The following is a 114,835-nucleotide window of genomic DNA, read 5'->3' on the forward strand; positions in this document are numbered from 1 at the left end:
GCCATCCCATCAGATTTCGGGGCGTCGTATACGGGAGGTACGTCAAAAACGTATCGCTACGGACAACGATTGAAACACCGTGGAGCTGATCGACGATTGACGATCGGCGATTGACCTGACGATCGGATGACCTGACGACCTGATGAGCTGACGACCTGATGAGCTGACGACCTGCCGACCTGATGACGGATCTGATGATCTGATGATCTGATGATCTGGTGATCGGGTGATCGGGTGATCGGTTGATTGGGCGAGCTAATCCAAATGCGGTTGATCATTGCGTCATCGTTCGATCGACCCGAACCATTCCACCCCAATCGCCAATTTGAAGCTTCGAAAACAATTAAGAGTCAACGGTGCGCTGGGCATCGGTATAAGACACTTCATGGGGTTGGCTGATTAGGTAAGCGGCGTACAGCCGAGGGATCATCTCTCGCGAACGCGGCACTGGATTAGCCCAGACATCCGAGTCTGGTTGGCTATCGAGGCGGGCGTTGGCCAAGTGGGTTTTGACGTTTTTTCTTTGGTTCCTTTCTTTTTCCAAAAGAAAGGAACACACCCGCCGGGGTGTCTCCCGGCTTCACACCGACAACCATCAAACCCAGCCACACGACCCGCAAGCCAATAACCGACAAACCAAAAACCGAAAGCCCCGAAAACACGGTGACTATTTCTGCCGCCTATCAACCACCCGCCGCGCCTTGCCAGTCAAAGTACGCTCGATACTGTCCGGCGCCAGCACACTGACCGTGGTCGTCACGCCGATATACGTCTTGATCTCATGTTCCAGCTGGCGTGCAATCGCCCCGCTGCCGGTCAACGAAAGTTCGGGCCGCAATTCGACCAGCACCTCGACCTGGTCCAGGTGCGCTTCGCGCGTGACCACCAGCTGGTATTGCGGCGCCAGCTGGCCATGCCGGACGATCAGCTCCTCGACCTGGGTCGGGAACATGTTGACGCCGCGGATGATCAGCATGTCGTCCGAACGGCCGGTAATCTTGGCCATGCGCCGCATGGAACGCGAGGTCGGCGGCAACAGCCGCGTCAGGTCGCGGGTGCGGTAACGGATGATGGGCAGCGCTTCCTTCGATAGCGATGTGAAGACCAGTTCGCCTTCCTCGCCGTCGGGCAGCACTTCGCCAGTGTCCGGATCAATGATCTCGGGATAGAAATGGTCCTCCCAGATGACCGGTCCGTCCTTGCTCTCGATGCACTCGTTGGCCACGCCCGGGCCCATCACTTCGGACAGTCCGTAGATGTCGACCGCGTCGAGCCCGGCACGCTGCTCGATCTCGGCGCGCATGGCCTCGGTCCATGGCTCGGCGCCGAAAATGCCGATCTTGAGCGAGGTCGAGGCCGGGTCGATTCCCATGCGCTGCATGCCCTCGATCAGGGTCAGCATGTAGGACGGCGTGACCATGATGATGTCGGGCCGGAAGTCTTCGATCAGCTGGATCTGCTTTTCGGTCTGGCCGCCGGACATCGGTATCACGGTGCAGCCCAGCCGCTCGGCGCCATAGTGTGCGCCCAGCCCGCCGGTGAACAGCCCGTAGCCATAGGCGACATGGATCATGTCGCCCGGCCGCCCGCCGGATGCGCGGATCGAACGCGCCACCAGGTCGGCCCAGGTGTCGATGTCGTTCTTCGTGTAGCCGACCACCGTCGGCTTGCCGGTGGTGCCGCTCGATGCGTGTATCCGCAACACCTTTTCGCGCGGCACCGCGAACATGCCGAACGGGTAGTTGTCGCGCAGGTCCTTCTTGCCGCACAGCGGAAACCGCGCCAGGTCGGACAGGGATTTCAGGTCGGAAGGATGGACCCCGGCTTCGTCGAAGCTTTTGCGGTAGTGCGCGACATTGTCGTAGGCATGGCTGAGCGACCATTTCAGCCGCTGCAACTGCAGGGCCTGCAGTTCGTCGCGGCTGGCGCGTTCGATGGGTTCCAGATCCTGGGGCTGGGGCACGCGGGCGGTCATGTCGTCTCCTGGGGCTGTCAGTTCCCTGCGCCCTTTATATTTTGTATTCTATATTTTGCCCGCCGGTGCGGCACCACGAAACCTGCCCGGCAAGTCAATGCCACAAGAATAGCAAACCGCAGCGGGCTGTGGCCTGTTCCGGACGGCATCCGATTGAAATTTACTGGCTTGCCCTTGCGCCGAGTTCGGATTTGCTCAATGCCTTCATGATCACGCTGCGCAACCAGACATGGGCCGGGTTGGACTGCTGGCGGGCATGCCATAGCAGGCGGATCTCGAAGCGGGGCAGCGGCACCGGCAAGTCGACGCAGCGCAGGCCGGCAAACCCGGCCTGGAAAATCTCGCCCAGCGCGGACGGCAAGGTCACCAGCAACTCGCTGCGGGCAATGATCGCCGGCAGGATGGTGAAGTGGGGAATGCGCACTGCGGCCTTGCGGCGCACGCCGCGTTCAGCGAGCGCCTCCTCGACGTTCTGGTGGATGGAAAACGGCGAGGCGACCACGACGTGCCGCTCTTCCAGGAATTGCTCGCTGGAGAGCGCGCCCTTGATCCGCGGATGGCTGGACGACAGCAGGCAGACATAGCGCTCGGGAAACAGCACTTCGCTGCGCGCCGAGGCATGCAGCACCGGCAGGTTGCCCACTGCCACGTCGAGCTTGCCGCGCGCCATCTCGTCCATCAGGTCCTTGACCGGCACCTGCACGACCTCCAGCGTCACTTCCGGCGCGGTCAGGCGCAGGTGCTCCAGCAGCGGCGGCACCAGGCAAATCGCGCCCACGTCCGACATGGCGATCCGGAAGGTCCGGCGCGAGGTGCGCGAATCGAAGCTGCCGGTCGCTTCGATCGCCGATTCGACTGCGGTCAGCGCCTCGCGGAATTGCCGGTACAGCTGCTCGGCCATCGGGGTCGGCGTCATCACGCTGGCGCTGCGCACGAACAAGGGGTCGCCCACGGCGCGCCGCAGGCGGCCCAGCCCGTAGCTGATCGACGGCTGGGTAATGCCCAGCCGCGCCGCCGCCCTGGACACGCTGCCGGTCTCGAATACCGCGACCACCAGCCGCACCAGGTTGAGGTCGAAAGATGTGGCGTCGATCTTGGGTAACACACTGGATGACTGCTTGACTGGCACCATGGTTGGCATGCTCCTGGATCACTTTCCTGAACTATAGATGATATCTATACGCGATAGATACTTTATTGGCTGTGAAAATTCTGCAGACATCAATAGAATCAGCAAAAACAATGAAACCCCACAGGAGACAGGGATTTGTCCGGCCAGCTTGCATGGCCGGGCGCCGGCAGCGCGATCGCGCCGCCGGAATGCCCCTCCCCAGTCGTGACATTGTCGAGTTTCCCCGCGGCCTGGCCTGGTCAACCGACCCATAGCCGATTGCCGCGGGATGTGCCCACAGGCAGGAGACAGAACGATATGGAACGATCATTTGCGCAAGAAGTGGAAAAACTCTCCCTCGGCGAGGGCGAACTGTTCCACGGCGAGGGAATCCTCGGCGTCACCAAGGCATTGCTGCAGTCCGGCGTCAGCTATGTCGGCGGCTACCAGGGAGCGCCGATCTCGCATCTGATCGACGTATTGGGCGATGCCCACGAGTTGCTGGAAGACCTCGGCATCTATTTCGAGAACAGCGCCTCGGAAGCCGGCGCCGCGGCCATGCTGGGGGCGTCGATCAATTATCCGATCCGCGGCGCGGTGACGTGGAAGTCGACGGTCGGCACCAACGTCGCATCCGATGCGCTGTCCAACCTGTCGTCGACCGGGGTGGTCGGCGGCGCCATGATCATTCTCGGCGAGGATTACGGCGAAGGCTCCAGCATCATCCAGGAACGCACCCATTCATTCGCGATGAAATCGCAGATGTGGCTGCTCGATCCGCGCCCCAACCTGGCTTCCATCGCCGCCGCCGTCGAGAAAGGCTTCGAACTGTCGGAGGCCAGCAATACGCCGGTCATGATGCAGTTGCGCATACGCGCCTGCCATGTGCACGGCACCTTTGTCGCCAAGGACAACAAGGCGCCGCTGTATTCGATGCGCAACCGGCTGCCGAAGGCACGCTTCGATCCGATGAGCATCAACCTGCCGCCCGCGACCTACGCGCAGGAAAAGCACAAGATCGACCAGCGTTGGCCGGCCGCCGTCAACTTCGTGCGCGACAACCATCTGAACGAACATTTTGACGGCGATTGCGAGGACGTCGGCATCGTCGTCTGCGGTGGCCTGTACAACGGCCTGATCGGCTCCATGCAGCAACTGGGACTGGCCGACGCCTTTGGCAAGAGCCGGATCCCGATCCTGGTGCTGAATGTGGTGTATCCGCTGGTGCCGGACGAGTTGTCGAACTTCTGCAGCGGCAAGCGCGCCGTGCTGATGGTCGAGGAAGGCCAGCCCAACCACATCGAGGAAGCGCTGGAATCGATCCTGCGCCGCGCCGATCTGCAAACCGCAGTGCATGGCAAGGGCGCATTCCCGATCGCCGGCGAATATACCGGCGAAGTGATCCTGAAGGGCCTGTCGGCCTTCATCGACGCCGCCACGCCGCGCAACTTGCAGTCGGGCGCCGTGGTCGAGCGGGCGCTGGACCTGACCTCGGCCAAATCGCGGGCGGTGGAAACCCTCGGTTCGCCGGTGCCGGTGCGTCCGCCGGGATTCTGCGTCGGCTGCCCCGAGCGGCCGGTGTTTGCCGCGCTGAAAATGACGCAGCGCCGCTTCGGTCCCATCCACGTCAGCGCCGACATCGGCTGCCATACCTTCGGCGCGCTGGCGCCGTTCCAGGTCGGCAGCACGGTGCTGGGCTACGGACTGGGACTGGCCAGCTCATCCGGCATCGGCCACCTGATGGACCGGCGCGTGATCAGCATCATGGGCGACGGCGGCTTCTGGCATGGCGGCCTGACCTCGGGCGTGGTCAATGCGGTCTACAACCAGCATGATTCGGTGCTGGTGATCATGAAGAATGGCTACACCTCGGCCACCGGCACCCAGATCATCCCCTCCTCGCCCTCGCAGCCCGCCAGCAAGGAGCAGGTGCTCGACATCGAGACCACGCTCAAGGGCGTAGGCGTGAAATGGGTGAAGACCGTGCCGAGCTATAAAGTCGGCAAGATGCTGGAAGCGCTGTCGGACGCGATGACCACTTCCACGCCCGGCCTGAAAGTGGTGATTGCCGACGGCGAATGCCAGCTGGAACGCCAGCGCCGCATCCGCCCGATGATTGCGCAGATGCTGGCGCGCAAGGAGCGGGTGGTGACGACCCGCTTCGGCATCGACAGCGACGTTTGCACCGGCGACCATTCCTGCATCCGTATCTCGGGCTGCCCCTCGCTCACCATCAAGCCCAACCCGAGCGCGCTGCGCACCGACCCGGTGGCAAGCGTGAACAACGGCTGCGTGGGCTGCGGACTGTGCGGCGAGAACGCCCATGCCGCCACCCTCTGCCCGTCGTTCTACAAGGCCGAGATCATCCGCAACCCGAGCTGGCTCGACCGCCTCAAGCACCGGGTACGGTCCACCATCATCGGCTGGATGGCCGGCGCTCCTCGCGCGGTTGCCTGAACCCTCGCCTGAACGTTTTTTCCCGGATATCGACATGACCACACAAACCAAACCGTTCAGCATCCTGGTCGCCGCGCTCGGCGGCGAGGGCGGCGGCGTGCTGTCCGACTGGATCGTAACCGCAGCGACGGCCATGGAGTTTCCCGTCCAGTCGACCTCGGTGCCGGGCGTTGCCCAGCGCACCGGCGCCACCAATTATTACGTCGAATTCCTGCCGGTCAGGCGCAGCGAACTGGACGGCGTTGCACCGGTATTCGCGCTGACGCCCTCGCCCGGACGGGTCGACCTGGTGGCGGCGACCGAATTGATGGAGGCGGGACGGGTGCTGCAATCCGGATTCACGCATCCGGAACGCACCACCATCGTCGCCTCGACCCACCGCGAATATGCGGTTGCCGAAAAAGTGGTGCCGGGCGACGGCCGGTACAACGGCCAGACGGTGATTGACGTCGCCAGCAAGCTGGCGAAAAAAGTCCACCTGTTCGACATGCGCCAGATTGCCCAGCAGCAGGGAACGGTCATCAATTCAGTGCTGTTCGGCGCCATGTTCGGCACCGGCGTGCTGCCGCTGTCGCGCGAAGCCTGCGAAGATGCCATCCGCCAGTCCGGCAAATCGGTGAAGGCCAGCCTGAACGGATTCCAGGCCGGCTTCGAAGCGACCTCGTCAGGCAAACCGCAGCCAGCCGCTGCCACCAGTGTCCCTGCTCCCGCATCGAGCCGTGCGCCGGCATCCTTCGATACCATCATCGACGGCTATCCGGAGCCATTGCACGCCATCCTGCGGGCCGGCGTGGCCCAGCTGATCGACTACCAGAATGCCGCCTATGCGCAGACCTACCTGGAGCGGGTGCGCACCGTGCATGAGGTGCCGGCAGCCGAGGGCGTGGACAAGATCGCCGTGACGAAGGAAACCGCGCGCTACCTGGCCTTGTGGATGAGCTATGAAGACGTGATCCGCGTGGCCGACCTGAAGTCGCGCGCGCAGCGCCTGCAGCGGGTCCGGGACGAAGTCGGCGCCGCACCGTCGGAGCCAATGCGGGTCACCGAATTCCTGAAGCCGGGCCTGGACGAAGTGTGCTCGATACTGCCGCGCTCGCTGGCCGGCATGCTGCAATCGCGCTACAAGCATCGCGCCCACCAGTTGAGCGTCGGCATCCACCTGCGCAGCGACACGGTGCTGGGGTTCTCGATGCTGTGCCTGCTGCGCTCGCTGCGGCCCTTGCGTCCGCGCACCTGGCGCTTCGCGCTCGAACAGGAAGCAATCAGCGACTGGCTGGCATGCGTGCGCCGCAGCCTGGCCGTGCCCGGACAGCTGGCTTATGAAGTAGCGCTGGCGGGCAATGTGGTCAAGGGTTACGGCGAAACCAGCGAGCGCGGCCACCGCAACCTGCGCACGATACTGGCGCTGGCGGCAGAGATTGGCCAGAAGGATGCAGCGCAAGTCACCAGCCAGGTGCGCGCCGAGCGCCTGCGGGCACTGTCGGAAGGCGAAACGCCGAGCCCGACGGTGACCACCGGCGAGCCGGTGTTCAAGCCGATCAGTTTCATGCCGCGTAATTCGGCGTCGACCCGCTCGGACTGAAGATGGATGTCTTGCGCCGCGACGCCGCAGGCACGAGAATCGTCCGCTTGACGATTCTCGATGTCGACTCGCGATGTCGACTCGCGATGTCGACTCGCGATGATTGCTGCAGCAGACTGAATGACTATAAAAATGCGTGGAGATTCAAGGAGACACAGCATGGATTCCTCAGCCAGACTTCACCAGGGCATCCCGGTCATGCCCGATCCGCAGGCAGCATGGTCGGTGGGTGCGACCGACTGGCCGTTGCTGGAACTGGGCTCATGGGAATTGCTGCTCAGGGCAGCCAGCCGGTTTCCCGAGAGCGATGCAATCGTCAGCCCGGCACAGCAGAAAAAGCTCAGCTATGCCGAACTGGTGCGGCAAGCGCAAACCGTGGCCGCCGGCCTGCTCGCGATCGGCATCGCCCCGGGTGACAGGGTCGGCATCTGGAGCGCAAACCGTGCAGAGTGGATCGTGGTCCAGTTTGCGGCGGCAAAGATCGGCGCCATCCTGGTCAACGTCAATCCTGCCTATCTCGAGGGCGAGTTGCAGTATGTGATGGAGGATTCGGGCTGCAAGGCGCTGGCAATGGCATCGCGCTACCGCGGCAAGGATTGCCTGCAGGCCGCGCTGAATGTGCGCGCAAAAACGCCGCAGCTGACGCAGCTGATCCTGGTCGACGAGGTACAGCACGATGGTTTCATGCCCTGGCTGGAACTGCTGCGGCTGGGGAATGAGCGACTGCAACACAAGGGCGACGAGACCTTCGAATGCCAGCCGCGTGCTGCTGCCAACCTGCAGTACACCTCCGGCACCACCGGACGGCCCAAGGGAACGACCTTGTCGCATCACGGCCTGGTCAACAATGCCGCGCTGATCTCACGCCGCCTGGGGCTGTCGGAAACCGATCGTGTCTGCCTGCCGGTGCCGCTGTTCCACTGCTTCGGCATGGTGATCGGCGTGCTGGGCGCGGTCTGGTGCGGCGCTGCCGTGGTCATGCCCAGCGAGACTTTCGACGTGATGACCACCATGAAGGTGATCGAGTCCGAACGATGCACCGCCGTTTATGCGGTGCCGACCATGTTCATCGCCATGCTGACCCATCCCGAATTCAGCAGCGAGCGGCTGAAGTCTCTCGACAAGGGATTGATGGGCGGATCGCTGTGCCCGGCCAGCGTGGTGAAGGACACTGTCGAGAAAATGCACATGACGGGAATGTCGCTGGTGTACGGCCTGACGGAAACGTCGCCGATCTCGCTGCAAACATTCCCGGACGATGCGCTGGCCGACAAGCAGGAATCGGTCGGCCGCGTGCACGACCATACCGAGGTGCGGGTGGTCGATCCGGACCAGCGCAAGGTGCAGGCGCCGGGCCAGATCGGCGAGCTGCAGGTGCGCGGCTACCTGGTCATGCTGGGCTACTGGAACAATCCGGAAGCGACCAGCAACACCATCGATGCCGAAGGCTGGCTGACCACGGGCGACCGCGCCATCATGAACGAGCGCGGCTTCGTGCAGATCGTCGGCCGCTCGAAAGAGATGGTGATTCGCGGCGGTGAAAATATCTACCCGCGCGAAACCGAGGAGGCCTTGCGCACCCTGCCCGGCGTGGCCGACGCCCAGGTATTCGGCATACCCGACAGCTATTACGGCGAGCAGCTGTGCGCCTGGATCAGGCCGATGCCGGGCGTTACGCTGGACGAGCAGGAGCTCAAGGCCGAATGCAAGAAACGGATTGCAGCGTACAAGATCCCTTATTACATCCGTTTCGTGGAAGAGTTTCCTTCGACTGCGAGCGGGAAGGTGCAGAAATTCAGGATGCGGGAGATCGAAATGGCGCAGAGGAATGTGGAGGGGTAGTGGTGGCGGGTCGGCCTTTTGTCGGTCGAGCCTGAATCGGTCGTCGCCTCCTTCGGTGGTTCCCTCCCCTTGAAAGGGAGGGAGCATTCTTGGCGTGCGCAGGTCAACGGCGCGAATCAGGGTGCGGAATCGAAATAACGAATCAATCAAGGAAAGCAGAAAACCATGTCACATGCAACGAAATCGGTTCCCGCGGCGACTGCCGACTTCCAGTCCGACTGCCGCACGTTCGCGGACTACTGGCGCGTGCTGGCGCAGGAACTGGACAAGCTGCCTGCCCGCGCCGACCGCGATGCAAGCCAGCAAGAGCAAGCGGTGCAATTGCTGGATGCCGGCCGTGCCGCCAGGGAGCGTTTTCTTGGCCGGCACCTGCCCGCGGTCTACGATGCGCTGACCAGGGACAAGTCGGTGCTGTTGCGGCTGGAGGACCTGGTCGGCGCTGCCGCCGTCCAGTTCCCGGGACTGGTTCCGGGAGCCGATGTGCTGGCACGCGAGAATGCGCTGCATCAGTCGAAAAAGGACGGCCATGAGATCGACCAGGGCATCTTCCTGTCGCATGTGCTGGCCAACCGCGAGTGCGGACTGCACCTGTGCCACGCAATGCTGCTGCCAAACCCGCGCTCGTTCGAGTACCTGGAAGAGTTCAAGCGCACCGGCCGGGTCGACCTGGGCACCGTGGTCGTCGAACGCAAGGGAACTGCCGGCTTCGTCTACCTGAACAATGAGCGCTTCCTGAATGCGGAAGATGACTCCACGGTCGACATGCAGGAAATCGCGGTCGACCTGTGCATGCTCGACCCGCAGGTCCAGGCCGGCGTGCTGCGCGGCGCCGAATTCACGAGCGGCAAATACCAGGGCCGCCGCGTCTATTGCACCGGCATCAACCTGACCAACCTGTATTACGGCCGCATCTCCTACCTCTGGTACCTGAAGCGCGAGATGGGCTTCATGAACAAGATCTTCCGCGGCATTGCCGCGCCGGACCGTTCCCCGGACGAAGTGCTCGGGCATACCCACGAGAAGGTGTGGATTTCGGCGATCGAATCGTTTGCCATCGGCGGCGGCTGCCAGTATGTGCTGGTGACCGACGTCAACCTGGCGGAAAAAACCGCCTACCTGACGCTGCCGGCGAAGAAGGAAGGCATTGTTCCCGGCGCTGCCAACATGCGGCTGCCGCGCTACGTCGGCGACCGCATCGCCCGCCAGGCGATCATGATGTCGCGCAAGATCGAATGCGACAGCGACGTCGGCCGCATGATCTGCGACACCATCGTCGAAGACGGCCAGATGACGCAAGCGATCGACGAGGTGATCGACGGACTGAACCGTTCCGGCGTGGTCAGCGCGGGCAGCAACCGGCGCGCTTTCCGCGTCGCGCACGAGCCGCTCGACCTGTTCCGGAATTACATGGGCATGTATGCCAGGGAGCAGGCGTTCTGCCACTTCAGCCCGGCGCTGATTTCGAATCTCGAACGTTTCTGGGATGCGAACAACAGGAAGCCGGATTAAGCGGTTGACGCCACACCGGCGTTCATCGTATTGATACGGACAAGAGGCAAAGACCCATCACCGCATTCCTGGCCCGGCAAAGACGGGCTGGAAAATGACAAGGAGACATGATGAAAGACAGCTTGAAAGTCGGCAGCACCTTTACCTGCAGCGTCCTGATCGACCAGGAGCGGACCATCGGCTTCATGGGCGAAGGCTTGCGCGTATATTCCACGCCCTCCATGGTGCATGACGTCGAATACGCCTGCCGCGACCTGCTGCTCGAACATCACGACAGCGGCGAGGATTCAGTCGGCGCGCGGGTCGAGATCGACCACCTGGCGCCGACCCTGCTCGGCCAGAAGGTGACGATCTCGGTCACGGTTGCCGAGATTGCGCTGCCGCGGCTGGTATTCGAGGTCGAGGTCAAGGACGAGCTGGACACGGTCGGACGCGCGAAACACGTGCGCTTCGTGGTCGACACGGTGAAGCAGGCGGCGCGCCTGGCGAAGAAGCAGGAACGGCTGAAGGCGGTAACGGGAGAGAAATGATGGGTACCTCGCGCAAGGTTCCCATTTACTGCTACCAGTGCGTGGCCGGCCCCGACCTGCTGACGGTCGAGGTGGAAGACGGCGTCGCCAAGCGGGTCGAATCCAACTTCGCAATCAAGGCTGAACATCCGGGCGGCGGGCGAGTCTGTGTCAAGGCCTACGGCATGGTGCAGAAGATGTACAACCCGAATCGGATCAAGCAGCCGATGAAGCGCACCAATCCGCGCAAGGGCCGCGACGAAGATCCGGGATTCGTGCCGATCAGCTGGGATGAGGCGCTCGATATCGTCGCCGACCGCTTGATCCAGGCGCGCGCCAAGGGGATGTTGAACGAAGAAGGCGTGCCGCGCGTGGCGGTCACCACCGGTGGCGGCGGAACGCCGGTGCAGTACATGGGAACCTTTCCCGCGTTCATGGCGGCCTGGGGCGCGATCGACCAGGGCTATGGCGCCGGCCAGGGCGTCAAGTGCTACCACTCCGAACACCTGTATGGCGAGCTGTGGCACCGCGCGTTCATCGTGTCGCCGGATGTGCCGTATGTGAATTACGTGATCAATTGCGGTGCCAACGTCGAGGCCTCGGCCGGCGTGGTCGGCATCTGGCGCGAGGCCGATGCCCGTGTCCGCGGCGCCAAGCGGGTGCAGGTCGAGCCGCACCTGTCGATCACCGGCGCGGTGTCGGCCGAATGGGTGCCGATCAAACCCAAGACCGATGCCGCATTCCTGTTCGGGCTGATCCACCGCATCCTGCATGAGCGCGACTGGCGCGACGTGTGCGACCTGCCCTTCCTGAAAAACACCACCAGTTCGCCCTACCTGATCGGACCGAACGGCTGGTACCTGCGCGATGCCGCGAGCGGCAAGCCGCTGATCTGGGACCTGGCAGACGGCCGCGCCAAGGTGCATGACGCCGACGACCTGGTCGATCCGGCGCTGGACGGCGAATACATGGTGGCCGGCGTGGAGCATGGCGCCGACGAAGCACGCTTCGTGCACGAAAGCGTGGCCGGCAGGCCGGCATTCCAGTTGATGCTGGATCACATGAAAACCTATACGCCGGAGTGGGCGGCCGGCGAGTGCGAGATACCGGTCGAGTCGATCCGCCGCGTGGCCGACGAATACCTGGCCCATGCCTGTGTCGGCGAGACCATCGACATCGAAGGGCTCACCCTGCCCTTCCGCCCGGTGGCGGTCATGCTGGGCAAGGGTGTCAACAACGGCTGGGGCGGCTATCACTGCTGCTGGGCCCGGACCGTGCTGGCGGTGCTGGTCGGCGCGCTGGAAGTGCCGGGCGGCACCCTGGGTACGACCGTCAAGCTGGTGCGCCCGGCAACCTCGCGCGTGGGCTCGGTCAGGCCAGCCGGCCCGGACGGGCTGATGACTTACCAGTTCAACGAAACCTCGCGCGATGGATGGCAGCGCCAGCCCAGCATCCGCAATGCGTACAAGACGCTGGTGCCCTTGTCGTCCGATTCGCCGTGGTCGCCGGCCCTGGGGCCGGCCCACTTGCCATGGCTGTTCCAGAAAAAAGCGCCCGACAACTGGCCGCGCACGGCGCCGCCGGACGTCTGGTTCTGCTACCGCAGCAATCCGGCGATCTCGTCGTGGAACGCGCCGGAAGTGGCAGAGCGGCTGACCGAGTTTCCGTTCACCGTGGCCTTTGCCTATACCGACGACGAGACCAATCACTTTGCCGATGTGCTGCTGCCGGAAGCGCTTGACCTGGAAAGCCTGCAGATCATCCGCATCGGCAGCACCAAGATGATGCAGCAGTTCTGGAAGCACGAGGGCTGGGCAGTGCGCCAGCCGGCGATCGAGTCGCCGTGCGACACCATGGACTTCACCGACATCTCGACCGAACTGGCAAAGCGGGTCGGCATCCTGGACAAGTACGTGGAGGCGATCAACCGCGGCGCCGCCGGCGTCGGCCTGGTCGACCGCGGCGGCACCTACGACTATTCGCTCGACACGTCGCGCCCGCCCGCGCGCGATGAAGTGTGGAATGCCTTCGCCAAGGCCGCCAGCCATAACCTGACCGCTGGCGAGGAAGTGCGCGACCTCGACTGGTTCAAGGAAAACGGCTACCTGCTGCGTCCATTCCCGCAACTCAACTGGTACCTCTACCCTGCCCTGAAAAGCCAGCGCATCCGCTTCGAGATGCCGTACCAGGAACGCATCCTGCGGCATGGCCGGGAACTGGCCAACCGCATGCATGAGGCCGGCATACAGTGGTGGGAGCATCAACTGGCCGAGTACGAACCGCTGCCAACCTGGGAGTCCTTCCCCGACATCTGGGTCGAGTACGCGCGCGAATATGGCCGCGACCCCGACGAATTTCCGTTCTGGGCGCTGACGGCGCGCTCGATGCAATACGCATGGGGCGCCAATGTCGGGCTGCCGATGATCAACGAGGTGGCCAACAATATCGCCGGTCACCGCGGCGTGATCATCAACCGCACCCGGGCCAAACAGCTGGGCATCAAGGAAGGCGAGCGCATCATCATGGAATCGGTGTCGGGCGTGACCGAAGGCGAGGCCGTGCTGCGCGAGGGTATCCGTCCGGATACGGTGCTGATGATCGGCCAGTTCGCGCACTGGAAAACGCCGTATGCAAAAGACCTCAAGCTGCCCAGCCTGAACTCGCTGACCGATCTCTCGCTGAAGCTGACCGATGGCACCGGCAGCAGCGCCGACATCATGCGCATCCGCCTGCGGCGCGCATCGACCGGCGAACTGCTGGGCGCAAAAGAAGGAGCATCGGCATGATCGAGACCACGGTATCCCGCACTGCCAACCCTGCCAACCCTGCCAGGCCTGTGGTGCCGATCGCGCGCTGGGGCATGGTGGTCGACCTCAACCGCTGTGTCGGCTGCCAGACCTGCACCATCGCCTGCAAGCAGGCCAATGACACCACGCCGGGAGTCCAGTGGCGCAAGGTGATCGACGTCGAGCAGGGAAAATTTCCCGACGTCGAGCGTTTCTTCGTGGTCACCGGCTGCCAGCACTGCGCGGAACCGCCGTGCGTGCCGGTATGCCCGACCGGCGCCACCCGCCAGCGCGAGGACGGGCTGGTCACGATCGACTATGACGTCTGCATCGGCTGCGCCTATTGCGTGGTCTCGTGCCCCTACCAGGCGCGCACGATCGAGCATGATCCGCAGGGCTATTACGGTGCGCAGACGCGGCAGGAACAGGCGACCGCCCATCCGGAACGCGCCGGCGTCGCGCAGAAGTGCACCTTCTGCCAGACCCGCATCGATGCCGGCATCGCCAAAGGCCTGGTGCCCGGAGTCGACCTGGAGGCGACGCCCGCTTGCGCCGCATCGTGCATCTCGCAGGCGATCAAGTTCGGCGATTTCAATGATGACGAAAGCATCGTGTCGCAATTGCTGCGCACGCAGCCCAGCCTGCAGATGAACGAAGAGCTCGGCACCAATCCGCAGATCCGCTACCTGTACACGACGCCGGCAGTGCCTGGCCGCGACACCAGCGCCCAACCCGACCCGGATGAAGAGGAGCGGCTGGCCGATCCGCAAAATCCGCTGGTGGGGGCGTTCCAGAAATTCTGGGACTGGCGTGCCGCGATGAACTGGATCTTCGGCGGCGCCGGCACCGGGCTGGCGATCTTCGCCGGGGTACTGGCGGGGAACGGGCTGATCACCCAGGATGCCGGGCGCGGGCTGGTGGCGCTGGCCGCCGCCCTGATCGCGACCGGATTGTTCTTCGTTTTCCTGAAGATCGGGCGCAAGCTGCGCTTCTGGCGCGCGGTCAGCCGGCCACAGACTTCCTGGATGACCCGTGAACTGTATGTCGCGCTGCTGTTCTTTCCGGCCGTGCTGGCGACCCTGCTGGCGCCGCGGCGCGAATTGTTCCTGCTGGTGTCCTTGCTGGGGTTCGCGTTTCTGTACTGCCAGGCGCAGATCCTGCATCGCGCCCGCGGTATTCCCGTATGGCGTGCGCCGCGGATTCCCGGCATTATCGTGGCGAGCGGTCTACTGGAAGGCTGGGGCGTCCTGATGATCGCGTTGTCGCTGGCGGGCATCAAGCCGCCGGGTCAACTATTCGGTGCCGGACTGGGCGCGCTGGTAATCACCGGACTCCTGTGGCGCAGCTATGTCGGCAGCGCCCGCGCAAATGGCGTACCGCCACTGGCGCGCGCAGTACTGGAGCGCGTTGCGCCGCGGGTCCACATGATCGGCCATGTGGCGCCGGCAGCCCTGATCGCGTTTGCCTGGATGGTGCCGTCGATGCAGCATCTGGCCTTGCTGCTGGCCGGCGCCATGGCGGTCGCGGGCGGCGCATTCTGGAAATTCGTGGTGATCGTGCGCGCCAGTTTCACCCAGGGCTTTTCGCTGAAGCAGGTTCCGCACCGCGGCTCGGGCGATCGCGCCGCACCGCCAAGGATGGCCGGGGACAGCAGCCGGCCGGCGTCGACCTGAGTCCGGGAGCTGCGCAAAGGAGGATGGATTTTGAAGTGTGAATGTTGCAGTGTGGCTGTTGAAGTGTGACGGTGCAGTAAAGCAGGGAGGCATCTGCTGGAGCGTCGGACCGGAAAAACCGGTCGTATTCTAACAATATCGGAGATTAGTAAAATGAAGAAGACTGTACTCGGCAAGTCGATTATCGCCGCCGCATTGCTCGGCATATCGGCCTCGGCCTTTGCCGATGTGAACATCGGTGTGACCCTGTCCCTGACCGGACCGGCCGCATCGCTGGGCATCCCTGAAAAGAACACCGTCACGCTGCTGCCCGCCACCATCGGCGGACAGAAGGTCAATTACATCATTCTCGACGACGAGTCCGACACCACCAAGGCCGTCAAGAACACGAAGAAGCTGATTTCGGAAGACAAGGTCGACCTGATCATCGGCTCGTCGATCACCCCCGCATCGCTGGCGATGGTCGACTCGGTGGCCGAAGGACAGACACCGATGATCTCGCTGGCCGCCAGCTCCAAGATCGTCGAGCCGGTTGACGCCAAGCGCCGCTGGGTATTCAAGACCACCCAGAACGACATCATGATGTCGCTGGCCGTACTGGACAGCATGGTCAAGAACGGCGTGAAGTCGGTGGCATTCATCGGCTTTGCCGATGCCTACGGCGAGGGATGGTATGCCGAGTTCAGCAAGGCTGCCGCACAGAAGGGGGTGAAGCTGGTCGCCAACGAACGCTACGTGCGCAATGACACGTCGGTCACCGGCCAGGTCCTGAAAATCGTGGCATCCAAGCCCGATGCAGTCCTGATCGCAGCCTCGGGCACGCCAGCCGTGCTGCCGCAAAAAACCCTGAAAGAACGCGGCTACACCGGCAAGATCTACCAGACGCACGGCGTGGCCAATGGCGACTTCCTGCGCGTTGGTGGCAAGGACGTGGAAGGTACCCTGCTGCCAGCCGGACCGGTACTGGTCGCAGGCCAGTTGCCTAACGATCATCCGTTGCGCAAGTCGGCCCTGGAATATGTGAGCAAGTACGAAGCTGCATTCGGCAAGGGTTCGGTTTCCACTTTCGGCGGCCATGCCTGGGATGCCGGCCTGGTCATGCAAAATGCAGTGGCCGCGGCACTCAAGAAAGCGCAGCCCGGATCGCAGGCTTTCCGCAACGCCCTTCGTGACAGCATTGAAGGCACCAAGGACCTGGCTGGCGCGCACGCCGTGTTCAACATGACCCCGACCGACCACGTCGGCCAGGACCAACGTGCCCGTGTCATCGTGAAAATCGAAAACGGCGCCTGGAAATACCAGCCGTAAGCCTGTCCGGCGACTCCATCCTTCCCGTTGCCGGAGCACGGCAGCGGGAAGGGACGCCTCGCGTTTGCGCCGTGCGGGTCCGCCAGCCACTACAATTACGAAAATTACACAGGCACAAAGCCGGAGCACTCCGGAACGAGCGGCACCAGCCGCGCCGTTTCGATAGCGCCCGGGCACCAGGGAAGCAAGCATGGATCTATCAATAGCCGCCATCCTCGCGCAGGATGGCATTACCACGGGCGCGATATACGCGTTGCTGTCGCTGGCCCTGGTACTGGTTTTTTCAGTCACGCGCGTGATCTTCATTCCGCAGGGCGAATTTGTCGCCTTTGGCGCACTGACGCTGGCGGCGATGCAGACCAACCGTTATCCGCATGCGGCCACGCTGCTGGTCGGAATGGGGGTGGCGGTGTTCGTGGTCGAGGCAGTGCATACGCTGCGCTCGCCCCAGTTGCGCCAGGGCGCGGCGCGCACGCTGTCGATCTCCGCTGCAAAATTCCTGCTGGCGCCAGTCCTGATCTGGCTGCTGGCAACCCGGCTCGGCACCCCCACCCTGTGGATGCCGCTGCAAGTATTGCTGACGCTGCTGATCGTGGTGCCAATGGGGCCGATGATCTACCGGCTGGCGTTCCAGCCCCTGGCGGAAGCCAGCACGCTGGTGCTGCTGATCGTGTCGGTGGGCGTGCATTTCGCGCTGATCGGCCTGGGACTGGTGATTTTCGGCGCTGAAGGTTCGCGCACCACCCCGTTCTCGGACCTGCGCATCGATATCGGCGCGCTGTCCATTTCCGGCCAGAGCATCGTGATTGTCGGCGTCTCCGCCGCCCTGATCGTGGCGCTTTACTTTTTCTTCGAACGCACCCTCTCCGGCAAGGCCCTGCGCGCCACGGCGGTGAATCGCCTGGGCGCGCGGCTGGTCGGCATCGGCACCACGCAGGCAGGACGCCTGGCCTTCACGCTGGCCGCCGCCATGGGCGCGCTGTGCGGCGTCCTGATCGCGCCGCTCACCACCGTTTATTACGACAGCGGCTTCCTGATCGGCCTGAAGGGCTTCGTCGGCGCCATCATCGGCGGCCTGACCAGCTATCCGATCGCTGCCGCCGGCTCGCTGCTGGTGGGCCTGCTGGAGTCCTACTCCTCGTTCTGGGCCAGCGCCCTGAAGGAGGTCATCGTTTTCACACTGATCATCCCCGTCCTGCTGTGGCGCTCGCTGACGTCCAAGCATGTCGATGACGAGGGAGAAGAATAATGAACAAGTTCTTCCTGATTTTCGTGGTCCTGGCGGGACTGCTGCCGGTGCTGCCCACGCCCGAGTTCTGGATCACGCTGGCCAACTACATCGGCCTGTACTCGATCGTCGCCCTCGGGCTGGTGCTGCTGACCGGCGTGGCCGGCCTGACCTCTTTCGGCCAAGCCGCTTTTGTCGGCCTGGGCGCCTATGCCACCGCCTACCTGACCACCGCCTTCGGCCTGTCGCCGTGGATCGGCCTGGCGGTCGGCCTGCTGCTGACGCTGGCCACCGCCTTCTTCATCGGCGCCATCACCATGCGCCTGTCCGGCCACTACCTGCCGCTTGGCACCATCGCCTGGGGCCTGTCGCTGTTCTTCCTGTTCGGGAACCTCGAATTCCTGGGCAAGTACGACGGTCTGAACGGGATTCCGCCGATCAGCCTGTTCGGCCATGCGCTCGATAACGGCCGCGAGATGTACTACATGATCTGGGTGGTGCTGCTGGTGGCCGTGGTGGCCGTGCAGAACCTGCTCAATTCGCGGCCGGGACGCGCCATCCGCGCGCTCAAGGGCGGCGGCGTGATGGCCGAGGCGATGGGCGTGAATACTGCCTGGATGAAGATTGTCGCCTTCGTGCTGGCCGCCCTGCTGGCCTGCATCTCGGGCTGGCTGTATGCCCACCTGCAGCGCGCAGTCAACCCGACGCCGTTCGGTCTCAACGCCGGCATCGAGTACCTGTTCATGGCGGTGGTCGGCGGCGCCGGCCACGTCTGGGGCGCGATACTCGGTTCGACCCTGCTGACACTGCTGAAGGACCAACTGCAGTCGGTGCTGCCCAAGCTGTTGGGCGCCAACGGCAACTTTGAAGTCATTGTTTTCGGCATGCTGATGGTGCTGCTGCTGCAACGGGCGCGGGACGGCATCTGGCCCTACATCCGCAAGCTTTTCCCGCAAAAGCCGATCGCCGTCGCCCCCGCTTCGGCGCCGGCGCTGCCGATGCGCGCCAAACATACCCCGGGCGAAGTGGTGCTGAAGGTGGATCGCGCGCGCAAGGAGTTTGGCGGCCTGGTGGCGGTCAACGACATGGAATTCGAGGTCCGCGCCGGCGAGATCATGGGCCTGATCGGCCCCAACGGCGCCGGCAAGTCGACCATGTTCAACCTGGTGACCGGCGTGCTGCCGGTAACGCGCGGCGAAGTTTCATTCCGCAGCGGCGGTGCGTTGCGCCGCATCGATGCTCTCAGTTCGCGCGAGATCGTCAAGCGGGGCATCGCCCGCACTTTCCAGCACGTGCGACTGATGCCGCAAATGACGGTGCTGGAAAACGTTGCCATCGGCGGCCACCTGCGCGGCACCCACGGCGACGTCGCCGGCATTGCCACCAGCATCCTGCGCACCAACCGCGACGAAGAGAACGCGCTGCTGTTCGAAGCGAAGAAGCAGCTGGAGCGGGTCGGCCTGGGAAATCTTCTGTACGAAGAAGCCGGCAGCCTGGCGCTCGGCCAGCAGCGGATCCTGGAAATTGCCCGCGCGCTGTGCTGCGATCCGACGCTGCTGCTGCTGGACGAGCCGGCTGCCGGCCTGCGCTACCTGGAAAAGCAGGCGCTGGCTGACCTGCTGAAGAAACTCAAGGCCGAGGGCATGAGCGTGCTGCTGGTCGAACACGACATGGACTTCGTGATGAACCTGACCGACCGCCTGGTCGTGATGGAATTCGGCACCAAGATTTCTGAAGGCCTGCCGGCAGATGTGCAGAAAGACCCCTCCGTGCTGGAAGCCTACCTGGGTGGCATCGACTGACCCGGCCGCGACAAGGAAAGACAATGACACCGATACTTGAAGTACGCGACCTGCACGTCTCTTATGGCAAGGTGGAAGCGCTGCATGGCGCCAGCCTGACGGTAGGCGCCGGTCAGATCGTGACCGTGATCGGCCCCAACGGGGCCGGCAAGTCGACCATGCTGAATGCGCTTGCAGGCGCCATGCCCGTCAGCGGCCACATGCGCGGCCAGGTTACCTTCATGGGCCAGGACATGAGCGGCGTGCCGATCGAGGCAAGGGTTGCGCGCGGCATGTCGCTGGTGCCGGAAAAGCGCGAACTGTTCGCCAGCATGACGGTTGAAGACAACCTGCTGCTGGGCAGTTACCGCCGCTATCGTGCCCGCGAAAGCGGCTATGCCGACCAGATGGACGTGGTGTTCGACCTGTTCCCGCGCCTGAAGGAAAGGCGCAAGCAGGATGCCGGCACGCTGTCAGGTGGCGAGCGCCAGATGCTGGCGGTCGGCCGGGCGCTGATGGCCAAGCCGAAATTGCTGATGCTGGACGAACCCAGCCTGGGACTTGCGCCGCTGATCGTGAAAGAGATCTTCCACATCATCGTGCGCCTGAAGGAAACCGGCGTGGCGATCCTGCTGGTCGAGCAGAACGCGCGGGCCGCATTGCAGGCAGCCGACTACGCCTATGTACTGGAGACCGGCGACGTTGCGCTCGAAGGCCCGGCGGAGCAACTGGCCAATGATCCCAAGGTGATCGACACCTACCTGGGGCTCGCCAAGAAGACGGCCTGATTGCCTGGCGGCGGAGCACGGAACAGCGTCGACGCCAGCGCCCTGTCCTGCCTGCCACGCTTCCTGCACTTGCTGAACCAACAATCTCGCTTGTGGCGCAACGATGTTCGGATGACGATTCCGTGATCCGGACATCGCACGAACTGCACAAAAAACTGGCTTGAACTTGCTTGAAACTGGCTTGAAACTGGCTTAAAGGACCGCTCAATGCAGGCCCGCAATTTGCAATATGCCTGGCACCTCCAACAACACAAGGATTGTCATGGCTTCCAGTTCAACATCCAGCGAGCGCATATCCGTGCCCTCACGCTCTACTCGTTCGTTCTCCGGCTCGGTCAATGAAAGCAGTGAAGGTGAAAGCAGCAGCGTCGCTCCGAGCACGAAAACCCGGGATAGAAAATCATCCGCCAAGGCGATGCTGGAATCGGTGCGGGTCGAGCACAGCGATCCGGAATCCGTCGGATCGACCAGGGACGCGCCGGAACTGCAAGCCCGCGGGAATTGCAATCTCGCCCAGAACAGCTTGTCGCTGCTTGGATCGGTAGCCCTGGGCCTGGCCGCGGGGCTGGCGACCGGTGGCTACCTGTACTACGGCCAGACCGACAAGATGGGGGTCATCATGGGCTACGGCATGGCGGCAGGCACAGCAGCCTGGATTGTGGGCCGTATAGCCTATGCCGGCTATCACAGCCTGTGCGCCGTCCAACCCGCTACCTGAGCGCCAGTGCAATGCCGTCGCGACCCGAGCGAAGGGCGCGGCGGCAAAAAGTTCCCCGCTTTATTTCTCCCGAAGTTGCCGAAACGAATATTGAGGGTGGGAAACCGCGTCTTTAGAATGGGCAACATTGCTCATCGCCAAAGCGCGGGTTTCCATGTCATCTGCACTTCGCTCGCTCTGCCTGCCGTCCGCAGTGTCCGTCACCCGCTTCACGGCGGGCGCGTGCCTTGCGCTGGCCGCTGCTGGCGCGTCCCTGCCGACATGGGCAGCGCCGGCTGCGACGGTCGGCTCGCGCATGAACGAGCGCGTGCTCATGATGCCGACTGCGGACGGGCGGGACGAACTGCAAACGACAATTTTCAAGCCGGACGGCAACGGTCCCTTTCCGGTCCTGATCATGAACCACGGCAAGGACGTTGGCGACACCCGCCGCCAAAAGCGTGACCGCTTCCTGCATCTGTCGCGCGAGTTCGTCAAGCGCGGCTATGCGGTGGTGGTGCCGATGCGCAGGGGCTTCGCCGGCTCGTCGGGCAGCTACTGGGATTACGGCTGCAACATGAGCGGCAACGGCCAGTTGCAGGCGAACGACGTCCAGGCCAGCATCGATTTCCTGCAAACCCAGCCGTGGGCAGACAGTGGACGCATCGTGGTGGCCGGCCAATCATATGGTGGCTTGGCCACGCTGGCACTCGGCACGCGCAAGATTGACGGCGTGCGCGGCCTGATCAATTTCTCGGGTGGCTTGCGCGCCGATGGCGGCAGCTGCCAGTGGCAGTCGGCGCTGGTGCAGGCCTTCAGTGACTATGGACAGCGCACCGCTTATCCCAGCCTGTGGTTCTACGGCGAGAATGACAGCTACTTCAACCACGAGCTTGCCAACCGCTTCCTCAATGCCTATACCCGCAACGGCGCCAATGCGCAGCTGGTGGCCTATGGCCGCTTCAAGAAAGACGCGCACGGCATGGTTGGCAGCCGCGACGGCGTGAAGATCTGGTGGCCGGAGACCGAGCGCTTCCTGCGCAAGATCGGCATGCCGACCGAGCAGGTGGTGGCCATCACCGAGGAAGCGGCAATGGCGCCTACGGATTTTGCTGCGGTGGACGACATCAACGCGATTCCGTTCCTGCGCGACCGCGGCCGCGCGGCTTACCGCGAATACCTGGCACGTTCCGCGCCCAAGGCTTTTGCGATTTCGGCCAGCGGCGCCTGGAGCTGGGCCGAGGAAGGGGATGATCCGGTCGAGCGGGTGCTGGCTGCGTGCCAGAAGAACAGCCGCGAGCCCTGCAAATTGTATGCGGTGGATGATGCTGTGGTGTGGGCTGAGCAGCCGGGAGTCGGGCAGTCGCCGGCCTTGGCGACGGCTGGGCCGGCAGCAGTATCCAGTCCCTCGGCCGGGGGGACGGAGTCGGGGTCTGCGAATCGGGGCAGGTAGGCTGAATGCCTACGGTCGCTCCATTCCTTTCGGGGCTGAGCGTTTCCCACATTATTGGGTGAGCGGTTTGGTGGTTCTGCGGTTCTGCGGTTCTGCGGTCTGTGGCTTGCGGGTGGTGTGGCTGGATTTGTTGTTTGTCGGTGTGAAGCCGGGAGACACCCCGGCGGGTGTGTTCCTTTCTTTTGGAAAAAGAAAGGAACCAAAGAAAAAACGTCAAAACCCACTTGGCCAACGCCCGCCTCGATAGCCAACCAGACTCGGACGCCTGGGCCGAACCAGTGCGACGTTCGCGAGGAAGGTCCTGCCACACGGTCGCCGCTGACCGGGATCAGTCAACCCGCTTCAATGCCGCCGACCGCACACCACCGCTCGTTGACTCCTAATTGTTTTCGAAGCAGCTAATTGGCGCTTGAGGTCCGATTGTCAGTGGGAGTCGGGGCCTCAGGGGATTTTCCGCCGTTATCTTCCGTCCTGAACGGATCCCCTCAGTCGCCAATTTGAAGCTTCGAAAAACATTAAGAGTCAACGGTGCGCCGGGCATCGGTATAAGACACTTCATGGGGTTGGCTGATTAGGTAAGCGGCACCCAGCCGAGGGATCATCTCTCGCGAACGTCGCACTGGATTAGCCCAGACATCCACGTCTGGTTGGCTATCGAAGCGGGCGTTGGCCAAGTGGGTTTTGACCTTGTTTTCTTTGGTTCCTTTCTTTTTAAAAAGAAAGGGACACACCCGCCGGGGTGTCTCCCGGCTTCACAACCACAACCATCAATTCCAGCCACACGATCCGCAAGGCACAAACCACACCACCCGCAAGTCCCAAACCACAATCCACCAATCAAGAAACCCCGCATTTTCAAGCATGCGACGCCCCCTCCCCCAGGCTCGCCTCCATGAACCGCGCCGCCCGCAACGCCGCCAGATCCCCGCCAGCCCGCCCCACCACCTGCAAGCCCACCGGCATACCGCTTCCGCCAAGCGCGAATGGGACATGCACACAAGGCAGCCCCAGCAGACTCCACTGCCGACAAAAAACCGGATCCCCCGTGTGCCCGATCCCCGCCGGTGCTTCGCCTATAGTGCTCGGCGCCAGCAGCACGTCAACCCCGCCGAATACATCGTCAATCCGGGACCGGGCCTGCGCCGTCAGCGCCAGGTTGCGCTCATGCCGCTCCGGTGAAATCGCCATCCCGGATTCCATCATCTGCCGCAATCCCGGACTGAGCGACTCAAAATGGACCAGCCGCTCCCAGGAATAGGAACGGGCGGCTTCGAAAAACATGATCTCGGTCTGCACCTGGGTCAGCCCTTCCAGCGCTGGCAACTCCAGCTCCAGCACGCGGGCGCCAGCAGCGGCCAGCCCGGCCCGGGCATCGAGCATCGCCTGCCGGGTATCGGCGTCGGCATGCGCCCACTCCGGCGTGCGGCACAGTCCGAACACAGGCACGCCGCCGGATTCAAGCTCCAGCAAACGACGATCGCCGCTCATTGCCGCAACCAGCAGCGCGGCTCCGCCAACGCTGCGGGCAAAGCCGCCGACGGTGTCCAGCGTTTCCGACTGGCTCTTGACGCCGGCGCGGACCAGCTTTCCGAATCCCGGCTTGTAGCCGACGATGCCGCAGAAGGCGGCGGGCCGGATCACGGATGCGGCCGTCTGGGTGCCCAGGGCCAGCGGCACCATGAAGTCGGCAACGGCGGCGGCCGAACCGCTGGACGATCCACCCGGGGTGTGCGTGCTGCGCAAGGGATTGCGGGTGCGGCCGGCGAAGGAAGTGGCGAGTTCGGTGGTCACGGTCTTGCCGAGCATGATCGCGCCTTCGCCGCGGCAGGTGGCCACTACCGCTGCGTCGGAGCGGGGACGGTTGCCGCTGTAGATCGGCGTGCCGAGCCCGGTTGGCATGTCAGCCGTATCGAAAATATCCTTCACGCCGATCGGCAAGCCATGCAACAGGCCCTGCACCGCACCGCGGTCCAGCTCGCGCGCACGCTGCAGGGCCGCGTCAGCGGCCAGGTATTCCCAGGCGCCGACTTCGGGCTCGCGCTGCTCGATACGCGCCAGGCAGTCGCGCATCACCTGTTCGGCGCTCCACTCGCGCCGCGCCAGTCCACGTGCCAGTTCGAGCACAGGTAGCTCGTTGAGCGCAGTCGATGGTTTCATTTTCATCTCGCTTGCCTTACGGCTTGTCCTGGCGTGCGTGCGCCTGCAGCAGCGCCAGGGGAATCAGGTCGAGGGCATGGAAATTCGTGCTTTCCAGCACGACTGGCGGCGCCATGCCGGCTTCGCATGCTTCCAGCCAGCGCAGTGCGCAAAGGCACCATTTGTCGCCGGCCCGCAGGCCGGGGAATCCCCACTCGGGAACCGGCGTGACCAGGTCATTTCCCCTGGAGACGCTGAAATCGAGGAAATCCTCGGTCATGACGGCGCACACGACATGGGTGCCGGCGTCGTCGTCGGCGGTCTTGCAGCAGCCATCGCGAAAGAAGCCGGTCAGGGGCTGGAACGAGCACGGGACGATCGGCTCATTGTAGACATTGCGTGACGGCGGGGAAGAGTGTGCCATTCAGTCAGCTCCTGTTGCCTGCACCGCATCGTTGCGGGTTTCCAGTATGGTCTTGCGCAATTCGCCGTTGCAGGAGCGGATCACCCGGCGCGACTCCTCCGGCGCATCGACCAGCTTCTGCAAGGCTTCGACCTTGCGCTGCTCGGCCAGAATGAATGGCTTCCAGACCGTATTGATTTCCTGCGCCAGCTGCGGCAAGGACTTGCCGACCGGCGCGTAAATCGGCGCGGAGAAGCGCTCGCTCAGGGCCTGCCGCACGCTCGCCTCCAGATCCGCCATGTGCTGCTGGAATGCCTGCACATGCCGCAGTTCATGCATCAGGATTTCGCGATAGGAGCACGATCCTTCCGGAAACTCGCTGCCGATGTACACCACGACCGATGGATACGCCAGGCTTACCGTGAGCGCCGGCAACAGGCACTCCCGCTGGGTAGTCCGGTCATGCACTACCGTTGCCCGATAGGAGATGCGCGTATTGAAGCGCGCCTTGGTCAGTCCGAGCACATACGCCCCGGTCTTGGCAGGACCGGCAAGCAGTGCAATTTCACGATGCGGCAGGCTGGTGTCGAGCGAGTAGCCGATAGGGACGGTGGTGATGGTGACGGGAACCGGCGGCACCCGGCTTTCGCAGCGCTCGGTGAAGCTTTGCGCGTGCAGCAGGCGCATCGGCAGGAGGAGCAGCAAGAGCAGCAACAACGGCGCCGCCAGCAGGCGCATCGGCAGTCCCGCACGCGGCGGGACAATGGCACATCGACTATTCGGGAAAATCGGCATCACCTAGTTTATCGGGTCTTTCGCTGCATGAGGCTTTCTCCGGGTAACTGTAGCGCAAATCGCAAATACGCATTGCGTCGCCCCCGGCCGTACCAGGATTTACGAGCGACACTGCAACAAACCAGTTTCATTTCTGGCCGACCCGGTACACCATATCGAAAACGGCACAAGATACGAACCAAAGTTCGATCAATAACAGGAGACAAGCATGCGCACCCAGGTCGCCATCATAGGCGCCGGCCCTTCCGGCCTGCTGCTCGGGCAGTTGCTGCACTTGCAGGGAATCGACAACGTCATACTCGAAGCGCGTTCGGGCGATTACGTGCTGTCGCGGATTCGCGCCGGCGTTCTGGAGCAGGGAATGATGGACCTGTTGCGCAAGGCCGGCGCTGGCGCGAGGATGGACCGCGAGGGACATCTGCACGAAGGGATTTCCCTGTCCTTTTCAGGACGGCGCGAGCGGATCGACCTGAAGCAACTAACCGGCGGCAAGACCGTGATGGTCTACGGCCAGACCGAAGTGACGCACGACCTGATGGATGCGCGGCAGGCTGCGGGCGCACAGACCATCTACGAGGCCCAGGATGTGGCGGTGCATGATTTTTACACCGATCATCCGCGCGTCACCTTCGTCAAGGATGGCCAGCTGGTCGAACTGCATTGCGACTACATCGCGGGCTGCGACGGATTTCATGGTGTGACGCGGCAGTCGGTGCCGGCGGATGCGATCCGCACGTTCGAGCGCGTCTATCCGTTTGGCTGGTTGGGTGTGCTATCGCATACTCCGCCGGTGTCGGACGAGCTGATCTATGCCAATCACGAGCGCGGGTTCGCCCTGTGCAGCATGCGCACGCCGACCCTGAGCCGCTACTACGTGCAGTGCTCGCTGGAGGACAAGGTGGGCGAGTGGTCGGACCAGCGCTTCTGGGACGAACTGAAGCGGCGCCTGCCGGCGGATGTGGCGGACACGCTGGTGACTGGTCCGTCTATCGAAAAGAGCATCGCGCCGCTGCGCAGCTTCGTTGCCGAGCCGATGAAATATGGCCGGCTGTTCCTGGTTGGTGACGCGGCGCATATCGTGCCGCCCACCGGGGCGAAAGGCTTGAACCTGGCGGCGAGCGATGTCAGCACACTGTATGACGTCTTGCGCATGGCGTACCAGGAAGGACGCACGGACCTGCTCGATAAATATTCCGAGGTCTGCCTGCGGCGGATCTGGAAGGCAGAGCGGTTTTCGTGGTGGATGACGTCTGCGCTGCACAGGTTCTCTGATGATCCGTTTGCGCAGCGGATCCAGGAGGCGGAGCTGGATTATTTCACCGGGTCGGTGGCGGGGAGGACGACCATTGCGGAGAATTATGTTGGATTGCCTTATGAGGTGGTTGGGTGAGGTTTTTTTTGTCTGAGCCAGGGCGGTGGTTTTTCGGTTTTTCGGTTTTTTGGCTTGCGGGGCGTGTGGCTGGGTTTGGTGGTTGTCGGTGTGAAGCCGGGAGACACCCCGGCGGGTGTGTTCCTTTCTTTTAGAAAAAGAAAGGAACCAAAGAAAAAACGTCAAAACCCACTTGGCCAACGCCCGCCTCGATAGCCAACCAGACGCGGATGTCTGGGCTAATCCAGTGCCGCGTTCGCGAGAGATGATCCCTCGGCTGTACGCCGCGTACCTAATCAGCCAACCCCATGAAGTGTCTTATACCGATGCCCAGCGCACCGTTGACTCTTAATGTTTTTCGAAGCTTCAAATTGGCGATTGGGGTGGAATGGTTCGGGTCGATCGAACGATGGCGCAATGATCAACCGCATTTGGATTAGCTCGCCCGATCACCCGATCACCCGATCACCAGATCACCAGATCACCAGATCACCAGATCACCAGATCACCAGATCACCAGATCATCAGATCATCAGGTCATCAGGTAAATCGCCGATCGTCAATCGGCGCCACTGTGCTTGAAGCATTGGTGGTAGCGATACGGTTTTGACGTACCTCCCGTATACGACGCCCCGAAATCTGATGGGATGGCGGATAAAGAAGCGTGCTTGTCTGAGCGAAGCGAGTTTGCACGCTTCTCCGCCAGGCCGTCGGATTTCGGGGGAACCCCGAAGGGGCGACGTATCAGGGTCGCCTTTCTTTGGTTCCTTTCTTTGGCGAAGCAAAGAAAGGAACACGCCCGCCGGTGCGGAAACCGGCCAGGTCGCAAGCAACGCCAGTTCGAATATGTCGCAGAACGAGGCCCGGCCAGGTCGCAAGCAACGCCAGTTCGAAAACAGCCCAACCGCCAGCAAACAATGGAACCCGCCCGCCGGTGCGGAAACCGGGCAGGTCGCAAGCAACGATAGTTCGAAAACGTCAAAAAGCCAAAACCTCCAAAGCCAATAATTATTAGCAATCCCCCCAATCGTTTAACCGCCATTGCCCGCGCCTCCATCTGTTAGCTAGATTCAATTCCACCTGACACATGGCCCCACCCCGACCGACAAACGAGGAAGCGCGCATGGCACCCGAATCCACCGAGCTCATCGCGCTTGCACAGCGCAGCCTGCAAGAACAGGACTTCGCCACTGCGGCCGACCTGATGGACCAGGCCGCCGCCACCGAACCAGGCAACTTCGACCTGCTGCAAATGGCAGGCGTGATCCATTCGCTGGCCGGCAAACACCTGCGTGCCGCGCATCTGCTGCAGCAAGTTGCCGACCTGGCGCCAGCCTCGCCTGAAGCCCATGCCAACCTGGCCCGCGCACTGTGGCGGGCCGGACGACCGGCGGATGCACTAAGTTGCCACGCCCGCCTGGACGAACTGGGGGTGCAGGACGTGGCGACGGAACTGGACCGCGCCACCCTGCTGTCCGAAATGGAACGCTTCGAGGAAGCGCTGGAAAGCTGCGTGCGGGCGACGCAGCAGGCGCCGGGCCATGCACCCGCATGGTCGGCACGCGGGAGCGCTTTGCATGAACTGGAGAAATACGAGGACGCGCTCCAGTGCTTCGAACATGCCCTGGCGCTCGACCCGGCACTGGCCAGCGCATGGGCGAACAAGGCCTTGACGCTGCACATGCTGCAGCAATATGGCGCGGCCATGTCGCATCACGAGCGCGCGCTCGATCTGGAATCCGGCAATGCCCGGACCTGGTCCAACTGCGGCGCATCGCTGCTGCGCCTGGGCCAGAGCCAGCAGGCACTGGATTGCTGCGACAAGGCGCTTGCGCTGTGGCCGCAGCATGCGCTGCCTGCCGGAGGGCAGTTCCTGTTCGAAGGCGAGGCGTCGCGTCCTCACAGGCAGTACATTGCCACCCTGTTCAATCGTGCCAACCTCCTTCTGAACCTGGATCGCCATGACGATGCGATGGAAGCCTACGCGCGCCTGCTGGAACTGGCGCCTGAAACCGACTACGCTCCGGGGGCGGCATTGTTCTCGTTCCGGACCGGCTGCAACTGGAACGAGGATGAGGCCTGGCTGCAGCGCCTGGTGCGCGACAGCAACGAGGGCAAGCACGTCCAGCAGCCCTTCGTGGCGATGATTGCGATGGACGATCCGGCGCTGCAGCGCTCGGTCGCCGAGCGCTTCGTCGAAAGGCACGTCGAACCGCGGCAAGCCTTGTGGAGCGGCGAACATTATCGGCATGAGCGTTTGCGCGTGGCCTACCTGTCCGCCGATTTCCGGCGTCATCCGACTGCCTACCTGGCGGCCGGGGTGTTCGAACACCATGACCGCTCGCGCCTTGAACTGACGGCGGTCGCGCTGGGCACCCGGCCACCTGACGAGATGACCGGGCGCATCCGGAAATCATTCGATCACTTCATCGACGCCGGGACAATGGACGATGGCGAAATTGCCGCATTGCTGCGCGAGCGGGAGATCGATGTCCTGGTTGACCTGATGGGTCATTCAAAGGATTCACGGCCCGGCGTGTTTGCCTGGCGCCCTGCCCCGGTTCATGTCGCCTGGCTGGGCTATCCCGGCACAAGCGGCCTGGGGGCCATGGATTTCCTGCTGGCTGATCGCCATGTCATTCCACCCGGCCAGCAAGCGCACTACACGGAGCAGGTCGTCTATTTCGACGCTTGCTACCAGTGCACGGACAACACGCGTGAGATCGCCGATGCGCCACTGACCCGCCAGCAGTTCGGCCTGCCCGATGATGCGTTCGTGTTCTGCTGCTTCAACCAGCCGGCCAAGCTGACGCCGGCGACGTTTTCACTCTGGATGGAGGTGCTTGCCAGCGTACCCGGCAGCGTGCTGTGGCTGCTGGAAGACAATCGGCCACAGGTAGTGAACCTGCGGCGGGAAGCTGCGGCGCGCGGAATCGATCCGCAGCGGCTGGTGTTCTCGCCACGGCTGCCGCAGGCCTTGCACCTGGCACGTCACAGGCTGGCGGACCTGGCGCTGGACACGCTGCCGTGCAATGCACATACCACGACCAGCGACGCATTGTGGGCAGGGCTTCCGGTTCTCACCTGCACCGGCACTACTTTCGCCGGACGGGTTGCGACCAGCGCCTTGCACGCTGCCGGCCTGCCTGAACTGGTGTGCGACTCGCTGCAGGAATACCGCCGGCACGCAATCGCCCTGGCTGGCAGCGAGCGCGGGAAGCTCGACGCACTGACGCGTCGGCTGCACGATACTCGTCAGCACCTGCCGCTATTTGACACCGCAGCCTTCACCCGCCAGCTGGAATCGATATTCGCGTCCTTGCATGCTCGGCGGCTTGCCAGCTGAGCAGTTGCAGGAGCCGGTTCACAGCGGGAAGCGGGAAGCCCGAAGCCCGAAGCGTGAGGCGTGATGTCCGATGTCCGAAGTCCGAAGTCCGAAGTCCGAAGTCCGAAGTTCGGCATCAACTCACTTTCTGTATCACGCTTTTCATCGTATCCGACATCTCTTTCATGACCGAGCTGACGGTCTGTGCAGTGATCGTGAATACCGACATCGTATAGCGAAATACATTGACTGCATTGTCGGTCCATTCCCACGAGACACCGAAGCGCGCCGCCGCGACGTCCAGGAAACCGGCCAGCGTGCCGTCAAAGCTCAGCGCCACCAGTCCCGGTGGAACTGCGGGCGCAGGCTGGACCGCATAGCCCGGGAACGGGGCTGCCTGGGTGCCGGAGATCGGTGGCAGTGGCGGAACCGGCAGGTTGCCGGACGCCGGGCTGGAAGCCGCGGCTGGGGCTGCAGCCTGCTGCGGCGCCGAAGCGGCCCCGGGGAAAGGAATCAGCGCGTCCGGCGCGACCTTCACCGGTATGCCGGTCAACAAGGTCACCCGTTCAGCAACCTCCTGGATGTTTCGAAAATCCCGGTTGACGGTAATCCGACGCGTCGCTGCGTCCTTGGCCGAGGCTTGCTCGCTGATGTCGGAGAGCCTCTTGAATGGCAGCCAGATTCCGTCCACCCTTTCAATCGTGGCGCGTGACTCGCTGGCCACGCGCGGACGGCCCTGGCTCGCCTGCCTGGTCAGTTCGGCTGACCTTGCCTGGTTGCGGTCGACCTTGCTGTCGACCATCAGCGATAGCGGCGTCATGCAGCCCCCCAGCAACGAGAGGGAAGCAAGAAGGGAAGCGAAAAGGGAAGCGAGAGGCGGAACAGGCAGGGAGGTCTTCATTTCTTTTCCATCACGCGCAATACGCTGTTGGCAGAATCGATATAGAAGCGCGCGGCCAGCCCCGCTTCTCCGCGGTTGAGGGCGTCGATCACTTTGGTGACTGCATCCTCGAATGAGCCGTCAACGTCGACCGATGCCTGGGAAACCAGCTCTGGCGCCTCCCATACCACCTGCCACTTCTTGCTCTGCCGGGCCCAGGCGCGGAAGGCGTCAGATATCTTGTCGCCAGAATTGATGCGCCAGACATATCGCACGCTCTTGCGCACAGGCGCACTCGTCAAGGCCGGGCCTGGCGTCGCAGCGGAGGTGTCGCTGGCGGCAGCCAGCAAAGGCATCGGCTTCGGGACATCATCAGGATTACCCCCGCGTTCGCTCGCACCGGTGACGCCGGGCGCGGCCAGCATCAGCAACAGATAGAGCCTGAATGACATCAAGGCGGAACCAGGCATGACGGCATCCTTGGGACTATGGTCACTTGGTGGAAAAGCGGTCAGCGAGCAAGCTTCGGATCCATGTTTCGGCACCGGGAACCAATGGCCTGCTAACGGGACAATAAGTAACAAAAAAACAACTTGAGTTCCGCCGTGGGCAACTAACAAGTCGGCGCAACATGAGGACGGAATGTGCAATGAACGCTGGGTGAGTGACCGAGTGCGATCAGCGAAGTGACTTCGGTGAGGTGTTTTCTGCGAGGTGCTATCAGCGAGGATTCATCAGCCGAATGCGGGCGGCGGAGTGTGAGTCGCGGGATGCGATCAGCGGCGTGCGGAACCGGCGAGTTCGCACAAGGTCCGCAGGGTATCGTCGAAGTCGCTGCGTTCATCGACCGCTTGTTTGAGAAAGGCGCGTATGTCGTCGATCTTGTCGATTGCTTCGTCCGCAATACGATCGGAGCCGCGCTTGTATTCGCCGATCTTGATCAGCAGTTCCATCTCCTGGTACTTGGCCAGCAGCTCGCGCAAGCGGCCCGCAGCCGCACGATGCTCCCTGGTGATCACCGCGTTCATCACGCGCGACACCGAGGCCAGGACATCTACCGCAGGATAGTGGTTTGCCGCGCCCAGTTTGCGCGACAGGATGATGTGACCGTCCAGGATCGAACGCGTCTCGTCGGCAACCGGCTCGGTCATGTCGTCGCCCTCGACCAGCACCGTGTAGAGCGCGGTGATCGACCCTTTGTCATTCATGCCCACCCGCTCCATCAAACGCGGCAAGGTGGCGAATACGCTCGGGGGAAATCCGCGCCGCGTCGGCGGTTCGCCGGCGGCCAGGCCGATTTCGCGTTGGGCCCGTGCGAAGCGGGTGACCGAGTCCATCAGGAACAGGACCCGCATTCCCTGGTCGCGGAAATACTCTGCGATGGCGGTCGCCACGTAAGCGGCTTTTGCCCGCTCCATGGATGACTTGTCCGACGTGGCGCAAACGATCACCGCCTTTTTTCGTCCTTCGTCGCCGAGTTCGTGTTCGAGGAATTCGCGAACTTCGCGGCCGCGTTCGCCGATCAGGGCAACCACCGTGACATCGACAGCCGCCCCCTTGACGAGCATTGCCATCAGCGTCGACTTGCCGCCGCCTGCCGCAGCAAACACGCCGAGGCGCTGGCCTTCGCCGCAGGTCAGCATGGAATCGAGCACGCGCACGCCCATTTCTATTGGCTTGGAAATCAGGCGTCGCGTCAGCGGGTCGGGCGCGTCTGCGAAGACCGGATATTCCTGGCTGCAGACGAGCGGACCGCGGGTCTCGGTGTCGATCGGATTGCCCAGGCCATCCACCACCCGCCCCATCAGGTTCATTCCAACCGGGACCATGTGCACCTTGCCGGTCGGGATGACCTCGGTTTCGCCCGAGATGCCCTGGGTGTCCCCGGTCGGCATCAGCAAGGCCGTTCCCTGCGAGAACCCGACCACCTCGGCCTTCATCCCGGCTGCATGGCCGCGGTTCCTGAGCAGGCAGATCTCGCCGATTCGGACCGAGGGCACGACCGCTTTCACGATCGTTCCGATCACCTGTATCACCCGCCCCCGGATGCGTACCGTCTGCGCCTGGGCAAGCGCTTCCATCAGCATGTGGCTGATGTAGTCGAAGCGCTCGCCGGCCGGTCGATCGGCGTCGATTTTTGTCAGGTCGCGGGGCATGCTCAAAAGCCTGCCAGGCTCAGCCAATTTTCGACAGGATCGATTCCATGACCCGCGATTCCCTCGCCTCCGTGTTGCTGGCGCCGCCAATCAGCATTTGCAGCAAGTTGGCCAGTTGCTGGAGCCGGGCGGCTTCGATCTGGCCGTTCCTGGTCAGTTCGCCGATGGCGGCGTCGAGTTTATCGTTCCATACATCCAGGCGAGCTTCGTCCGCCGACTTGGCAAGCGGGAAGTAAGTTGCCCCTACTTCGACAGGAGTACGTTGAACGCTGACCAGGTAATAGGTGGAGCCCGACTTCAAGAGGTCGCCGGGCAAAGCATTGTCCGGAACCGTCTTGCCGTTGAAAGAAGCGACGCCTGCGTCGGAAAATGGCGGTGAGGGTTTGCTATAGGTTCCGGTACCACTTTTTCCTGAAAAAAATAGGCCAAGATCCGTCCCGCCCATCGTCACACGCACCAGTCTTTCCGGATGAGAGTTGTTGATGTTCCAGATATTCGCTTCAAGAAACTCGTCCGGACCCACCGTCTCATCAAGGCCGATATCTATTTCAGGCGGCGGCAGATCGCTGTACTTTACAGTCCGGTCGGTAACGCCGGTTGAGACTGGCGTCGTGTAGAAGGCGGCCATGTTTGGACCAAGGTCACCGGATGTCAATCCACTGATCAGCAGCGACTTGCTCACGTTCAAAGCATCCTCATTGCTCGCTGCAGCCCAAGGGGAGGTCGCGAACAGTTTCAACAACGCATTGACCTCCACCGTCAGCTGCGTCGTCATGGCCGATGCTGCCTGCTGATAGCCAAGCTCGTCGGTGACCTTGTACGCCTTCTGCAACTGCACGTACAAGGAATCCCTGAGCGCGCTGTCCTCGACACGGTCGATGGTCCAGTTCACCGGGACGGTATTGCTCGTCAACACGCCGCTTGCCATGAATCAGCACTCCTTTTGATTTTCAAATATCGGGATCTTGCCGCCTGCTGCGGGCAAGCGAACCCTCATTAATTTCGCCTGCCAAGGCGCTCATCAAGCCGGCGTTCGTTGTCCCGGCTGCGCAAGCGACCATCCTCGCGCCGCTCCTCGACCATGTTTTCCTTGCGATCTTCCACCTTGGCCATGGATTCGCGGAAGTCTTTCACCAGCAGGTCAAGCGCCGCGGTCTGCGCCACCACCGCTGCAGAAGATGACTGCAGTTCGGGCAACATCGATTGCTGGACACCGGCTATCTGGTCTCGCACCGCCATCAACTGGCTTTCGGTGAAGCGCCGGTTGGCCTTGCGGTCGAGGCAGCAGAAAGTGGTAACGGTGCTGGTCCTTTCATCCGAGCTTGTCAGCCGGAGGGTGAAGGTCCGGCTCGACACCGAATTGCCCAGGTCTTTCTGCGTTCCCATCAGTCCGGTACGCTGTTGCGCCGTCATCCAGGAAAACTGCCCTCCGGTCGAGGAGGAAAGCACTTCCCCTTTGCTCGAAGTCACAGTGGTGCGGGTGTAGGTCAGGACCGGATACATCACCGGCGGTGGCTGGAGGCCAAGATCAGTCATCTCCTGCGCCAGCACCTCGGCCTCGCTCGCGGTGCTGGCGAGGACGAGTCCGCTCTTGTCGACGAATTGGTCGAGCAATGCCAGATTGCCTGCTGACAATGGTGAAAACAGGCTGGCAGGCGGCACTTCGCCTGTCGTGCCGGGCGCAAGCTTGCGCATGGTTTCGTCCATCTGGAACGCACGCACCAGATTGCCCAGATGCGTTTGCAGGCGGGATGTGCGCGATGCCAGGTTAGTGGCGATCTGGGAGGTCAGCTCCGCCTGCACGAAGCGGGCGGCAGCCTGTGGGTCTTCGGCGCGAATCAGGCTCAGATCCGCGCCGCCTGTCACAAGATTGAGGATCATGGCGACTCCGGTATGGGCAGCGGCTTACACCAGCCGGCGCGAATTGCGTGGGCGATAAACCATGGATTGTTCGAACATCTTCATGCGCCAGGCGCGTTCGGTCTCCAGCTCGATCTCCTTCATCATTTTTTCGACTTCCGAATCGATCCTGGCTTTCATTTCCGGACTGAGCTTGTCGAGTTCCCGCTTGAGGTCGGCGCCCTCGCCCGCGAAAAAGCGCTTCGACTGGGCGATCGCCGCGTCAGCCTCGGCGATTGCCTTCTCGAGTTCCGCAATGGTGTGCTCGGCTCTTTGTTGCTGTCTCTTCTGCGGATTCACTTTTCCTCCTGTGGCTGCGGCGAGGGCATGTCGAATGCAAACACAAGCTTGCTTGATGGTCTGCGAATAAGTAACAAAATTGGCTTTCCGGTTCCATGTGCGGCAAAGACAGCCTGGATTTCCGGAACTTGTGCCGGCCTTTTGTTACCCACCGGCTACCCGCGCCACGCGCATCCAGATACCGGTTCCGGAATGGCTACGATCACGACTCCCAACGACATCCGCCGCCTTGCCGGCGACGCCCTTCGCCAGCCAGGTGGCGGCGCCCGCACATCCGGACTGCAGGGCGCGCGCAACGGCAAGCTGATCGACTACGACGAACTTGGCCGTACCCGTCTTCTCGAAAAGTTCACGAAGGGCCTGGCACGGGAGCAGGTCCAGTTTCATCACGCGTCAGTGAGCGCACCGCAAAAAACGCTTGCGCAGCGCACACAGGATTCCAGCCGCCCGGTCCGCTCCCTGTCCAGGGAGGAAATCGGCCGACACGCAAAGTTGAGCGGGAACAGCGCGCAGATCGGGCAAAAGGCGCTGGCATTCCTGCGCGACGGACAGCCGCGGCAGGCCGCTACCGGCGGTGGTGGCCGGGCCGCTCTGCAACAATACCTCGCGCTGCAAAAACTCAAGTCAGCCCTGGCCAGCGGCAATCAGCAGGAATTGGTCGCACAGATGGCGCCGCTGCCAGACTTCAGCGGCGACGCGGCCCAGCTCGCCCGCCGGTTTTATGAGGCCAGCGGCGATGACGATCAACTCAGTGAAATGCTATCCGGCTTCGGGCTCGGGGATGACGAGCGTGAGCGGGCAATGAAGGCGATCCGGGAGTGCCCGCATCATCATGAGACGGGCTACCAGGCGGACCGCCTGACGCAGGTATTGGCGAAGGCAATGCGCATCGACGATGTGCGGCCATCGGCGGCCGCAGCAGAATCGTTGCGCGCGAATGTGGACGACGCGCTGGCCGAGCTGGAGAGTAGCCAGGACGTTGGCCGCTACATCAACGGCACACTCAATATTGCAGGCGAAGCCGAGAAAACAGCAGACCCGGCGCGCTTCGCCGATGACTATGCCGACCTGGTGCATGGCAGCGAAGCATGGGGCGAAAAATGCATGAAGGTCCTGGATCGATATATGAAACAGGGCAGCGGCGACGTGTTGCAGGAACTGCCTCGCACCCTGCAGGCAGCCAGCCGCGCGGCCGACCTCGACCTCCACGCCGAATTCCCGTCCACCGACAAGGTCCGGCTCCAGGCTGCGGTCGAGTCGCTCAACCTGATTGTCCGCATGAGAACGGTTTCCGAGATGGTGGAGGAATCCGCGCAGTTCATGGAACGCCACCACGGCAAGTCGATCAAGCCTTCCGACTTGTTGCGGGGCGCCCTGCAAGTGTTTGCAAGCCCCTACTCTGCCGCCTCTGCAATGACGGAACTGGCAAGCCGGCTGGGTGTGAACCATCCTGACGAGAGCATCACACTGTTCCGGGAAATAGGACGGGCGGTACGCCTGATGCAACAGGTCTTTCCCGATGCCAATGCGGGCGAGGCGGCACGCACCGGGATCCAGGACAGCCTGGATAGCGCAGTGGCCGACGAGGACATGCTGCTCGACCAGATCCAGACAAGCGGCCCTGGCTCGAAACCCGGATCCGCCGCCGAGGCGCTGCCATTTCCGGGGCCGGCCCCGCAACTGATACCCTGAAGGCGAACTTCACATGAGCTGGATCGAGCAATCCATCAAGCAATTCGGCCGCAGCGTGGGCATTTCGTCGCTGGCTTTCGATGGCGACGGAGCGCTGCGACTGGGAACCGGGTCGGGCGGCACGATTGAACTGCATCACCAGCATGAACTTTCCCCGCCGGCGTTGCTGATCATTGTTTCCGAGCTCGTCGGCTTCAACCGGGCGGCGAGGCTGCGGGCTGCGTTGCGGCTAGCCGATTTCCGCCAGCAAGCAGTCTCGCCGCTGCACGTCGCGCTGGACGGGGACCAGCTGGTGCTGGCAACCCGGATGGACGAACGCGCATTCTCGCATCCCGCCCTGGAATCCGTTCTCGATCAGCTCGATCGCCTCCATCTTCACATCGCAGAGCGCGGCTGAATGAATGCTTGAGCAGGACTGAAGCTACATCACTGCGCGCTTGAGTCCCGATAAAAATCCTGCCTGAGTAACCCCGGCCGCGGCCTTGTTCCGTCCAACGTGCTGCGGAAACGGAAATTTTCCACGCGACATCTGCTCTTGATCTTCCGCAAGTTTTCCAGCCTCCCCAGCGACAGAATCAGCTCTCCTGAAAAACACGGAGGAACGCGAAATGTTCAGAATGCGCAATGCAGTGTCCCGCAACAAGACGACGGTCCGCACTCACACTGCCGGGCCGTCGACGGCGCGCCTTCGCCATACGGAAACCGCCCCTGTCATGCGCCAGTATCACAGCGACTCCGGCCGGGAAGACGCGCGCAACACAATACGGAGGACGATGTTCAAGCCGCAGGATCTGGCAGTGACCGGTATCGTGAATCAGCTGCCCGGAGCGCCTGCAAACGAGCCGATACCAAGCCGCATGAACGAACAACAGCTTGCACTTGCACTGGCCGGCCTGCGCGACAACCTCGGCTCGCTGGCCGAAGGCTATGCGACGGAAACAGGCCGCAAGTTCATGTTCCTGCGGGAGGTTGTGCATGCCGTCGCCGCGCCGCTTGGCTTGCGCCCCCCGGAAATCGAAATGGCCACTGCCACGGTCAGGAACAAGACGGTTGAATTCAGCGAAGGAAGGCTGTCCATCAGCCAGGAAAGCGTGCAGTCCTGCCACGATCCGGCGCAGTTTGCGCTTTTCGTGCGGGCGGTGGTGGAATGGGGCCTGATTTACGCGATGTTTGGCGACCAGGCTGCATCCCTCGGGTGGCAGCACCTGAGCGACAGCCAGCACCGTCAGCTGAACACCTGCATGATCGAGCTTGACCTGCTGAGCTTGCCGCCCGTGAGTTCGGACTGAGCGCGTCGAGTCAGTGGCCGGGAGCCGGTGGCCGCTGGACGGCCTCCAGCCCATTTCACGCCTGGCCGGCGGCGCCTTCCCGGTCGATCTCGTCGAATACTTCCTGTGCCATGTGGAAGGCCGAATTCGCCGCGGGGACGCCGCAGTAGATCGCTGCCTGCAGCAGGGTTTCCTTGATCTCGTCGCGGGTCACGCCGTTATTTGCCGCGGCCCGCAGATGCAGGCGTAATTCCTGTTCGCGGTTCAAAGCAATCATCATTGAAATCACCATCAGGCTGCGGGAGTGGCGCGTCAGCCCGGGACGGGTCCAGATCTCGCCCCACGCATAGCGCGTGATCAGGTCCTGGAATTCGCTGGTCAGCGCGGTGCGCTTTGCCTGCGCCCGATCGACATGGGCGTTGCCGAGGACAGTTCGCCGCACCTGCAAGCCCTGGTCGTGACGTTGCTGTTCGTCCATTTCTATTTTCCCTGTGCGGTTTCGGCGAGCAGGAAGCGCAGCAGGTGGGCGGTGAAGGTCTGCGTGACTTCCCAGTTTGAAAGATGGGCTGCATTCAGCTCCACCAGCTCTGCGCCAGCGATGCGGTCTGCGATCAGCCGGCTGTCGTCCAATGGCGTGGCCTGGTCTTGCTGGCCGCCGATCACGAGCGTCGGCGCGACGATCTTGCGAATTTCCTCGCGCAGGTCGGCGTCGCGCACCGCACCGCAGTTGGCGGCGTAACCTGCCGATTCGGTATTGAGCAGCATCTCGCGCACAATCGCCACCTGCTGCGGCGCGCGTTGCTGGAAGTCCGCGGTGAACCAGCGATCCAGTACTGCCGGCACGATGGAAGCCAGGCCGTCTTCATTCACTTTCGCAATGCGGGCGTTCCAGGAATCAGCGGTGCCGATCCTGGCGCCGGTATTGCACAGCACCAGCCGTTCGATCCGTTGCGGCGCCTGCGAGGCCAGCCACATGCCGATCTGGCCGCCCATCGACAGGCCGCAGAAATGTGCCCGTTCGATGCCGAGATGGTCGAGCAATGCCAGTACATCCTGGCCGAGCTGGGCCACGCTATAAGGTCCCGGCGTGACGCTTGATTGCCCATGCCCGCGGGTGTCGTAGCGCAGCACGCGAAAATGCGGATAGAGCGCCGGCATTTGCGGCGCCCACATCGACAAGTTGGTGCCGAGGGAATTCGACAGGACGAGCACAGGAAGGTGATCCGGTCCCTCCAGTTGGTAGTGCAACTGGGCGTCACCGATCTTGATGGTTGGCATGCGTGTTCTCCGGCGAATATTGAATGGCGATTGATTGGATTGAAAATGGATTGCACAAAGACTGAAGACCCGGCTGCGCGAAGGGATTCAGGCCGTTTCGTGCCATGACCTCAGCACGGCGTCGACGAATTCCCCGGCGTGGCCGAGGTAATTGACGGGGTCGAAAAGGCGGTCGAGCGCCGCGCCATCCAGAAGCTTGCTGACCTGGCCGTCCGCGGCCAGCACCTCGCGCAGCGGGCGGTTCTGCTCGACAGCAGTCCTGCAGGCCTGCTCGACCAGATGATGGGCGGCCAGCTTGCCAAGCTCAGGGCCGAGCGCGAGTGTCACTGCCTCGGCCATGATCAGTCCATTGGTCAGGTCGATGTTGGCGCGCATCCTGCCTGCGTCCACCTGCAGGCCGGCCAGCACCCCGGTCATTTGCTGCAGGGACGCAGCGCTCAGGCTAAAGATGGACGGCAGCGCGTCCCATTCAGCCTGCCATCCGCCAAGCGCGCGCTCGTTTTCATTGGCCATGCCGCCCAGCACCGATGCCACCAGCCCGGGCACCCGGGTAGCGGCCGCAAGCGCGATTGCACAAGCGACCGGGTTGCGCTTGTGCGGCATGGTGGAAGATCCACCACGCCCTGCAGACGCAGGCTCGGCGAGCTCCGCAATTTCGGTCTGCGCCAGCAGCGAGATGTCGCGCGCAATCTTGCCCAGGCTGCCAGTCAGCAGTCCGCAAAATGTCGCGGCCTCGGCGATGCGATCGCGCTGGCCGTGCCATGGCATGTCCGGCGTTTGCAAGTCCAGTTGCACAGCCATCGCCGCCGCCACCGCCGTGCCCTGGCCGCTCATGCTGGCCAGCGTGCCTGCTGCGCCGCCCAGTTGCAGTACAAGGACCCGCGGACGCAGTTCTCGCAGCCGGCGCCGGTGGCGCACCAGGCCATCCAGCCAGCCAGCCGCCTTGAGGCCGAAGGTGACCGGCAGCGCATGCTGCATCCATGTGCGCCCGATCTGCGGCGTGTCCCGGTAGCGCTGTGCGAGCGAGGCCAGCGCCTCGCCGCAGGCATCCAGCTGGTGCTGCAGCTCGTCCATGGCATCGCGCAATTGCAGCACCAGCCCGGTATCAATGATGTCCTGGCTGGTCGCACCCCAATGCACATAGCGCGCCGCGTCCTGGTCGGCGCCAGCCACGACCGCAGTCAACTGCTTGACCAGCGGAATGGCAAGGTTGCCGGCCTGGCCAGCCGCCGCGGCGAGCGCGGCCAGGTCGATATTGGCCGCATCGCAGGCAACGGCAATCGCCTCTGCCGCGGGAGCGGGTATCAGGCCGATGCTGGCCTGGGCCCTGGCCAGTGCCGCTTCGACGTCCAGCATGCGTTGCAGGCAGGCCTGGTCGGAAAAGACGGACCGCATCCGTGGCGTGGAGAACAGCGAGTCTGTCAGCGTGAAGGAGGACATGCTGCGCGGGCCGCGCTCAGAAATCGAAGAATACGGTTTCGCCCTGCCCGCTGGCATCGCCTTGCAAGACGATGTTCCATTCGTAGGCATTGGGGCGTCCCGCAATTGCGCGGGCGACCAGCGTTGCACGCCGCTGCTCGGGAACCTGCTTCAGCACGAAGTCCTCGGCGTGGCCTTCGCCATCGGGAAAATAGATGCGCGACACCAGTTGTTTGGTCAGCCCGCGGCCGAAGATGGTGACGGCAATATGCGCCGCCTGCAGCGCGGCGCCCGGCACCGGCGACGGCACGCGGCCGGGCTTGACGGTGGTGAACTGGAAGCGGCCATTCTCGTCGGTTGGCACCCGCCCCCAACCGCGAAAGCCTGGTTCGGTTGGCAGGTCGCGCTGGTCTTCGGAATGCGCCAGCTTGCCATGCGCATTGGCTTGCCAGATCTCGACCAGGCCGTCGCCGACCGGCGCCCCATTGCCGTCGATCATGCGACCTTCAATTGTGATTGGCGTGCCGGTGACCTTGTCGCCGACAAGATTCGGTGTGTTGAGCCAGTCGGTGCCGATGTGCAGGTAAGGACCGATGGTCTGGGATCCGGTAGTCAGCAGGCTCATCTCATTTCTCCATCGGGGTTGCATCGCGGCCGCGCAGGACAATGTCGAAGCGGTAGCCGAGCGCGTATTCCGGCACTGTGGTTTCCCAGTCGAAGGTGCTGATCAGCCGCTCGCGGCCCTTTTCGTCGGGAATGCTGTTGTACATGGGGTCGTAGGTCAGCAGCGGATCGCCCGGAAAATACATCTGGGTGATCAGGCGCTGCGCAAAAGCCTGGCCGAACAGCGAGAAATGGATATGCGCCGGGCGCCAGCCGTTGTAATGATTGCGCCAGGGGTAGGCGCCTGGCTTGATGGTCAGGAAGCTGTAGCGGCCCTGATCGTCGGTGAGCGTGCGCCCGCCGCCGCTGAAATTCGGATCGAGCGGGGCGTCGTGGTTGTCGTTCTTGTGGGGATAGCGGCCGGCAGCGTTGGCCTGCCAGATCTCCACCAGTGAATTGGCGACCGGCCGGCCGTTCTCGTCGAGAACGCGGCCGGAAACCTGGATCCGCTCGCCCATCGGCTCGCCGGCATGCTGGCGGGTCAGGTCGTTGTCGCCTGGCTTGAGGTCCTGGTGACCGAAGACCGGGCCGGTCAGTTCCGACAGCGATTGCGGAAGGATGACCAGCGGCTGGGCCGGCGAACGCTTGATGGTGGAATGGTAGGGCGGATACAACGAATCCGGCTGGGTCCTGAAATACGGACGGCGGTACTGTGCAAGATCGGGCATGGCGCTCCTCGCTCCTCTTTTATCTCTTTTATCTTTGTTTTCAAGGGCGGGCGCGTCCCTGCACCCGCCGTCCTGCCTTGAACCGGGCTTCAGACCCTTTCGATCACCATCGCAATTCCCTGGCCGACGCCTATGCACATGGTACACAAGGCATAGCGTCCGCCGGTGCGATGCAACTGGTACATCGCCGTGGTTACCAGGCGCGCGCCGCTCATGCCGAGCGGATGGCCAAGTGCGATCGCGCCGCCGTTTGGATTGACACGGGGGTCGTCATCGGCCACGCCGAGTTCGCGCAATACTGCCAGCCCCTGCGCCGCGAACGCTTCATTCAGCTCGATCACATCCATCTGCCCGATCGTCATGCCGAGACGCTTGAGCAGCAACTGCGATGCGGGTGCCGGCCCAATCCCCATGACGCGCGGCGCAACGCCGGCGGTCGCCATTCCCACGATGCGCGCGCGCGGCGTCAGGTCATGGATGCGGGCCGCTTCGCCGCTGGCGATCAGCAAGGCGCAGGCGCCATCGTTCACACCGGACGCATTGCCGGCAGTGACCGTACCGTCCGGCCGCACCACGCCCTTCAGTTTGCCCAGCGCCTCGACGCTGGTGGAACGCGGATGCTCGTCATGCTCGACCGTTATCGGATCGCCCTTTTTCTGCGCAATGATCACCGGGGTGATTTCCTGCGCCAGCGTGCCATTTTTCTGCGCGGCGGCGGCCTTGTTCTGGCTGGCCACCGCGAACTTGTCCTGGTCCTCGCGGTTGATCTTGTATTCGGTGGCGACGTTCTCTGCCGTCTCCGGCATGGAATCGACGCCGAACCGGGCCTTCATCGCCGGATTGACGAAGCGCCAGCCGATCGTGGTATCGAAGATCGCCGTGTTGCGGGAAAAGGCGCTGTCGGCCTTGCCCATGACGAAGGGTGCGCGCGTCATCGATTCCACGCCGCCGGCAATCATCAGGTTCAGTTCGCCGGACTTGATGGCACGGGCTACCGTGCCCACCGCATCCATGCCGGAGCCGCACAGGCGGTTGATGGTGGCGCCAGGAATCTCCTGGGGCAAGCCGGCCAGCAAGGCGGACATGCGGGCGACATTGCGATTGTCCTCGCCGGCCTGGTTGGCACAACCGTAGATCACATCTTCCACGGCACTCCAGTCGAGATCGGGATGACGCGCCATCAGGGCTCGCAGCGGCACTGCGCCGAGGTCGTCAGCACGCACGTCTTTCAGAGAGCCGGCGTAGCGTCCGATGGGGGTACGAATTGCGTCGCAGATATAGGCGTCAATCATCTTTGATTTCTCTTGTGGTTTTTTTTGGTGGAAAGGGAATTCTATCGCTTGTCGATCAGTGGAACGCCTGACATGTCGAGCAGGGCTTCGAAGCTCAGGTCGGGAATGATCTCGCGCACCGCCAGTCCCTCGGGGGTGACGTCGATCACGGCCAGGTCGGTGTAGATCCGGCTGACGCAGCGCATGCCCGTGAGCGGATAGCTGCATTGCTTGACCAGTTTGCTTTCGCCACTGCGGGTCAGGTGTTCCATCATCACGAACACCTGCTTGGCGCCGATTGCCAGGTCCATGGCGCCGCCGACCGCCGGAATCGCGTCGGGCGCGCCCGTATGCCAGTTGGCAAGATCACCCTCTACCGAAACCTGGAAAGCGCCCAGCACGCAAATATCAAGATGTCCGCCACGCATCATGGCGAACGAATCGCCATGATGAAAATAGGAGCCGCCGGGAAGCAGGGTGACCGGCTGCTTGCCGGCGTTGATCAGGTCTTCATCCTCCTCCCCCGGCAGCGGGGCGGGCCCCATTCCGAGTATGCCGTTTTCACTATGGAGGAAAATTTCGCGGTCGCGCGGAAGATGATTGCCAACCAGGGTGGGCAGGCCGATCCCGAGGTTGACGTAGGCGCCTTCGGGTATGTCCTGCGCTACCCGCGCTGCCATCTGGTCACGGTTAAGTCGTTTCATGAGCGCACCTCCTGCACCACGCGTTGCACGAAAATTCCCGGCGTGACGACGCTTTCCGGGTCCAGTTCGCCCAATTCGACGACGCTTGCCACCTGTGCAATGGTGCATTTTGCCGCTGTCGCCATGATGGGACCGAAGTTGCGCGCCGCCTTGCGGTACACCAGGTTGCCCCAGCGGTCGCCACGGTGCGCCTTGATCAGCGCATAGTCGGCCCGGATCGGCGCCTCCAGCACATAGCCGCGGCCATCGATGATGCGCGTCTCCTTGCCTTCAGCCAGCAGCGTGCCGTACCCAGTCGGCGTGAAGAAACCGCCGATTCCCGCGCCGCCGGCACGAATGCGCTCGGCCAGGTTTCCCTGCGGGGTCAATTCGAGTTCGAGTTCGCCCGAGCGGTACAGCGCGTCGAACACGTGCGAGTCGGTCTGGCGCGGGAACGAGCAGATTATTTTTCGTACGCGCTTGGCCTTCAGCAAGGCGGCCAGGCCGGTTTCGCCATTGCCCGCATTGTTGTTGACGATGGTGAGTTCGCGCGCGCCCTGTGCGATCAGGGCATCGATCAGCGCCGCAGGCATGCCCGCATTGCCGAAGCCCCCGATCAGGATGGTCGCACCGTCCGCCACATCGGCAACGGCGTTCGCCATGGAATCGTAAATTTTGTTAATCAAAGTGGTGTCACCTTCTTAGATTATTTGACAATTCAACGCCTATCCGAAACATGAAAATAAAACAACATGGATGGAGGATGGGCTTTGATTTCGCTCGCTACCGCTGCCGAGCTACAGTAAAATCGCCTTTATTGTCATGTTGGCATCAATTAAAGTTCGCTAATCGAACATTTGTTTGATAAGAGAACGATATTTAGTCTTTCATACCGACATGAGAGCGTCAAGATCGCAAGTACTATTGTGTGCGATGGCCGCACAATTTGTTCGATAATCGGCAATGTGCCTTCGCATGCATTTAACATTTATCGACTCGTCAGGGAATTGTGGAACCATGCACCGACTGACCAATCCGGCTCACAAACCTTTAAATGGTAAAAATATGTCCGACGACGATTCCCCTCCGGAAGCAGCCTACCCTTTCGACCCCGACCATTCGCGCCAGCATGACAGGACCGGGGACAAACGCCCGCTCACGATTGCCGAAGAGATCGAAGCACTGACAGACCCGAGCTTCATGACCTCCCTGGCCCGGGGGCTTGCAGTGGTACGCGCATTCAGCGACCAGCGCCGCAGCCTGACGATCGCCCAGATCAGTCATCGTACCGGCATCCCGCGTGCCGCCGTCCGGCGTTGCCTCTATACCCTGAAGCAACTGGGCTATGCCGACTCCGAGGCGAACAACTTCTACCTGAAGCCGAAAATCCTCACCCTCGGCTATTCATACCTTTCCTCGACGCCCCTGGCAATCTCGGCCCAGCCCTATCTGAACAGCATCAGCCGGCAACTCAACGAGTCCTGCTCGCTGGCTGTGCTCGACGACAGCGAAATCCTGTATGTCGCGCGCTCGGCCACCTCACGCATCATGTCGGTAGCGCTCAACACCGGGAGCAGGCTGCCGGCCTACTGCACATCGCTCGGCCGTGCAATCCTGGCTCACTACTCGGACCTCGACCTCGAAAAATACTTCGCGGCGACGACCCTGCGGGCCTATACGGACAAGACCATCATTTCACCGACCCGGCTGCGCGAAATCCTGGTGGAAGTCCGAAGCCAGGGTTATGCGATGGTCGAGGAGGAACTGGAGGTCGGGCTGCATTCCATTGCGGTTCCCGTGCGCGGCGCTTCCGGCACCGTGCATGCCGCACTGAACATCGGCGCGCAGTCGACGCGGGTAAGCGGCGCACAGATGGTGAAAGACTTCCTGCCGGTACTGCAGAAGGTTTCTCACGAGTTGTCCATCCTGCTTCCATAGAGCCAGAACCGGGGGTGACGAAAGGATCCCCCGGCTTTACTCCAGCTTTACTCCGGCATTCCACCGCTTTTGCATGCCGGGCGCCCATTGCCCGGTGACGAGCACTCAGGGCCAGGGCGTCGGATTCATGCTCACATACTGTGGACCGCCCGCCGCCGGGTCGACGTTAGCCCCGGCCAGCGCTGCACCCAGCCGATCGCCAAGGATGTCCTGCAACTCCTTGCGGCTTTCAACAAAATCGGACTCCATCAGGGGAAACTGCTTGACCGGCCAGTTGTCCCGCGCCCACCGCACGAATTCATCGAAGCGGCGCGCCATCTCTGCCGCATACTCGTCACACGCTTTCTGGTCAGCCATATTTTCCTTTCCTGCTAGCTGGTTGATCAGGCTAGCGCTCAGTCTGCCCGCCAATGCGCCGGCGACGCTAGCCCTTGTAATTCAATACGACCCGATCGGGCTGGATCTGTTCAAGCCGGCATGCTGCGGCACCGGTTCACTGGCAGTCACTCCAGCGTGAGCATTATTGCCGATCCCTGCTGCAAGGCAGCCCCCTCGCGGCGTGACAAGGGACCACCGCAAGGCTAGCATGCGGCCATTGCCTTTCACATTTCCTTTCACATTGCCCTTTCACATTGCCCTTTTGCATTCCCCTTTGCATTGCCCTTTCACAAACCCCGCGTGCCAGTCTGACAGCGCATGCCCCCAACCGCTGAATCCGAATCCGATATGCCCTTGCGTCTTTCAACAACTCGTTCCCTGCGTCCGCCACGCCGCTCCCTGCCCGCTGCTGCCGTGCTGGTTTTCCTGCTGCAAGCTTGCAGCTTCGGCCCCGTCGTACGCGACGTCGCGCTGCCCGGACGCCCTGCCGTTTTACTGGCAGCCGGCGACATCGCCGACTGCCGCAATGTCGCAGCACCCGACAGCGGCGCCGAACTGACCGCCACGCTGGTCGAGCGTGAACTGGCGCGCGACCCGTCGGCCATGGCGATGACGCTTGGCGACAACACCTATCCGGTCGGCCTGCCCCGCGAGTTCAACGACTGCTACCACCCCACCTGGGGACGGTTCAAGGCGCGCACCCTGCCCGCGCCGGGCAACCATGAGTACTACACGACAGGAGCGCCTGGCTACTACGGCTACTTCGGCGCCCAGGCCGGCGCGGCAGGACGCGGCTACTACGCCACCACTGCCGGCAGCTGGAAACTGATCGCCCTGAACAGTGCATTGCGCAAGGATGCATTCGCCGCACAAGTTGAATGGCTGAAGGGGGAGCTGGCAAAGGACAAGCGTGTTTGCACGCTGGCATTTTTCCATCATCCGCCCTTCAGCTCGGGTGGCCACGCCAACAATGCGTTCATGCTGCCGGTCTGGAACGTGCTGGCGGGCGCGGGAGTCGACCTGGTGCTGGCTGCGCACGACCATCACTACGAACGCCTGGCTCCACTGGATGCACAAGGAAAACCGGACCGGCGCGGCGCGCGCCAATTCGTGGTGGGAACCGGCGGTGCTACGCTGTCGCCGCTGCGCCTGCCGCTGCCGGCCACCGAAGCACGAAACAATACCGTGCCAGGGGTGCTCAAACTGGAATTGCGCGACGGCGGCTATTCGTGGAAATTTCTTGCCGCCGTGCCCACTGACTTTTCAGATCATGGACATGGCTTATGCCACTGAATGACAAGCCGCCGGCATCGGTGCGGCTATTCTTTGCCTTGTGGCCGTCACCGCCGGTGCGGGCCGCGCTGGCGTCGCTGCTGCCAGCGGTGACCGGCCGGCGCGTGAAAGCCGAGCACCTGCACATCACCATGGTGTTCCTGGGCCAACAGCAGTCGGACCGCATACCGGAGTTACTGGCGATTGCACGGGCGGTTCCGTTCCCCGCGATGCCGCTGGTGATCGATGAAATCGGCTATTTTCGGCGCAACCGCATCGCCTGGGCAGGCAGCCAGCATCCGCCTCCGGCGCTGCTGGACGTGCGGCGCGAACTGGTCGATGCACTGGCGCAGGCGGGCTTCGAATTCGATTCCAGTTCGGCCTTCAAGACGCATGTCACCCTGGCACGGGATGCCGCGCCGCCTCCGGTGTCGCAATTCGAGCCGGTGATCTGGGAACTTGAGGGGATTGCACTGGTGTCGTCGCATTACGGTGCAAACGGGCTGGTTTACACGGTGTTGAACGATTGATCTTGAAGGCTGGAGACTGAACGATTGATGCAGGACCGATTGATGCAGGACCGATTGAGGCCGGAACGAACCGGGGCCGGTACGCGGGGCTCGACTCAGGCGCTGTTCCTGGCGCTGACTCAGGAGCTTGATCGGGACTGCGCCAGCCGCTGCAACACCCGTGCCGCCGCTGCCAGGCCGAAACTTGCCGTGACGGCAACGCTCGACCCGAAGCCCGCACAGTTAAGGCCGGTGACACCGGTATCGCCGATATCGCCAGGATCGCTGCCATCGAGCGCACAGTTCGCCGCATCCGGATTCAGCAAGGGCTCGGTCGAGAAAACGGCATCGATGCCGAACCGGCTCTTTTCGCCGCGTGGAAAACCGTAGTGGCCGCGCAGGCGCTTGCGGACTTTCGCCAGCAAGGGCTCCTGCTCGGTGCGGGCAAGGTCGCGGATCTCGATGCGGGTGGGATCCATCTGGCCACCGGCGGCGCCTATGGTGATCAAGGGCACCTGCCTGGACCGGCACCATGCAATCAATGCCGACTTTGCGCGCACATTGTCGATGGCATCGATGATGTAGTCGAAGCCTTGCGTGCCCAGCATGGCCTCGATATTGTCCTCAGTCAGGAAGTCCTCGACCTCGGTCACTTCGCACAAGGGATTGATCTGGCCGATGCGCGCCGCCAGCGCACTGACCTTGGCCATGCCCAGCGTGCCGCTCAGGGCGTGCAACTGGCGATTGATGTTGGACTCGGCGACATTGTCCAGGTCGATCATGGTGATATGGCCAATCGCGCTGCGGGCCAGTGCTTCCACTGCCCATGAACCGACGCCGCCAACGCCCACCACGCAAATGCGGGCGGCGCGGAAACGGGCCAGGCCCTGTGCACCATACAAACGCGCAACGCCGCCGAAACGACGATCGAAATCGATGTCTTCCTGCAAATCGAGGACAGCATTGTCGGCGAGGCGTTCCATGGCGGACATTTTACCGGACAGAAAACCGGCATCTGCTCTAAAATACATTTTTGTCACGCGAAAAGCCGGTTTTGCTGTCCGCCGTGCGCCAAATTCCCCCGTTTCTACAGCTGGTCCTGGTCGCGATCGCAGCACACATCGCACTGGCCGGCGCACGTGTAACAACCACGCTCTACGCCCTGTCCCTGCAGGCGTCCTCGCTCTCGGTCGGCATCCTGATCGGGATGATTGCTTTTTTCCCCATGCTGCTGGCAGTACCCCTCGGAAAATTCACCGACCGGGTCGGCTACGCCAGGCCAATGGCCGTGGGATGCGTGCTGGCACTGATTGGCTGCCTGCTGCCCGCGGCCATTCCGGGCATGATCGTGCTGTATCCGTCGGTGATCCTGATCGGCATCGGATTCACCGCTGTCCATATCGGCGTCCAGCATGCGGTCGGCGTGCTCAGCAATGCCGAGAACCGGGCTGCCAATTTCAGCTGGCTTTCTGCTGGCTTCTCGACCTCCAGTTTCGTCGGACCGGTGCTGGCTGGCCTGCTGATCGACTTCAGCAACTACCGGATGGCGTACGCCGTATTTGCCTTGTCCTGTGCGTCAGGACTGCTGCTGATTGCATTCGGCCAGATCCGCCAGCTCGACCAGGGCCGGGCCGGGCCGCTCAGGGTCAAAGGCAGCGCCATCGACTTGCTGCGCGACCCGGAAATGCGCCGCATCTATTTCATCGGCATCCTGCTGGCGGCAGCGTGGGACCTGTTTACTTTCGTCATTCCGCTGCACGGTTCGCGGCTCGGGTTTTCCGCTTCCACCATCGGCCTGATACTCGGCACCTTCGCCGCGGCCACCTTCACCATCCGCCTTGGCATGCCCCTGATCGCCCGCCACTACAGCGAGTGGCAGATGCTGACCGGTGCGCTGGCGCTGGCGGTGGTGTGCTACCTGCTGCTTCCTTTCATGCACCAGCCGTTTGCCATCATGACGGTTTCGGCCGCCCTCGGCGTGGCCCTCGGCACCACCCAGCCCATGGTCCTGGCCCTGCTGCATCACACCGCGCCCCCGGGCCGCGGCGGCGAGGCGATCGGCATCCGCGCCACCATCGGCAATGCCAGCCAGGCGATCCTGCCGGTGGCGTTCGGCGCCGCTGGCGCCGCTCTTGGTATAGTCGGTGTGTTCTGGGGGATCGCCGTCATGCTCGGCGCCGGCATCCCCGTGGCCTGGAAAAAAGCAAACCGTTTGAGAGGAAGCAAGAATGACTGATTCGCTGATCACGCCGGCGCCGGGCTTCGACCAGCCCGTCGCCGTGCTCAAGCATTGCCACGACCGCATACGCAAGCAACTCGAGACGCTCGATCGCTTGCAGAAGCATCTGCAGCAAGAGGGACATACCGTTGACGCGCAACAAGCGGCGACGGCAGTATTGCGCTACTTTAATCAGGCGGCGCAGCAGCATCACGCCGACGAGGAGGAGGACCTGTTGCCCATGCTGGCACAAACTGCGACCGGCGACGATGCCGCCATACTGTCGCAGATGGCGCCGCAGATCCTGGATGAACACCAGCAGATGGCCGGATACTGGGGATCGCTGGAGCCACAGTTGCAGGCAGTCGCGCAAAGCAATGGCAGCAGCTTGTCGGCCGACGAAGTGCAGCGCTTCGCCGAACTGTACGCCCGCCACATGGAACGGGAAGAAGGCACCATAGCACCAATGGCAAAACGATTGTTTTCCGCCGGGCAGATGAAGCAACTCGGCGATGCGATGCGCAACCGTCGCGGCATTCCCGAGGAGCCCCGCCATGGCAATCGCTGACCTGCGGAGCGAGTACACGCGCGCCAGCCTCTCTGAGGAGCAGGTGGCGGGCGAGCCGATCGCCCAATTTGCAAAATGGTTCGAGGAAGCCTTGCGCAGCGAAGTGCCGGAACCCAACGCCATGAGCGTATCCACGGTCGCCGACGATGGCCGGCCATCATCACGCATCCTGCTGCTGAAGGATTTCGACAAGCGCGGCTTCACCTGGTACACCAATTACGAAAGTCGCAAGGGCGAGCAGTTGCGGCAGAATCCACGCGCCGCATTGCTGTTTTTCTGGCAACCGCTGGAACGGCAGGTGCGCATCGAAGGACCGGTCGAGCGCGTCAGCCCGGAAGAAGCCGATGCCTACTTCAACATCCGCCCGCTCAACAGCCGGCTCGGCGCGCTGGCCTCGGCCCAGAGCCGGCCGATCGGCAGCCGCGAGGCGCTGGAAGAACGTTTCCGGCAGATCGAGCAGCAATATGGCGACACGCCGCAACGGCCGCAACACTGGGGCGGATATCGCCTGCGGCCGGAATACGTGGAATTCTGGCAGGGACGGCCGTCCCGCCTGCATGACCGGATTGCTTATTCGCTGCAGGGCGATGGCAGCTGGCGCAGGGAGCGGCTGCAACCTTGATCCCGGGCTGACGGCAGCGTCAGCGGCATGCGCAGGTTTGGTATCGCAAGAGGTAACCCATTTCATACATTCGCAACCGTGGAGGCGCAGATGTTTTGGGAAAGACGACTTGAGAACTGGATCGATGGCATTCGCAACGAGGCCAGCTTGCCGCTGCGGCTGCAGCTGTGGAACGGGCGACAGTTCGACTTCGGCCAGCCCGATCCGGAAGTGACGATCCGGGTGCCGAACGTGTCGGCGCTGACCTACCTGCTCAAGCCAACCCTGGCCAACCTGGGCCAGGCTTATGTCGAGGGCATGCTGGACGTGGAAGGCCGGGTCAAGGCGGTAATCGGGATCGCCAACACGCTGGCCGCCAAATCGATCAAGGACGCCAGCCGTCCGACCCGCAGTTTCAATCCCTTCCACCATACGCGCCGCCAGGATGCCGCCGCGATCCAGTACCACTACGACGTCTCGAACGAGTTCTACCAGACCTGGCTGGACCCGAACATGGTGTATTCCTGCGCCTATTTTGAAAACGGCGATGAGGACCTGGCGAGCGCGCAACTGAAGAAGATAGATCACATCCTGACCAAGATCCAGGTGCAGCCAGGCGACAGGCTGCTCGACATCGGCTGTGGTTGGGGTGCGCTGGCGATCCGGGCGGCACAGGAATTCGGCGCCCGCTGCGTTGGCGTGACGCTATCGCAGAACCAGTTCACCCTGGCCACGGAACGGGTCAAGCAACTGGGCCTGTCGGACCGCATTGAGATACGCCTGCAGGATTATCGCGACGTCACCGGCAGCTTTGACCGCATTACCAGCGTTGGCATGTTCGAACACGTCGGCATCCCCAACCTGGCCGCTTATTTCGCCAAGATCAGCTCACTGCTGGCCGACGGCGGCATGGCGCTGAACCACGGCATCACCTCAACCGATCCCGAAAACGGTGAAACCGCCTATGGCGGTGGCGAGTTCATCGACCGCTACGTCTTCCCGCATGGCGAGCTGGGACATATCTCGACTGTCCTGAAGGCCATGCAAAAAGGCGGACTGGAAGCACTGGACGTGGAAAACCTGCGCCGGCACTATGCCCGCACCTGCGATATCTGGGCCGAAAATTTCGAGTCGAATTCCGACCGCTTGCAGCAGATGGTGGATCCCAAGCGTTTCCGGATCTGGCGGGTGTACCTGGCGGGTTGTGCCTATGCCTTTGCCAATGACTGGATCTCGCTGAACCAGGTGGTGTGCGTGAAGGCGGGACAGGACGCCGCTGCCCTGCCGTGGTCGAGGCGCTACATGTATGGCGACACCAAAGGCAATGTGCCGGTTGCAGCCGCGGCGCAGACCGTTTTCTAGCGCGGCAAGTTTCGGCGCGGAAATTCTTGGCGCCGAAACGTTTAGCGACGCCGCTACTGCCAGCTCTTACCCGAACCGCACCGGTTCGGAGGTACCGCGCATGTTGCGCACCACCACCGTCCCGGCCAGCTTGTCATGCCAGCCTTGCTTGCGGCGATCGAACCCCGCCCACAGGAAGCCAATGCACAGGAAGAAGGTGGACAGGAAATAGCCGAGGTAGCGAATCACGTGCTGCTTCAGGGTCGGATTTGCGCCGGTGCGGGCGTCAACGATGCGCGCGCCGATGGCCATCTTGCCCGGTGTTGCGTGCTTGCTGCTCCAGAACCACAGGATCACGACCGCAGGCAACACATAGCCCAGCAGGAAGCCGGGCGTCCCCTCCATCACCACGCCCTGCGCCAGCCGCTCGCTGCCATACAGTCCGTAGAGGACAGGGAGGAGTACCAGGAGCAGCAGCACGGAATCGATGATGCTGGCCCAGACCCGCAACCAGAACCCGACGTACTCCAGTTCGGACGCATCCTGCATGAACTTCTCCCTTGCCTGGGCTGATGATGCCGGCAATCATAACCGAGCGGGCTGGTTCTGGGTCAACAGGGAATTCCTTATACCGGACGCCCTGAAATCGGATAACTCGGATCCGAATAGCCATGCACCGAAGCATGGCCCGGCGGCACCATGCTGTCGACCAGCGCCTCCTCTTCAGCCGACAGGCCCATGCCAAGCGCAGTGTAATAGCCTTCCATCTGCGCCAGCGAGCGCGGGCCGGCGATCACCGAGCTGATGATCGGATTGGCCAGCACCCAGGCGACGGCCAACTGCGTCAGGGCGACCCCGCGGCCGTCGGCATGCTGCCTGAGCCTGGCTGCGATCTCCAGCGAGCCATCGCGGAACTCGGTTTCCATCATGCGTTTCTCGCGGCGACCGGCGCGCGAGTCGGCGGGTGGCGGCTCGCCCGGTACGTACTTGCCGGTCAGCACGCCGCGCGCCAGCGGGCTGTAGGGGACCACGCCGATGCCATAGTGCTTGCAGGCGGGCAGTATCTCGATTTCTGGCTCCCGGTTCAGCAGGTTGTAGCAGGGCTGGCAGGCCACGGGCAGCGGCACGCCATGACGCTCGCACAGCCTGACGACTTCCGCTATGCGCCAGCCGCGGAAATTCGACAGCCCGAAATAACGGATCTTGCCGCTGCGGATCAGATCACCGAGCGCGGCCACTGCCTCTTCGAGATTCGCTTCCTCGAAATCACGATGCAGGTAGAGGATGTCGATGTGGTCGGTGGCGAGCCGACTCAGTGAGCAGTCGGTCTCCCGCATGATCCAGGAGCGGGAGTAATTGCCATGGTTCGGCTCCGCCCTCATGCTGTTGCCAAGTTTGGTCGCGACTACCCAATCATGCCGCCGTCCTTGCAGCAAGCTGCCGACCATTTCCTCGGAACGGCCCTTCACATAGACGTCTGCCGTATCGATGAAATTCACGCCATGGTCCTGGGCCGAGGCAACGATGCGCTGCGCCTCGGCCAGGTCGGTCTGATCGCCGAACATCATGGTGCCCAGGCACAGTGCGGATACCTGGAGGTTGCTCTTGCCGAGACGACGGGTTTGCATGGGAATCTCCTGTTTCATGTTTGTAGTTTTTTTGTTGGCTTGCTATCTGCTATCGCGTGTCAATGCAAGTTTTCCGGCAACAAATCTTACCTCAGGCTGACAGCGTTTACTTGTTGCATGCAAGCACGGCGCCTGTAGCAGTTCCTGGCAACGCCCATTAGAATGATTGCCACCGGAAAATTTTTCCCAACACGACGGCTGATCGCGAAAGACCCATGCAAGACCTATCCCTGATCGAGACCCTGAGCGCGCGCGACTTGCCCGATGTGCCCGTGCTTGGCACCCTGGTGGAGCAAATCGTCTACCTGCTGAATTCAAGCGTATTTTTTTCCGACATCATCATTCACCAGAACAGCCCGATCATGCTGCGCCAGCCCAAGGGCCTGGTTGCCGTGAGCGACACGCCGGTCACGCTGGAGGAGATGGAGGAATTCTTTGCCGTCATCGAACCGGACTGGGAAGACCGCATCCGCGACCGCGCCTTCGACCGCGCCAAGGACCTGCACAGCGCGCGCATCCGGCTGAATTGCTTCACCTTCCAGGCCAGGAAGCGCCTGGGCTGCGTGATCCGGCGTTTTCCGACCGAGCCGATCGCGCTCGCCAAAACCGGTCTGCCGGAGGACGCACGCAAGTTCGCCACCCTGCACAGCGGCCTGGTCCTGATCGTCGGCGACACCTGCCAGGGAAAATCGACTACCGCGGCATCGATGCTCGACGAAATCAACAAGACCCGTTCCGGCCACATCATCACGATCGAGGATCCGGTCGAGACGCTGATACCGCAGCGTCACTGCATCATCACCCAGCGCGAAGTCGGCCCCGATGGCGATACCCAGAGCTACTACCTGGGCGCCCTCGATGCGCTGCGTGAACGGCCGGACGTGGTCCTGATCGGCGAAATCCGGGATGCCGAGACGGCGCGCGAAGCCGTGGCCCTGGCCGAATCCGGACCGCTGGTGATCGCCTCGCTGCACGCGCGCTCGACCGAGATGGGCCTGCAGAAAATGCTGCGGCTGCTGGGCAACACCGATTCCGAAGCCCAGGCGCTGGCGTCCAACCTGCGCGGCGTCCTGTGCCAGGCTTTGCTGGCCGCCCGCGACGGCCGCTCCTACCATCTCGCGACCGAATGCCTGACCATGAATCCGGAGGCCATGCGCTTGATCGAAACGCGCAACATGAGCGGCATCCGCAGCCTGCTGGACCGCCTCGACCGGGATCCGGCGTCGGGATCACACACGATGAACAGCGACCTGGCACTGCTGCTCAAGGCCGGGAAAATCACGATGGAAAATGCGCGCCAGGTGAGCACGGATCGGGCCAATCTGCCGGTGTGAGCCGGGTGTACGCACGCAGGCCAAGAACGATCACTCCCCATAACCGTGGGTGAGCGGTGTTGTGGATTTTTGGCTCTCTGGCTTGCGGGTTGTGTGGCTGGGTTTGATCGCTGTGGCTGTGAAGCCGGGAGACACCCCGGCGGGTGTGTCCCTTTCTTTTAGAAAAAGAAAGGAACCAAAGAAAAAACGTCAAAACCCACTTGGCTAACGCCCGCTTCGATAGCCAACCAGACTCGGATGTCTGGGCTAATCCAGTGCGGCGTTCGCGAGGAAGGTCCTGCCACACGTTCGCCTATGACCGGGATCAGTCAACCCGCTTCAATGCCGCCGACCGCACACTACCGCTCGTTGACTCTCAATTATTTTCGAAGCCGCTAATTGGCACTTGAGGTCGGGTTGCCAGCGGGGCGCGGCGTCCCTGAAATTTTCTGCTGCAATTTGCCTTTCCTTGCCCTTCTTTGAGCAGCCCCGTCGCTTGTTTGAAGCTTCGAAAAACATTAAGAGTCAACGGTGCGCCGGGCATCGGTATAAGACACTTCATGGGGTTGGCTGATTAGGTAAGCGGCACACAGCCGAGGGATCATCACTCGCGAGCGTCGCACTGGATTAGCCCAGACATCCGAGTCTGGTTGCCTATCGAAGCGGGCGTTGGCCAAGTGGGTTTTGACCTACTTTTCTTTGGTTCCTTTCTTTTTTCAAAAGAAAGGAACACACCCGCCGGGGTGTCTCCCGGCTTCACAACCACAACCATCAAACCCAGCCACACGAACCGCAAGCCAAAAGCCGCAAAACAACCAAACCACTCACCCAAGAATGTGGGTAATGCTCAGCCCTTGAAAGGGAGGGAGCGTTCGTGGCGTGCGTCGGGCCACGCCATGAACTCAGGATATGGGCATTGATCAGCATTCAAGGTGCGTTGCATTCCCGATGCGCCCACGTCAACGCTGCACACCCCGATCCAGCCGTGCATACCGCCCCAGGTGGTAATCGACATCCCCGAACTGCTGCGCAATCACCATCAGGCGCCGGAAGGTGTGGCTCAACTTGAGTTCCTCGGTCATCCCGATGCCCCCGTGCAGTTGCACCGACTCGTGCGCCACCAGCCGGCAGGCCTGGCCGATGCGGATCTTGGCGGCGGAAATCAGGCGGCTGCGCTCGCGTGGATCACGCTCCGTGTCGGCCTTGACGCACGCCAGGCACGCCATCGACTTCGCCTGCTCATGCTCGATCATCATTTCCACCATCCGGTGCTGCAAGGCCTGGAAGCTGCCAAGCGCGACGCCAAACTGACGCCGGGTCTTCAGGTATTCCAGCGTCTGCGCATTGGCATCGGCAATGGCGCCCACTGCCTCGGCGCAGACCAGGGCAGTGGCAAAGTCGATCACTTCCTCGATCAGCGGCAAGGCGCCATCAACGACACCAATCAATGCGTCATCGCCCACCTTCACCTGGTCGAAGATGATGTCGCTTGCCGGCATTTCGTCCACGGTACGGAAGGGACTGGCTGTCACGCCCGCCGCCCCGGCATCGACCAGGAACAGGCTGATGCCGTCCCGCTCACCCGCATCGCCGGTCGTCCTGGCGCTCACGACCAGCCGATCCGCAACCGTCCCGTGCACCACCATGCATTTCCCGCCGTCGATTCTCCAGCCATCGCCTGCACCTTTCTCCCTCTTCGCCCGCACGGCAACGCTCTCGGGCCGGTAGCGTGCATGGCGTTCCATGTGGGCGAAAGCCAGTTTCATCTTGCCGGCGGCGACCGCTGGCAAAATCGCAGCCCGCTGCGCATCGCTGCCACCGCGCACGATGAATTGCGCGGCCAGGCCGGCGGTAGCGAGATAGGGCTCGACCAGCAGCGCGCCGCCGAACGCTTCCATCACCGGCATCATGTCGACCGCGCCTGCGCCGAATCCGCCATACTCTTCAGAAAATGGCAGGGCCAGCACGCCCAGTTCGGCCAGTGTCTGCCACACGCTGTCGCCACAGCCCGATCCTGACGCCACGATTTTCTTGCGGGCCTCGAAGCCGTAATCCTTCGCCACGAAACGGGCAAGGGCATCGGCAAATTGTTTCTGTTCGTCGCTGTATTCGAAATTCATTTCGTTGGCTCTGTTGCGCTGCCTGCCACCCGCCTCACAGGCCGAGGCTCATCTTGGCAAGGATGTTGCGTTGGACCTCGTCGGAGCCGCCATAGATGGTGACCTTGCGCAGGTTCAGGTAGCGCGAGGTGATGGCAGCCAGCAAGGCAGCCGCTTCTTCCTCTCCGGACGCCTTGTCGCTGCCAGCCATTTCCCGGTGCGCCAGCGGCCCTGCCACCTTCAGCATCAACTCGGACAGCGCCTGTTGTATCGCGGTCCCCTTCAGCTTCAGGATCGACACCTCGGGACCGGGCGGGCGTCCGGTGCGCCGCATCTCGTCGATGAAGCGCAGGTTGGTGATCTCCAGCGCCATCAGTTCAACTTCCACCCGCGTAAGCTGGTCGCGAAATCGCGGGTCATCAAGCAGCGCGACGCCGTCGTCCTGCACCTCGGCTGCCAGTGCCCTGAGGCGGGCAAGCTGGCGCTTGGAAGGCGCGATGCGGCCCGAGTTAAGCCGCTCGTATCCGAGCAGGAACTTGGCGACGGTCCAGCCCCGCCCTTCCTCGTGCACCAGGTTTTCAACCGGCACCCGCACGTCGTCGAGGAAGACTTCATTGACCTCGTGGCTGCCATCCATCAGCATCAGCGGCCGCACCGTGACGCCGGGCGAATTCATGTCGATCAGCAAGAAGGAAATCCCCTCCTGCGGCTTGGCGGCTGCCGGGTCGGACCGTACCAGGCAGAACATCCAGTTGGCCCATTGCGCCTGCGTGGTCCAGGTCTTCTGGCCATTCACCAGGTAGTGGTCGCCGTCGCTGCTGCGGACCAGTTCGGCACGGGTCTTGAGCGAGGCAAGGTCGGAGCCGGCGCCAGGTTCCGAATAGCCCTGGCACCAGAAGTCCTCGCCACTGTAAATGCGCGGCAGGAAGCGTTGTTTCTGTTCCGGCGTGCCGTAGTGGATCAGCACCGGCGCGCACATCAGCAGGCTCAGCGCCGGCAATGGCGGGGCGCCGGCATAGCCGCATTCTTCCTCGAAGATGAAGCGCTGCACCGGATTCCAGCCAGTGCCGCCCCATTCGAGCGGCCAGCTCGGCGCAACCCAGCCTTTGGCGGCGAGGATGCGGTGCCAGCCCATCACTTCTTCCTTTGACAGATGCGCGTAGCGTGCGACTTTTTCCTTCAGCGCCGGCGGCAGGTTTGCTGCCAGCCAGCTGCGCACTTCGTCGCGAAATGCCAGTTCTTCCTGCGAATAGTTCAGGTCCATGCACTTTCCTTGCACGCCGGGACGGCGAGTGCCGTCCCGGCGCGGTCCCTCAACTCAGATCGTCAACTTGTGCTCGAATCAGGCAGGCTCGAAGCAAGGATAGTTGATGTCATCCGACAGCTTTTCCCAGCAGACCTTGACCGGCATGTCGATCTTCACGTCCTCGGCCTTGACGTTGCAGATGTTGCACAACATGCGCACGCCCTCTTCCAGTTCGACCAGCGCAACCATGTAGGGCGTGCGGTCTTCGTGGCCGGGCCAGGCGTTGAAGTGGTTGGAGTAACTGTAGACATGGCCACGACCGGACACTTCACGCCATTCGAGATTGCGCTTGCCGTTGGCCATGCTGACCGGCCTCGGGAAAAATTGCGGCTGGTTGGTGTCCTTGCAGTACTGGATCACCAGCTTGCCGTTCCTGGCAGCTTCCCAGAACGGCTTGGTGTCCATGTAGGTATTCACCCGTGGAATCGGGCGCGGGGTCTTTTTCTCTGCGGTACTCATGACTGCTCCAGGATCAAAACGTTGGACACGCCCCAGTTACGGCCGTAAGGAATCACGCCGATACCGGTAACCATGCAATTGCGCGGATCGGAGACCTGGCGCGCGCCGGCCTCGCCAAACATCTGCCGCACGCCTTCGACCAGGTTCAGGCCACCGCCAGCCAGGCCTGGCTGGCCGGCGGAAATCTGACCGCCGGAGGTATTGAGCGGCAGCGTGCCCTTGTACGACATGTCGGTATTGAGCACGAACTCGGCGCCCTTGCCCTTCTCGCAGAAGCCGATGTCTTCCAGCGTGATCAGCAGCGCGATCAGGAAGTCGTCGTACGGCATGATCATGCGGATGTCTTTTGGCGTCATGCCGGCCTTCTGCAGCGCCTTGGGCCCGGCCACCGAGAAGCCGGAGACCGTGATATCGGCCAGGCGGTCGTGACCCTTGAAATTGACCTTCTCGCCGTAGCCTACCGGGTGGATCATTTTCTTCAGGCCCAGCCGCTTTGCATTCTCGGTCGATGTCACCAGCACGCCATTGGCTCCGTCGCACACCATTACCGAATCAAGCACGCGGATCGGTTCGGCCACGAACTTTGACTTCAGGTAGTCCTCTTCCGTCAGCGGCACCTGCAGCTTGTCGCAGGCAAGCGGATTCATCAGCGCATGGTTGCGCTGCGTGACGGCGAGCTTGGCGAGCGCCCGCTCGTCGAGTCCGTACTGGTGCTTGTAGCGCTGGCTGAGCAAGCCGAAGGCGCCGACCGGACCGCGCAGTCCGACCGGATACTGGAACTCGCCGCGCTGCGCGCCCTGCTCCGGCGCCCGTCCCGAGGACTGGGCATCCGACGCAATCACCAGCACCGTCTTGCACAAGCCGTCCCGGATGGCAGCGGCCGCACGGGCGATGCCGCCGATGCCGGACCCGCCGCCCAAGCCGTTGAGCTGCATCCACTCAGGCTCCAGGCCGAGCATCTCGCACATGTAGACGCCCCAAAACGGATTGCCAGTCTCGCTCATGGTTTCAGCGATCGCCAGTCCGTCGATCTCGGAGCGGTCGATACCGGTCTGGTTCAGTATCTGCTCCAGCACGTCACCAGCAAGATCGTACGAACTCCTGCCTCCCCGCAACGTGACCTTGGTTTCGCCATAGCCGACTACGGCAATGTCTTTTCCTTGTTTCATATCTCCTCGTCCATTTGATCCAACTTTTGATTACTCGACCTTGATGCCACGCGACTTGATCACTTTGCCCCAACGGTCGATTTCCTGGGCAATGTGCGTTCCGAACTGCTCCGGCGTGCCGCCCACCGGTGTCATGCCAATCTTGAGCATGCTGGCGCGTACCTCGGGTAGCGCCAGGATGCCGTTGATTTCCTTGTTGAGCCTGTTGACGACATCCGGCGGCGTCCCGGATTTCATCAGCAGGCCGAACCATGTGCCGCCGATGGCGTCGGGATAGCCCTGTTCGGCAAATGTCGCCACGTTCGGCAGCGCCGACCAGCGGTCGCGGCGCGGAATGCCGAGCGCGCGCAGGCGGTCGCCTTCGACCATGGCCATCAGTTGAGGTGAAACGCTGAAAACACCGACGCTGGTATGTCCCCCGAGAATCGCAGTGGTCAGCGGCGCCAGGCCTTTGTAGGGAACGTGCAGCATCTCGATGCCTGCCAGCTGGTTCAGCAACTCCATCATCAGATGGGTACCGGTCGCAATGCCGGGCGTGCCGAAGCTGATCTCGCCGGGCTTTGCCTTCGCCATCTTCACAAGATCAGCAAAAGACTTGATCGGGGAGTCGGAGCGCACCACCACCAGCTGCGATACGTCGGCCAGCAGCGCCAGCGGCGCGAAGTCACGGCGCGTGTCGTACGGCATGTTGGGGAAGATCGATGGATTGGTCGCATGCGGTACCGCCACCAGCAGCATCGTGTAACCGTCCGCAGGCTGGCTCAGCAGGTACTGCGAGGCCACCCTTTCATTGGCGCCCGGCCGCGGCTCCACGATCACCGGCTGGCCGATGCGAGGCGCCAGCGCTTCGCCGATACGGCGCGCCAGGAAATCGACCGAGCCTCCAGCATCGTAAGCCAGCACGATCTTCAGTGGCTTGTTCGGGAAGGACTGGGCAGATGCATGCGCCGCCACCAGCATGCCGACAGCCAGCATGGCGGCCTTGGTGGTGGTCCAGGTGGCAGCACGGCTCGCAGACCGGATGCGCAGCGACAGGCGCCGCAGCCCGGCGCCGATGCTTTGCAGTTTTTCATGCATTGCCGTTCTCCTTGCCCTTTCAGGCAGTGGTTTCGAGGAATTTCTCGCGCAGCTCGCGCTTCAATACCTTGCCAGTGCTGTTTTCCGGCAGCGCGGGCAGGAAGCGGAAGAACTTGGGTTTCTTGTAACTGGCAATGCGCTCCACGCACCACGTGGTCAGCGCCTCGGGCAGGGCATGCATGCCGGGGCGCAGCACGACGAAGGCGGCAACGGCTTCGCCAAAGATCGGGTCGGGCACGCCGACCACGGCGGCCTGCGCTACTGCCTCATGCGAGCACAGCGCTGCCTCCACCTCTTTCGAATAGATGTTGTAGCCGCCGGACAGGATCATGTCCTTCTTGCGGTCGACGATCGTCACATAGCCGTCGGCGTCGATCGTGGCCATGTCGCCGGTCGCGAACCAGCCGTTGCGGATCGATTCCCGGTTGGCCTCCGGCCGGCGGTAGTACTCACGCATGTTGAGGTAGCGCCCCGGCTCTCCGGTGCGCACCCACACCTCGCCCGGCTCGCCCACGGCAACCTGGCAGCCCTGGTCGTCGAGCAACTTCATCTCTATTCCGGGCAGCACGCGACCGACCGTGGCCGCATGGCTGATCTGCTCGTGCGGCTTGAGCAGCGTGATCACGCCGACTTCGGTCATCGCGAAGAAGGAATACAGCTTGACCGATGGCAGCCGCTGCATCAACTCCGCCTTCAGGTCGACCGCGAAGGCTTCACCTGTGGCCAGTATTCGTTCGAGGGAAGCGAAGCGCTGTGGCGCTTTCACGATCTCGGGCATCAACAGCCGCACCACGGTCGGCACCACGCCAAGCACCGTGATGCGTTCGGCCTCGATGATGCGCGCAATGTCGGCAACGTCGAAGCGCGGCGCAATGACCAGCGTGCATCCATGCACCAGCATGTTTCCCATCCTGGCGAATGCGGTACGGTGCGCGAGCGGGGTCGTGATCAGGATGCGGTCACTCTCGCCGATGCCCCAGTACAGTCCATTCATGAAGCCGTTCACGATGATGAAGTTGGACTGGGTCAGCACCGCACCCTTCGGCTTGCCGGTGGTACCGGAGGTATAGGAAATCATGCAGTCGTCGAATTCGACCGGCACTTCCTGCCGCAATCCGCCCTGCTGTTGCAGCATGGCGCTGAAATCGTGTTCCCCGGCCCGCGGCGCGCCATTCACCGCGATCCGCTGCAGGCCGGTGGCGCCGGCGGCGGCCCGATCGAATTCTGCAGCGTGCTCGCAACTGACGAACGCGGCGCACGGTTGCGCGTCTTCCAGCATGAAGGCGATTTCAGGCGGCGCCAGCCGCATGTTGACGGGCACGGCAATGGCGCCGGCCTTGACGATGCCAAAGAACGCAAAGGCGAATTCGACACAGTTGGGAAGGTAAAGCGCAATACGGTCGCCCGGCATCACACCGATGCGTTGCAGCCCCGCGGCAACCGAACTGGACAGTCGTTCGAGCTCGGAGAAGCTGACGCGTCGATCGTCGAAGACCATGGCCTCCTTCGAGGGCATGGTCGCCGCATGCGAGGCCAGATAGGATGCAAATTTCATTGCCCTGCTTACCTCCGTGGAACGGGTCGCGAAAACCTGCTGTTGTCGTCCTTGTTACCTTCGATTTGCAGTTACGCCCGCCCTGCGCTCCATGCCATTTTGCGGGGTTGAAAAAATATTAGCACGTTTGTGCGACTAAGCATATGCAAAAAAATTTCATGTCGGGTGACCCGGATCGCTTTTCCTGACGCACTGCTTCCGTTAATCTTGGCGCATTCATCAAGTCGTCGAAATATGGCCACCACACAAAAATCTGCGGATACGCCCGGGCACCGGGAATCCGCACCGGCACAGAACATGCGCCCGGGAACCCAGCGGCAGCAGGACTACCTGCTGGGCGTTGTCTACGACCTGATTTCCGAGCACGGCATCGACGCGCTGACGATGCGGCAGGTGGCGCAGGCGAGCAATGTCAGCACCGGCACCATCAACTACCATTTCCAGAACAAGGAAAACCTGGTGATCTCGGCGCTGGAGAATGCCTATCAGCTGCCGAAGGACTGGGAGCAGTACCGCGGGTCGCCTGCCGCCCAGTTGCGGCGCATCGCGCTGTCCTATGTGCTGCGCGCCAGCAGCGACCGCTGGTGGCGGTTCTGGATCAACTACCTGGCGGCCAGCACCCGGCACGAGGAAATGCAGGTGCACCAGGAAGCGCGCTTCGACAAGCAGCTGGCGTTCTGGTCGAGCCTGGTGGCGGATGGCATCGCCAAGGGCGAGTTTTGCGAGGGACTGGATCCGGTCGACACCGCGCGCGAAATGCTGATCCTGGTGCATGGCCTGATTGCGATGCAATTCATGAAGCCGGATGCGAAAACGCGCGCATTCGCGCGGGAGCGGATCAACAAGGGGGTGGATGCGTTGCTACGGGGGACGTGATGGTCAGGACCCTGCCCCATCCCCGCCCGGCCTGCTGATCGCGGCCCTGTCCCCCGCGGTCAGGAACAAGTCCGCAAAAAACCGCTCGGGCGGCAAATTGCAGTACTGCGTCAGATCCCGCCGGGCCGCATTTACCATGGCCGGCACGCCACACGCATACACGTCATATCCCGACAAGTCCGGATAGTCTTCCATCACCGCCTGGTGGACAAATCCGGTGCGCCCGTTCCACGCCAACATCCCGTCCGGCTCTGATAGCACCGGGACGAAACGGAAAGCCGGATAGCGCTCTTCCCAGCGTATCGGCAAGTCAGTCATGTACAAATCCTGCAAGCGCCGCCCACCCCAGTACAGCACGGCCGGGCCGTCGAGCTTGCGCTTCACCGCATCCTGAACCATCGACTTGATCGGCGCGAATCCGGTGCCGCTGGCAATAACGATCACCGGCCTGTGCTCATCGCGCAGGTAGAAGCCACCCTTGGGGCCTTCCATCGTCAACTCGTCGCCCTCGCGCAGGGTTTCGAATACATACTGCGTAAACGCGCCGCCCGGCACCCGTCGCACATGCAGTTCCACACTGCCGGTATCATGCGGCGCATTCGCGATCGAGAAGCTGCGGCGCAGGCCGTCGGGCCTCAGGATTTCGACATACTGGCCGGCGCGAAATCGGAAAGTGAAGCCGGCCCGCAGCGCCAGTTGCAGCACCACCACGTCGTCGGTCACCCGATCGATGCGCAGCACCCGGCACTGGAATCTCATCGGACTGGGCGCGAACCCGATCTCTTCGAACGGCACATCGACCACAAGATCTGTCAGCGCAGTGCTGCAGCACATCAGGAAATAACCCTGCTCGCGCTCCGCCTCGGACAGCGCGGCGCTGGAGTAGAAGCCGTGCTCGACAGAGCCCGAGCAAAGCCTGGCCTTGCAGGTGCCGCAAATGCCGTCGCGGCAGGAATACGGCAATGGAAGCCCGGCCTGCTCGCCGGCATCCAGTATCGATTGGTCGGGCGCTGCGTCGAATGAGCGTCCTGAATTCTCTAGCCGGATATTCATAACGTCAGGCATGACGTCATACCGCCGAATCAACTGCAACCGGCACCACTTGCGCTTCACCGCCGGAAGCGCCGGAGCCACCGCCGTTACCGGCGTACATGGCCTCGATCAGATGGCAGAACTGCTTTTCCATCTGCGCACGCTTGACCTTGCGGGTCGGCGTCATTTCGCCATCGTCGTGCGACAGGTCGCGCGGCAGGATTGCGAACTTCTTCACGGTCTCGACCCGCGCCAGCTTGCCGTTCGACTGCTCGACCTCCTGCCGGATCAGTTGCACCACTTCCGGGTTAGCCGCCATGTCGCGCAAGGTCGTATAGGCAATGCCTCGCTGCTGCAGCAGGTCGCCGACGGCATCTGCATCGAGTTCGATCAGCGCAGTCAGGTAGTGCCGGCCGTCGCCGATCACTACCGCTTCACTGATGTACGGACTGGCCTTCAGGCAGTTCTCTACCTGTTCGGGGGAAATGTTCTTGCCGCCGCTGGTGATCAGCACATCCTTCTTGCGGCCGACTATGCTGATGTAACCGTTCTGATAGATCTCGCACAGATCGCCCGTGTGCAACCAGCCATGTGCGTCCAGTATGCTGAACGGCTCGCTCTCCTGTCCCTTGTAGCCCCGGAAGCCAATCGGGCCGCGCAGCAGCAGCTCGCCCTCCTCGGTTTTCATCGCCTCCCAGCCGGGGAATACATGGCCGACCGTGCCGCGGGCGTCCTGGCCCGGCAGCGAGCCGGTCGGTATATTGTGCAACTCGGTCATGCCGAATGCATTGATGATAGGCACGCCGAGCGCCATGTAGTACTCGAAAAGATCCGCCGACATCGGCGCGGCGCCGCAGATCAGATAGCGGGTATGCAGCAGGCCGATGTGCTTCTTCAGGTGGCGCAGCACCAGCCAGTAAGCGACGCCGTGGCCAATGCGATCGGCCAGGGTCCAGCGCGTCACCATCGGCTGCACCTGGTCATATCCAATCGGCTGGCGTGGCGCCAGCACGGCCATGGCCTCGATATTCTTGCGCTGGCGCGCCACCCGCCTTTGCCCGACCGCAAGCGACCACCGGTACAGCCACTTCTTGAGCGCGGTCGACTTCCCCATCCGGATCTCGACCGCAGTCTTGATTTTCTCCATGATGCGCGGCACCGCGCCGAACACCGATGGCTGGATCTCCGCCACGTCGGACTGCACGGTGTCGATGCTGTCTGCGAAATTCACCACGCAGCCGGAGCCCAGGTGCACGGCAATCGACATGATGCGTTCGAAGGCGTGCGACAGCGGCAGGTAGGACAGCCATTCGTCGCGGCTGTCGATCGGCATTGCCCGCATCATCGCGCGTGCACCCTCGACCGGACCGCGCTGTTCACACAGCGCACCTTTCGGCGCGCCGGAGGTGCCGGAGGTGTACATCACGTCATAGATGCTGTCCGGCGTCACCGCAAACAGCATGGCTTCGAACACCGACGGATCCTGCGCATCGCGCTTGGCGCCCAGCACTTCGACATCCTTGTAGGACAGCACCAGGCCGCCGCGCTCGGCGCCCACGCCCTTCGGGTCGAACACGATGACGCGGTCGATGACCAGTCCCTGGTCGCGCAGTTCCAGAACCTTGTCCAGATGTTCCTGGTCACCGGCAATCAGTACCCGCGCGCCGGAATTTTCCAGGATGTGCCTGACCTCTTCCACCGAACTGGTCGGATAGACGGTCGTGACGACCGCCCCCGCGCACTGCACGGCAAGGTCGCTGTACAGCCATTCCTGGCAGTTCTCGGCCTGGATCGCGACCGCATCGCCGGGGCGAATGCCGAGCTCGACCAGGCCCATCGTGAAGCGGCGCACATGATCGAGGTACATGCGCCAGGACACCTGCTGCCAGATCCCCAGGTGCTTCTCGCGGATCGCGACGGCGTCGGGACGTGTGACAGCGTGCTGCCATAGCTGGCGCGGCAGGGTCGACAGCGCGTCGGAAGATTGTCCGCCATGGTTGATGTTGCTGCGTTCCACGTCAGGCCCCCAGGTAATTGCGGATGACTTCCGGATTGCGGCGCACCGTTTCCGGCAGGCCCGAGGCGATCGGACAACCGAAGCTCATCACGGTCACGCGGTCGGAAATGTCCATCACGACGTCCATCTCGTGCTCCACCAGCACCACGGAAAGCCCCACCTCGTCGCGGATATCGAGCAGGTAGCGCGTCACGTCCTCTTTTTCTTCCAGGTTCATTCCGGCGACTGGCTCGTCCAGCAGCAGCAACTGCGGCTCGGCCGCCAGCGCGCGCCCGATCTCGACCCGCTTCTGGAGGCCGTACGACAGGCTGCCGACCGGGCTCCGGCGCACATGCTGGAGATTGAGGAACTCGATGATTTCTTCCACCTGCTGCTGGTGCCCGGACTCCTGGCGATAGCCTTTTCCCCAGAACCATCCGCTTTGCAGCACACCGCCCTTCATGAAGCGATGCCGGCCGACCAGGATATTCTCCAGCACCGTCATGCGCCGGAACAGTTCGATGCGCTGGAACACGCGCGCCACGCCTAGCCGGGCGATCTTGTCCGGAGCCTGGCCCACCAGCTGGTGGCCATCGAGCGTGATCGAGCCGGTTGCCGGCTTGTAGTAGCCGCAGATGCAGTTCAGCACCGTGCTCTTGCCGGCGCCATTGGGCCCGACCAGCGCGTGGATCTCGCCGCGCTTGACGTCCAGGCTCATGCCGTTGACAGCCTTGACGCCGCCGAAGGCAAGCGTGATGTCGCGCACGTCGAGCAGCGGCTGCCCGAGGCTTTCACGCGGCGCACGCGGAAAATACGACAAGATCTCACCGCGGCTCTCCCACGACGGGGGCAAATGGCGGTCCACCCTGACACTCATGTTCATTCCTGCCTCGCTTTAGGACAGCCAGCGCTTGCGGCGCTTGTAATGCTTGACGTCGCGGAAGCTCTTGCGCGCGTCGCCTTCCATACCCAAGTAGAACTCCTGGATCTCGCGGTTGCCGCGCAACTGCTCGGCCGGTCCGTCGTAGACCACTCGTCCGCTTTCCATTACATAGCCGTAGGACGCAATGTCGAGCGCCACCCGCGCGTTCTGCTCGATCACCAGGATCGCGATGCCGAAGTCGCGGTTCAATTCGCGCAGCACGCCGAAGTTCTGCTGGACCAGCATCGGCGACAGGCCGAGTGTCGGCTCGTCCAGCACCATCAAGCATGGCCGCGCCAGCAGCGCCTTGGCCATGGACAGCATCTGCTGCTCGCCGCCGGACAGGTAGCCGCCAAGCTGTTGCTCGCGCGTCTTCAGTATCGGGAAGCGCTGCATCACGCGCTCGATGTCGTCCGCCAATCCGGCGCTGCTGTCGCGGCAGAATTGCGACAACAACAGGTTCTCGCGCACCGACAGTTCCTTGATCACGTTGCCGCCTTCGGGAATCTGGTACAGCCCGCGCCGCGCGACCTGGTGCGTGGCCAGCCCGTCCAGAGGCTGTCCGTCGAATAAGACCGCGCCGGAGCGGATCTCGCCATCGACCGACTGCAGCAGCCGGGAGATGGCGCGCACCAGCGAGGTCTTGCCGGCGCCGTTGGGCCCGAACAGTGTGACGACCTGGCCGGGTTCCACCTTCAGGGACACGCCTTTTACGGCGTACATCACGTCGTGGTAGACCACCTCGATATTGCGCACCTCCAGCAGCGGCACTGCCGGCGCCGGGGCGGAATCGGGAGAATCAGTTCTTGCCGCTTGTTGGGGCATGCGTTTCACCAGGGACAAAGTCATGGCAGATCCGGCATTCAGTGCGCAAAAGGCCACGAACGGAAATAGGTCAGGAGGTCGCGCCAGAAGCGGGCCAGTCCTTCCGGCTTGAACATCAGGAACAGGATGATGACCAGTCCATACACCGCGCCCTCGACGAACGCTCCCTTGGACTGCACATCGAGCGCCGGCCACAATTTCGATGCTGCCTGCACGCCCACCCGCACCACTTCCGGCAGCAGTGTCATGAATACCCCGCCAAGGATTGAGCCGGTCACGCTGCCCATGCCGCCGACGATGATCATGGCGATATAGGCCACCGACACCGTCAGGCCGAAGTTGTCCGGGTTGATGAACTGCAGGTAGTAGCCGAGCATGCTGCCGGCCACGCCGCCGAGGAAGGATGAGATGGCGAAGGCGACCAGCTTGGTGCGAAAGATCGAAATCCCTGCCATTTCGGCCGCGGTATCGCTGTCGCGCACCGCCATCAACGCACGGCCGACCCAACTCCGCTGCAGGTTGGCGACGAAGATTGCGCTGGCCGTCGCCAGTGCAAGGAACAGGTAGTAGAACTGTACGTCCCCGGCGACCGTCCAGCCGAACAGCGTGGGCGGCGGCACATGGGTGCCGGACGACCCGCCGGTCAGCGGCCCGGCCTTGCGCAGCGCGAAATCGACCAGCACGAAGAAGGCGAGCGTTGCCAGCGCCAGGTACAGCCCCTTCAGGCGCAAGGCCGGTATCGCAATCAGGCAGCCGACCAGCGCCGCAATCGCACCTGCTGCCAGCATCACCAGCGGAAACGGCACTGCCAGCTTGGCCAACGCCGCTGCCGTGTACGCCCCGACCGCCAGGAACGAGGCGTGCGCCAGCGAAATCTGTCCGGTGTTGCCGGTCAGCAGATTCAGCCCGAGGGAGCCGACCACGGCAATTGCCGCCAGGTTGAAGGTATAGATCCAGTACTGTTGCATGAACGGCGGCACCAGCACCAGCATCAGCAGCAACGCCGCCAGCCAGAAGCGAGTCCAGAAATTCTGGAATCCCTGCAACAAGGAACGGTCCTCGAGATAGCTGACCCGATAGCTTCGATAGAACAGGATGCGGCTCATACTTTCTTGATCTCCGGGGTGCCGAACAGGCCATAAGGACGGATCATCAGGATCAGCAGCAGCACCACATAGCCGATCACTTCCTTGACGCCACCGCCGAGCACCGGATCGAGATAGCCGCCGGCAAAGGATTCAACCAGGCCGATGATCAGTCCGCCGATGATGACGCCGCCTATGCTGTCGATGCCGCCCAGGATCGCTGCCGGGAACGCCGACAGGCCGCGCGCATCCATCGACAGGTCGAGGCCGACCAGCTGCACCATCATGATTCCCGAGATGGCGGCCATCATTCCGGCCAGTCCCCATGAATAGGCGAACACCCGGTGGATCGAAATGCCGGACAGCGCGGCATGGTCCTGATGAAAGGCCACGGCTCGCATCGCAATCCCCTGCGACGAGCGGCGGAAGTAGAGCACGAAGCCGCCGATGAACACCGCAGCGGTCAGCAAGGTCCACAGGTAGACCGAGGGCACCCTGGCGCCTAGCACATCGACGAAGCCGGCCTTGAACAACGGCACCGGCGATTGCGGCTGGGTACCCCAGACCAGGCCTACCAGGTTGCGCAGCAGCGTGCCCAGCCCGATGGTCAGCATGATGATGGCAATCGCCGACTCACCCACCATGCGGCGCAGGCAGAGGCGCTCGACCATCACGCCCACCAGGAACATGCTGGCAACCGCAGCCGGGACCGACCACCACGGCGGCAGTCCCAACTGGACCTGGAACATGTAGAAAAAATAGGCGCCGACCATGGTCAACTGCCCGTGGGAGAAGTTGAACACGCCGGTGGCCTTGTAGATCAGCACAAAGCCGAGACCGCCGAGCGCATAACCGCTGCCCAGGGCAACCCCGGTCAGCAACAACTGGATGAACAGATCCATCTGGACAGGTCCCGGATAATGATTCGATCGTGGAGGGTCGCAGCGATTCCTGCGGAATCGCTGCGACGATCAGTTCGGCGTTACCCAGCCGCCGATCGGCTCATACACCCTGCTGTCGGCGTTGATCCGGAACAGCTTGACGCCGGTGCTGCCCTTGTGCCGGTCGGGGCCGAAACTCAGCGGCGGCGTGATGCCCCTGGTGTCGAAATTCTTGATCTGCTGCAGGGCATCCCGCATCTTTTCGCCGTTGGCAGCAGGGCCGGCCTTCTTCAGCGCCTCGGCCATCACCATCGCGGTGACATACCCCTGCACGAAGTTGGAATACATCAGCGAGCCCAGCTTCGCTTCAGGCACGTCTTCCAGCTTGCGGGCAGCGATGCGCATGGCGGCAACGCCAGGAATGCTGGTCTCGTTCCATTTCGACCAGGGACCGACGCCGATGAATTTCTTCGACAGCGCCGCGCCATTCGGCTGCGACAGTATCAGGTCGGGCTCGCGGTCCATTGCTTGCGTGGTGCCGAAGAAGGTCGCGTCCAGTCCGACCTTGTTGGCGTCACGCAGGATGGCTGCCACGTGCGCACCGGCCAGCTGGATGATCACGTACTTCACGCCGGCCTGTTTCAGTGCCAGCACCTGGGTAGTGGCGTCGGTATCCTTCAGCGCCATCACGACTTTGCTGGTCAGCGGCTTGCCGTATTTTTGCATGCGCAGTTCAGCCGCGCGCACGGCTTCCAGTCCAAACTGGCTGTCCGGCGCGATCACGGCAATCTTCGGATCCTTGTCGCCGATGCCGTTGAACACATGGTCGATGGCTGCGAACACCGTATCCTGGTAGCTGGCGACGATATTGAACAGCCAAGGATGGACCGGATTCGAAGCCAGTTCAGGCACGCCGATACCCGTCAGCGGCACTTTCAGCGACTCGGTCAGCGGCTTGGCGGCGAACAGGCCGTCGGAGGTCACCATCATGGCGGCAAGCACCTTGTCCTGCTGTGCGAACTTGCGCAGGAAACCGACCTCCTTCTGCACATTGCGTTCGGCATTTTCCTGCAGCAGTTCCAGTTTCTTGCCATGCATGCCACCAGCGTCGTTGACTTCCTTCAGGTAAGTGTTGAAGCCGCCGGCGAAGGTCTTGCCGTGGTAGGACGAAGGTCCGGACAGGTCGTTGGCAATGCCGAACTTCCAGGTTTCCTGGGCAATCGCGCTGCCGGCGCCAAGGGTCAGGGCAGTGGCGGCTGCAACAGTGGCAAGCAGCCGGGATCCGGCCGCACAGGACGTGCGTATCGTTTTGAACATATGCGTCTCCTCATTGTTCTCTGTCTGATTTTTTGACAGGCGGCGTGGCTTGGCCGCCTGCACCTGCCTTGCTTGCGGGTCTTTGCCCGCTGTGTTCGTCCGCCCGTCATCCGGATGCCGGATGCAGGCGGCTTATCGTTATGGCACTACTGTGACGCTGCCCTGCCTCAAAGAAATTTGCGATTCGCCCGGTCGTCCGGCACCACGATCCCGATCTTCTCCATCAGCGGCCGGGTGTCGGCGATGTACTGCTGGCGCAGTTCCTCATTGCCCTGCTGCCGGATGCCCCAGCGTACATATTTTTCGCTGAAGGTGGAACCCGATGTGCCGAACATGTCCAATGCTGCCGGCCACCATTTATGGATCAATTCCTGCGCTTGCGCCAGGCCCTCGGGCGTTTCGCAGATCTTGGTCAGGTTCTGGTAGCCCAGGGTGGCATGGAAGACTTCATCCCGGTGCAGGCGCGGGGCCACGGCACGCAGCGGTTCGTAAGGCACGTCGCCCCAATTTTCGCCGATGTACATGCCTACACGATCGCCCAGCGCATGGAAGAAGCACAGGTCGCACCAGGTATCCATGGGCATATTGAAAATGTACTGCTCGATCGGCTCTTCGATCTTGTCCACGCCCAGTCCCTTCAGGATCTGCGCAGTGATCACGCCGTGTTCGACCTCCTGCATCATCAGCTTGGCCAGCAGCCGCTTGGCCTCGACATCCGGCGCCAGCGTCAGGCAACGCTCCCACAGCTTGACCAGCAGACGATCGTAGTGGGGGTTGGTGCTGTTCTCCAGATGCTTGCTCATCACCCGCACCAGCAGTGTGCGAAACTCTTCGGGCAGGTCTGGGTCGTTTTCCTTGTAGATCCGCGCATCGGCGCGATCCTGAACTGCGGCTTCACTCATGACGTTCTCCTTTGGCTTTTCGGGTTGCGGGACGACCTCAGGTCGCTGTCCATTTCGGCTTTCGTTTTTCAATGAAGGCCTGCGCGCCTTCGACGTGGTCATTGCTCTTCTTGAGCACACTCTGTCCAAGACGCTCCAGCCTGCGGCCGGTCTCGAGATCGACATCGGCGCAGGTATTGATCACCATCTTGGCCATGCCCAGCGCCAGCGGCGCCTTGGCTGCCAGCGCGCGCGCCATCTCCAGCGCGGCATCCAGTGCCTGGCCGGCTTCGACCAAGCGCGTAACCAGGCCCAGTTCGTTGGCGCGCTCGGCCTTCATCACGCCTTCCAGCATCACGATCTGCTTGGCGCGCGGCGCGCCGACGCAGCGCACCAGCCGAGAACACCCGCCGGAACCGGGGATCAGTCCGACATTCGATTCGGGCAGTCCCATGCGAGCATTGCCGCCCAGCACCCGGAAATCGCAAGACAGCGCGAGCTCCATGCCACCACCCGCCGCCACGCCCTCGATCGCCGCGATGAACGGCACCTCGATCGCCTCGATCAAATCGAACGACGCATGGATGGCCCTGGCCACCGCGCGGAATTTCCTGGTGCCGCCATCGGTCAGGCCGGCCATTCCGCGCACGTCTTCGCCGGCGGAAAAAGCTCGTTCGTTGCCGCAAAAGATCACCACGCGGGCATCGGAGGCGGCGATCTCGGCCATCACGTCAGCCAGCTCCCTGCGCATCGCCGCGTGCCATGAGTTCATCACTTCCGGCCGGTTCAGGCGCAGTACCCAGATACCGGGCTCGGGCTCCGAGATGCGGATGAATTCGCCGCGTTCGGTGCTTGCTTCTTCGAGTGCGGCGCTCATTCCATGCCATCCTGGAGATTCACCGTGCCGGCCAGTACCTCGCGCTCGCCGCAGCGCATCGACAGGTTGCCCTGCTCGTCGCATTTCACCTGCAGTTCGTCACCGGGGAAGACTGGTGCCTTGAGCCGGGTCTGGACCGAAGCCAGGCGCTCGCTGCCGTGTTGCGCGACCAGCGCGTCGATCGCCAGCAGCACCGTCAGCGGCCCTTGCGCAATGGCGCCGGGCAAGCCGAGTTTTTTTGCGAATTCATCGTCGTAGTGGACCGGATTGAAATCCTGGACGATGCCCGAGTACTGGACCATCATCCGGCGCGTCATTGCCGGCGCCGCCTTGTCTGTTGGTTTCATGTCGTCTCCAGCGGCGCTCAGGTGCGCTCTATGAATGTGGTGGTCTGCACCTGGATCTCTTCGCCCATCGGGGTAACGAAGCGGGTTTCGATGGTGCCGAACTGCATGCCGTTTTTCTCGGAGTAGTCGGCCAGGCGCAATTCGACGTCCAGCAGTTCGTCGGGCACGAAGGGGCGCTGGAATTCAATTGCGTGACCACCCAGCAGGGCCCGTTCGAGGCGCAGGCCAAGCGCTTTCACAAATGCTGCCTCGCCGGCGACCGTGGGACCAAAGAACGGCACCAGCCGTGCGGTCTCGCTGGCGGAAGGCGTTCCCAGCATCGCTTCCATTTCCGCAATCTTTACCGCATGCGCCCGGGTCCGGGTTCGCAGCAGCACTTGGCCCTTCTTGTCTCCATCCATGCATCCCTCCGTGATTTTTATGACCGGTTTCAGATACTGACTAGATAGTATAGTAAAAACCGGGGGTGTCAAGGGGATAGCTTGCCTCGCTAAAAAAGATGATTTGCAGGTACAGGGACCGACCTGACCGGTACTTTGCCGGACAGTGGCTTACCGTTTGCCGTGCGTGCGCTCGCTGTTCGTCCGGGTGTAGCGGGGAGCCACCGCCAGTCACCCGGCTTTCTTCATTACCCCATTCAACATCACGCCCCGCAATGCCCGCACCAGGCCCGGCCCGGACAGCGACTCCCCACGGCAATACCACTCAAGGAAGGTGCCGTTATGCAGCGCCATGATGATCGCCGCGACTTCCCGCGTGTCAAGATCGGTCCGGAATTCGCCGGTCAGCTTGCCCCGGTGCATCAACTCCTCTACCGACTGCGTCAGGCGCAGGTGGATGCCCTTCACCCTGCGCTCGATCTCGTCACCGGCATGATTGAATTCGAGCAGCATCAGGATGTACAGCGTCACAAGTTCCGCCTTTTCCGCACCCACTACCGACTGGCCATGCATGAACGCGATCAGCTTGTCCTGCAAATCCGGTCCGGCCGCTGCCACCCGCTCGACCATGCGGTCGACGATCAACTCCTCGATCTGGTCGAACAGGGCCATCAGGATCGCGGACTTGGTGGGGAAATAGAAGTAGACCGCGCCCTTGGTCAGTTCCGCCCCGGCGGCAATCTCGTCTACCGTCGCCGAACGGTAGCCCTTGCTGACGAATAGCCGCAGCGACGCCTTCAGGATCTTCTCGATGCTTGCTTCGCGCTGTTCGCGCTTTGTCGTGGCGCGCGGCGCGCGCGCTGGTTTTGGAATACTGGACATGTTCTGCGGCTGAACCCGGGAATGTGTGGATTCCCCATATGATACTGACTAATTGGCTAGTCAACTTCTGTTGACCGATTGTTGCCAGAATTTATCTGGCATTCCCGCATACAATTCTGCGAGTGACATCATGTCGCCCAAAGAACACATAACCAATCCAACACGAAAGAGATAAGCATGAAATTCTCCAAGTCCCTCCTTGCAGCCATGCTGCTGGTTGCCGGCATGGCCAACAGCGTCGCCCAGACCTGGCCGGACAAGCCGGTCAAGCTGATCGTCCCCTACCCGGCCGGTGGTGGTGTCGACCCGGTCGCCCGCTTGCTGGGTCAGAAACTGGCGGATCGCTGGAAAGTGCCGGTGCTGGTCGAGAACAAGCCGGGCGCCAGCGGATCGATCGGCGGCGCCTTTGTCGCGCAGTCCGCGCCGGACGGCAATACCGTGCTGATGTCGGCAACGGCCGAAGTGGTCATCAACCAGTTCATCATGCAAAAGATGGCGTACAACCCGGATACCGACTTGCGGCCGGTGACGCAGACGGTGCGCCTGCCATTCATGCTGGTCACGCATCCGTCGCGCCCCTATTCGAACGTGGCTGAACTGGTGGCTTTCGCCAGGAACAATCCGGGCAAGGTCAGCTATGCGTCTTCCGGCAACGGCACGCCGCAGCATCTGGCTGGCGCCCTGCTGGAGCAGATCGCGGGCGTGAAGTTGAATCATGTTCCCTACAAGGGTGTGGCACCGGCGGTGTCCGACCTGCTGGCCGGCCATGTCGACATTGGTTTCGCCGGCCTGCCGACCGCATTGCCGCATGCGAAGGCCGGAAAGCTGAAGGCGCTGGCCGTGTCATCGGCTACCGCATCGCCTGCAGCGCCGCAGGTGCCGCCGGTCGCGGCGACAGCGGGTCTCGGCAAATTCGAATTGATCCAGTGGTTCGGGGTATTCGTGCCGCACGGGACGCCGGATGCAGTGGTCGTGCGGCTGCAGAAGGACATGTCCGATGTGCTGAAAATGCCGGACGTGAAAGAGGCGCTGGAGAAGCAGGGCGCACAGCCGAGCGGCATGGCGACTGCGGAATTCGAGGCGCTGGTGAAGAGCGAGCGGCAGAAATTCGCGGCTATCGTGAAGGCGGCAAATATCAAGGAGTAATCAACGACCAAGCGGCACGGGGACGGTGGACGGGCAACTTTGTGTTGACCCGGTCCGTCCTCCCCGGACCGCAGCCCGGACCGTAGTCCGGGCCAGTGAAATCAGAGGCCCGGCCGCCGGCGCCCTGCCCCGTTCACCTGTTCGAACGCATACCCCAACTGCAGCAGGCCGAAATCATCGCGATGCCGGCCCACCACCTGCAAGCCCACCGGCAATCCCTCGTCGGTAAACCCGCAAGGCAATGACATCGCCGGATGCGACGTCACCGTGATGCTGAAACATGATCGCATCCAGTCGATGTAATTCTCCATTTGCACCCCATCGATTTCGGTGATGTAGGGCTGGTCGATCGCAAACGGTGGCACCTGGTTGACCGGGCATAGCAGGAACTCGTATTTCTCCATGAAACGATGCATGCGCTCGAACAACTGGGTGCGCAGCTTGTAGGCCCTGGCAATCTGCGGGCCGGTCAGCTTGCGCCCTTCTTCGATATTCCACACCACCGTATCTTTCAGCACACCGGGATGGGCGTCCATCAGGGGTCCCAGCCGCAGTTCGAAATCGAGAGCGCGCAGGGTCATGAAGATCTCGGTCGCATCGCGCAGGTCGGGTGTTACATCCTCGACCACGCAGCCCAGGTCTTCGAACAGCTGGCGTTGCGCCTGCAGCACCGCAGTCACCCGCGGGTCGACCGGAATACCACCGAGGTCCGGGCTCCACGCCACCCGCACCCCCTTGAAGTCGCGCGCCAGCGGAGCACGGAACTGCGCGCCGTCGCCTTCGATGGCGATCGGATCGCGGGCATCGAAGCCGGCCATCACCGACAAGTAAAGCGCCAGGTCCTGCACATTGCGCGCCATCGGCCCGGACACCGACATCGTGCTCCAGGCGTCCTGCGCCGGCAGTTGCGGCACCCGCCCGGCCGAGGGACGCAGGCCGACGACATTGCAGAAATTGGCCGGACAACGCAGCGAGCCGCCCATGTCGGTGCCGTCGGCGAGCGGCACCATGCCGGACGCCAGCGCCACCGCGGAACCACCGCTGGAACCGCCACAGGTGAGGCTCGGGTCGTAGGGATTGCGGGTGGCGCCAAACACCGCATTGAATGTCTGCGAACCGGCACCGAATTCCGGCGTGTTGGTCTTGCCGATGCTGATGGCGCCGGCCTGCTGCTGGCGCTCGACCACCAGCGCGCTTTTGGCGGGAATGAAACGCTCATGCACCTTGCTGCCGAACGTGGTGCGCATGCCGCGCGTAAGCAGCAAGTCCTTGTGCGCCACCGGCAGCCCATGCAGCGCGCCAAGGGGCTTTCCATGCGCCTGGTCTTCATCGGCCTGGGCTGCCGCCTGCAGGGCCTGCTCCGCATGCAGCGTCACGATCGCGTTGAGTTGCGGGTTGACCTGTTCAATACGGGCCAGGTGCGCCGTCATCACCTCGCGCGCGGACAGCTGACCGGCGCGGATTGCCGCGACCATGTCAGTGGCGGGCATGAAAAATATATCTGACATTGCTTGGTCCTTCCTGCTTCCGTTATCAATAGCCCAGCGTTTGCGGCAGCCACAGCGCAAGCTGCGGGAATACCGTGACCAGGGCCAGCGCCACCAGCATCGCGCCCACCATCCACAAGGCCCAGCGGATAGTCGATTCCATCGTGATGCCGGCAATGCGGGTGGTGACCATCAGGTTGACTGCCATCGGCGGCGTGAACTGGCCGATCGCCATGTTCATCGTCATGATGATGCCGAACCATACCGGATCCCATTTGTAGAACGTGATGATGGGCAGCAGCACCGGCAGGAAGATCATGAAGATGGATATCGCATCCAGCAACATGCCGGCAATCAGCAGCATGATGGTGATCATCAACAACATCAGCGCCTCGTTCTGGGCGAAGCCGAGCAGCAGCTTGGCGAACTCGTCGAAAGCGCCGAGGGTCGCGCCGGCATGGGCAAACACGCCGGCCAGGGAAATGATCAACAGCACCACAGCGGAAATTTCCGCCGATTCGACCAGCACCTCGTAGATGCTGCGCAGCGTCAGCGAACGGTAGACAAAAACACCGACCATCAAGCCATAGAATACGGCCACCACCGCCGCTTCGGTCGGCGTGAACATGCCGGTGCGCAAGCCACCGAGAATGATTACCGGCGCCAGCAAGCCCCAGATTGCCTCCTTGAAGCTGTCCCAGAAACGGGGACCGGCTTCGCCGGTTTCGATGCCCCAGCCGTTCTTGAATGCGAAGTACAGCGTGGGAATGATCAGCGACAAGCCGGCCAATATGCCGGGAATCACGCCACCGGCGAACAGCGCAGGTACCGATGCCTGCGGCACCAGCACGCTGTAGACGATCAGTGCGATCGAAGGGGGAATCAGGATGGCGGTGGAACCGGCGGCGGCAATCAGCGTCGCGGAAAATTCTTTTGGGTAGCCTTGCTTGAGCATGCCCGGGATCATGACCATCGCCACCGCAGCCGCATCGGCCGGGCCGGAACCGGAGATGCCGCCCAGGAACATGCAGACCAGGATCGCCACCACGCCCTGTGCGCCACGGCGCTGGCCGACGATGGCCGAGGCGAAACGCACGATACGGGCTGCGACGCCGGCGCGTTCGAAGATCATGCCGGCCAGCACGAACACCGGTAGCGCCAACAGAGGATATTTCGCCACGCCGTTGTAGGCATTGGTCGGCACCGACATGATGCCCAGGCCTTCGAGCAGGATGACGGCGGAGCCGGTGACGCCCAGCGCGACCGCCAGCGGCGCACCGATCGCCAGCAGGATGGCGAAGCCGAGGAAAAGGATCAGGCTGCCTTCGATCATAGCTGCGCCTCCTGGCCGTCGAGCTCGGGCTCGCCCTTGATCAGCCGTATCGTGCGGCCGACGATTCGCAGCAGGATTACCAGCGACAGCAACGGCAGGAAGATGGTGTAGATCCACTGCGGAATGCCGATGCCGGGCGAGGTCGTGTCGAACTGCCAGTCGTCGAGGAACAGCTTCCAGCCGTACCACACCAGCACCGCGAACATGATTGCCGACAGCAGCATGACCAGCAATTCGACCTTGCGCGCCAGCGCGGGCGGCAGGCGGTCGGTAATGAAGGTCATCCGGATATGGCGGTTGCGCGCGAACGCGGCGGCCGAGCCGACGAAAGTCAGCACCACCATCAGGAACACGGTGAACTCCTCGGTGAATGCGAACGAGGCATTGGTGAGATAGCGCACCACCACGTTGGCGAAGGTGATGCAGCAGATCAGTGCCATCACTGCGGCTGCAATCGCTTCTTCGATTTTTACCGGGACGCCGCGATGCGGCTTCTCCTTGCTGTCGCCGTGACCGGCGGGATCGGGCATGTCGCTCATGATTATTGGCCAGGTGAAAATACAAAACCGGGTGGCCGTGGGACGCGCCAGGCCGGTTCACAAAAAACAAGCGCCGCCCGGACCGGGCGGCGCCGTCAAGCATGCGGCTCGTTTACTTCCGTGCGGCGATGTCGGCTTCAGCCTTCTTCACCAGGTCGGCGCCGATGGTCTTGGTCCACTTCTGGACCACCGGGCGGGTCAGCTTCTTGAACTCGTCGATTTCCTTGGGCGACAGGCGGGTGACCTTGACGCCCAGGCCTTCGACCGTCTTGTAGACGCTGCTGTCGGTCGCAGTCATGCCCTTGCGCGCCAGTTCTGTTTCTTCGCGGCCGGCCTGGACGGCAGCAGCGCGAACCGCTTCCTGGTCGGCTTTGCTCCAGCTGGCCCAGACTTCCTTGTTGACGACGAAGACCAGCGGGTCATTCACGTAACCCCATACCGTCAGGTATTTCTGGTTCAGGGTGGACAACTTGGCGGCGACGAACACCGACATCGGATTTTCCTGGCCGTCGACTGCGCCGGATGCCAGCGCCGGCTGTGCATCGGCAAAGCTCATCTGGGTCGGATTGGCGCCCAGTGCGGTGAATGTATCGTTGAACAGAGGCGAGCCGACCACGCGGAATTTCATGCCCTTCATGTCGGCCGGGGTACGGATTTCACGCTTGGAGTTCGACAGCTCGCGATAGCCGTTCTCGCCCCAGGCCAGCGGGATCACGCCAGCGCGCTCGATGACCTTGAATATTTCCTGGCCAACCCGGCCATGGGTCAGCGCGTCGACTGCCTTGTAGTCGGGCATCAGGAATGGCAGCGAAAACAGGTTCAGTTCCTTCAACTGCGGCGACCAGTTGATGGTCGAGCCAACGGCCAGGTCGATCACACCCTGGCGGATTGCGGTGAATTCGCGGGTCTGGTCGCCGGCCACCAGCGAGGTGCCTGGATACATCTTGATGTTGATGCGGCCCTGGGTTTTTTCCTTGACCAGCTCAGCCCAGCGCTCGCCGCCCTTGCCCCACGGGAAAGCACTGCCGAGCACGGTCGAAAGACGGTACTCCGGCTTGTATTTTTCCTGGGCCATGCTGGGCGACGCGAACGACAAGGTGACCGCTGCAGCGAGGACAAAAAGGGATGTACGCAATCTATTCTCCTGATTTTTGTGAATGGGCTCTCCAGAAGCCCGAGGATGCCGACTTTTTACAGGAAGTTTTGCAATTCAGCAAATGTCGAGCATGCAATTGCCGGAATTTCGTCGTCTCGGGCCGGCTGCCGGCAAACGCGCACGGCTCGGGGAGAAACAGCGTGTTCCATGGAGCCGGACAAAGTTGATCTGAATCAAATTTTTCCGAATCCCGAGCGCGTACTCTGGGCCCGGATTCCCATTGGCTGGAGTGCCGGTGAAAATGTTTTTAAAAAAATGGAATGGCAAGGGCTGGGCCACCGGGCTGCAAGGGCAGCGCCCCTCATGAACAATGGCCCAACCCAGTCGTCAGGCAGCGACCGGCGTATAGCCCGCTTCGCGGATCGCCTGCTCGATACCGTTCGCCTCGGCCCGGGTGTCCACCTTTACCAGGTGCTGCGGCAGGTCGATCTCGACGGCCGCCGCCGGATCGGCCTGTTTGAGCGCCTTGGTGATGCTCGCCACGCAGTGCCCGCATGTCATGTCGTCGACGCGAAAAGTCAGCATTCTGTTTCTCCTGTTAACAATACAGCCTCCACTTTAGACCTTCCACCCGCGGGAAGGTCAAGTGCGCGATTTCATACCCTTCATCCCCTTCATCCCCTTCATCCTCTCCATTACTTGACCTTGCCATCGTTGGAAGGTCTATGCTGGTACTCCTCGCAAGGAGAACAATAATGGAAGCATGGAGAGCTGCAAGCGGCGCTGTCGCCGTACCAGGTGGCACTGAGGCCGGATTCAACCTGCCGATCGAAGGCATGACCTGCGCGTCGTGCGTGCTGCGGGTCGAGAGGGCACTGTCCGCAGTCCCGGGAGTGCGTTCCGCAAGCGTGAACCTGGCAACCGAAAAAGCAGCGGTGCAGGCGGACCCGGCGGTGACTGCCGACATGCTCAACGCCGCGATAGAAAAGGCCGGCTATCACGTCGCCACCACAACCACCTCGCTGGCTATCGACGGCATGACCTGCGCCTCCTGCGTCGGGCGTGTAGAGAAAGCGCTGAAGGCGGTGCCAGGCGTGCTGGATGCAAGCGTCAACCTGGCGACGGAAAAGGCGCTGGTCCGGATGGCAAGCGGCACCTCGCCCGCCGCACTGGTGGCAGCGGTGGAAAAAGCCGGGTACCACGCAAGAACCGCTGACGGCGCGCAGCAGGAAGCCGGGAAGCCCGCATTGCCTGGCTGGTGGCCGGTGGCGGTGGCAGCTCTGTTGACGCTGCCGCTGGCGGCGCCAATGCTGGGCATGCTGTTCGGCCGCGACTGGATGCTGCCCGGCACCATGCAACTGCTATTGGCCACGCCGGTCCAGTTCTGGCTCGGCGCCCGTTTTTACCGGGCCGGCTGGAAAGCCGTGCGCGCCGGCGCCGGCAACATGGACCTGTTGGTGGCGATCGGCACCAGCGCCGCTTACGGCCTGTCTGTTTACCTGCTGATGGCGCACGGCGGCCATGCCCACCTCTACTTCGAATCCTCGGCCGTGGTGATCACGCTGGTGCTGCTCGGAAAATGGCTGGAGGCACGCGCAAAATTCCAGACCGTCGCCGCCATCCGCGCACTGGAGTCGCTCAAGACCACCACCGCCACTGTACGGCGCAACGGCGTCGACAGCCTGGAGTCCATCGATGCCGTGCAGCTGGGCGACCTGGTGCTGGTGCGGCCGGGCGAGCGGGTGCCGGTAGATGGTCGTATCGTCGAAGGCAGCAGCACGCTCGACGAGTCCCTGCTCACCGGCGAAAGCCTGCCGGTTGCCAAGTCGGCCGGGGCGCAGGTGACCGGCGGCGCGGTGAATGCCGACGGCGTGCTGCTGATCGAGACCACTGCGATCGGCAGCCAGACCATGCTGTCGCAGATCATTCGCCTGGTCGAAGACGCACAGGCGGTGAAGGCGCCGATACAAAGGCTGGTCGACAAGGTCAGCGCGGTCTTCGTCCCGGTGGTGCTGGTGGTGTCCGTGCTCACCTTGCTGGGCTGGGGAATCATGACCGGTGACTGGCAACAAGCCTTGCTCAATGCGGTCGCGGTACAGGTAATCGCCTGTCCCTGCGCGCTGGGACTGGCGACGCCTACTTCGATCATGGTCGGCACCGGCGTGGCTGCCCGCTACGGCATCCTGATCAAGGACGCCGAGGCGCTGGAAACGGCCCACAGCATCACCGCAGTCGCATTCGACAAGACCGGCACGCTGACCGAGGGCAAACCCGCACTGCTGGCGATCGACGCCGCCACCACCGAAGATGAACTGCTGCGCATGGCAGCCGCCGTCCAAAAAACCAGCAACCATCCGCTGGCACGGGCGGTGGTGGACGAAGCAGCACGGCGCGGCCTGGAAATCCCGGCCACCGGCGATGCGCGCGCGCTCCCGGGCCGCGGTGTGCAGGCCGGCCTGGCAAATTCGGCAGATGCGGCAGATGCCACCATATGGCTCGGCAACCGCCGCCTGATGAACGAGATTGGCGCCGCGACGGCGGGCTTCGCCGACGCGGCGGACCAGCACGAGCATGCCGGCCGCACCGTTTCCTGGCTGGCGCGCGGCGATGGCCGGCAGGCGACAGTCATGGGACTGCTGGCATTTGGCGACACCATCAAGCCATCGGCATCGGGTGCCGTCGCCCGGCTGCAGCAGATGGGCATCGAAAGCATCATGCTGACCGGTGACAACAAGGGCAGCGCGGCGGCAGTCGGAAAGGAAATCGGCATCGCCAATATCCGCGCCGAAGTGCTGCCAGCCGACAAGGCCAGCGTGGTGATGGCACTGAAGGCGGAGGGCCGGCGCGTGGCGATGATCGGCGACGGCATCAACGACGCGCCGGCACTCGCCGCTGCAGACGTCGGCATCGCCATGTCGACCGGTACCGATGTCGCCATGCATACCGCGGGCATCACGCTGATGCGCGGCGACCCGGCGCTGGTGGCTGACGCCATCGACATATCTCACAAGACCTACCACAAGATCCGGCAGAACCTCGGCTGGGCATTCATCTACAACATAGTGGGCATACCGCTGGCGGCGTTCGGATTCCTGAATCCGATGATCGCCGGCGCTGCCATGGCGTTTTCCAGCGTCAGTGTTGTGAGCAATGCCCTGTTGCTGCGACGCTGGAAGCCAAGCAATTTTCCTGGGAGACTGAAATGAACATAGGGCAAGCTGCAAGTGGATCGGGACTGAATCCGAAAATCATCCGCTACTACGAGAGCATAGGCCTGATCGGCGCCACCCGCCGCAGCGGGTCCGGCTATCGCGATTTCGACGACAAGGATGTGCAGGTATTGCGCTTCATCAAGCGCTCACGCGAACTGGGCTTCTCGATCGACCGGATACGCTCGCTGCTGAGCCTGTGGGATGACAAGTCGCGGCAGAGCGCGGAAGTAAAAGCGCTGGCAAACCAGTACATTGCCGAGGTGGACGCCGACATTGGGAGGCTGCAGGCGATACGAAACCAGTTGCAGCAGCTGGCCACGGCTTGTAATGGAGATGCACGGCCGGAATGTCCAATCATCGATGTACTCGCTGGACGACCGAAGCAGGCACTGGCACGCCAGGAGGCTGCGTAGCGATCGCCCGGCGGGCCGCCACGCAAGCCGCTTGATGCCGCTTGATGCCGCTTTCCTGGCATCTCAAGACTGTTCCCGGACGGCGCAGCCTCCTTGATCCAGCGGGTCGGGGATTGCATTCCTTGTAGCGACCCCTGCTGCAAGTCCAGATCATCACGCCGCACGACGCGCGGAACCCGGCCCCGGAACCCGTGTCCATTACAACAATTGTCGCGATTTCAACCATTGGGTGGAATGCGTGCGGCACGTGAATTTTCGACGGCGGTGGGCTGATGATCGACCAGGCAGTGGCGTACCTGCACAGCGCCGGCGCTGTTCATGCTGGCACGCGAAGGCTTTCCGGACGATGAAAGCCGAGCGCATCCTCGTCATTCACAACCGCTATCGCGAACGCGGCGGCGAAGATGTCGTGGTCGATGACGAAATCCGGCTGCTGCGCGAGCACGGGCATGTCGTTGAGCTATTCGGACGCGACAACGCCAGTATCGCCGGAATGGGCAAGGTGACACTCGCCCGTGAAACGGTGTGGTCGTCGCGCACCACGCTTGAACTCGAGCGCCAGATCGACGAATTCAAGCCGGATGTGATCCATGTCCACAACAGCTTTCCACTGGTCTCCCCCTCACTCTACTGGGCGGCGTCAAAGAAATGCCGCCCCGTTGTGCAGACCCTGCACAACTTCCGGCTGATGTGCTTGCAGGCCATGTTCCTGCGGAACAAGCAAGTGTGCGAGGACTGCAAGGGCACGATCCCCTGGCGCGGGGTGGTACGCGGCTGCTATCACGATTCAACGGCGCAGTCTGCGGTGCTGGCCGGCATGCTTGTGGTTCACTGGAGCCTGGGTACTTTCCATCGCAAGGTCGCGCGCTACATCGCGCTGAATCAGTTTTCGCGCGACAAGTTCGTGGAGGGCGGGCTGCCGGCCGATCGCATCACGATCAAGCCGAACTTCGTACGTCATGAGCCGATGCGCGAGGTGGACCGCTCGGGTGCACTTTTCGTTGGTCGCTTGTCGGTGGAAAAGGGCTTGTCGCTGCTCGCTGAAGCGGTGGAAAGCATCCCCGGCATGACGGTCGCCGTGTTGGGTAATGGCCCCGAACTGCCGATCGCGCAGGCTCATCCGCAACTGAACGCCTGTGGCCGGGTTGACCGGACCGAAGTGCTGCGACAGATGAACAGTGCCTCCTGCCTGGTCATGCCGAGCATGTGGTACGAGACCTTCGGACTGGTGCAGATGGAAGCCTTTTCCTGCGGCCTGCCCGTGATTGCGCCACGATTCGGTTCGATGGCGGAGATGATCGACGACAACAGGACTGGCCTGCTTTTCATGCCCGGATCCGCGCGCGATCTGGCCGCCAAGCTGGCCTGGGCGAACCAGCATCCGCAAGAGATGCTGGCCATGGGACGCAATGCGCGCTCGGTCTATCTGGAGAAGTACACGCCGGCGAGCAACTACCGGCAATTGGTGGCCATCTACGAAGCGGCAATCGAGGAACAGGCGGTCCAGGTTTCGTGAATCCGGGTGGCGGATGCCGGGAATGGGGGGATCGGATGGGATGGGCCGGCGGCGGGCAGCGCAACGCTCTTGCCGGGACGGCGATCAGTGCCGGGTGGCCGCAGCCTGATTCTCCGGGACCTGCCCCTTTGCAGGCCGCGCTGACCCGGACCCAAGCTGGCGCTCGCGCACGACCAGCGTGCCAGCCAGCTTGTCATGCCACGCCTGCTTCTTCGGATGGAAGGCGACCCACAGGAACCCGAGCCCGAACGGCACCAGCGACAGCAACAGGCCGAGCGAGCGACCGATTCGCTGCGGCAGCGCGGGCGGACAACCGGTGCGCTCGTCCACCACCACTGCCGAGATCGCCAGCTTGCCGGGGGTGGTACCGGGCGCGAGGTAGAACAACAGGGCTGCCGCAGCGGACAACAGCAGCGGAGCCAGGCCGCCAGCGCCGGGCTGCAGCAGGTGCGCAGGGCCGCGCTCGGCAAACTGCAATAGCGGGAATACCAGCGCTGCCAGCAGGCCGAGATCGATCAGCCCGGCCCAGGCCCTGGCCCAGAATCCGACATATTCGAGTTCGCAGGGCTGGTCGTCACGAATGAGGTGCTCCGCCATCCGACGCCAAGATTTCATCACATTCCTGATGGGGCTGGGTCTAGAATCAAGACTTTGCATCGGCCCGCGGCGACACACATGCCATCCTACCGCGGGCATTGATCCACACTTTGATATCCCCCACATGGACCTGCAAGCAGATCATCTCGGCACCATCGTTCAGAATGCGATCGCGCCCGCCTTCCTGCTGGGCGCCGTGGCCATGCAGATGCGCGTACTGAACAACCGGCTGTCGCGCATCGTCGACCGCAAGCGCTGGCTCGACTGGCGGCCGCAGGAGGAACTGTCCGACCCGGCACGGGCAACCGAATACCGGCATGAAACCGATGTGCTGCTACGCCGCCGGCGTGCGATCTACCGGGCGATATTGTCGTGCGGACTGTGCGGACTGCTGATGTGCTGCGTGATCACCGCCATGTTCCTCGAAGACGCGTTCGACGCCGGCGCCGGCATGAATACGCTGATTGCGGGCCTGTTCGTGGCTGCCATGGCCAGCCTGGTGCTGAGCTACCTGTTTTTCCTGGACGAGATATTCCTGTCGATCCGCAAACTTAAGCTCACCATACGCGGCAGCCGGCAACTGCCGCATTGAGCGGCGGGCAGCTCAGGCGAAAAAGCGTTCCTGCATTTCTTCCAGGCCAAGCGAGGACAGGACTTCCTCCAGGCGCTGGGCCGGGCGCGCGCGCGGCAGGTCCTTGTAGGTGGCAATGATCAGCTCGTTCTTCATCGAATGTTCCCAGCCGACCAGTTCGGTCACCCGCACCTGGTAGCCGTGCGCTTCCAGTTGCAGGCAGCGCAGGACGTTGGTCACCTGGCTGCCAAATTCGCGCGTATGCAGCGGATGGCGCCACATTTCGGTCAGTGCGTCGCGCGCCAGCGAACGGCCCTTGTTGCGGTTCAGCACCGACGCCACCTCGGCCTGGCAGCACGGCACCAGGACCACGAAGCGCGCCTGCTTTGCCAGTGCGAAGCGGATGGCATCGTCGGTTGCGGTATTGCAGGCATGCAAGGCGGTGACGATGTCGACCTTGGGCGGCAGCAAGGACGAATTGATCGACTCGGCGACTGACAGGTTGAAAAATTCCATCCGGCCGAATCCGAGCCGCGCCGCCAGTTCGCGCGATTTCGTCACCAGCTCTTCCCGCGTCTCGATGCCGACCACCGTGCCCTGGTTGCGTGACTTGAAGAACAGGTCATACAGGATGAAGCCCAGGTAAGACTTTCCCGCGCCATGGTCGACCAGATGCATGTCGGGATGGCTTTGCTCCAACTCCTGCAGCAGCGGCTCGATGAACTGATACAGATGATAGACCTGCTTCAGCTTGCGCCGGCTGTCCTGGTTCAACTTGCCGTCGCGCGTCAGGATGTGCAACTCCTTCAGGAGTTCTATCGATTGTCCGGGGCGGATTTCGTGGGAGGCAGTCATTGGCGAGTTGGGGGGATTGGCGGATTGTCGGCTAGCAGGGCCGGAGTCCCATATTGTAGACCTCCGCGAGGCTTCCGCAGCCCGGCCACGCCAGGGAACCTCGCTTCGACCGGTTTCCGCTGGCCCTTCCCGTCGCGGCTCGAAGCCGCCCGCCTGCCGTCCGATTGCTGATTGCCGGCACTTGTCACAACGCCATTGGGGGATTCAATCCGCTGGCAGCCGGGGGGCGCAGCAACGGCGTATGGTCGAGCCTCACCGGAGTGATCTTTCCCCAGCGCTGCCCGAGTGGCACCTGGTGACAGGTGGCGCGCTGAAGCTTGACGAACAGCTTGATGCCTGCCCGGTAGCGGGCTTCGCATTCCGCCCGTTCGGGTGTGCCCTCGGCGGGCAGCTTCCAGATCTTTTTTTCGAAGTCGTATTCCTTCGGCACCTGCACCGGGGAACGGGTGGAACAGGCATTGACAATGAAGGAACCATCCGCTTGCAACCACAACTCCCCCCCGAATCCGTAGCGGGCAAGGTTGCTGTGGGTACCCACGCCACGGTCGGTGTCCTGCGGCCGCATCTCCTTCAGCAAGCGGATACCGTCTGCGCAGATCATGTAGAGATATTTTGAATTGCGATCGGCATACTCGCCCACTTCAAGACCGGTAAACGGCGCATCACCCCAGGCCCTGAACAGGACGCCGTGTTCCGGGCCGAGAATCTTGTCTTCGTTCGGGCCGGGCTCGATCGCCCATTGCTGGAAAGGCCCTGCGCCGCGGCACGGCAGCCGATCGAAGGGAACCAGGTTAGCCGGGTAATGAACAATCCGGTCGAGCCGAAAAACGGGTGGCTTTTCCTTGATCGTGACCGAAGCCCTGGTACAGGTTTTCACGATCGGCTGTCTGGCCAGAGAAAAGCGGCGGACGGATGGCGAATGGTGAGCCGGGCTGCGCGATTTCAGCGTGCTGGAAACCTTTGAGAACATGATCATCACCTCCTGCCTTGGTTAACAAATCCGCCGCTGGATCACGAGTGATCACCAGCAGCCGCAGCCATTGCTTGCAAGCTCTGTCATTTGCAAGCTCTGTGCCAGACGCCCCGACAGCGATCGACGCCACCGACCGGATTGTTCGCCCGCACCCCAGTTTTCATAGGTAAAGCCGGAATCGAGGAGCCTCAATCCTGTCACGGGCTCACATCAGGCGCTGCGACTGCGCCACTTCCACGCGCCGCGATTTACCGCACACTCGCTCTGAATCGCGCTAACAATTCGCCACCACTGATTCACAATGCTGCCTGACCCGGTGCATCGGTCGCTCATCAGTCGTTCACCCTGCGGCTGCGCGCTCTATATAATCCGGACACCGGCAGCACAAACCTTGCTGCATCAGTAATGGAGATCCGCGACCTGCTTCGCATCCTGACCACCCTGCTTCGTCCGCGCCGCGACCTGCGCGCCGCCGCCCTGTCGCTGGCGCTATCGCTGTGCGCCCCCTGCACGGCCCAGCCGGCGCAGCCCTACGAGGTCGTGATCGACGCGCCGGCACCGCTGGCCAGGCAATTGAATGAATCGCTGGACATCAGCCGGTATGTGCGAGAGCAGACCATGCCGGCTGAGGAGTTTCGCCGCCTGGCAGGTGCTGCCATCGGGCAGATAAGAACCGTGCTGGCGACCGAGGGCTATTTTTCCGCGCAGGTCCAGCAGCAGACCGAGACCAGGGGCGAGCAACTGGTGGCGCGCTTCACCGTCACCCCGGGGCCGCAGACCGTAATCGAGAGCGTGTCCATACAATTTTCCGGTCACATCGCGGCCAACCCGGCATCCGCTGCCCGCATCGAGCGCCTGCGGCGGCAATGGAGCTTGAAAGCGGGCCAGGCGTTCCGCCAGAAAGACTGGACCGACGCCAAGAACGACTTGCTGAAAAACCTGTTGAACCGCGACTATCCCGCCGCCCGCATCGCGGACAGCGAAGCACGGATCGATCCCGAACGGCAGCGCGCGCAGCTGTCGGTTCAGGTCGATTCGGGGCCGGCGTTCACCTTCGGTGAATTGCGGGTGCAGGGACTGAGCCGCTACCCGCGCCGCACGGTCGACGCGCAGAATCCGATCCAGCCTGGCGAGCCCTACAGCCAGGACAAGCTCAACGAACTGCAGTCCCGGATCCAGGCCACGGGTTACTTCAAGTCCGCATTCGCCACGACCGAGATAGACCCGGCGCATCCGCTCGAGGTGCCGGTGCACCTGGACCTGGTCGAGCATGAGCGGCGCCGGCTGGCGCTGGGCGGCGGCATCTCGACCGACACTGGCGCCCACCTGCAGGCGCGCTGGCTGGACCGTCGTTTCCTCGGGCGCGACTGGCGGCTGGAATCGGAAGCGCGCGTGGACCGTGTGACCCGCATCATCGGCGGCGAGCTGAGCTTTCCGCGCCGCGAAAATGGCTGGACGCCCAGCATCGCCGCCAACTACGCGCACACCGATATCAATAGCGAGATCAACGACAAGATCCGCACCGTGGCCCGGCTGACCAGTCCGAGCCGCACCGACGAAAATGTCTGGAGCCTGGCCTGGATGATCGACCGCCAGCAACTTCCCAACGCCGATCCCAACAATCGGCAGGCGCTGGTCGGCAGCTGGCGCTACACCCGCCGCCGCCTCGACAATCTGTTTTCCCCTCGCCGCGGCCATGTCGCGGTAGTCGAACTGGGCGGCGGTCCGGCCGGCCTTCTCAACGAGCGCAATATCGGGCGTGCCTGGACCCAGTTCACCTTGCTGCGCCCGCTGACGCGGCGCTGGTCGGGCGTGCTGCGAGCGCAGGCCGGGCAAGTGTTCGGCGCCAGCCGCGAACAGGTTCCGGACGACCTGCTGTTTCGCACTGGCGGCGACCAGACCGTGCGCGGCTATGCCTACAACAGCCTGGGGGTGGCGCAGAGCGGCGCCATCGTCAGCGGACGGGTGATGGCCTTGGTGAGCGGAGAACTGGTCTATCACTTCACCCCCGAGTGGGGCGCTGCCGTGTTCTCCGATGCGGGCAATGCCGCCGACAGCTGGCGCGACTTCCACTTTGCGCGCAGCACTGGCGTAGGCGCCCGCTGGCGCAGTCCGGTCGGCCCGGTAAATTTCGACCTCGCGTTCGGCCACGAGACGCGCAAACCGCGCCTCCACTTCTCGATCGGCTATGGCTTCTGACGACAACGACAAGGAAAAGGACAAGGACAAGGCCGGACCCGGCGGGGGCCGCCTGCGCCATCGCGGCACCCGCATTGCCAGGTGGATCGGCGCGGCAGTCCTGCTGGCCTTGCTGGCGGTGCTTGCTGCGGCCTGGTGGCTGGCTGGCACCGAAGGCGGCGCCCGTTCCGCAATCGCGCTGGCACTGCGCCAATATGGCGGCGGCGCAATTGCGATCGAGGGCGTGCACGGCAGGCTGGGCGGCACGCTGCGCCTCGACCGTGTGACATGGAAGGACATCGACCAGCAAGTGATCGCCCGGCAGGTGCAGCTGGAGTGGCAGCCGCACGCGCTTCTGAGCGGACTGCTGCACGTCAGCATGCTGTCGGCGCAACGTATCGACGTCGTCACCAGCGTCGCCAAAAAGGACGAGCCGCTGGTCCTGCCAGCGGCACTGAGACTGCCACTGCGGCTACAGATCGACCGCCTGCAAGTGGTGCAGGCAGTGCTGGCACGCGGCCCCTTGCCGCTGGTGGAGCTGGGTGCGCTGAGCCTGGCGCTGGACTACGACGGCGCCCGCTACCGGGCACGCCTGCAACCGCTCAAGCTGCGCTCCCCGGATCCGGCGCTGCCGGTTCTTGGCGAACTCGGCGGCGAGGCCACCCTGCATGACATCAGTCCTTATGTACTGCAAGGCCGGTTCGCGATCGAGAGCGCGGCCACGGTGGACGGGAAGCAGCTCGGCGCACGGGGAACGGCCAGCCTCTCAGGCACGCTTGCAAACCTGCAGGCCACGCTGGCGGCGGATCTCGCACAGAAATCTGCGCCGGCCCACATCGACGGCCGCTTCACGCTGCGCCCGTTCAGCCCGCAACCGCTGTCGGCCTCGCAGCTGACGGCGCGCGGCATCGACCTGTCCTTCTTCAGCGCCGCCGCGCCGCGTACCAGCCTCGATGCCGACTTGCAGGCAGATGCAAACGGGCGTGGATCGCTGGCGCTGCGCAACGCTGAAGCCGGCACGCTGGATAGAAATGCACTGCCGCTGCAAAGCCTGCAGTTGCGGTTTTCACAGCAAGACCGCCGCCTGTTGTTCGACCAGCTGGTTGCTCGCCTGGGTACGGCGCGGCAGCCGGCCGGGACCGTCAACGGCAGTGGCAGCATCGCCGGCGGCGCGCTGTCGATGGCGCTGGTCACCGATGGGCTCGACCTGTCGCGGCTGGATGCGCGAGCGCGCAAGACCAGGCTTTCCGGCCGTGCCGACCTGCGTCATGTCGAAGGTCGTGACGAATTGGCGCTGGCGCTGGTGGAACGGGCACAGGCCCAGCCGCTGGACTTCGATGTGCGGGCGGTACTGGCCGACCAGCGGCTGACGCTGGAACGTGCGCGCATTCGGGTTGCCGGCGGCGAACTGGCGGCGACCGGCAGCGTGAACCTCGATGGACAACAACCGTTCGCCGCGCAGGGCAGCTTCTCCCGCTTCAGCCCGCGCGCGCTCGGCAATTTTCCGCAAGTGCCGGACATGCTGCTGAACGGGAACTTCTCGCTGCAAGGTGCGCGCGCGCCGACCTTGTCCGGGACGCTGGAATTCGGCATTGCCGACAGCCGCCTGGCCGGCCAGCCCTTGCAAGGCAAGGGCAAAGTCATGCTCAAGGGCGACATGCTGGAGGTGCCCGAACTGGCGCTGCAAGCCGGCGACAACCGGCTGCGAATCGCCGGCAGCCTGTCCCAAGGCCGGCGCTCGGGCGAACTGCGCTTCGACGTGAACGCGCCCAGGCTGGACCAGCTCGGCCGCGGCTGGCGGGGCGCATTGCTGGCCGACGGCACCGCGCGCGGCACGGTCGCCGCGCCTGCGATCGAGGCGAACTGGAAGGCCCAGGGGCTGGATGTGCCGGCCCTTGGCCGGCTGCAGTCGGGATCCGGGCGAATCAGCCTGCGGCTGGATCCGCGCCAGGCATTCAACATCGGCGAGCTCAAGACGCAGGCCAGCCTGCAGGGACTGGCCCGCGAGCGGCAGTCTGTCGCGAGCGTGGAACTGCGCATGCAGTTTGCGCCGCAGCCCGAGGCACCGCTGCAGATCGATCTGCAGGCGCGCAGCCTGGCGGATGGAGCGCGCAAGCTCGACACGCTTGCCATCGCGGCCGATGGCAGCACCAGCCGTCACCAGATTTCGGTTCGCGCAGCCAAGGCGCAGCAAAGCCTTGCCGCTGCCGCCGCTGGCGGCGTGGAATCGCTGGCATCGTCGCCATCCTGGCACGGCACGCTGCAGCGGCTGGATAGCGCGGGCCGTTTGAAAGCGCGCCTGGCCAACCCTGCGCTGCTGCAACTTTCCGCCCAGCGGCAGGTGGTGGAGCAGCTCCGGCTGGAAGTCGAGGGCAGCGTGATCCAGATCGACCAGTTCGCGCATGACGAGCGCGGCACCGTCACCCGTGGCCGCCTGCAGCGGGTAGAGCTGGCACGCCTGCTGGAACTGGCAGGCAAGTCGTCGACCGTCGCCACCGACCTGGTGCTGGACGGCGAATGGAACCTGACGCTGGCACAAGCCTTGAATGGGCGTGCGCAACTGCGACGGGTCTCGGGCGATGTGACGGTGCTCGGCGCCAGCCAGGCGGTGCTGGGCCTGGGCGAGCTACAGGCAAAACTTGAAGCCGTCAATAATCGGGTCGAGCTCACGCTGGGCGCACAGGGCCGCCAACTGGGTCAAGTCGCCGTGCGCGCGGCGGCACAGGTGCAAAGCGACGGCGGACAATTGGGGATGGCGCGCAACGGCAGTATCAGCGGCAGCGCCCGCATCGACATGCCCTCCATCGGCTGGGCCGGCGGCCTGATCTCGCCTCTCCTGATCACCGAGGGCCGTCTGCAGAGCGACGTACAGCTGGCCGGCACGCTGGCGGCGCCGCGCCTGTCGGGCCAGGTGCGCGGCGAAGCGCTGCGCGTGTTCGTGACCGACCCTGGCATCGACCTGCGCCAGGGCCAGCTCGATGCCAGCTTCGAGGATGATCGCTTGCTGGTGAAGAACCTGTCCTTCACCGGCGGCGAGGGCATGCTTGCCGTGACCGGCCCGCTGCAATTCGCGGGCGGCCAGGCGAGCGGGCAGCTCGACCTGCGGGCCACTCGCTTCGGGCTGTTCAACCGCTCCGACCGCCGCATCGTCGTCAGCGGCAACAGCCGGATCGAACTGAGCGCCCGTGCGGCGCGGGTGCGCGGCGGTTTCACCATCGACTCCGGCCTGGTGGACATCGGCAAGACCGAGCTGCCGGAGTTGTCCGATGACGTGGTGATCGTGGGCCAGCAGAAAAAAGCGCCCACCGCCCTGGCGCCGGATATCGACCTGACCATCGGGCTCGGCGACCAGCTGCGGCTGCGCGGCCGCGGCCTCGATGCGCGCATCGTCGGCGACCTGCGCATCCGCAACACGCCCGGCGCGCCGCTGCAGACGCAGGGAACGCTACGCGTAGCCGAGGGCAGTTTCACGGCCTACGGCAAGGAGCTGGCGATCGAGCAGGGAGTATTGCGTTTCACCGGCGCGATCAGCAACCCGGCACTGGACATCCTGGCGATGCGGCGTCGCCAGGATGTGGCGGCCGGGGTCAGCGTGCGCGGCACCGTACTGTCACCGCGCGTGACGCTGGTATCCGAGCCGACCGTACCTGACGCAGAAAAGCTGTCCTGGCTGGTGCTGGGGCATGGCCTGAGCGGGAGCGAAGGGGCCGACCTGAGCGTGCTGCAGTCAGCAGCAGCAAGCCTGTTGACCGGATCGGCCGCGGCCGGCGTGCAAGGCCAGCTGTCATCGACTCTCGGCCTTGACACCATCAACCTGTCGCGCAGCCAGGATACGCTGCAGCAGCGTATTGTCACCGTCGGCAAGCAGGTGTCGTCGCGTTTGTACGTCAGTGTTGTCCAGGGGCTGGAGACGGCAACCAGCGCGCTGCGGCTGCGGTATACGCTGTCGCCGCGGATGACCGTCGAGGCCGAAGCGGGGACCAGGAGTGTGTTTTCGCTGTTTTATAACATTACGTTTGATTGATTTGGTTCTTGGTTCTTGGTTCTGGGTTCTTGGTTCTGGGTGCTGGGTTTTGCGGCTCTCTGGCTTGCGGTTGGTTTATCTGTGTTTGATGGCTGGGGTTGTGAAGCCGGGAGACACCCCGGCGGGTGTGTAACTTTCTTTTGGAAAAGAAAGTCACCAAAGAAACCAAATTCAAAACCCACTTGGCCAACGCCCGCCTCGATAGCCAACCAGACTCGGATGCCTGGGCCGAACCAGTGCGGCGTTCGCGAGGAGTGTCCGGCCACACGTTCGCCTCTGACCGGGATCAGCCAACCCGCTTCAATGCCGCCGACCGCACACCACCGCTCGTTGACTCTCAATGTTTTTCGAAGCTGCTAATTGATTCTTGAGGGCGGGTTGCCAGGGGGCGCGGGGATCTCCGGAAACAACTGCGGTGCTCGGCCTTTCGTGAAACAGACCCGTCGCTTGTTTGAAGCTTCGAAAAACATTAAGAGTCAACGGTGCGCCGGGCATCGGTATAAGACACTTCATGGGGTTGGCTGATTAGGTAAGCGGCACACAGCCGAGGGATCATCACTCGCGAGCGTCGCACTGGATTAGCCCAGACATCCGAGTCTGGTTGCCTATCGAAGCGGGCGTTGGCCAAGTGGGTTTTGACGTTTTTTCTTTGGTTCCTTTCTTTTTAAAAAGAAAGGAACACACCCGCCGGGGTGTCTCCCGGCTTCACAACCACAGCCATCAAACACAGATAAACCAACCGCAAGCCAGAGAGCCGCAAAACGGCATTACTTCGCCCCGGACGATCCACCAGCCTTGCCGATTGCCCTCGACTCCGAGCCAGAAGCGGTAGCACCGCTGGTGCCGGATTTTCCGCTCGAGCTGGCACCCGCACCGCCCTCCTCGCGTTTCTGGCAACCAGTCATGCCGGCCAGCGCCACACTCACTGCCAGCAGGGCAATCACGCTTTTCGCATTCTTCATATCAAGTTTCCTCGTGTCGTACAAGTACCAGGGTAGTCGCACACCGGCGGCCGTTTGAAGCCCTTGCACTTGCACCTTCAGAGGCAGCTTGCAAGTCCATCGTTCATGGAATGGCCAACACCTTTGCGCGAACGCAAATACGTTGCTGGATAACCCCGATTGCAATTCCTCAAAGCACATGGCGGCAATCAACAGCGACAGAAAGCGGGATAGAAACCCGCCGGCCGCAGTCACATATCAAACCGGCGACAAATGTCGGCAGCGTCCCAGGCCAGAATCGGATAAGCGCGGGTGTTGAATGATTTGCAGTTCTGCAAAGATCGGCGCAGAAGAAACTGCAAAGCTGATTGACTCTGGAGAGCCTCATGAGCAGTGGATACAATTCGTACAGCAACTTCGTGAGCATGCCAGTACCCGACAACGGGCAACTCGACGCATTGCATGCGCGCGAACTCGAACAGTCATCTTGCTGCGGCGAGCTGTACGGCGCGTCCGCTCCCATGCAGCATCTGTTTCAGATGATCCATAAGGTGGCGCCGACACGGGCCAATGTCCTGATCTCCGGTGAAAGCGGAACCGGCAAGGAACTCGTCGCAGCCGAAATCCATCGACTGTCACGCGAGTGCGACAAACCCTTTGTCGCGATCAACTGCGGCGCGGTTTCTCCGCAACTGATCGAAGCTGAATTGTTCGGGCACGAGCGCGGCAGCTTCACCGGCGCGGTGCGCATGCACAAGGGCTGCTTCGAACGGGCCGCAGGCGGAACCTTGTTCCTGGATGAACTGACCGAGATGTCTCCGGAGATGCAGATCAAGCTGCTGCGCGTGCTGGAGACCGGCCGATTTTGCCGGGTCGGCGCGGATGAGGAAATAAAGGTCAAGGTGCGGGTCATCGCCGCCACCAACCGCGACCCGCAGCAGGCGGTGGAAGCGGGGCTCTTGCGCAGCGACCTCTATTACCGGCTTGCCGTGTTCCCGATAAACATGCCGGCCTTGCGCGAACGCGGTGACGACGTCGAGTTGCTCGCCAGGTTGTTCTTGCAGCGCTTCAATGACGAAGATGAGACCGTCAAAACGCTGTCCCGCTCGTCACGCCGCTTCCTGCGCGAATACCATTGGCCAGGCAATGTGCGCGAACTGAAGAATGTGGTCCACCGCGCCTACATCCTGGCCGAACAGGAAGTGGACCTGGCGCCAGCGGCAGGGCCAACCCGGCCGCTGGTGGCGCCGGTGGCGACCGACTGCATCACGTTCCCGCTGGGAAGCAAGCTCGCGGACGCCGAGCAACGGCTGATCTTCGCCACACTGGGCTATTGCGGCGGCAACAAGACACAGACGGCAGAAGTGCTGGGGGTGAGCCTGAAGACACTATATAACCGCCTCAACGAATACCAGTCACGCATGACCGGCAACGAAAATCCAATAGCACCGTCAACACCGATCAGCGTGAATGCCAATCGCTGACTGTGCCAACCTATGTCCAGCGTGGAACGAACTCCGGACTCCAGACTGCGAATTCCTCAAGACCTGTTGCAGAAGCTGCATCAAGAAACAGAACCACTGGCCGCAACCAATGCCTAATGAAAAAGGACACCGGCCGATGGAGAACCGATGGTAAGCGGGTGGACTGGGGGTGGAGTGGTACGGATTTGCCGCGGGCAGACGGGCAATTGGGAGGTCCTGGAGAACGGGCATCCAGTCGTTTCGTTTGAGTCGCGGCAGGATGCGTGCGACTACGCGAACAAGCTAAGGGCAGGGAGGGCAGGCACCTTTGCAGTCGTGCTGGAGGAGGGGCTGGCAGGCCAGGCAGCCAGGACTGCGGGCTGACAGGACCGCTGGCCGGAAATGGCGGGTTCGTCAATTTCCGGATTTTTTGAGTCTAATTTTAATGGAGAGCGGAAATGAACTTCATCATCTGGATCGTAGTGGGCGGCATCCTGGGCTGGATTGCGAGCATGATCATGCGTACCGATGCACAGCAGGGAATGCTGCTCAATGTCGTGGTCGGCATCATCGGCGCCTTGCTGGGCGGATGGCTGCTGGCGCCGCTGTTCGGAACCGGCACCATCAACCAGAATGATTTCAGTGTCGGCTCGCTGCTGGTCTCGCTGCTCGGCGCCGTAATCCTGCTGGCTATCGTGAACCTGTTCCGGCGCGGCACGCCGCGGTAGCGGTAGCGGCAAGAGTGGTCGGCGGGTAGAGGGCGTGCTTCACCCCCGGATCGGCTTGCAAGCCGATCCGGGCTGTCTTGCTACACCATATCGGCAGGCTTTACCCAATCGTCGAACTGCTGCGGGCTGACATATCCCAGCGCCAGCGCGGCCTCGCGCAGGCTGCTTTGTTCCTTGTGCGCCTTCTTTGCGATCTGTGCTGCACGGTCGTAGCCGATATGCGGCGCCAGTGCCGTGACCAGCATCAGCGAGCGCTCCATCAATTCACCGATCCGCTGCCGGTTGACTTCGATTCCACGGGCGCAGTGTTGGTCGAAGCTGCGCATGCCGTCGGCCAGCAGGCGCACGCTCTGCAACAGGTTGTGCATCAGCAGCGGCTTGTACACGTTCAGTTCGAAATTGCCGGAAGCGCCGCCGAAGTTCAGCGCGACATCGTTGCCAAATACCTGGGCACAGAGCATGGTCAGCGCTTCGCACTGTGTCGGGTTGACCTTGCCGGGCATGATCGAACTGCCCGGCTCGTTCTCGGGAATCGTGATCTCACCCAGCCCGGACCGCGGCCCGGAGGCCAGCCAGCGAACGTCGTTGGCAATCTTCATCAAGGCCGCCGCCAGTGTCTTCAGCGCGCCGTGGGCAAACACCAGTTCGTCGTGGGCAGCCAGTGCGGCAAACTTGTTATCTGCGCTTGCAAACGCCAGTGCGGTGCGACGCGACAACTCCTGCGCGACCCGCATGCCGAACTCCTGATGCGCATTGAGGCCGGTGCCCACCGCGGTACCGCCGACGGCCAGCGAGCCCAGCGCCTGGGCCGCAAAGCGGATTGCAGTTTCAGCATGCGCCAGTTGGGCCGCATAGCCGGAAAATTCCTGGCCCAGCGTGAGCGGCGTGGCGTCCTGCAGATGGGTGCGGCCGATCTTGACGATATCGCTCCAGCCGGCGGCCTTGCGCTCCAGCGTCTCGCGCAAAGAGCATAGCGCGGGCAGCAGGTGGCGCGCGAATGCCGCCGCGGCCGCAACGTACATCGCCGTGGGGAAAATGTCGTTCGACGACTGGCCCTTGTTGACGTCATCGTTGGGATGCACCAGGCGCGCCTGGCCACGGGTTCCGCCCAGCAGTTCCGAGGCGCGGTTGGCCAGTACTTCGTTCATGTTCATGTTGGTCTGGGTGCCGGATCCCGTTTGCCATATGGACAGCGGGAATTCCCCGGGATGCAGGCCGGCAATGACTTCCTGCGCCGCCTGTATCACCGCCGCTGCCTTGTCCTGCGGCAGCAATCCGAGGTCACGGTTCGCCACGGCACAAGCGCGCTTGACCTCGGCCAGCGCGGCGATGAACTCGGGCGGCATGCGCTCGGTCGAGATGGCGAAATACTCGAGCGAGCGCTGGGTCTGGGCGCCCCATAGTCGGTCCGCAGGGACGTCTATCGGTCCGAAAGTGTCGTGCTCGGTGCGCGTGTCCGACATGGTGCTCTCCCTCGCATTGACAGCGATGGCGGCAATGGCCGCCAATAGCTCATCATGCCAAAAGCCGGAGCATGCGCCAAGCAGGTTCGGCGCATGCGCTGAGGCTGCGCAGAAAGAAACCCGCCGCCTAGTCGACGATTTGTCGCCAGGACACGCGCTTCGGCATCGCCGACTGCAGCTGCCAGTTGCCCAGCACACGCTGTTTTCCGGATTCGGACACCAGCAGCATCGACATCACATTGCCAACGCGGCGCGGGGTAAGGCCCGCCAGCAGGCCGCCGTCATGACGGGTAATGGCAGTGCCGACCGTCGGCGCCCGGGTTGCCCCGGAACCGAAGTCGAGTGCGTAGAACCAGGCGCTGCCGCTGCTGCATGGATTGGCGCTCGGTACATTGCCGGCAAGACTCAGCACCCTGCCGTCAATCCGGGGATCGACGTTGATGCGCTCGCCGGGCGATGTGCCGCCCGGATCCAGATCAAGATACCAGCCGGCGCGCTGGGTCCAGTCAAGCTGCGCCGGCGTTACGATGGAACGGCTGCCATCGGATTGCTCGCTCAAGGTCCGTGCCACCATACTGGCGCGCGGATCGTCGAGCGGGATGTTGCCGGCCGGCTGCTGCAGCACATACAGGGTCTGCTTGCCAGTGAGCGACTTGTCGCTGTCGCCGAGATAGCGGCCGGTCCCCACTACGATCAGGGTCCGGTTCTGGCCTCCGACAAATGCCCGTGACAGCAATGGCGCGGTGGTGATCGGCTGCGGCACGCGAGGTGTCAGTCCCGTTGGCAGGCCCGTTGGCAGACCCGGTGTTGCACCGGGATAAGCGAAGCTTGCTAGCCGTGCTACCGCTTTTGCGGGGTCGCTCTGGTTGAGGTCGAAGCGCCACAGGTTGCCCAGCAAGTCGCCGCCATAGATCAGCGCGCCGGTATCGTCGATGCCGGCAGCGATGCGCGCCAGCCCGCTTTGTTGCTCCGCACTGCCGGCACCGGTTGCAATGGTCCTGATGCTCGCGCCAGTCCAGGCGTTGAGCACGTACAGTTGTCCCGTGCCGCTAGCGTTGTTGTAGCCGGATGTCAGCGCCACCGCCCACGTACCGTCCGCCAGGCGCGCGAAGACCGGATTGCCGAAGCTCAGTCCAAGGCCCGGGTCGCTGTTGAAATTCCATAGCGCCGTCGGTTGGTCCGGGTCGGTGATGTCGAGCGCATAGTAGCCGCTGCCGCCAGCATTGAACCCGCCGACCAGGATGGTTCGCCAGTTGCCGGCCGTGCAGCTGCTTGCGGAGATGCAGATATCGGCCACCGCCACCGTGCCATCGACCAGGAACTGGTGGCGCGATGCGTAGCGCTGGTCGGCAAGCCTGGCCAGCCGCGGCAGCATGGCCGGCGGTATATAAGCCCATAGTTCGTCGCCGGTGGCAGCGGAAAACGCATGCAGCATGCCGTCGTTGGCGCCGACATAGACGACTTCGCGCCGGCCCTTGTTGGCGACGGCGAAATCCTGGTATCCGCTATCGGCGTTGGCGGCGGACGGCCGGCCCACATGGACCGGCGCGGAGTTGACGATGTCGCCCAGCACGTTGGCGCGGCTTCGGAACACATCCCCGGACAAACGTGTGCCACGCAGGAATGCCACCATGTTGTCGTTCAGGAATTGCTTCTGGGCGTCGCTCAGGCGGCTGCATTGCATCAACGGTGCGCCGCTGCCGCAGGCGGCAATCCGGGCCTTCTCGGTGTCCGCCAGCGAAGCGGCGGTGAATTGCTTCAGGCGGTTTGTGCTGGCTGGCCTTGCATCGTACAGATAGATCCTGCGGTCATCCGCGGCACCCATGCGCTGGTTCAGCTTTTGTCCGGCGCTCCACAGACGGGCACCCGGCAAGCCCGTGATCGGGTCGACAGTGCTGGCGACCAGGTCGCCGTCCCAGGCTGAAGAGCGGAAACTGGTGGTGAATACCTGGCGCCCGCCCTGCCCTGCGGTACTGTCGAATGACACCGGCGCGTCGGCGCCCGATTGCACCACGATGGCGTCCAGCGCCGCCTTCAGCGCTCCCTGCAACTGGGCGATGTTCCGGGAATTGAAATACTGCCCGTCGCCGTTCACCGCGGCATGCCAGAGATCGTCGACACGGGCGGCGCCACCATCGGTCGGATCGGGCCAGTTGCGCCGTCCGCTGACGATGTCGGCATAGTCTCCTGCCGCGGCACTGGCGTAGTCATCGGCATATTTGAGCAGTCCCGCAATGCCGAGGCCGATCGCATAGGTCCTCATGTGCTGGAAGGTGGGGCGTCCATCCGGGCCGGGCACATCGTCAGTGCAGAGCCCGCCGGCCTTGCAGGTTCCCGGACGCAGGTCGGTATGACGGTAGTAAGCCGCGACATCAGCCAGCGTGTTCGATGGTCCCGTGGCGCCATCAGTGCCATCAAACATTGGCCGCGCGAGCGCGCCGTCGACATTCCCCACCAGCTTGCCCTCCCGGCCCAGCGGACCATAGACGGCGGTCTCGTTGCCATCGTTCCAGGCGCCGTCGGTGGCGATGATGCTGAAGTTGCGCTGGCAGGAATACTGCAAGGGATCTACCCCCAGCTTGCCGGCAAAAATGCGGCCGGCCTTCGACAGTGCAGCGCGCAATGGTGTGGCGGAGTCGGGATTGCTGGCCTGCACCCTCTGGTGAAAGGTGCTCTGCTGTGCGGCATTGAAATCGGCGATGTCCAGGAAATGCGTGTTCTGCGCATCGGTGCCGCGGTAGTTGATGGTGCTGAATCCGACCCGGAACTGCTCGTCGATGGCCTGGAAGGCGATGCTGATGGCTGACTTCATTGCCAACATGCGGGTACGCCAGAAGCTGTACCAGATCGCGAAATTCTGGCGCTCGTCGGCATTGCCGGCCGGACCGCTGATGCCGTCCACCGTCACCCGTTGCCAGTTGGCCGATGCATCGCTGGACAAATCATCCGTGTACCAGCAGGGATCGTCACTGCCGCTGCCGCTAGTACGCACACTGCCCAGCTTCGTCCGGTTGTCGGCGCTGCCAATGTAGCGATAGTAGAAGGCTGCACCTTTCGCAGGGGATTTGCCGTTCACTGCGCAGTTGTCGCAGTCGCGGTCGTAGCCTAAGGGCGTCGCATCGGTGTCATGCCAGGGGCGGTAGTTACTTGAAAGGTCGGTGACCACAGGCTTGTCGCGGAAGCCATCGAAGAAAGCGCTTTTGAACGCAGGCATCGGGAACGCGCCGCCATCCGGCATGAACGGTATCTGGTAGCGCAGATCCGGGTTGTAGTACTGCGCATTGCAAAGATGGCTGCGGAACCCGATCCGGTGCCTCAGGTAAAACATGCCATCACCGATGTAACTCCATCGCATGGAGTCAGAGTCATCCAGCAGCAACATCAGGTTCGGCTTGGCCCGCCCACTGGCCTGCAGCGGCACGCTGGCTATGTCGATGCTGGCCTGGCCCCGTGCCAGCATCGGCATTGCCAGCATGCTGCAGACGAGGACGGCGATCCGGATGGTGTGGTGCAGGGACATGGCAGGACTCCGGTAGACAGTTCAGGCGGATCAGAAGCGAACTACGGTTTCGGTATGACTGCGGGTGTTGCGCGGCCCGGCGACCCTGACAGTGATCCGGTAGTAAACCGACACGGGACCGCTGGCCGGCCGGAAGGCCTGGCAATCGTTACCGGGTGCATCGACCGCCCCGGCCGCGCTGCACATGCGATGGATAACGTAATGGGCCTCGTTGCCGGAGTTGCCAGCCGCTGTCGCCGGCGAGGCACCGATGCACTTCGCCGAGCGGCCCTTGTAACTCTGGTTGCACTGGTTGTCATCCCAGTCCACTCGCGACCAGTTGGCGCCGTCACGGTTGCCGGTCATGTCCCATTCGCCGGTGCTGCTGGCGTAATAGCCGGCGCTGGCGACATCCTGGTGAATTACGGTCGTATCGGTCCGGTCGCTGAGCCAGGCAATCGCTTCCTCGGCGCCGACATCCGCTGCGTTCAGGCTGGCCCGCTTGAAGGCGAGATTGCCGGCCAGCAGGTTGCCCGCATCGATCGAACGAACCAGTCCGACCGTAGCCAGCATCAAGCCCGCCAGCACCACCAGCGCGATCAGCAGGGCGGCGCCCCGGGTGCGGGGAATCAGGCGCGTCCTGCATGCCAACGCGATTGGCTGCTTCATTGCCAGCTTCATTGCCCGCTTCATTGCCAGCTTCATTGCAAGCTTCATTGCCCGCTTCATCGCCACAACAGGTTGCGAAACGGGATCACGTTTTCGAAGACCTGGTAGCGATAGCATTTCCAATCGCCGATCTGGCCGACCGGCAGGTCGGCCAGCGTCACGTTGCCGTCGGCCGCTCCTGCGTGCCATTGCGGTTTGACCGTGGTCGTCTGGCAGCCATCGGCGCCCGGCTTCTCCCTGGCCCCGACCTGCGCCAGCAGCACCATCCGCACAGCAAGCATGCGCAACACGTCGCCGGCGCTACCCAGGGTGCCATCGCCATCGGCGTCGACCATGCTGTCGCGCCAGCTCGTGACCTGCCGCGCGGCGCTTGTCCCCGGACGGGTATCGAATCCGTACTGCGCCTTGAGCAGCACGATTCCGGTCGCGAGTTCCTGCGCCTGCCAATCGTTGCTGGCTGGCCGGTAAACGCGCCGCTGCAGCACGCCGCCGCGCACCATGTACTCCACCATTCCCAGCTGGCCGATGTCGATCACGGAACCGGCCGTGGTGTAGTCGCCAAGCGCCGACCCGCTGCCGGGAGTAGCACTGTTCCCGCTGGCCCCACCGCCCCCGCTGTTCCATTTGTGGGTGCCGGCCTCATGCCGGATGGCAGTACCCGATGGCGTCGTCGATATCTCGGCCAGCATGCAGTCGCGGCCCGGCTCGAACAGGATCACCTGGTCGTCGGCGGCCATGCCGGCCGTGCTGGCGAGTTCGAGGACAGTGGTGGCGGCGGTATGCGCCTGGGTAATCGGGACCGCATCGACCGCGGCGGGCCTGGTGCCAAAACGTATCAGCACGACGTCAGGGCCAGCAAGGTCGGCCGTGATTTCCAATGGAGTCAGCGACATGGGCGCAAGCGCCTTGTTGAGGAAGAATCTGTGAAGCCGGCATCCGGTGGCGGCACCGAGCCCATAGCCGGCGCTGCGCAGGTCGCGCTCCATCGCGTGTGCCGCCAGCGCACCATGCCCGGCAGCCTGGCTGGCCGCCACGGCACTGTGCCGCCGCTCCTGGAACAGCGTTGCCACCTGCATGATCATCAGCACACCGAGCAGGCCGATGAGCATCCCGACCATGGTTTCGGCCAGGCTGTATCCCTGCATGTTGCCGCGCAATGCTCTCATCCGGCCTCAGTCCCTGATTCGCGTCACAGTCACCAACTGATGAAAAGACCCGTCACCCGGCGCGCGCCAGTAGAGCTTCACAGTGACGGTGCCATCCGCGCCGACATCGATCTCGGGCGGCTTTTCGGCGGTGCCAGGCAAGCTTGCCGCTACCCGGTCCTTCCAGTTCATGAACCCGCTCGCCGTGCTGGCAAAACGAGCGAGCAGTCCGGCCTGGCTGCGTTCGCCGGTCCACATGTCGGCGATGACAGCGTCGATCAGCATCGCTGCCTGCCCACGGTATTGCGCCGCGCTGTTCTCCCGAACCGCAGTACCGAGCAACAGCAGCGCCCCGGTGACACCGACGGAAAAAAGCAGGATCGCGATGATGGCTTCCAGCAGCGCCGCACCGAGGATTCGATTCCGGCAGTGAAGACCCGGGCGATTCACGGGCACTCTGCTCCCGGCAGCAGCGGGTCGCACACGCTGATCGAGCCGGCCTGGGATATCTGTAGCACCAGCCGCCGATCGCTGCCAGCCGCGCGCACTGCGATGCTGCTGATTGTGCTGATCCCGCCGGCGGCATCGACCTGTCCCAGTCCGTTGAAGCTGACCGACGATGGCGCCGTGGCCGACGGCGGACTGGATTGCGCCGTCAGCGACGCACCGGAGGTTTCGCCGGCCGGCGCGGACTGGATCACCGCTGCACATTCGCCGCCGGCGCATCCGAATTCCCAAAGCGGTCGAGCGCCGCCCGGCAGCCGGAAACTGACGCGCGCATTGCGCCGGATCGCTTCCATACGGGCCAGTTCGATACCGCTTTTCAGGGACTCGACAGCTGCACGGACATGCATGTCGCGCACCCAGGCGCCAAAGGCCGGCACGGAAGCGACGAGTACGGCAAGCATGACGGCGAGGGAAATCAGCAGTTCGACCATGCTGAGGCCTGATTCGCCCGGGCGTCCCGGCATGTGGGTCGGCGCGAGACTCGGCTCGGGACTCGGCTCGGGACTCGGTTCGATAATCTGCTCGATATTGGGCGCATGGTTCAACATCTATTGCCCTTGGCCAGTATCCAGCAGGGCTGATTGGCGCTGCCCCAGCCAGTTGGCAGCGAAGTGGTCGTGCGCGCGCCATCCTGATCGAGTGTGAAGGTAAAACTTTCGGTGCTGGTGCCAGCTATTCCGGCAGCGCTTGCCAGGTAGCCCTGCCCGCTCGAGCGCCAATCGCAGGCGTAACTGAAGAACCTGCTCGCTTGCGGAGCGGCGACGCCGCAGGCTTTCCCCCCGTAGTTCCGGTTGTCCTGGTAGTACTGTTCGAGCCTGATCCGGTACACCGCCAGCGCGCTGGTCGACTCGCTCACCCTGGCCCGGGTGATGTAATCGGAATAATTGGGGACTGCGACCGCGGAAATGATCGCGATGATCGCCATGACCACCAATAACTCGATCAGGGAAAAACCGTGGGAGGTACGTACAGGACTCATCTGCTTGATCCGCTGGTGGCAACGCGGGCAGGATGCCGTCAGTACAAAGCGGGGGCAACAAGCGTTAAAAGCCTGCGCAAGAATGGTCCGATTTCACCCCCAGTCGGGCGGTCAGCAAACTGGTGGGCGATTGCAGGCCAGGAGGCGTGAGAATTGATGATCCGGGTTTATCCCCGGCACGGACACCCGCAGTCGATCTGCAAGACGCCATGGGCCATATCGCCGGCAGATCCTGCCATGGGGGGGCGATTCAGCTTTTTTCCTGTCGCTCCGGCAATGGGCAGGCATCCACGATTTGCAGATCGTTGTCGCGCGCAAAATCAAGCACGAAATGATAGGCCAGGGGCTCCAGGTCGCGCAGGGCTTCGCTGACCACGACCGATTTCACGCCGCCGAGCATGGTAGGACGTACATAGGGAGAGTACTGGAGGTGCATGTCAGGTCCGACCGAGCCCTCAGGCCGGAAGCATGACATCACGCCGGCAAGGCGCTCGGCCCAGTCGCTCGGCCGGAACGGCCTGCCATTACTGGTCAGTCCCTGTATGAAAAATTCGCGGGGTGCGCTTTTGTTCGATTCGGCCATTTGTGCGGCATTAATCAGTCGGTCCCGGCGCCTCGCTGGAGCAAGATCGCCCGGAATGCGGGACGCCATTTTGTAGCGCCCGCTCTGTCATGCATATTATATCTTATAGAAGACTTGGCTTATAGAAGACTTGGGTGATGCTTGACTGATGCTTGGATAACGCATCAAAGCGGGTCATGCGCTTCGCCCAAGCGCTGAGAACGCAAGAAGCGTGCTAACGGGACACGTTGCGGGTTGCACGTACCACGTAAAGGTAACAGCGAAAGGAAGTACAGCTCTGCCGGGGAAAGGATCAGCCCAGCCAGACCGCGAGCGACAACAGCAGCAGGAGCAACATCCACAGCAAGAGCGCGCGCCAGACCAGCCCGACCGTGCTCTGCAATGCCCGGGGCGACGGCTCATCACCGGGAAGCACGTCGGCCTCGACGTCGATCGAATCGATTACGGCGGCATCTGCGGGAAGCAAAGCCGTCGCATTTTCGGCGGGGCTACCCAGGCGTACGCCCATCGCGCCGCCGCCCGCCGACAAGATGATTCCCATGGTCTCGTCGTGCCAGCGATGGGCAAAATTGCGCCATGCATAAACGGCATCTTCGAAATTGCCGACCACTGCGAAAGCCGCAGCCGTCAGGCGTGCCGGCACCCAGTCGATCCAGTAATAAGCCTGGGCGGCGAAGCGGCCGAAAGCCTCGTTCTGCATATGGTCGGGCTCGTTCCATGCACGGGACAGGTACTCCGACACCCGGTACAGCACTGCGCCCGCCGGCCCGAGCGGCATCAGGAACCAGAAAAACACGCCAAAAACGCTGCGATGGGTCGTGACCAGCGCTTTCTCCACCGCCAGCCGCGAGATCTCGCCGATCTCCAGCCCCCGGGTGTCCTGTTTGGTCCACTCCGCAAGCAGGGTACGGGCATTGTCGACATCGCCGCTGTTGAGCGCCAGCTGGATCGACGTGAAGTAGTGGCTGTAGTGGCGCAGTCCCAGCGTCAGGTAGACCACCAGTATGTTCCAGGCCAGCGCCAGCAGGGGGCTGATGCGGGCACAGATCCAGTACACGAGAATGGTCGGCACGATCAGCGCCCCGACCATCACGAACCATCCGAGCCGACCGTGCTCGCGCATGCCGGCATTGAATCCACCCTCCACTTTGGTCGCCAGCAGCTTCACCGCGTTATAGACCGGGTTGTCGGCACGCAGCGGCTTGAGTTGCTCGATCAGCAGGGCGATCAGTATGGAGAAGAAGGTCATCAGGTCGGTTTCAGGGTGGGACGAACGATACGATAACCCAGCGAGGGGCCGGAATCAAACCGGGACTGCTCCCGCCCTGCCAGGCGCTGCCGTTGGGGCACCGTCAGGTCCGCAGGAAATGGAACAGGTTGCGCAGCATGCCTGCTGTCGCGCCCCAGATGAAAAAGCGGTCATAGGGCATGGCGTAGAAGGTGCGCTGGCCGCTTCCGCCTGGCAGCTCCAGGGTGCGACGCTGGTGGTTCATGCCGTCCATCAGGAACGCCAGCGGCACCTCGAATATCTCCGCCACCTCGAACGGGTCGGCGATCAGGTCGATCGGTGGGTGGACCAGGCCAACCACCGGCGTCACCCGGTAACCGGTGCCTGTGTAGTAGTCGGGCAGCGTGCCGACCACTTCCACATGCTTGCGTTGCAGGCCGACTTCTTCCTCGGCCTCGCGCAGCGCAGTCTCGATGGCGGAAGCATCCTCTGCTTCGGCACGCCCGCCAGGCAAGCTGACCTGTCCGCTGTGGTGGGTCAGGTGGTCGGTGCGCTGGGTCAACAGCATGGTCAGGCCTTGCGGACGAACGACGACCGGCATCAGCACCGATGCCGCCGTGTGTTTCGCGCCAGCCTCCCGCTGCCTGTGCTCATCGGTGATCTCGGGCTGCCACAAGGGTGGACTGGCAAAATGGGCACGCAGCCCCTCCATGGTCAGGCGGGCGGACAGGACCGCTGACTCGCCGGCATAGGAATCGACAGGCAGCGCCTTGGGATCGAATTGCAGTTTTGCCACGTATTCTCGTTCATGCCTGCGGACGCAGGATGAGAAGGTAAAAATCCATTATAAGGCAGCGCAACAATTCATTCCTGAAGGCCTGCTGGCCAAAAAAAAACCCGCGACTGTTGTCGCGGGTTTTTGACCGGATCCGGCTTGCTCAGGGAGCAACAGCCTTGACACGACGTGCCGGCAGCTTTTCCTTGATACGAGCCGACTTGCCCGAACGCTCGCGCAAGTAGTACAGCTTGGCGCGACGGACGTCACCGCGACGCTTGACTTCGATCGACGCGATCAGCGGGGAATACAGCTGGAACGTACGCTCGACGCCTTCGCCGGACGAAATCTTGCGGACGATGAAGTTGGAATTCAGGCCGCGGTTGCGACGGGAAATCACCACGCCTTCATAAGCCTGGGCGCGCTTGCGGGTACCTTCAACAACGTTCACGCTCACGATGACAGTGTCGCCGGGTGCGAAATCAGGGATGGTGCGTCCCAGACGTTGAATTTCTTCCTGCTCAAGTTGCTGGATCAAGTCCATTTTTCACTCCTGTAACCATCTTGCCGGCGCCGTTATCGACTTCTCATGCCCGGTAGAGGATGGGGTTGACTCATGCAGGCAACATGCCTGCATGCACACTTCACGCAACTGCCTTCGGCAGATTGCGAAGAAACTTTTCATCGGCAGCGCTCAGCAATCCCGCCGCCCGCGCCTGCCCGATCAATTCCGGCCGCCTTGCCGCCGTGTTGCGCAGCGATTGTTCTCGCCGCCATTTCACGATCTCGGCATGATGCCCGCCCAGCAGGACCGACGGCACCGGCACGCCTTCGTACACTTCCGGCCGCGTGTAATGCGGGCAATCCAGCAAGCCATGCACAAAACTGTCCTGTGCGGCCGACGCCTCGTCATTCAACACGCCCGGCAACTGCCGTATCACGGCATCCATCAGCGCCATCGCCGGCAGTTCGCCTCCGGACAACACGAAATCGCCAAGGCTGATTTCTTCATCCACGCAGCGATCCAGCAAACGCTGGTCCACTGCTTCGTAACGTCCGCACAGCAACACCATGCCCGCTTCGTCACGCAATTCCATCACGCGCTGGTGGGTCAGTTGTCGGCCCTGCGGCGACATGTAAATCACGCGCGGCCTGGGCAAACCCGCCTGCTGCTGACGCTGCCGGGCCGCATCTATTGCGGATTCCAGCGGCTTTGCCAGCATCACCATCCCGGGACCGCCGCCATACGGCCGGTCATCCACGGTGCGGTGATTGTCGCTGGTGAAATCGCGCGGATTCCACAAGCTCAGTTCACATCGTTTCTGGTCGAACGCACGGCGGGTGATACCCGATTGCGTCAGGGCCGAAAACATTTCCGGAAAAAGCGTGACGACGTCAAACTGCATCCCGCCTCCGTACCGCTTCAATAATCCCGTTCCCAGTCGACCGTGATGCGTCGCGCAGCCTGGTCGACCTTGTGGACGAAACGGTCCACGAAAGGAATCAGCAACTGTTCGCGCTTTTCACCCTCGGCAGCCGGCGCCGCGTCGACCACAAGGATCGGATGCGCGCCGCTTTCCATCAGGTCAGCGACTGTCCCGAGCGGCTCGCCGCGCAGGTTTTCGACATCGAGGCCGATCAGGTCGACCCAGTAAAACTCGTCCTTGTCCAGCGCCGGGAAGTGGCCTCGCCGCACTTGCACGGCAGTGCCCTTCAACGCCTCTGCCGCATCGCGATCGGCGACGCCCATCAACTGGGCCACCACCTCATCGACATGTAGCTTGGACTGCATCACTTCGACATCATGCAGTGCCGGACGATCAATCCACCAGGTACGCGCTGCCAGCAGGGCATCGGCATCGTGCGAAAAAGGACGCACCCGCACCCAGCCCTTCAAGCCATAAGCACCCGCAACATACCCGACCAGTACCAGGTCGGATGGAGCGGACGCGTCAGTGACCGGCGATTTCGACATACGACGATTGCAACAGCGTTGCCGGAATCAGCCGATGCACTATCAGGCAGCAGCCGGAGCCGACTTTGCAGCGGACTGACGCACCAGACGGGCAACCGTCGGCGACATTTGCGCGCCGTTGGACTGCCAGTATGTCAGGCGATCAGCGGCGATACGAAGGCCTTCTTCCTTGTCGCCAGCCTGCGGGTTGTAGAAGCCGATTTTCTCAATGAAACGGCCATCGCGGCGATTACGGGAATCGGTGGCGACGATGCTATAAAACGGGCGCTTTTTTGCGCCTCCACGAGCTAAACGAATGACGACCATGTTGATTCCAAAAAGTGTTCGAACCGGGAAAAGCCGCAGATTATAGCGTGTACGGCAAGGCCAGCGCAAGGACTGATACCCTAAGCCAAGCCAATTCTGCCGATAAATCAAGGACTTCCGCCCTGTTCCGCGAGGGCTGTGTGCGCAGCGGACGCAAGCAGCGCCGTCTCGCGTTGCCTTCCGGATAGGGCTGAGGCACACTAGGCCGCCCTGCAACGGCCGGAATCACTGGCCCTGATATGGCACTACCAATGAGCAAGCCCATGCAAACCCACAAGAACAAAACCTTCGCCACCCTGCTTGCGCTGTTGCTCGGCGGCCTTGGCGCCCACCGTTTCTACCTCAAGGGAGCGCGCGACCGCTGGGGCCTGCTGCATTTGTCGACCGTGCCGCTGTCGCTGCTGCTGCGCGAGACCGCGCCTGCGCTGCCCGGGCTATTCTCCGCCGGACCGCTGGTACTTTCCGCGCTGGTGGGCGTGCTGGTCGCGCTGGTCATCGGCCTGACGCCGGACGAGAAGTGGGATGAACGTTACAACGCCGGTTCCGGCCGGCAATCGCGCAGCGGCTGGCCGCTGGCGGTCCTGCTGGTGCTGGCAGTCGGCGGCGGCGCGGTCGGCCTGATCTGGACCATCGCGCGCACCTTCGATCTTCTATACACCGGCGGCGCCTACGGCTGACAGGCCCGCGAAAAAACTGCTACGCCAGCGTCAGAACTGATCTTCAGTCAGCGCCATCACCGCGGCGCTGCCGCTGACGATGGCAGCACGATACCCGGCTGCCTGCGAAAGAATGTGATCGGCAAAGAAGCGCGCCGTCGCGATTTTCGCTTTCAGGAAAGCGGCATCACCCTCGCCTGCCTGCAACTGGCGTTGTGCGACCAGGGCAGCGCGCGCCATCTGCCAGCCGCCTGCCACGATACCGGCCAGCTTCAGGTAAAGCACACTGCCGGCGAACACGCCGCGAATGTCGGACTTCATGTTCGCGACAATGAAATCCACCACTTCTTTCAGCGCAAGCGATCCGGCCACCAGTTGCGTGCCGATCGCAACCAGGTCGCCTGAACCGGCTGCGGCCAACGCTGCCTCGGTCTCACGGATCTGACCAATGATTGCGCGCGCCACGGCGCCGCCGTCACGAGCCGTCTTGCGCCCCACCAGATCGTTGGCCTGGATTGCAGTGGTTCCTTCGTAGATGGGCAGGATGCGGGCGTCGCGGTAGTACTGGGCAGCGCCGGTCTCCTCGATGAAGCCCATCCCGCCATGCACCTGCACGCCGGTCGAGGCCACGTCGACCGACATTTCGGTAGACCAGCCCTTCACCACCGGCACCATGAACTCGTAAAAAGCGCGATTGGCCTTGCGCGATGCTTCATCGGGATCATGATGGGCTGCATCCGAAGCCGCGGCCGTCACGTAGGCCAGCGCGCGCGCCGCTTCGGTCTGGGCCCGCATCGACATCAGCATGCGGCGCACATCGGGTTGGTGGATGATGGTCACAGGACCAGGCGACCCGGCCGGATCGCGTGACTGCACGCGATCCTTCGCATATTGCACCGCCTTCTGATAAGCACGCTCGGCAATGCCGACGCCCTGCATGCCAACTGCAAAGCGCGCTGCGTTCATCATGATGAACATGTACTCCAGTCCGCGGTTTTCCTCGCCAACCAGCGTGCCGATGGCGCCCCCATGGTCGCCGAATTGCAGCACGGCGGTCGGGCTGGCCTTGATGCCAAGCTTGTGTTCGATCGAGACGCAGTGCACGTCGTTGCGGCCGGCCAGCGAACCGTCCGCCGCGACCAGGAATTTCGGCACGATGAACAGCGAGATACCCTTCACCCCCTCGGGCGCGCCGGGGGTGCGGGCCAGCACGAGATGGACGATGTTCTCGGCCATGTCGTGTTCGCCAAAGGTGATGAATATCTTGGTGCCGAACAGCTTGTAGGTACCATCGCCCTCAGGGACGGCGCGGGTGCGAACCATGGCGAGGTCGGAGCCGGCC

The 114,835-nt window shown here is 62.9% G+C and carries 102 protein-coding genes (1 of these 102 cut by a window edge); 37 read left to right on the forward strand and 65 right to left on the reverse strand.

Translation table 11 applies throughout. The features are described 5' to 3' along the window. Positions 1-667: 667 nt before the first annotated feature. Positions 668-1,975, reverse strand: coding sequence for a phenylacetate--CoA ligase PaaK (gene paaK, locus FVE66_RS14535; RefSeq protein WP_151448180.1), 1,308 nt, complete (start codon positions 1,973-1,975; stop codon positions 668-670). A gap of 160 nt (positions 1,976-2,135) precedes the next feature. Beyond that, on the reverse strand, positions 2,136-3,116 hold the full coding sequence (locus FVE66_RS14540) for a LysR family transcriptional regulator (RefSeq protein WP_151448181.1): 981 nt from the start codon (positions 3,114-3,116) through the stop codon (positions 2,136-2,138). 288 nt (positions 3,117-3,404) lie between these two features. Here FVE66_RS14540 and FVE66_RS14545 point away from each other — a divergent pair, with 288 nt between their 5' ends. The 13 genes from FVE66_RS14545 (at position 3,405) to FVE66_RS14605 (ending at position 22,699) form a co-directional block, all read left to right on the forward strand. Continuing rightward, positions 3,405-5,543, forward strand: coding sequence for a thiamine pyrophosphate-dependent enzyme (locus tag FVE66_RS14545; RefSeq protein ID WP_151448182.1), 2,139 nt, complete (start codon positions 3,405-3,407; stop codon positions 5,541-5,543). A 34-nt stretch (positions 5,544-5,577) separates the two neighbouring features. Continuing rightward, positions 5,578-7,125 carry an indolepyruvate oxidoreductase subunit beta family protein gene (locus FVE66_RS14550; protein WP_151448183.1) on the forward strand — a complete coding sequence of 516 codons (1,548 nt, stop codon included), beginning with the start codon at positions 5,578-5,580 and terminating at the stop codon, positions 7,123-7,125. Positions 7,126-7,284: 159 nt separating this feature from the next. Further along, complete coding sequence (locus FVE66_RS14555) at positions 7,285-8,967, forward strand: AMP-binding protein (protein WP_161993282.1); 1,683 nt, start codon at positions 7,285-7,287, stop codon at positions 8,965-8,967. Positions 8,968-9,132: 165 nt separating this feature from the next. Further along, complete coding sequence (locus FVE66_RS14560; RefSeq protein WP_151448185.1) at positions 9,133-10,476, forward strand: enoyl-CoA hydratase/isomerase family protein; 1,344 nt, start codon at positions 9,133-9,135, stop codon at positions 10,474-10,476. Positions 10,477-10,586: 110 nt separating this feature from the next. Next, entirely contained in the window at positions 10,587-11,006 is a 420-nt protein-coding gene (locus tag FVE66_RS14565; protein WP_151448504.1) for a thioesterase family protein, read from the forward strand. Further along, positions 11,003-13,771, forward strand: coding sequence for a molybdopterin-dependent oxidoreductase (locus FVE66_RS14570; RefSeq protein WP_206668772.1), 2,769 nt, complete (start codon positions 11,003-11,005; stop codon positions 13,769-13,771). Before FVE66_RS14565 ends, FVE66_RS14570 begins: the two co-directional genes overlap by 4 nt. Then, the gene (locus tag FVE66_RS20195; protein ID WP_161993283.1) at positions 13,768-15,444 is read left to right on the forward strand and encodes a 4Fe-4S dicluster domain-containing protein; all 1,677 of its coding nucleotides are present in this window, start codon (positions 13,768-13,770) and stop codon (positions 15,442-15,444) included. Before FVE66_RS14570 ends, FVE66_RS20195 begins: the two co-directional genes overlap by 4 nt. 153 nt (positions 15,445-15,597) lie before the next feature. After that, a complete protein-coding gene (locus FVE66_RS14580) occupies positions 15,598-16,752 on the forward strand; it encodes an ABC transporter substrate-binding protein (RefSeq protein ID WP_151448186.1) in 1,155 nt (384 codons plus the stop codon). Positions 16,753-16,942: 190 nt separating this feature from the next. Then, entirely contained in the window at positions 16,943-18,001 is a 1,059-nt protein-coding gene (locus FVE66_RS14585; protein ID WP_151448187.1) for a branched-chain amino acid ABC transporter permease, read from the forward strand. Next, complete coding sequence (locus FVE66_RS14590) at positions 18,001-19,782, forward strand: branched-chain amino acid ABC transporter ATP-binding protein/permease (protein ID WP_151448188.1); 1,782 nt, start codon at positions 18,001-18,003, stop codon at positions 19,780-19,782. The genes FVE66_RS14585 and FVE66_RS14590 overlap by 1 nt, the downstream gene beginning before the upstream one ends. A gap of 23 nt (positions 19,783-19,805) precedes the next feature. Beyond that, positions 19,806-20,549 carry an ABC transporter ATP-binding protein gene (locus FVE66_RS14595; RefSeq protein WP_151448189.1) on the forward strand — a complete coding sequence of 248 codons (744 nt, stop codon included), beginning with the start codon at positions 19,806-19,808 and terminating at the stop codon, positions 20,547-20,549. A gap of 262 nt (positions 20,550-20,811) precedes the next feature. Continuing rightward, complete coding sequence (locus FVE66_RS14600; protein WP_151448190.1) at positions 20,812-21,267, forward strand: hypothetical protein; 456 nt, start codon at positions 20,812-20,814, stop codon at positions 21,265-21,267. A 154-nt stretch (positions 21,268-21,421) separates the two neighbouring features. Next, positions 21,422-22,699, forward strand: a complete 1,278-nt coding sequence (locus tag FVE66_RS14605; RefSeq protein ID WP_241673231.1) for an alpha/beta hydrolase family protein — start codon at positions 21,422-21,424, stop codon at positions 22,697-22,699. Between the two features lie 855 nt (positions 22,700-23,554). Here the strand turns inward: FVE66_RS14605 and FVE66_RS14610 are convergent. The 3 genes from FVE66_RS14610 to FVE66_RS14620 are packed head-to-tail and all read right to left on the reverse strand — an operon-like array spanning position 23,555 to position 25,976. Continuing rightward, positions 23,555-24,856, reverse strand: coding sequence for an amidase (locus FVE66_RS14610; protein ID WP_151448506.1), 1,302 nt, complete (start codon positions 24,854-24,856; stop codon positions 23,555-23,557). A gap of 16 nt (positions 24,857-24,872) precedes the next feature. Beyond that, positions 24,873-25,259 (reverse strand): DUF2237 family protein, encoded by a 387-nt coding sequence (locus FVE66_RS14615; protein WP_151448191.1) that lies wholly within the window; start codon positions 25,257-25,259, stop codon positions 24,873-24,875. Then, positions 25,260-25,976: a hypothetical protein gene (locus FVE66_RS14620; protein ID WP_151448192.1), complete on the reverse strand. Its 717-nt coding sequence runs from the start codon at positions 25,974-25,976 to the stop codon at positions 25,260-25,262. A gap of 265 nt (positions 25,977-26,241) precedes the next feature. On the opposite strand from FVE66_RS14620, the gene pobA reads away from it, so the two are divergent. Together pobA and FVE66_RS14630 are read left to right on the forward strand one after the other, a co-directional pair. Continuing rightward, complete coding sequence (gene pobA, locus FVE66_RS14625; RefSeq protein ID WP_151448193.1) at positions 26,242-27,423, forward strand: 4-hydroxybenzoate 3-monooxygenase; 1,182 nt, start codon at positions 26,242-26,244, stop codon at positions 27,421-27,423. 1,102 nt (positions 27,424-28,525) lie between these two features. Next, entirely contained in the window at positions 28,526-30,748 is a 2,223-nt protein-coding gene (locus FVE66_RS14630; RefSeq protein ID WP_161993284.1) for a tetratricopeptide repeat protein, read from the forward strand. Between the two features lie 115 nt (positions 30,749-30,863). Here FVE66_RS14630 and FVE66_RS14635 read toward each other — a convergent pair whose 3' ends face one another. The 6 genes from FVE66_RS14635 to FVE66_RS20200 form a co-directional block, all read right to left on the reverse strand. Beyond that, positions 30,864-31,628 (reverse strand): hypothetical protein, encoded by a 765-nt coding sequence (locus tag FVE66_RS14635; RefSeq protein ID WP_151448195.1) that lies wholly within the window; start codon positions 31,626-31,628, stop codon positions 30,864-30,866. Then, positions 31,625-32,077: a TcpQ domain-containing protein gene (locus FVE66_RS14640; protein WP_151448196.1), complete on the reverse strand. Its 453-nt coding sequence runs from the start codon at positions 32,075-32,077 to the stop codon at positions 31,625-31,627. Before FVE66_RS14640 ends, FVE66_RS14635 begins: the two co-directional genes overlap by 4 nt. A gap of 306 nt (positions 32,078-32,383) precedes the next feature. After that, the gene (gene sctN, locus FVE66_RS14645) at positions 32,384-33,763 is read right to left on the reverse strand and encodes a type III secretion system ATPase SctN (RefSeq protein ID WP_151448197.1); all 1,380 of its coding nucleotides are present in this window, start codon (positions 33,761-33,763) and stop codon (positions 32,384-32,386) included. Positions 33,764-33,782: 19 nt separating this feature from the next. Continuing rightward, the gene (locus tag FVE66_RS14650; protein WP_151448198.1) at positions 33,783-34,691 is read right to left on the reverse strand and encodes a hypothetical protein; all 909 of its coding nucleotides are present in this window, start codon (positions 34,689-34,691) and stop codon (positions 33,783-33,785) included. Positions 34,692-34,759: 68 nt separating this feature from the next. Beyond that, the gene (locus FVE66_RS14655; RefSeq protein WP_161993285.1) at positions 34,760-35,644 is read right to left on the reverse strand and encodes a hypothetical protein; all 885 of its coding nucleotides are present in this window, start codon (positions 35,642-35,644) and stop codon (positions 34,760-34,762) included. A 24-nt stretch (positions 35,645-35,668) separates the two neighbouring features. Continuing rightward, the gene (locus FVE66_RS20200) at positions 35,669-35,962 is read right to left on the reverse strand and encodes a hypothetical protein (protein WP_161993286.1); all 294 of its coding nucleotides are present in this window, start codon (positions 35,960-35,962) and stop codon (positions 35,669-35,671) included. Between the two features lie 192 nt (positions 35,963-36,154). Between FVE66_RS20200 and FVE66_RS14660 the strand changes: the two genes are divergently transcribed. The 3 genes from FVE66_RS14660 to FVE66_RS14670 all read left to right on the forward strand — a co-directional run bounded on the left by FVE66_RS14660 (position 36,155) and on the right by FVE66_RS14670 (position 38,943). Then, positions 36,155-37,654: a TyeA family type III secretion system gatekeeper subunit gene (locus FVE66_RS14660; RefSeq protein WP_161993287.1), complete on the forward strand. Its 1,500-nt coding sequence runs from the start codon at positions 36,155-36,157 to the stop codon at positions 37,652-37,654. Positions 37,655-37,667: 13 nt separating this feature from the next. Then, positions 37,668-38,051, forward strand: a complete 384-nt coding sequence (locus FVE66_RS14665) for a CesT family type III secretion system chaperone (protein WP_151448201.1) — start codon at positions 37,668-37,670, stop codon at positions 38,049-38,051. A 211-nt stretch (positions 38,052-38,262) separates the two neighbouring features. Further along, positions 38,263-38,943, forward strand: coding sequence for a hypothetical protein (locus tag FVE66_RS14670; RefSeq protein WP_151448202.1), 681 nt, complete (start codon positions 38,263-38,265; stop codon positions 38,941-38,943). A 55-nt stretch (positions 38,944-38,998) separates the two neighbouring features. Here FVE66_RS14670 and pcaC read toward each other — a convergent pair whose 3' ends face one another. The 8 genes from pcaC to FVE66_RS14710 all read right to left on the reverse strand — a co-directional run bounded on the left by pcaC (position 38,999) and on the right by FVE66_RS14710 (position 45,590). Continuing rightward, positions 38,999-39,400, reverse strand: coding sequence for a 4-carboxymuconolactone decarboxylase (gene pcaC / locus FVE66_RS14675; protein ID WP_151448203.1), 402 nt, complete (start codon positions 39,398-39,400; stop codon positions 38,999-39,001). 2 nt (positions 39,401-39,402) lie between these two features. Beyond that, a complete protein-coding gene (gene pcaD / locus FVE66_RS14680; protein ID WP_151448204.1) occupies positions 39,403-40,200 on the reverse strand; it encodes a 3-oxoadipate enol-lactonase in 798 nt (265 codons plus the stop codon). An 87-nt stretch (positions 40,201-40,287) separates the two neighbouring features. Then, positions 40,288-41,640, reverse strand: coding sequence for a 3-carboxy-cis,cis-muconate cycloisomerase (locus FVE66_RS14685; protein WP_151448205.1), 1,353 nt, complete (start codon positions 41,638-41,640; stop codon positions 40,288-40,290). A gap of 16 nt (positions 41,641-41,656) precedes the next feature. Then, entirely contained in the window at positions 41,657-42,244 is a 588-nt protein-coding gene (gene pcaG, locus FVE66_RS14690) for a protocatechuate 3,4-dioxygenase subunit alpha (RefSeq protein WP_151448206.1), read from the reverse strand. Position 42,245: 1 nt separating this feature from the next. Then, the gene (gene pcaH, locus FVE66_RS14695; protein ID WP_151448207.1) at positions 42,246-42,950 is read right to left on the reverse strand and encodes a protocatechuate 3,4-dioxygenase subunit beta; all 705 of its coding nucleotides are present in this window, start codon (positions 42,948-42,950) and stop codon (positions 42,246-42,248) included. An 89-nt stretch (positions 42,951-43,039) separates the two neighbouring features. Then, on the reverse strand, positions 43,040-44,242 hold the full coding sequence (gene pcaF, locus FVE66_RS14700; RefSeq protein ID WP_151448208.1) for a 3-oxoadipyl-CoA thiolase: 1,203 nt from the start codon (positions 44,240-44,242) through the stop codon (positions 43,040-43,042). Between the two features lie 41 nt (positions 44,243-44,283). Beyond that, a complete protein-coding gene (locus FVE66_RS14705; protein ID WP_151448209.1) occupies positions 44,284-44,925 on the reverse strand; it encodes a CoA transferase subunit B in 642 nt (213 codons plus the stop codon). Further along, positions 44,922-45,590: a 3-oxoacid CoA-transferase subunit A gene (locus FVE66_RS14710; RefSeq protein ID WP_151448210.1), complete on the reverse strand. Its 669-nt coding sequence runs from the start codon at positions 45,588-45,590 to the stop codon at positions 44,922-44,924. Before FVE66_RS14710 ends, FVE66_RS14705 begins: the two co-directional genes overlap by 4 nt. Positions 45,591-45,969: 379 nt before the next feature. Between FVE66_RS14710 and FVE66_RS14715 the strand changes: the two genes are divergently transcribed. Then, positions 45,970-46,842: an IclR family transcriptional regulator domain-containing protein gene (locus FVE66_RS14715; RefSeq protein WP_151448211.1), complete on the forward strand. Its 873-nt coding sequence runs from the start codon at positions 45,970-45,972 to the stop codon at positions 46,840-46,842. 105 nt (positions 46,843-46,947) lie between these two features. Here the strand turns inward: FVE66_RS14715 and FVE66_RS14720 are convergent, their stop codons facing one another. Beyond that, complete coding sequence (locus FVE66_RS14720) at positions 46,948-47,199, reverse strand: hypothetical protein (RefSeq protein ID WP_151448212.1); 252 nt, start codon at positions 47,197-47,199, stop codon at positions 46,948-46,950. Positions 47,200-47,574: 375 nt separating this feature from the next. On the opposite strand from FVE66_RS14720, the gene FVE66_RS14725 reads away from it, so the two are divergent. Together FVE66_RS14725 and thpR are read left to right on the forward strand one after the other, a co-directional pair. Continuing rightward, positions 47,575-48,513, forward strand: a complete 939-nt coding sequence (locus tag FVE66_RS14725) for a metallophosphoesterase family protein (protein ID WP_241673233.1) — start codon at positions 47,575-47,577, stop codon at positions 48,511-48,513. After that, the gene (gene thpR / locus FVE66_RS14730; protein WP_151448214.1) at positions 48,504-49,022 is read left to right on the forward strand and encodes an RNA 2',3'-cyclic phosphodiesterase; all 519 of its coding nucleotides are present in this window, start codon (positions 48,504-48,506) and stop codon (positions 49,020-49,022) included. The genes FVE66_RS14725 and thpR overlap by 10 nt, the downstream gene beginning before the upstream one ends. A gap of 119 nt (positions 49,023-49,141) precedes the next feature. Here the strand turns inward: thpR and FVE66_RS14735 are convergent, their stop codons facing one another. Beyond that, on the reverse strand, positions 49,142-49,984 hold the full coding sequence (locus FVE66_RS14735) for a tRNA threonylcarbamoyladenosine dehydratase (RefSeq protein WP_151448215.1): 843 nt from the start codon (positions 49,982-49,984) through the stop codon (positions 49,142-49,144). Positions 49,985-50,067: 83 nt separating this feature from the next. Between FVE66_RS14735 and FVE66_RS14740 the strand changes: the two genes are divergently transcribed. From FVE66_RS14740 to FVE66_RS14755, 4 genes are all read left to right on the forward strand, one after another. Next, on the forward strand, positions 50,068-51,237 hold the full coding sequence (locus FVE66_RS14740) for an MFS transporter (RefSeq protein WP_161993288.1): 1,170 nt from the start codon (positions 50,068-50,070) through the stop codon (positions 51,235-51,237). Then, positions 51,230-51,787 carry a hemerythrin domain-containing protein gene (locus FVE66_RS14745; RefSeq protein ID WP_151448217.1) on the forward strand — a complete coding sequence of 186 codons (558 nt, stop codon included), beginning with the start codon at positions 51,230-51,232 and terminating at the stop codon, positions 51,785-51,787. The genes FVE66_RS14740 and FVE66_RS14745 overlap by 8 nt, the downstream gene beginning before the upstream one ends. Beyond that, positions 51,774-52,409 (forward strand): pyridoxamine 5'-phosphate oxidase, encoded by a 636-nt coding sequence (gene pdxH / locus FVE66_RS14750; RefSeq protein WP_151448218.1) that lies wholly within the window; start codon positions 51,774-51,776, stop codon positions 52,407-52,409. The genes FVE66_RS14745 and pdxH overlap by 14 nt, the downstream gene beginning before the upstream one ends. Before the next feature lie 90 nt (positions 52,410-52,499). Beyond that, positions 52,500-53,750 carry an SAM-dependent methyltransferase gene (locus tag FVE66_RS14755; protein WP_151448219.1) on the forward strand — a complete coding sequence of 417 codons (1,251 nt, stop codon included), beginning with the start codon at positions 52,500-52,502 and terminating at the stop codon, positions 53,748-53,750. Between the two features lie 66 nt (positions 53,751-53,816). Here FVE66_RS14755 and FVE66_RS14760 read toward each other — a convergent pair whose 3' ends face one another. After that, positions 53,817-54,278 (reverse strand): RDD family protein, encoded by a 462-nt coding sequence (locus FVE66_RS14760; protein WP_151448220.1) that lies wholly within the window; start codon positions 54,276-54,278, stop codon positions 53,817-53,819. Between the two features lie 77 nt (positions 54,279-54,355). After that, positions 54,356-55,357, reverse strand: coding sequence for an aldo/keto reductase (locus tag FVE66_RS14765; RefSeq protein WP_151448221.1), 1,002 nt, complete (start codon positions 55,355-55,357; stop codon positions 54,356-54,358). Positions 55,358-55,572: 215 nt separating this feature from the next. Here FVE66_RS14765 and FVE66_RS14770 point away from each other — a divergent pair, with 215 nt between their 5' ends. Beyond that, entirely contained in the window at positions 55,573-56,691 is a 1,119-nt protein-coding gene (locus tag FVE66_RS14770; RefSeq protein WP_151448222.1) for a type IV pilus twitching motility protein PilT, read from the forward strand. 938 nt (positions 56,692-57,629) lie between these two features. On the opposite strand, the gene FVE66_RS14775 is transcribed toward FVE66_RS14770, so the two are convergent. From FVE66_RS14775 to FVE66_RS14800, 6 genes are all read right to left on the reverse strand, one after another. Beyond that, positions 57,630-58,790, reverse strand: a complete 1,161-nt coding sequence (locus FVE66_RS14775; protein ID WP_151448223.1) for an acyl-CoA dehydrogenase family protein — start codon at positions 58,788-58,790, stop codon at positions 57,630-57,632. Positions 58,791-58,824: 34 nt separating this feature from the next. Then, complete coding sequence (locus tag FVE66_RS14780; RefSeq protein ID WP_151448224.1) at positions 58,825-60,033, reverse strand: acyl-CoA dehydrogenase family protein; 1,209 nt, start codon at positions 60,031-60,033, stop codon at positions 58,825-58,827. Between the two features lie 78 nt (positions 60,034-60,111). Further along, entirely contained in the window at positions 60,112-60,534 is a 423-nt protein-coding gene (locus FVE66_RS14785; RefSeq protein ID WP_151448225.1) for a Zn-ribbon domain-containing OB-fold protein, read from the reverse strand. Then, complete coding sequence (locus tag FVE66_RS14790) at positions 60,531-61,703, reverse strand: thiolase family protein (RefSeq protein ID WP_151448226.1); 1,173 nt, start codon at positions 61,701-61,703, stop codon at positions 60,531-60,533. Before FVE66_RS14790 ends, FVE66_RS14785 begins: the two co-directional genes overlap by 4 nt. A 30-nt stretch (positions 61,704-61,733) precedes the next feature. Further along, the gene (locus FVE66_RS14795) at positions 61,734-62,780 is read right to left on the reverse strand and encodes a Bug family tripartite tricarboxylate transporter substrate binding protein (RefSeq protein WP_151448227.1); all 1,047 of its coding nucleotides are present in this window, start codon (positions 62,778-62,780) and stop codon (positions 61,734-61,736) included. A 19-nt stretch (positions 62,781-62,799) separates the two neighbouring features. After that, the gene (locus FVE66_RS14800) at positions 62,800-64,335 is read right to left on the reverse strand and encodes a class I adenylate-forming enzyme family protein (protein ID WP_151448228.1); all 1,536 of its coding nucleotides are present in this window, start codon (positions 64,333-64,335) and stop codon (positions 62,800-62,802) included. A 297-nt stretch (positions 64,336-64,632) separates the two neighbouring features. On the opposite strand from FVE66_RS14800, the gene FVE66_RS14805 reads away from it, so the two are divergent. Continuing rightward, the gene (locus tag FVE66_RS14805; protein ID WP_161993289.1) at positions 64,633-65,211 is read left to right on the forward strand and encodes a TetR/AcrR family transcriptional regulator; all 579 of its coding nucleotides are present in this window, start codon (positions 64,633-64,635) and stop codon (positions 65,209-65,211) included. Between the two features lie 3 nt (positions 65,212-65,214). Here the strand turns inward: FVE66_RS14805 and FVE66_RS14810 are convergent, their stop codons facing one another. The 12 genes from FVE66_RS14810 to FVE66_RS14865 all read right to left on the reverse strand — a co-directional run bounded on the left by FVE66_RS14810 (position 65,215) and on the right by FVE66_RS14865 (position 76,636). Further along, positions 65,215-66,276, reverse strand: a complete 1,062-nt coding sequence (locus FVE66_RS14810) for a CDP-6-deoxy-delta-3,4-glucoseen reductase (protein WP_241673234.1) — start codon at positions 66,274-66,276, stop codon at positions 65,215-65,217. 4 nt (positions 66,277-66,280) lie between these two features. Continuing rightward, a complete protein-coding gene (locus tag FVE66_RS14815) occupies positions 66,281-68,260 on the reverse strand; it encodes an AMP-dependent synthetase/ligase (protein ID WP_161993290.1) in 1,980 nt (659 codons plus the stop codon). 1 nt (position 68,261) lies between these two features. Continuing rightward, a complete protein-coding gene (locus FVE66_RS14820) occupies positions 68,262-69,116 on the reverse strand; it encodes an ABC transporter ATP-binding protein (RefSeq protein WP_151448231.1) in 855 nt (284 codons plus the stop codon). Positions 69,117-69,134: 18 nt separating this feature from the next. After that, entirely contained in the window at positions 69,135-70,010 is an 876-nt protein-coding gene (locus FVE66_RS14825; protein WP_241673235.1) for an ABC transporter ATP-binding protein, read from the reverse strand. Between the two features lie 14 nt (positions 70,011-70,024). After that, on the reverse strand, positions 70,025-71,092 hold the full coding sequence (locus FVE66_RS14830; RefSeq protein WP_151448232.1) for a branched-chain amino acid ABC transporter permease: 1,068 nt from the start codon (positions 71,090-71,092) through the stop codon (positions 70,025-70,027). Then, positions 71,089-71,973: a branched-chain amino acid ABC transporter permease gene (locus tag FVE66_RS14835; protein WP_151448233.1), complete on the reverse strand. Its 885-nt coding sequence runs from the start codon at positions 71,971-71,973 to the stop codon at positions 71,089-71,091. The genes FVE66_RS14830 and FVE66_RS14835 overlap by 4 nt, the downstream gene beginning before the upstream one ends. A gap of 69 nt (positions 71,974-72,042) precedes the next feature. Further along, a complete protein-coding gene (locus FVE66_RS14840; protein WP_151448234.1) occupies positions 72,043-73,269 on the reverse strand; it encodes an ABC transporter substrate-binding protein in 1,227 nt (408 codons plus the stop codon). A 167-nt stretch (positions 73,270-73,436) separates the two neighbouring features. Then, a complete protein-coding gene (locus FVE66_RS14845; protein ID WP_151448235.1) occupies positions 73,437-74,171 on the reverse strand; it encodes a Phenylacetic acid catabolic protein in 735 nt (244 codons plus the stop codon). A 37-nt stretch (positions 74,172-74,208) separates the two neighbouring features. Continuing rightward, positions 74,209-75,027 carry an enoyl-CoA hydratase/isomerase family protein gene (locus FVE66_RS14850; protein ID WP_151448236.1) on the reverse strand — a complete coding sequence of 273 codons (819 nt, stop codon included), beginning with the start codon at positions 75,025-75,027 and terminating at the stop codon, positions 74,209-74,211. After that, positions 75,024-75,374, reverse strand: coding sequence for a MaoC/PaaZ C-terminal domain-containing protein (locus tag FVE66_RS14855; RefSeq protein ID WP_151448237.1), 351 nt, complete (start codon positions 75,372-75,374; stop codon positions 75,024-75,026). Before FVE66_RS14855 ends, FVE66_RS14850 begins: the two co-directional genes overlap by 4 nt. A gap of 17 nt (positions 75,375-75,391) precedes the next feature. After that, complete coding sequence (locus FVE66_RS14860; protein WP_151448238.1) at positions 75,392-75,775, reverse strand: FAS1-like dehydratase domain-containing protein; 384 nt, start codon at positions 75,773-75,775, stop codon at positions 75,392-75,394. A gap of 210 nt (positions 75,776-75,985) precedes the next feature. Beyond that, positions 75,986-76,636: a TetR/AcrR family transcriptional regulator gene (locus FVE66_RS14865; RefSeq protein ID WP_151448239.1), complete on the reverse strand. Its 651-nt coding sequence runs from the start codon at positions 76,634-76,636 to the stop codon at positions 75,986-75,988. A 177-nt stretch (positions 76,637-76,813) separates the two neighbouring features. Here FVE66_RS14865 and FVE66_RS14870 point away from each other — a divergent pair, with 177 nt between their 5' ends. After that, a complete protein-coding gene (locus FVE66_RS14870) occupies positions 76,814-77,782 on the forward strand; it encodes a Bug family tripartite tricarboxylate transporter substrate binding protein (RefSeq protein WP_151448240.1) in 969 nt (322 codons plus the stop codon). Between the two features lie 101 nt (positions 77,783-77,883). Here the strand turns inward: FVE66_RS14870 and FVE66_RS14875 are convergent, their stop codons facing one another. From FVE66_RS14875 to FVE66_RS14895, 5 genes are all read right to left on the reverse strand, one after another. Continuing rightward, positions 77,884-79,290: an amidase gene (locus FVE66_RS14875; protein WP_151448241.1), complete on the reverse strand. Its 1,407-nt coding sequence runs from the start codon at positions 79,288-79,290 to the stop codon at positions 77,884-77,886. Between the two features lie 25 nt (positions 79,291-79,315). After that, positions 79,316-80,602, reverse strand: coding sequence for a TRAP transporter large permease (locus FVE66_RS14880; RefSeq protein ID WP_151448242.1), 1,287 nt, complete (start codon positions 80,600-80,602; stop codon positions 79,316-79,318). Further along, positions 80,599-81,141 carry a TRAP transporter small permease gene (locus FVE66_RS14885; RefSeq protein WP_151448243.1) on the reverse strand — a complete coding sequence of 181 codons (543 nt, stop codon included), beginning with the start codon at positions 81,139-81,141 and terminating at the stop codon, positions 80,599-80,601. Before FVE66_RS14885 ends, FVE66_RS14880 begins: the two co-directional genes overlap by 4 nt. A 112-nt stretch (positions 81,142-81,253) precedes the next feature. Beyond that, positions 81,254-82,216 carry a DctP family TRAP transporter solute-binding subunit gene (locus FVE66_RS14890; RefSeq protein WP_151448509.1) on the reverse strand — a complete coding sequence of 321 codons (963 nt, stop codon included), beginning with the start codon at positions 82,214-82,216 and terminating at the stop codon, positions 81,254-81,256. A 408-nt stretch (positions 82,217-82,624) separates the two neighbouring features. Beyond that, complete coding sequence (locus tag FVE66_RS14895) at positions 82,625-82,822, reverse strand: heavy-metal-associated domain-containing protein (RefSeq protein WP_151448244.1); 198 nt, start codon at positions 82,820-82,822, stop codon at positions 82,625-82,627. A 170-nt stretch (positions 82,823-82,992) separates the two neighbouring features. Here FVE66_RS14895 and FVE66_RS14900 point away from each other — a divergent pair, with 170 nt between their 5' ends. The 3 genes from FVE66_RS14900 (at position 82,993) to FVE66_RS14910 (ending at position 87,378) form a co-directional block, all read left to right on the forward strand. After that, a complete protein-coding gene (locus FVE66_RS14900) occupies positions 82,993-85,443 on the forward strand; it encodes a heavy metal translocating P-type ATPase (protein ID WP_151448245.1) in 2,451 nt (816 codons plus the stop codon). Further along, entirely contained in the window at positions 85,440-85,862 is a 423-nt protein-coding gene (cueR, locus tag FVE66_RS14905) for a Cu(I)-responsive transcriptional regulator (protein WP_151448246.1), read from the forward strand. The genes FVE66_RS14900 and cueR overlap by 4 nt, the downstream gene beginning before the upstream one ends. Positions 85,863-86,208: 346 nt before the next feature. Next, positions 86,209-87,378, forward strand: coding sequence for a glycosyltransferase family 4 protein (locus FVE66_RS14910; protein WP_151448247.1), 1,170 nt, complete (start codon positions 86,209-86,211; stop codon positions 87,376-87,378). A gap of 84 nt (positions 87,379-87,462) precedes the next feature. Here FVE66_RS14910 and FVE66_RS14915 read toward each other — a convergent pair whose 3' ends face one another. Next, a complete protein-coding gene (locus FVE66_RS14915; protein WP_161993291.1) occupies positions 87,463-87,993 on the reverse strand; it encodes an RDD family protein in 531 nt (176 codons plus the stop codon). Between the two features lie 106 nt (positions 87,994-88,099). Here FVE66_RS14915 and FVE66_RS14920 point away from each other — a divergent pair, with 106 nt between their 5' ends. Next, complete coding sequence (locus FVE66_RS14920) at positions 88,100-88,567, forward strand: DUF2721 domain-containing protein (protein ID WP_161993292.1); 468 nt, start codon at positions 88,100-88,102, stop codon at positions 88,565-88,567. Between the two features lie 12 nt (positions 88,568-88,579). Here the strand turns inward: FVE66_RS14920 and FVE66_RS14925 are convergent, their stop codons facing one another. Together FVE66_RS14925 and FVE66_RS14930 are read right to left on the reverse strand one after the other, a co-directional pair. Beyond that, positions 88,580-89,401: a class I SAM-dependent methyltransferase gene (locus FVE66_RS14925; RefSeq protein ID WP_151448250.1), complete on the reverse strand. Its 822-nt coding sequence runs from the start codon at positions 89,399-89,401 to the stop codon at positions 88,580-88,582. Between the two features lie 184 nt (positions 89,402-89,585). Next, entirely contained in the window at positions 89,586-90,371 is a 786-nt protein-coding gene (locus tag FVE66_RS14930; protein WP_151448251.1) for a hypothetical protein, read from the reverse strand. Between the two features lie 408 nt (positions 90,372-90,779). Between FVE66_RS14930 and FVE66_RS14935 the strand changes: the two genes are divergently transcribed. After that, complete coding sequence (locus tag FVE66_RS14935; protein WP_151448252.1) at positions 90,780-92,573, forward strand: autotransporter assembly complex protein TamA; 1,794 nt, start codon at positions 90,780-90,782, stop codon at positions 92,571-92,573. Continuing rightward, the gene (locus tag FVE66_RS14940; RefSeq protein WP_151448253.1) at positions 92,563-96,576 is read left to right on the forward strand and encodes a translocation/assembly module TamB domain-containing protein; all 4,014 of its coding nucleotides are present in this window, start codon (positions 92,563-92,565) and stop codon (positions 96,574-96,576) included. The genes FVE66_RS14935 and FVE66_RS14940 overlap by 11 nt, the downstream gene beginning before the upstream one ends. 767 nt (positions 96,577-97,343) lie before the next feature. On the opposite strand, the gene FVE66_RS14945 is transcribed toward FVE66_RS14940, so the two are convergent. Next, positions 97,344-97,538: a hypothetical protein gene (locus FVE66_RS14945; protein WP_151448254.1), complete on the reverse strand. Its 195-nt coding sequence runs from the start codon at positions 97,536-97,538 to the stop codon at positions 97,344-97,346. A gap of 365 nt (positions 97,539-97,903) precedes the next feature. Between FVE66_RS14945 and FVE66_RS14950 the strand changes: the two genes are divergently transcribed. Both FVE66_RS14950 and FVE66_RS14955 read left to right on the forward strand, forming a co-directional pair. After that, entirely contained in the window at positions 97,904-99,001 is a 1,098-nt protein-coding gene (locus FVE66_RS14950; RefSeq protein ID WP_151448255.1) for a sigma-54 interaction domain-containing protein, read from the forward strand. Between the two features lie 437 nt (positions 99,002-99,438). After that, positions 99,439-99,708, forward strand: coding sequence for a GlsB/YeaQ/YmgE family stress response membrane protein (locus FVE66_RS14955; protein ID WP_151448256.1), 270 nt, complete (start codon positions 99,439-99,441; stop codon positions 99,706-99,708). An 80-nt stretch (positions 99,709-99,788) separates the two neighbouring features. Here FVE66_RS14955 and fumC read toward each other — a convergent pair whose 3' ends face one another. The 14 genes from fumC to rpsP all read right to left on the reverse strand — a co-directional run bounded on the left by fumC (position 99,789) and on the right by rpsP (position 112,837). Next, the gene (fumC, locus tag FVE66_RS14960) at positions 99,789-101,171 is read right to left on the reverse strand and encodes a class II fumarate hydratase (protein WP_151448257.1); all 1,383 of its coding nucleotides are present in this window, start codon (positions 101,169-101,171) and stop codon (positions 99,789-99,791) included. 127 nt (positions 101,172-101,298) lie between these two features. Continuing rightward, positions 101,299-104,691: a pilus assembly protein gene (locus tag FVE66_RS14965; RefSeq protein ID WP_151448258.1), complete on the reverse strand. Its 3,393-nt coding sequence runs from the start codon at positions 104,689-104,691 to the stop codon at positions 101,299-101,301. Positions 104,692-104,721: 30 nt separating this feature from the next. Beyond that, positions 104,722-105,387: a pilus assembly PilX family protein gene (locus FVE66_RS14970; RefSeq protein ID WP_151448259.1), complete on the reverse strand. Its 666-nt coding sequence runs from the start codon at positions 105,385-105,387 to the stop codon at positions 104,722-104,724. A gap of 8 nt (positions 105,388-105,395) precedes the next feature. Further along, the gene (locus FVE66_RS14975; RefSeq protein ID WP_151448260.1) at positions 105,396-106,505 is read right to left on the reverse strand and encodes a PilW family protein; all 1,110 of its coding nucleotides are present in this window, start codon (positions 106,503-106,505) and stop codon (positions 105,396-105,398) included. A 6-nt stretch (positions 106,506-106,511) separates the two neighbouring features. Then, positions 106,512-106,934, reverse strand: a complete 423-nt coding sequence (locus FVE66_RS14980; protein ID WP_151448261.1) for a type IV pilus modification PilV family protein — start codon at positions 106,932-106,934, stop codon at positions 106,512-106,514. Next, complete coding sequence (locus tag FVE66_RS14985) at positions 106,931-107,539, reverse strand: GspH/FimT family pseudopilin (RefSeq protein ID WP_151448262.1); 609 nt, start codon at positions 107,537-107,539, stop codon at positions 106,931-106,933. Before FVE66_RS14985 ends, FVE66_RS14980 begins: the two co-directional genes overlap by 4 nt. Next, positions 107,533-107,970, reverse strand: a complete 438-nt coding sequence (locus tag FVE66_RS14990) for a type IV pilin protein (protein ID WP_151448263.1) — start codon at positions 107,968-107,970, stop codon at positions 107,533-107,535. The genes FVE66_RS14985 and FVE66_RS14990 overlap by 7 nt, the downstream gene beginning before the upstream one ends. 250 nt (positions 107,971-108,220) lie before the next feature. Continuing rightward, positions 108,221-108,553 (reverse strand): DUF3579 domain-containing protein, encoded by a 333-nt coding sequence (locus FVE66_RS14995; protein ID WP_151448264.1) that lies wholly within the window; start codon positions 108,551-108,553, stop codon positions 108,221-108,223. 292 nt (positions 108,554-108,845) lie between these two features. Next, entirely contained in the window at positions 108,846-109,802 is a 957-nt protein-coding gene (locus FVE66_RS15000; RefSeq protein ID WP_151448265.1) for a CobD/CbiB family protein, read from the reverse strand. Between the two features lie 103 nt (positions 109,803-109,905). Further along, positions 109,906-110,577, reverse strand: a complete 672-nt coding sequence (locus FVE66_RS15005) for a CoA pyrophosphatase (protein WP_241673236.1) — start codon at positions 110,575-110,577, stop codon at positions 109,906-109,908. Between the two features lie 142 nt (positions 110,578-110,719). Then, the gene (gene rplS, locus FVE66_RS15010; RefSeq protein WP_151448266.1) at positions 110,720-111,100 is read right to left on the reverse strand and encodes a 50S ribosomal protein L19; all 381 of its coding nucleotides are present in this window, start codon (positions 111,098-111,100) and stop codon (positions 110,720-110,722) included. A 100-nt stretch (positions 111,101-111,200) separates the two neighbouring features. Next, positions 111,201-111,962, reverse strand: coding sequence for a tRNA (guanosine(37)-N1)-methyltransferase TrmD (gene trmD / locus FVE66_RS15015; protein WP_151448267.1), 762 nt, complete (start codon positions 111,960-111,962; stop codon positions 111,201-111,203). A 17-nt stretch (positions 111,963-111,979) separates the two neighbouring features. Continuing rightward, positions 111,980-112,531: a ribosome maturation factor RimM gene (gene rimM, locus FVE66_RS15020; RefSeq protein ID WP_151448268.1), complete on the reverse strand. Its 552-nt coding sequence runs from the start codon at positions 112,529-112,531 to the stop codon at positions 111,980-111,982. A gap of 42 nt (positions 112,532-112,573) precedes the next feature. Further along, on the reverse strand, positions 112,574-112,837 hold the full coding sequence (gene rpsP, locus FVE66_RS15025; protein ID WP_151448269.1) for a 30S ribosomal protein S16: 264 nt from the start codon (positions 112,835-112,837) through the stop codon (positions 112,574-112,576). 251 nt (positions 112,838-113,088) lie between these two features. Here rpsP and FVE66_RS15030 point away from each other — a divergent pair, with 251 nt between their 5' ends. Further along, entirely contained in the window at positions 113,089-113,514 is a 426-nt protein-coding gene (locus FVE66_RS15030; protein WP_151448270.1) for an NINE protein, read from the forward strand. A gap of 30 nt (positions 113,515-113,544) precedes the next feature. Here FVE66_RS15030 and FVE66_RS15035 read toward each other — a convergent pair whose 3' ends face one another. Further along, on the reverse strand, positions 113,545-114,835 hold the 3' portion of the coding sequence (locus tag FVE66_RS15035; protein ID WP_151448271.1) for an acyl-CoA dehydrogenase. 500 nt of this gene lie beyond the right edge of the window; 1,291 of the gene's 1,791 nt are visible here — the last part of the coding sequence; its start codon lies off the right edge, out of view; it ends in the stop codon at positions 113,545-113,547.

Source organism: Lacisediminimonas profundi (genome assembly GCF_008831265.1).
Taxonomy (GTDB): domain Bacteria; phylum Pseudomonadota; class Gammaproteobacteria; order Burkholderiales; family Burkholderiaceae_D; genus Lacisediminimonas; species Lacisediminimonas profundi.

Coding starts and splice junctions, on each gene's coding strand:
- paaK (WP_151448180.1), bottom strand. CDS start 1,975: ATGACCGCCCGCGTGCCCCAGCCCCAGGATCTGGAACCCATCGAACGC.
- FVE66_RS14540 (WP_151448181.1), bottom strand. CDS start 3,116: ATGCCAACCATGGTGCCAGTCAAGCAGTCATCCAGTGTGTTACCCAAG.
- FVE66_RS14545 (WP_151448182.1), top strand. CDS start 3,405: ATGGAACGATCATTTGCGCAAGAAGTGGAAAAACTCTCCCTCGGCGAG.
- FVE66_RS14550 (WP_151448183.1), top strand. CDS start 5,578: ATGACCACACAAACCAAACCGTTCAGCATCCTGGTCGCCGCGCTCGGC.
- FVE66_RS14555 (WP_161993282.1), top strand. CDS start 7,285: ATGGATTCCTCAGCCAGACTTCACCAGGGCATCCCGGTCATGCCCGAT.
- FVE66_RS14560 (WP_151448185.1), top strand. CDS start 9,133: ATGTCACATGCAACGAAATCGGTTCCCGCGGCGACTGCCGACTTCCAG.
- FVE66_RS14565 (WP_151448504.1), top strand. CDS start 10,587: ATGAAAGACAGCTTGAAAGTCGGCAGCACCTTTACCTGCAGCGTCCTG.
- FVE66_RS14570 (WP_206668772.1), top strand. CDS start 11,003: ATGATGGGTACCTCGCGCAAGGTTCCCATTTACTGCTACCAGTGCGTG.
- FVE66_RS20195 (WP_161993283.1), top strand. CDS start 13,768: ATGATCGAGACCACGGTATCCCGCACTGCCAACCCTGCCAACCCTGCC.
- FVE66_RS14580 (WP_151448186.1), top strand. CDS start 15,598: ATGAAGAAGACTGTACTCGGCAAGTCGATTATCGCCGCCGCATTGCTC.
- FVE66_RS14585 (WP_151448187.1), top strand. CDS start 16,943: ATGGATCTATCAATAGCCGCCATCCTCGCGCAGGATGGCATTACCACG.
- FVE66_RS14590 (WP_151448188.1), top strand. CDS start 18,001: ATGAACAAGTTCTTCCTGATTTTCGTGGTCCTGGCGGGACTGCTGCCG.
- FVE66_RS14595 (WP_151448189.1), top strand. CDS start 19,806: ATGACACCGATACTTGAAGTACGCGACCTGCACGTCTCTTATGGCAAG.
- FVE66_RS14600 (WP_151448190.1), top strand. CDS start 20,812: ATGGCTTCCAGTTCAACATCCAGCGAGCGCATATCCGTGCCCTCACGC.
- FVE66_RS14605 (WP_241673231.1), top strand. CDS start 21,422: ATGTCATCTGCACTTCGCTCGCTCTGCCTGCCGTCCGCAGTGTCCGTC.
- FVE66_RS14610 (WP_151448506.1), bottom strand. CDS start 24,856: ATGAAACCATCGACTGCGCTCAACGAGCTACCTGTGCTCGAACTGGCA.
- FVE66_RS14615 (WP_151448191.1), bottom strand. CDS start 25,259: ATGGCACACTCTTCCCCGCCGTCACGCAATGTCTACAATGAGCCGATC.
- FVE66_RS14620 (WP_151448192.1), bottom strand. CDS start 25,976: ATGCGCCTGCTGGCGGCGCCGTTGTTGCTGCTCTTGCTGCTCCTCCTG.
- pobA (WP_151448193.1), top strand. CDS start 26,242: ATGCGCACCCAGGTCGCCATCATAGGCGCCGGCCCTTCCGGCCTGCTG.
- FVE66_RS14630 (WP_161993284.1), top strand. CDS start 28,526: ATGGCACCCGAATCCACCGAGCTCATCGCGCTTGCACAGCGCAGCCTG.
- FVE66_RS14635 (WP_151448195.1), bottom strand. CDS start 31,628: ATGAAGACCTCCCTGCCTGTTCCGCCTCTCGCTTCCCTTTTCGCTTCC.
- FVE66_RS14640 (WP_151448196.1), bottom strand. CDS start 32,077: ATGCCTGGTTCCGCCTTGATGTCATTCAGGCTCTATCTGTTGCTGATG.
- sctN (WP_151448197.1), bottom strand. CDS start 33,763: ATGCCCCGCGACCTGACAAAAATCGACGCCGATCGACCGGCCGGCGAG.
- FVE66_RS14650 (WP_151448198.1), bottom strand. CDS start 34,691: ATGGCAAGCGGCGTGTTGACGAGCAATACCGTCCCGGTGAACTGGACC.
- FVE66_RS14655 (WP_161993285.1), bottom strand. CDS start 35,644: ATGATCCTCAATCTTGTGACAGGCGGCGCGGATCTGAGCCTGATTCGC.
- FVE66_RS14660 (WP_161993287.1), top strand. CDS start 36,155: ATGGCTACGATCACGACTCCCAACGACATCCGCCGCCTTGCCGGCGAC.
- FVE66_RS14665 (WP_151448201.1), top strand. CDS start 37,668: ATGAGCTGGATCGAGCAATCCATCAAGCAATTCGGCCGCAGCGTGGGC.
- FVE66_RS14670 (WP_151448202.1), top strand. CDS start 38,263: ATGTTCAGAATGCGCAATGCAGTGTCCCGCAACAAGACGACGGTCCGC.
- pcaC (WP_151448203.1), bottom strand. CDS start 39,400: ATGGACGAACAGCAACGTCACGACCAGGGCTTGCAGGTGCGGCGAACT.
- pcaD (WP_151448204.1), bottom strand. CDS start 40,200: ATGCCAACCATCAAGATCGGTGACGCCCAGTTGCACTACCAACTGGAG.
- FVE66_RS14685 (WP_151448205.1), bottom strand. CDS start 41,640: ATGTCCTCCTTCACGCTGACAGACTCGCTGTTCTCCACGCCACGGATG.
- pcaG (WP_151448206.1), bottom strand. CDS start 42,244: ATGAGCCTGCTGACTACCGGATCCCAGACCATCGGTCCTTACCTGCAC.
- pcaH (WP_151448207.1), bottom strand. CDS start 42,950: ATGCCCGATCTTGCACAGTACCGCCGTCCGTATTTCAGGACCCAGCCG.
- pcaF (WP_151448208.1), bottom strand. CDS start 44,242: ATGATTGACGCCTATATCTGCGACGCAATTCGTACCCCCATCGGACGC.
- FVE66_RS14705 (WP_151448209.1), bottom strand. CDS start 44,925: ATGAAACGACTTAACCGTGACCAGATGGCAGCGCGGGTAGCGCAGGAC.
- FVE66_RS14715 (WP_151448211.1), top strand. CDS start 45,970: ATGTCCGACGACGATTCCCCTCCGGAAGCAGCCTACCCTTTCGACCCC.
- FVE66_RS14720 (WP_151448212.1), bottom strand. CDS start 47,199: ATGGCTGACCAGAAAGCGTGTGACGAGTATGCGGCAGAGATGGCGCGC.
- thpR (WP_151448214.1), top strand. CDS start 48,504: ATGCCACTGAATGACAAGCCGCCGGCATCGGTGCGGCTATTCTTTGCC.
- FVE66_RS14735 (WP_151448215.1), bottom strand. CDS start 49,984: ATGGAACGCCTCGCCGACAATGCTGTCCTCGATTTGCAGGAAGACATC.
- FVE66_RS14745 (WP_151448217.1), top strand. CDS start 51,230: ATGACTGATTCGCTGATCACGCCGGCGCCGGGCTTCGACCAGCCCGTC.
- pdxH (WP_151448218.1), top strand. CDS start 51,774: ATGGCAATCGCTGACCTGCGGAGCGAGTACACGCGCGCCAGCCTCTCT.
- FVE66_RS14755 (WP_151448219.1), top strand. CDS start 52,500: ATGTTTTGGGAAAGACGACTTGAGAACTGGATCGATGGCATTCGCAAC.
- FVE66_RS14760 (WP_151448220.1), bottom strand. CDS start 54,278: ATGCAGGATGCGTCCGAACTGGAGTACGTCGGGTTCTGGTTGCGGGTC.
- FVE66_RS14765 (WP_151448221.1), bottom strand. CDS start 55,357: ATGCAAACCCGTCGTCTCGGCAAGAGCAACCTCCAGGTATCCGCACTG.
- FVE66_RS14770 (WP_151448222.1), top strand. CDS start 55,573: ATGCAAGACCTATCCCTGATCGAGACCCTGAGCGCGCGCGACTTGCCC.
- FVE66_RS14775 (WP_151448223.1), bottom strand. CDS start 58,790: ATGAATTTCGAATACAGCGACGAACAGAAACAATTTGCCGATGCCCTT.
- FVE66_RS14780 (WP_151448224.1), bottom strand. CDS start 60,033: ATGGACCTGAACTATTCGCAGGAAGAACTGGCATTTCGCGACGAAGTG.
- FVE66_RS14785 (WP_151448225.1), bottom strand. CDS start 60,534: ATGAGTACCGCAGAGAAAAAGACCCCGCGCCCGATTCCACGGGTGAAT.
- FVE66_RS14790 (WP_151448226.1), bottom strand. CDS start 61,703: ATGAAACAAGGAAAAGACATTGCCGTAGTCGGCTATGGCGAAACCAAG.
- FVE66_RS14795 (WP_151448227.1), bottom strand. CDS start 62,780: ATGCATGAAAAACTGCAAAGCATCGGCGCCGGGCTGCGGCGCCTGTCG.
- FVE66_RS14800 (WP_151448228.1), bottom strand. CDS start 64,335: ATGAAATTTGCATCCTATCTGGCCTCGCATGCGGCGACCATGCCCTCG.
- FVE66_RS14805 (WP_161993289.1), top strand. CDS start 64,633: ATGCGCCCGGGAACCCAGCGGCAGCAGGACTACCTGCTGGGCGTTGTC.
- FVE66_RS14810 (WP_241673234.1), bottom strand. CDS start 66,276: ATGCCTGACGTTATGAATATCCGGCTAGAGAATTCAGGACGCTCATTC.
- FVE66_RS14820 (WP_151448231.1), bottom strand. CDS start 69,116: ATGAGTGTCAGGGTGGACCGCCATTTGCCCCCGTCGTGGGAGAGCCGC.
- FVE66_RS14825 (WP_241673235.1), bottom strand. CDS start 70,010: ATGACTTTGTCCCTGGTGAAACGCATGCCCCAACAAGCGGCAAGAACT.
- FVE66_RS14830 (WP_151448232.1), bottom strand. CDS start 71,092: ATGAGCCGCATCCTGTTCTATCGAAGCTATCGGGTCAGCTATCTCGAG.
- FVE66_RS14835 (WP_151448233.1), bottom strand. CDS start 71,973: ATGGATCTGTTCATCCAGTTGTTGCTGACCGGGGTTGCCCTGGGCAGC.
- FVE66_RS14840 (WP_151448234.1), bottom strand. CDS start 73,269: ATGTTCAAAACGATACGCACGTCCTGTGCGGCCGGATCCCGGCTGCTT.
- FVE66_RS14845 (WP_151448235.1), bottom strand. CDS start 74,171: ATGAGTGAAGCCGCAGTTCAGGATCGCGCCGATGCGCGGATCTACAAG.
- FVE66_RS14850 (WP_151448236.1), bottom strand. CDS start 75,027: ATGAGCGCCGCACTCGAAGAAGCAAGCACCGAACGCGGCGAATTCATC.
- FVE66_RS14855 (WP_151448237.1), bottom strand. CDS start 75,374: ATGAAACCAACAGACAAGGCGGCGCCGGCAATGACGCGCCGGATGATG.
- FVE66_RS14860 (WP_151448238.1), bottom strand. CDS start 75,775: ATGGATGGAGACAAGAAGGGCCAAGTGCTGCTGCGAACCCGGACCCGG.
- FVE66_RS14865 (WP_151448239.1), bottom strand. CDS start 76,636: ATGTCCAGTATTCCAAAACCAGCGCGCGCGCCGCGCGCCACGACAAAG.
- FVE66_RS14870 (WP_151448240.1), top strand. CDS start 76,814: ATGAAATTCTCCAAGTCCCTCCTTGCAGCCATGCTGCTGGTTGCCGGC.
- FVE66_RS14875 (WP_151448241.1), bottom strand. CDS start 79,290: ATGTCAGATATATTTTTCATGCCCGCCACTGACATGGTCGCGGCAATC.
- FVE66_RS14880 (WP_151448242.1), bottom strand. CDS start 80,602: ATGATCGAAGGCAGCCTGATCCTTTTCCTCGGCTTCGCCATCCTGCTG.
- FVE66_RS14885 (WP_151448243.1), bottom strand. CDS start 81,141: ATGAGCGACATGCCCGATCCCGCCGGTCACGGCGACAGCAAGGAGAAG.
- FVE66_RS14890 (WP_151448509.1), bottom strand. CDS start 82,216: ATGGCCCAGGAAAAATACAAGCCGGAGTACCGTCTTTCGACCGTGCTC.
- FVE66_RS14895 (WP_151448244.1), bottom strand. CDS start 82,822: ATGCTGACTTTTCGCGTCGACGACATGACATGCGGGCACTGCGTGGCG.
- FVE66_RS14900 (WP_151448245.1), top strand. CDS start 82,993: ATGGAAGCATGGAGAGCTGCAAGCGGCGCTGTCGCCGTACCAGGTGGC.
- cueR (WP_151448246.1), top strand. CDS start 85,440: ATGAACATAGGGCAAGCTGCAAGTGGATCGGGACTGAATCCGAAAATC.
- FVE66_RS14910 (WP_151448247.1), top strand. CDS start 86,209: ATGAAAGCCGAGCGCATCCTCGTCATTCACAACCGCTATCGCGAACGC.
- FVE66_RS14915 (WP_161993291.1), bottom strand. CDS start 87,993: ATGAAATCTTGGCGTCGGATGGCGGAGCACCTCATTCGTGACGACCAG.
- FVE66_RS14920 (WP_161993292.1), top strand. CDS start 88,100: ATGGACCTGCAAGCAGATCATCTCGGCACCATCGTTCAGAATGCGATC.
- FVE66_RS14925 (WP_151448250.1), bottom strand. CDS start 89,401: ATGACTGCCTCCCACGAAATCCGCCCCGGACAATCGATAGAACTCCTG.
- FVE66_RS14930 (WP_151448251.1), bottom strand. CDS start 90,371: ATGTTCTCAAAGGTTTCCAGCACGCTGAAATCGCGCAGCCCGGCTCAC.
- FVE66_RS14935 (WP_151448252.1), top strand. CDS start 90,780: ATGGAGATCCGCGACCTGCTTCGCATCCTGACCACCCTGCTTCGTCCG.
- FVE66_RS14940 (WP_151448253.1), top strand. CDS start 92,563: ATGGCTTCTGACGACAACGACAAGGAAAAGGACAAGGACAAGGCCGGA.
- FVE66_RS14945 (WP_151448254.1), bottom strand. CDS start 97,538: ATGAAGAATGCGAAAAGCGTGATTGCCCTGCTGGCAGTGAGTGTGGCG.
- FVE66_RS14950 (WP_151448255.1), top strand. CDS start 97,904: ATGAGCAGTGGATACAATTCGTACAGCAACTTCGTGAGCATGCCAGTA.
- FVE66_RS14955 (WP_151448256.1), top strand. CDS start 99,439: ATGAACTTCATCATCTGGATCGTAGTGGGCGGCATCCTGGGCTGGATT.
- fumC (WP_151448257.1), bottom strand. CDS start 101,171: ATGTCGGACACGCGCACCGAGCACGACACTTTCGGACCGATAGACGTC.
- FVE66_RS14965 (WP_151448258.1), bottom strand. CDS start 104,691: ATGTCCCTGCACCACACCATCCGGATCGCCGTCCTCGTCTGCAGCATG.
- FVE66_RS14970 (WP_151448259.1), bottom strand. CDS start 105,387: ATGAAGCTTGCAATGAAGCTGGCAATGAAGCGGGCAATGAAGCTGGCA.
- FVE66_RS14975 (WP_151448260.1), bottom strand. CDS start 106,505: ATGAGAGCATTGCGCGGCAACATGCAGGGATACAGCCTGGCCGAAACC.
- FVE66_RS14985 (WP_151448262.1), bottom strand. CDS start 107,539: ATGTTGAACCATGCGCCCAATATCGAGCAGATTATCGAACCGAGTCCC.
- FVE66_RS14990 (WP_151448263.1), bottom strand. CDS start 107,970: ATGAGTCCTGTACGTACCTCCCACGGTTTTTCCCTGATCGAGTTATTG.
- FVE66_RS14995 (WP_151448264.1), bottom strand. CDS start 108,553: ATGGCCGAATCGAACAAAAGCGCACCCCGCGAATTTTTCATACAGGGA.
- FVE66_RS15000 (WP_151448265.1), bottom strand. CDS start 109,802: ATGACCTTCTTCTCCATACTGATCGCCCTGCTGATCGAGCAACTCAAG.
- rplS (WP_151448266.1), bottom strand. CDS start 111,100: ATGGACTTGATCCAGCAACTTGAGCAGGAAGAAATTCAACGTCTGGGA.
- trmD (WP_151448267.1), bottom strand. CDS start 111,962: ATGCAGTTTGACGTCGTCACGCTTTTTCCGGAAATGTTTTCGGCCCTG.
- rimM (WP_151448268.1), bottom strand. CDS start 112,531: ATGTCGAAATCGCCGGTCACTGACGCGTCCGCTCCATCCGACCTGGTA.
- rpsP (WP_151448269.1), bottom strand. CDS start 112,837: ATGGTCGTCATTCGTTTAGCTCGTGGAGGCGCAAAAAAGCGCCCGTTT.
- FVE66_RS15030 (WP_151448270.1), top strand. CDS start 113,089: ATGAGCAAGCCCATGCAAACCCACAAGAACAAAACCTTCGCCACCCTG.